Source organism: Pukyongiella litopenaei (genome assembly GCF_003008555.2).
GTDB classification, from domain to species: Bacteria; Pseudomonadota; Alphaproteobacteria; order Rhodobacterales; family Rhodobacteraceae; genus Pukyongiella; species Pukyongiella litopenaei.
In genome coordinates this window covers 1,226,294-1,332,783 of the sequence record NZ_CP027665.1, presented here as the reverse complement: position 1 = coordinate 1,332,783, position 106,490 = coordinate 1,226,294, and the positions used below count along the sequence as shown (strand labels likewise).

At 63.4% G+C, this 106,490-nt stretch carries 126 protein-coding genes, 2 tRNA genes and 4 pseudogenes (2 of these 132 running past the window's edge); 48 read left to right on the top strand and 84 right to left on the bottom strand.

Translation table 11 applies throughout. The annotated features are described in order from the left end of the window. Positions 1-719 carry the 3' portion of a TRAP transporter large permease gene (locus C6Y53_RS06765; protein ID WP_106471748.1) on the top strand. Its footprint begins 580 nt before the window's first position, so the window shows 719 of its 1,299 coding nt (coding positions 581-1,299); its start codon lies beyond the left edge, outside the window; it ends in the stop codon at positions 717-719. Between the two features lie 7 nt (positions 720-726). Beyond that, entirely contained in the window at positions 727-1,161 is a 435-nt protein-coding gene (locus C6Y53_RS06760; RefSeq protein WP_106471747.1) for a universal stress protein, read from the top strand. Positions 1,162-1,170: 9 nt separating this feature from the next. Here the strand turns inward: C6Y53_RS06760 and C6Y53_RS06755 are convergent, their stop codons facing one another. From C6Y53_RS06755 to C6Y53_RS06740, 4 genes are read right to left on the bottom strand one after another with little or no spacing between them, the layout of a single operon-like run. After that, positions 1,171-2,121, bottom strand: a complete 951-nt coding sequence (locus C6Y53_RS06755) for an energy transducer TonB family protein (RefSeq protein ID WP_106471746.1) — start codon at positions 2,119-2,121, stop codon at positions 1,171-1,173. After that, positions 2,118-2,504: an ExbD/TolR family protein gene (locus C6Y53_RS06750; RefSeq protein WP_106471745.1), complete on the bottom strand. Its 387-nt coding sequence runs from the start codon at positions 2,502-2,504 to the stop codon at positions 2,118-2,120. Before C6Y53_RS06750 ends, C6Y53_RS06755 begins: the two co-directional genes overlap by 4 nt. After that, on the bottom strand, positions 2,504-2,851 hold the full coding sequence (locus tag C6Y53_RS06745; protein WP_244614956.1) for a biopolymer transporter ExbD: 348 nt from the start codon (positions 2,849-2,851) through the stop codon (positions 2,504-2,506). The genes C6Y53_RS06750 and C6Y53_RS06745 overlap by 1 nt, the downstream gene beginning before the upstream one ends. Positions 2,852-2,879: 28 nt before the next feature. Beyond that, the gene (locus tag C6Y53_RS06740; RefSeq protein ID WP_106471743.1) at positions 2,880-3,527 is read right to left on the bottom strand and encodes a MotA/TolQ/ExbB proton channel family protein; all 648 of its coding nucleotides are present in this window, start codon (positions 3,525-3,527) and stop codon (positions 2,880-2,882) included. Positions 3,528-3,716: 189 nt separating this feature from the next. On the opposite strand from C6Y53_RS06740, the gene hisD reads away from it, so the two are divergent. From hisD to lpdA, 11 genes are all read left to right on the top strand, one after another. Next, positions 3,717-5,024 carry a histidinol dehydrogenase gene (gene hisD, locus C6Y53_RS06735; RefSeq protein ID WP_106473984.1) on the top strand — a complete coding sequence of 436 codons (1,308 nt, stop codon included), beginning with the start codon at positions 3,717-3,719 and terminating at the stop codon, positions 5,022-5,024. Positions 5,025-5,092: 68 nt separating this feature from the next. Beyond that, complete coding sequence (locus C6Y53_RS06730) at positions 5,093-5,611, top strand: sulfopyruvate decarboxylase subunit alpha (protein WP_106471742.1); 519 nt, start codon at positions 5,093-5,095, stop codon at positions 5,609-5,611. After that, the gene (comE, locus tag C6Y53_RS06725; RefSeq protein WP_106471741.1) at positions 5,608-6,162 is read left to right on the top strand and encodes a sulfopyruvate decarboxylase subunit beta; all 555 of its coding nucleotides are present in this window, start codon (positions 5,608-5,610) and stop codon (positions 6,160-6,162) included. Before C6Y53_RS06730 ends, comE begins: the two co-directional genes overlap by 4 nt. A gap of 298 nt (positions 6,163-6,460) precedes the next feature. Next, on the top strand, positions 6,461-7,654 hold the full coding sequence (gene sucC / locus C6Y53_RS06720) for an ADP-forming succinate--CoA ligase subunit beta (RefSeq protein ID WP_106471740.1): 1,194 nt from the start codon (positions 6,461-6,463) through the stop codon (positions 7,652-7,654). A gap of 29 nt (positions 7,655-7,683) precedes the next feature. Next, positions 7,684-8,313, top strand: coding sequence for a hypothetical protein (locus tag C6Y53_RS06715; protein WP_149615477.1), 630 nt, complete (start codon positions 7,684-7,686; stop codon positions 8,311-8,313). After that, a complete protein-coding gene (locus tag C6Y53_RS06710) occupies positions 8,310-8,843 on the top strand; it encodes a hypothetical protein (protein ID WP_106471738.1) in 534 nt (177 codons plus the stop codon). The genes C6Y53_RS06715 and C6Y53_RS06710 overlap by 4 nt, the downstream gene beginning before the upstream one ends. 17 nt (positions 8,844-8,860) lie before the next feature. Continuing rightward, entirely contained in the window at positions 8,861-9,742 is an 882-nt protein-coding gene (gene sucD / locus C6Y53_RS06705) for a succinate--CoA ligase subunit alpha (protein ID WP_106471737.1), read from the top strand. Between the two features lie 269 nt (positions 9,743-10,011). Next, complete coding sequence (locus C6Y53_RS06700) at positions 10,012-10,551, top strand: DUF805 domain-containing protein (RefSeq protein WP_106471735.1); 540 nt, start codon at positions 10,012-10,014, stop codon at positions 10,549-10,551. Then, entirely contained in the window at positions 10,548-13,511 is a 2,964-nt protein-coding gene (locus C6Y53_RS06695; RefSeq protein ID WP_106471734.1) for a 2-oxoglutarate dehydrogenase E1 component, read from the top strand. Before C6Y53_RS06700 ends, C6Y53_RS06695 begins: the two co-directional genes overlap by 4 nt. Before the next feature lie 3 nt (positions 13,512-13,514). Next, entirely contained in the window at positions 13,515-15,020 is a 1,506-nt protein-coding gene (gene odhB, locus C6Y53_RS06690) for a 2-oxoglutarate dehydrogenase complex dihydrolipoyllysine-residue succinyltransferase (RefSeq protein ID WP_106471733.1), read from the top strand. Positions 15,021-15,178: 158 nt separating this feature from the next. Next, positions 15,179-16,567 carry a dihydrolipoyl dehydrogenase gene (gene lpdA / locus C6Y53_RS06685; protein WP_106471732.1) on the top strand — a complete coding sequence of 463 codons (1,389 nt, stop codon included), beginning with the start codon at positions 15,179-15,181 and terminating at the stop codon, positions 16,565-16,567. A gap of 88 nt (positions 16,568-16,655) precedes the next feature. On the opposite strand, the gene C6Y53_RS06680 is transcribed toward lpdA, so the two are convergent. Both C6Y53_RS06680 and C6Y53_RS06675 read right to left on the bottom strand, forming a co-directional pair. After that, positions 16,656-17,276: an enoyl-CoA hydratase/isomerase family protein gene (locus C6Y53_RS06680; protein ID WP_106471731.1), complete on the bottom strand. Its 621-nt coding sequence runs from the start codon at positions 17,274-17,276 to the stop codon at positions 16,656-16,658. Then, entirely contained in the window at positions 17,273-18,031 is a 759-nt protein-coding gene (locus tag C6Y53_RS06675) for an SDR family oxidoreductase (protein WP_211299483.1), read from the bottom strand. The genes C6Y53_RS06680 and C6Y53_RS06675 overlap by 4 nt, the downstream gene beginning before the upstream one ends. A 180-nt stretch (positions 18,032-18,211) precedes the next feature. Here C6Y53_RS06675 and C6Y53_RS06670 point away from each other — a divergent pair, with 180 nt between their 5' ends. The 6 genes from C6Y53_RS06670 to lpxK all read left to right on the top strand — a co-directional run bounded on the left by C6Y53_RS06670 (position 18,212) and on the right by lpxK (position 24,443). Next, positions 18,212-19,741 (top strand): DUF2125 domain-containing protein, encoded by a 1,530-nt coding sequence (locus tag C6Y53_RS06670; protein WP_106471730.1) that lies wholly within the window; start codon positions 18,212-18,214, stop codon positions 19,739-19,741. 30 nt (positions 19,742-19,771) lie between these two features. Beyond that, positions 19,772-21,118, top strand: coding sequence for a TldD/PmbA family protein (locus C6Y53_RS06665; protein WP_106471729.1), 1,347 nt, complete (start codon positions 19,772-19,774; stop codon positions 21,116-21,118). Beyond that, positions 21,105-21,887: a 3'(2'),5'-bisphosphate nucleotidase CysQ gene (locus C6Y53_RS06660; RefSeq protein WP_106471728.1), complete on the top strand. Its 783-nt coding sequence runs from the start codon at positions 21,105-21,107 to the stop codon at positions 21,885-21,887. The genes C6Y53_RS06665 and C6Y53_RS06660 overlap by 14 nt, the downstream gene beginning before the upstream one ends. Before the next feature lie 63 nt (positions 21,888-21,950). Continuing rightward, a complete protein-coding gene (locus tag C6Y53_RS06655; RefSeq protein ID WP_106471727.1) occupies positions 21,951-22,193 on the top strand; it encodes a DUF4170 domain-containing protein in 243 nt (80 codons plus the stop codon). A gap of 5 nt (positions 22,194-22,198) precedes the next feature. Beyond that, complete coding sequence (locus C6Y53_RS06650) at positions 22,199-23,437, top strand: 3-deoxy-D-manno-octulosonic acid transferase (protein ID WP_106471726.1); 1,239 nt, start codon at positions 22,199-22,201, stop codon at positions 23,435-23,437. Beyond that, positions 23,424-24,443, top strand: coding sequence for a tetraacyldisaccharide 4'-kinase (lpxK, locus tag C6Y53_RS06645; RefSeq protein ID WP_106471725.1), 1,020 nt, complete (start codon positions 23,424-23,426; stop codon positions 24,441-24,443). Before C6Y53_RS06650 ends, lpxK begins: the two co-directional genes overlap by 14 nt. Before the next feature lie 21 nt (positions 24,444-24,464). Here lpxK and C6Y53_RS06640 read toward each other — a convergent pair whose 3' ends face one another. The 3 genes from C6Y53_RS06640 to C6Y53_RS06630 are packed head-to-tail and all read right to left on the bottom strand — an operon-like array spanning position 24,465 to position 26,747. Next, positions 24,465-25,583, bottom strand: coding sequence for a CaiB/BaiF CoA transferase family protein (locus tag C6Y53_RS06640; RefSeq protein WP_106471724.1), 1,119 nt, complete (start codon positions 25,581-25,583; stop codon positions 24,465-24,467). Further along, positions 25,580-26,218, bottom strand: a complete 639-nt coding sequence (locus C6Y53_RS06635; RefSeq protein WP_106471723.1) for a DsbA family protein — start codon at positions 26,216-26,218, stop codon at positions 25,580-25,582. Before C6Y53_RS06635 ends, C6Y53_RS06640 begins: the two co-directional genes overlap by 4 nt. 13 nt (positions 26,219-26,231) lie before the next feature. Next, a complete protein-coding gene (locus C6Y53_RS06630; RefSeq protein WP_106471722.1) occupies positions 26,232-26,747 on the bottom strand; it encodes a DUF721 domain-containing protein in 516 nt (171 codons plus the stop codon). Positions 26,748-26,830: 83 nt separating this feature from the next. Between C6Y53_RS06630 and mutY the strand changes: the two genes are divergently transcribed. Together mutY and C6Y53_RS06620 are read left to right on the top strand one after the other, a co-directional pair. After that, on the top strand, positions 26,831-27,919 hold the full coding sequence (gene mutY / locus C6Y53_RS06625; protein ID WP_106471721.1) for an A/G-specific adenine glycosylase: 1,089 nt from the start codon (positions 26,831-26,833) through the stop codon (positions 27,917-27,919). Between the two features lie 33 nt (positions 27,920-27,952). Continuing rightward, the gene (locus tag C6Y53_RS06620; protein WP_106471720.1) at positions 27,953-29,086 is read left to right on the top strand and encodes an alkane 1-monooxygenase; all 1,134 of its coding nucleotides are present in this window, start codon (positions 27,953-27,955) and stop codon (positions 29,084-29,086) included. A gap of 334 nt (positions 29,087-29,420) precedes the next feature. On the opposite strand, the gene C6Y53_RS06615 is transcribed toward C6Y53_RS06620, so the two are convergent. The 9 genes from C6Y53_RS06615 to C6Y53_RS06570 form a co-directional block, all read right to left on the bottom strand. Beyond that, positions 29,421-29,681, bottom strand: a complete 261-nt coding sequence (locus C6Y53_RS06615; protein ID WP_149615476.1) for a hypothetical protein — start codon at positions 29,679-29,681, stop codon at positions 29,421-29,423. A gap of 2 nt (positions 29,682-29,683) precedes the next feature. Then, entirely contained in the window at positions 29,684-30,043 is a 360-nt protein-coding gene (locus C6Y53_RS06610; protein WP_106471718.1) for a thermonuclease family protein, read from the bottom strand. A 69-nt stretch (positions 30,044-30,112) separates the two neighbouring features. Beyond that, positions 30,113-31,120 (bottom strand): phage late control D family protein, encoded by a 1,008-nt coding sequence (locus C6Y53_RS06605; RefSeq protein WP_106471717.1) that lies wholly within the window; start codon positions 31,118-31,120, stop codon positions 30,113-30,115. Beyond that, complete coding sequence (locus C6Y53_RS06600) at positions 31,111-31,335, bottom strand: tail protein X (protein WP_106471716.1); 225 nt, start codon at positions 31,333-31,335, stop codon at positions 31,111-31,113. The genes C6Y53_RS06605 and C6Y53_RS06600 overlap by 10 nt, the downstream gene beginning before the upstream one ends. After that, entirely contained in the window at positions 31,298-31,711 is a 414-nt protein-coding gene (locus C6Y53_RS06595; protein WP_106471715.1) for a phage tail protein, read from the bottom strand. The genes C6Y53_RS06600 and C6Y53_RS06595 overlap by 38 nt, the downstream gene beginning before the upstream one ends. Before the next feature lie 2 nt (positions 31,712-31,713). Then, a complete protein-coding gene (locus C6Y53_RS06590; RefSeq protein ID WP_106471714.1) occupies positions 31,714-34,032 on the bottom strand; it encodes a phage tail tape measure protein in 2,319 nt (772 codons plus the stop codon). Between the two features lie 120 nt (positions 34,033-34,152). Continuing rightward, positions 34,153-34,437, bottom strand: a complete 285-nt coding sequence (locus tag C6Y53_RS06580) for a phage tail assembly protein (RefSeq protein WP_106471713.1) — start codon at positions 34,435-34,437, stop codon at positions 34,153-34,155. Between the two features lie 12 nt (positions 34,438-34,449). Continuing rightward, on the bottom strand, positions 34,450-34,956 hold the full coding sequence (locus C6Y53_RS06575; protein ID WP_106471712.1) for a phage major tail tube protein: 507 nt from the start codon (positions 34,954-34,956) through the stop codon (positions 34,450-34,452). Further along, positions 34,956-36,143, bottom strand: a complete 1,188-nt coding sequence (locus tag C6Y53_RS06570; RefSeq protein ID WP_106471711.1) for a phage tail sheath subtilisin-like domain-containing protein — start codon at positions 36,141-36,143, stop codon at positions 34,956-34,958. The genes C6Y53_RS06575 and C6Y53_RS06570 overlap by 1 nt, the downstream gene beginning before the upstream one ends. Positions 36,144-36,295: 152 nt before the next feature. On the opposite strand from C6Y53_RS06570, the gene C6Y53_RS06565 reads away from it, so the two are divergent. Continuing rightward, entirely contained in the window at positions 36,296-37,663 is a 1,368-nt protein-coding gene (locus C6Y53_RS06565; protein WP_149615474.1) for a KAP family P-loop NTPase fold protein, read from the top strand. A gap of 26 nt (positions 37,664-37,689) precedes the next feature. On the opposite strand, the gene C6Y53_RS06560 is transcribed toward C6Y53_RS06565, so the two are convergent. From C6Y53_RS06560 to C6Y53_RS06415, 31 genes are all read right to left on the bottom strand, one after another. Next, entirely contained in the window at positions 37,690-38,010 is a 321-nt protein-coding gene (locus tag C6Y53_RS06560; protein WP_106471709.1) for a BppU family phage baseplate upper protein, read from the bottom strand. 2 nt (positions 38,011-38,012) lie between these two features. After that, positions 38,013-39,626 (bottom strand): hypothetical protein, encoded by a 1,614-nt coding sequence (locus C6Y53_RS06555; protein WP_106471708.1) that lies wholly within the window; start codon positions 39,624-39,626, stop codon positions 38,013-38,015. Between the two features lies 1 nt (position 39,627). Continuing rightward, positions 39,628-40,116 (bottom strand): hypothetical protein, encoded by a 489-nt coding sequence (locus C6Y53_RS06550; RefSeq protein WP_106471707.1) that lies wholly within the window; start codon positions 40,114-40,116, stop codon positions 39,628-39,630. Between the two features lie 2 nt (positions 40,117-40,118). Next, positions 40,119-40,502 (bottom strand): phage tail fiber protein, encoded by a 384-nt coding sequence (locus tag C6Y53_RS06545; RefSeq protein ID WP_106471706.1) that lies wholly within the window; start codon positions 40,500-40,502, stop codon positions 40,119-40,121. A 30-nt stretch (positions 40,503-40,532) separates the two neighbouring features. Next, positions 40,533-41,147 (bottom strand): hypothetical protein, encoded by a 615-nt coding sequence (locus C6Y53_RS06540; RefSeq protein ID WP_106471705.1) that lies wholly within the window; start codon positions 41,145-41,147, stop codon positions 40,533-40,535. A 9-nt stretch (positions 41,148-41,156) separates the two neighbouring features. After that, positions 41,157-42,113 carry a DUF2793 domain-containing protein gene (locus C6Y53_RS06535; protein WP_106471704.1) on the bottom strand — a complete coding sequence of 319 codons (957 nt, stop codon included), beginning with the start codon at positions 42,111-42,113 and terminating at the stop codon, positions 41,157-41,159. Further along, complete coding sequence (locus tag C6Y53_RS06530; RefSeq protein ID WP_244614955.1) at positions 42,113-42,682, bottom strand: phage tail protein I; 570 nt, start codon at positions 42,680-42,682, stop codon at positions 42,113-42,115. The genes C6Y53_RS06535 and C6Y53_RS06530 overlap by 1 nt, the downstream gene beginning before the upstream one ends. Further along, the gene (locus tag C6Y53_RS06525) at positions 42,675-43,577 is read right to left on the bottom strand and encodes a baseplate assembly protein (protein ID WP_106471703.1); all 903 of its coding nucleotides are present in this window, start codon (positions 43,575-43,577) and stop codon (positions 42,675-42,677) included. The genes C6Y53_RS06530 and C6Y53_RS06525 overlap by 8 nt, the downstream gene beginning before the upstream one ends. Then, positions 43,574-43,912 carry a GPW/gp25 family protein gene (locus tag C6Y53_RS06520; protein ID WP_106471702.1) on the bottom strand — a complete coding sequence of 113 codons (339 nt, stop codon included), beginning with the start codon at positions 43,910-43,912 and terminating at the stop codon, positions 43,574-43,576. The genes C6Y53_RS06525 and C6Y53_RS06520 overlap by 4 nt, the downstream gene beginning before the upstream one ends. A 54-nt stretch (positions 43,913-43,966) precedes the next feature. Further along, positions 43,967-44,356, bottom strand: a complete 390-nt coding sequence (locus C6Y53_RS06515) for a phage baseplate assembly protein V (protein WP_211299482.1) — start codon at positions 44,354-44,356, stop codon at positions 43,967-43,969. Further along, on the bottom strand, positions 44,356-44,889 hold the full coding sequence (locus C6Y53_RS20975) for a hypothetical protein (RefSeq protein ID WP_211299481.1): 534 nt from the start codon (positions 44,887-44,889) through the stop codon (positions 44,356-44,358). Before C6Y53_RS20975 ends, C6Y53_RS06515 begins: the two co-directional genes overlap by 1 nt. Next, on the bottom strand, positions 44,889-45,422 hold the full coding sequence (locus tag C6Y53_RS06510; protein ID WP_149615473.1) for a phage tail protein: 534 nt from the start codon (positions 45,420-45,422) through the stop codon (positions 44,889-44,891). The genes C6Y53_RS20975 and C6Y53_RS06510 overlap by 1 nt, the downstream gene beginning before the upstream one ends. Beyond that, positions 45,409-45,744: a head-tail joining protein gene (locus tag C6Y53_RS06505; RefSeq protein WP_106471699.1), complete on the bottom strand. Its 336-nt coding sequence runs from the start codon at positions 45,742-45,744 to the stop codon at positions 45,409-45,411. Before C6Y53_RS06505 ends, C6Y53_RS06510 begins: the two co-directional genes overlap by 14 nt. Positions 45,745-45,747: 3 nt before the next feature. Further along, positions 45,748-45,960: a hypothetical protein gene (locus C6Y53_RS06500; protein ID WP_106471698.1), complete on the bottom strand. Its 213-nt coding sequence runs from the start codon at positions 45,958-45,960 to the stop codon at positions 45,748-45,750. A 60-nt stretch (positions 45,961-46,020) separates the two neighbouring features. Continuing rightward, complete coding sequence (locus tag C6Y53_RS06495; RefSeq protein WP_244614954.1) at positions 46,021-48,033, bottom strand: phage major capsid protein; 2,013 nt, start codon at positions 48,031-48,033, stop codon at positions 46,021-46,023. After that, positions 48,017-49,606 carry a phage portal protein gene (locus C6Y53_RS06490; RefSeq protein ID WP_106471696.1) on the bottom strand — a complete coding sequence of 530 codons (1,590 nt, stop codon included), beginning with the start codon at positions 49,604-49,606 and terminating at the stop codon, positions 48,017-48,019. Before C6Y53_RS06490 ends, C6Y53_RS06495 begins: the two co-directional genes overlap by 17 nt. Next, complete coding sequence (locus C6Y53_RS06485; RefSeq protein WP_149615472.1) at positions 49,606-50,136, bottom strand: hypothetical protein; 531 nt, start codon at positions 50,134-50,136, stop codon at positions 49,606-49,608. The genes C6Y53_RS06490 and C6Y53_RS06485 overlap by 1 nt, the downstream gene beginning before the upstream one ends. A 2-nt stretch (positions 50,137-50,138) precedes the next feature. After that, entirely contained in the window at positions 50,139-52,109 is a 1,971-nt protein-coding gene (locus C6Y53_RS06480; protein ID WP_106471694.1) for a phage terminase large subunit family protein, read from the bottom strand. Next, positions 52,106-52,645 carry a terminase small subunit gene (locus C6Y53_RS06475; protein ID WP_106471693.1) on the bottom strand — a complete coding sequence of 180 codons (540 nt, stop codon included), beginning with the start codon at positions 52,643-52,645 and terminating at the stop codon, positions 52,106-52,108. The genes C6Y53_RS06480 and C6Y53_RS06475 overlap by 4 nt, the downstream gene beginning before the upstream one ends. Positions 52,646-52,767: 122 nt before the next feature. After that, positions 52,768-53,193 carry a hypothetical protein gene (locus C6Y53_RS06470; RefSeq protein ID WP_106471692.1) on the bottom strand — a complete coding sequence of 142 codons (426 nt, stop codon included), beginning with the start codon at positions 53,191-53,193 and terminating at the stop codon, positions 52,768-52,770. Continuing rightward, positions 53,193-53,417, bottom strand: coding sequence for a hypothetical protein (locus tag C6Y53_RS06465; RefSeq protein WP_106471691.1), 225 nt, complete (start codon positions 53,415-53,417; stop codon positions 53,193-53,195). Before C6Y53_RS06465 ends, C6Y53_RS06470 begins: the two co-directional genes overlap by 1 nt. 1 nt (position 53,418) lies before the next feature. Next, positions 53,419-54,171, bottom strand: a complete 753-nt coding sequence (locus C6Y53_RS06460) for a glycoside hydrolase family 108 protein (RefSeq protein ID WP_244614953.1) — start codon at positions 54,169-54,171, stop codon at positions 53,419-53,421. Further along, positions 54,168-54,608, bottom strand: coding sequence for a hypothetical protein (locus C6Y53_RS06455; protein ID WP_106471690.1), 441 nt, complete (start codon positions 54,606-54,608; stop codon positions 54,168-54,170). The genes C6Y53_RS06460 and C6Y53_RS06455 overlap by 4 nt, the downstream gene beginning before the upstream one ends. Then, positions 54,598-55,236, bottom strand: coding sequence for an MT-A70 family methyltransferase (locus tag C6Y53_RS06450; RefSeq protein WP_106471689.1), 639 nt, complete (start codon positions 55,234-55,236; stop codon positions 54,598-54,600). The genes C6Y53_RS06455 and C6Y53_RS06450 overlap by 11 nt, the downstream gene beginning before the upstream one ends. Further along, a complete protein-coding gene (locus C6Y53_RS06445; protein ID WP_106471688.1) occupies positions 55,233-55,622 on the bottom strand; it encodes a DUF1064 domain-containing protein in 390 nt (129 codons plus the stop codon). Before C6Y53_RS06445 ends, C6Y53_RS06450 begins: the two co-directional genes overlap by 4 nt. 3 nt (positions 55,623-55,625) lie before the next feature. Continuing rightward, positions 55,626-55,898 carry a DUF2312 domain-containing protein gene (locus C6Y53_RS06440; protein WP_106473980.1) on the bottom strand — a complete coding sequence of 91 codons (273 nt, stop codon included), beginning with the start codon at positions 55,896-55,898 and terminating at the stop codon, positions 55,626-55,628. A 390-nt stretch (positions 55,899-56,288) separates the two neighbouring features. Beyond that, a complete protein-coding gene (locus tag C6Y53_RS06435) occupies positions 56,289-56,843 on the bottom strand; it encodes a MazG-like family protein (protein WP_106471687.1) in 555 nt (184 codons plus the stop codon). A 13-nt stretch (positions 56,844-56,856) separates the two neighbouring features. Continuing rightward, entirely contained in the window at positions 56,857-57,222 is a 366-nt protein-coding gene (locus tag C6Y53_RS20970; protein WP_211299480.1) for a hypothetical protein, read from the bottom strand. Then, a complete protein-coding gene (locus tag C6Y53_RS06425) occupies positions 57,219-57,500 on the bottom strand; it encodes a hypothetical protein (protein WP_106471686.1) in 282 nt (93 codons plus the stop codon). The genes C6Y53_RS20970 and C6Y53_RS06425 overlap by 4 nt, the downstream gene beginning before the upstream one ends. Next, positions 57,497-58,123 (bottom strand): helix-turn-helix domain-containing protein, encoded by a 627-nt coding sequence (locus tag C6Y53_RS06420; protein WP_106471685.1) that lies wholly within the window; start codon positions 58,121-58,123, stop codon positions 57,497-57,499. The genes C6Y53_RS06425 and C6Y53_RS06420 overlap by 4 nt, the downstream gene beginning before the upstream one ends. Further along, entirely contained in the window at positions 58,120-58,452 is a 333-nt protein-coding gene (locus C6Y53_RS06415) for a hypothetical protein (protein WP_106471684.1), read from the bottom strand. The genes C6Y53_RS06420 and C6Y53_RS06415 overlap by 4 nt, the downstream gene beginning before the upstream one ends. Before the next feature lie 178 nt (positions 58,453-58,630). On the opposite strand from C6Y53_RS06415, the gene C6Y53_RS06410 reads away from it, so the two are divergent. Then, on the top strand, positions 58,631-59,065 hold the full coding sequence (locus tag C6Y53_RS06410; protein ID WP_106471683.1) for a WYL domain-containing protein: 435 nt from the start codon (positions 58,631-58,633) through the stop codon (positions 59,063-59,065). Between the two features lie 62 nt (positions 59,066-59,127). Here the strand turns inward: C6Y53_RS06410 and C6Y53_RS06405 are convergent, their stop codons facing one another. After that, the gene (locus C6Y53_RS06405) at positions 59,128-59,478 is read right to left on the bottom strand and encodes a hypothetical protein (RefSeq protein WP_149615471.1); all 351 of its coding nucleotides are present in this window, start codon (positions 59,476-59,478) and stop codon (positions 59,128-59,130) included. A gap of 152 nt (positions 59,479-59,630) precedes the next feature. Between C6Y53_RS06405 and C6Y53_RS06400 the strand changes: the two genes are divergently transcribed. After that, positions 59,631-59,870 (top strand): hypothetical protein, encoded by a 240-nt coding sequence (locus C6Y53_RS06400; protein ID WP_106471681.1) that lies wholly within the window; start codon positions 59,631-59,633, stop codon positions 59,868-59,870. Here C6Y53_RS06400 and C6Y53_RS06395 read toward each other — a convergent pair. Both C6Y53_RS06395 and C6Y53_RS06390 read right to left on the bottom strand, forming a co-directional pair. Further along, positions 59,867-60,088 (bottom strand): hypothetical protein, encoded by a 222-nt coding sequence (locus C6Y53_RS06395; RefSeq protein WP_106471680.1) that lies wholly within the window; start codon positions 60,086-60,088, stop codon positions 59,867-59,869. The genes C6Y53_RS06400 and C6Y53_RS06395 overlap by 4 nt on opposite strands. Beyond that, the gene (locus C6Y53_RS06390) at positions 60,085-60,306 is read right to left on the bottom strand and encodes a carph-isopro domain-containing protein (RefSeq protein WP_149615470.1); all 222 of its coding nucleotides are present in this window, start codon (positions 60,304-60,306) and stop codon (positions 60,085-60,087) included. Before C6Y53_RS06390 ends, C6Y53_RS06395 begins: the two co-directional genes overlap by 4 nt. On the opposite strand from C6Y53_RS06390, the gene C6Y53_RS06385 reads away from it, so the two are divergent. The 11 genes from C6Y53_RS06385 (at position 60,305) to C6Y53_RS06340 (ending at position 66,067) form a co-directional block, all read left to right on the top strand. Next, a complete protein-coding gene (locus C6Y53_RS06385; protein ID WP_149615469.1) occupies positions 60,305-60,703 on the top strand; it encodes an XRE family transcriptional regulator in 399 nt (132 codons plus the stop codon). The genes C6Y53_RS06390 and C6Y53_RS06385 overlap by 2 nt on opposite strands. Positions 60,704-60,925: 222 nt before the next feature. Continuing rightward, positions 60,926-61,135, top strand: coding sequence for a hypothetical protein (locus tag C6Y53_RS06380; protein ID WP_106471677.1), 210 nt, complete (start codon positions 60,926-60,928; stop codon positions 61,133-61,135). Next, positions 61,128-61,394 (top strand): hypothetical protein, encoded by a 267-nt coding sequence (locus C6Y53_RS06375; RefSeq protein WP_106471676.1) that lies wholly within the window; start codon positions 61,128-61,130, stop codon positions 61,392-61,394. Before C6Y53_RS06380 ends, C6Y53_RS06375 begins: the two co-directional genes overlap by 8 nt. Next, complete coding sequence (locus tag C6Y53_RS06370; protein ID WP_106471675.1) at positions 61,391-61,693, top strand: hypothetical protein; 303 nt, start codon at positions 61,391-61,393, stop codon at positions 61,691-61,693. Before C6Y53_RS06375 ends, C6Y53_RS06370 begins: the two co-directional genes overlap by 4 nt. After that, the gene (locus C6Y53_RS06365) at positions 61,690-62,046 is read left to right on the top strand and encodes a hypothetical protein (RefSeq protein ID WP_106471674.1); all 357 of its coding nucleotides are present in this window, start codon (positions 61,690-61,692) and stop codon (positions 62,044-62,046) included. Before C6Y53_RS06370 ends, C6Y53_RS06365 begins: the two co-directional genes overlap by 4 nt. Beyond that, positions 62,046-62,675 (top strand): hypothetical protein, encoded by a 630-nt coding sequence (locus C6Y53_RS20965; RefSeq protein ID WP_211299479.1) that lies wholly within the window; start codon positions 62,046-62,048, stop codon positions 62,673-62,675. Before C6Y53_RS06365 ends, C6Y53_RS20965 begins: the two co-directional genes overlap by 1 nt. Then, the gene (locus tag C6Y53_RS20960) at positions 62,672-63,514 is read left to right on the top strand and encodes a DUF6551 family protein (RefSeq protein ID WP_211299478.1); all 843 of its coding nucleotides are present in this window, start codon (positions 62,672-62,674) and stop codon (positions 63,512-63,514) included. Before C6Y53_RS20965 ends, C6Y53_RS20960 begins: the two co-directional genes overlap by 4 nt. Further along, positions 63,511-64,443, top strand: coding sequence for a DUF5131 family protein (locus C6Y53_RS06355; protein ID WP_106471672.1), 933 nt, complete (start codon positions 63,511-63,513; stop codon positions 64,441-64,443). Before C6Y53_RS20960 ends, C6Y53_RS06355 begins: the two co-directional genes overlap by 4 nt. Next, a complete protein-coding gene (locus tag C6Y53_RS06350) occupies positions 64,440-64,796 on the top strand; it encodes a hypothetical protein (RefSeq protein ID WP_106471671.1) in 357 nt (118 codons plus the stop codon). The genes C6Y53_RS06355 and C6Y53_RS06350 overlap by 4 nt, the downstream gene beginning before the upstream one ends. Positions 64,797-64,805: 9 nt before the next feature. After that, positions 64,806-65,024, top strand: coding sequence for a hypothetical protein (locus C6Y53_RS06345; protein WP_106471670.1), 219 nt, complete (start codon positions 64,806-64,808; stop codon positions 65,022-65,024). 350 nt (positions 65,025-65,374) lie between these two features. Then, complete coding sequence (locus C6Y53_RS06340; protein ID WP_211299477.1) at positions 65,375-66,067, top strand: tyrosine-type recombinase/integrase; 693 nt, start codon at positions 65,375-65,377, stop codon at positions 66,065-66,067. 99 nt (positions 66,068-66,166) lie between these two features. On the opposite strand, the gene C6Y53_RS06335 is transcribed toward C6Y53_RS06340, so the two are convergent. Continuing rightward, positions 66,167-66,250, bottom strand: a tRNA-Tyr gene (locus C6Y53_RS06335). A 101-nt stretch (positions 66,251-66,351) separates the two neighbouring features. Here C6Y53_RS06335 and rlmB point away from each other — a divergent pair. The 4 genes from rlmB (at position 66,352) to C6Y53_RS06315 (ending at position 68,828) form a co-directional block, all read left to right on the top strand. Next, complete coding sequence (rlmB, locus tag C6Y53_RS06330; RefSeq protein ID WP_106471668.1) at positions 66,352-67,122, top strand: 23S rRNA (guanosine(2251)-2'-O)-methyltransferase RlmB; 771 nt, start codon at positions 66,352-66,354, stop codon at positions 67,120-67,122. A gap of 96 nt (positions 67,123-67,218) precedes the next feature. Then, the gene (locus tag C6Y53_RS06325) at positions 67,219-67,551 is read left to right on the top strand and encodes a hypothetical protein (protein WP_106471667.1); all 333 of its coding nucleotides are present in this window, start codon (positions 67,219-67,221) and stop codon (positions 67,549-67,551) included. Positions 67,552-67,695: 144 nt separating this feature from the next. Next, positions 67,696-68,154: a YHS domain-containing (seleno)protein gene (locus tag C6Y53_RS06320; protein WP_244614952.1), complete on the top strand. Its 459-nt coding sequence runs from the start codon at positions 67,696-67,698 to the stop codon at positions 68,152-68,154. A 203-nt stretch (positions 68,155-68,357) separates the two neighbouring features. Then, positions 68,358-68,828 carry a CoA-binding protein gene (locus C6Y53_RS06315; protein WP_106473978.1) on the top strand — a complete coding sequence of 157 codons (471 nt, stop codon included), beginning with the start codon at positions 68,358-68,360 and terminating at the stop codon, positions 68,826-68,828. A 10-nt stretch (positions 68,829-68,838) separates the two neighbouring features. Here the strand turns inward: C6Y53_RS06315 and C6Y53_RS06310 are convergent, their stop codons facing one another. Both C6Y53_RS06310 and hisF read right to left on the bottom strand, forming a co-directional pair. Then, positions 68,839-69,153, bottom strand: a complete 315-nt coding sequence (locus C6Y53_RS06310) for a phosphoribosyl-ATP diphosphatase (protein ID WP_106471666.1) — start codon at positions 69,151-69,153, stop codon at positions 68,839-68,841. Between the two features lie 11 nt (positions 69,154-69,164). Next, positions 69,165-69,926 carry an imidazole glycerol phosphate synthase subunit HisF gene (hisF, locus tag C6Y53_RS06305; protein ID WP_106471665.1) on the bottom strand — a complete coding sequence of 254 codons (762 nt, stop codon included), beginning with the start codon at positions 69,924-69,926 and terminating at the stop codon, positions 69,165-69,167. Between the two features lie 53 nt (positions 69,927-69,979). On the opposite strand from hisF, the gene C6Y53_RS06300 reads away from it, so the two are divergent. Next, entirely contained in the window at positions 69,980-70,495 is a 516-nt protein-coding gene (locus tag C6Y53_RS06300; protein WP_342212775.1) for a DUF302 domain-containing protein, read from the top strand. Between the two features lie 2 nt (positions 70,496-70,497). Here the strand turns inward: C6Y53_RS06300 and hisA are convergent, their stop codons facing one another. Continuing rightward, positions 70,498-71,220: a 1-(5-phosphoribosyl)-5-[(5-phosphoribosylamino)methylideneamino]imidazole-4-carboxamide isomerase gene (hisA, locus tag C6Y53_RS06295; RefSeq protein ID WP_106471663.1), complete on the bottom strand. Its 723-nt coding sequence runs from the start codon at positions 71,218-71,220 to the stop codon at positions 70,498-70,500. Positions 71,221-71,353: 133 nt separating this feature from the next. On the opposite strand from hisA, the gene C6Y53_RS06290 reads away from it, so the two are divergent. Together C6Y53_RS06290 and C6Y53_RS06285 are read left to right on the top strand one after the other, a co-directional pair. Continuing rightward, complete coding sequence (locus tag C6Y53_RS06290; RefSeq protein ID WP_106471662.1) at positions 71,354-71,740, top strand: DUF2147 domain-containing protein; 387 nt, start codon at positions 71,354-71,356, stop codon at positions 71,738-71,740. A gap of 103 nt (positions 71,741-71,843) precedes the next feature. Beyond that, positions 71,844-72,266, top strand: a complete 423-nt coding sequence (locus tag C6Y53_RS06285) for a DUF2147 domain-containing protein (protein WP_149615468.1) — start codon at positions 71,844-71,846, stop codon at positions 72,264-72,266. 4 nt (positions 72,267-72,270) lie between these two features. Here C6Y53_RS06285 and hisH read toward each other — a convergent pair whose 3' ends face one another. Both hisH and hisB read right to left on the bottom strand, forming a co-directional pair. Next, positions 72,271-72,909 carry an imidazole glycerol phosphate synthase subunit HisH gene (gene hisH, locus C6Y53_RS06280; RefSeq protein ID WP_106471660.1) on the bottom strand — a complete coding sequence of 213 codons (639 nt, stop codon included), beginning with the start codon at positions 72,907-72,909 and terminating at the stop codon, positions 72,271-72,273. Between the two features lie 54 nt (positions 72,910-72,963). After that, on the bottom strand, positions 72,964-73,551 hold the full coding sequence (gene hisB / locus C6Y53_RS06275; protein ID WP_106471659.1) for an imidazoleglycerol-phosphate dehydratase HisB: 588 nt from the start codon (positions 73,549-73,551) through the stop codon (positions 72,964-72,966). A gap of 167 nt (positions 73,552-73,718) precedes the next feature. Between hisB and C6Y53_RS06270 the strand changes: the two genes are divergently transcribed. After that, complete coding sequence (locus C6Y53_RS06270; RefSeq protein ID WP_106471658.1) at positions 73,719-73,958, top strand: Lrp/AsnC family transcriptional regulator; 240 nt, start codon at positions 73,719-73,721, stop codon at positions 73,956-73,958. Between the two features lie 97 nt (positions 73,959-74,055). Here the strand turns inward: C6Y53_RS06270 and C6Y53_RS06265 are convergent. The 5 genes from C6Y53_RS06265 to C6Y53_RS06245 form a co-directional block, all read right to left on the bottom strand. Beyond that, positions 74,056-74,130, bottom strand: a tRNA-Gly gene (locus tag C6Y53_RS06265). A 180-nt stretch (positions 74,131-74,310) separates the two neighbouring features. Continuing rightward, positions 74,311-77,754, bottom strand: a complete 3,444-nt coding sequence (locus C6Y53_RS06260) for a pyruvate carboxylase (protein ID WP_106471657.1) — start codon at positions 77,752-77,754, stop codon at positions 74,311-74,313. Positions 77,755-77,871: 117 nt separating this feature from the next. Next, positions 77,872-79,020: an alpha-hydroxy acid oxidase gene (locus tag C6Y53_RS06255; protein WP_106471656.1), complete on the bottom strand. Its 1,149-nt coding sequence runs from the start codon at positions 79,018-79,020 to the stop codon at positions 77,872-77,874. A gap of 45 nt (positions 79,021-79,065) precedes the next feature. Further along, complete coding sequence (locus C6Y53_RS06250; RefSeq protein ID WP_106471655.1) at positions 79,066-79,281, bottom strand: ribbon-helix-helix domain-containing protein; 216 nt, start codon at positions 79,279-79,281, stop codon at positions 79,066-79,068. After that, positions 79,278-79,469 carry a DUF4169 family protein gene (locus C6Y53_RS06245; protein WP_106471654.1) on the bottom strand — a complete coding sequence of 64 codons (192 nt, stop codon included), beginning with the start codon at positions 79,467-79,469 and terminating at the stop codon, positions 79,278-79,280. Before C6Y53_RS06245 ends, C6Y53_RS06250 begins: the two co-directional genes overlap by 4 nt. 222 nt (positions 79,470-79,691) lie before the next feature. On the opposite strand from C6Y53_RS06245, the gene C6Y53_RS06240 reads away from it, so the two are divergent. Next, positions 79,692-80,036, top strand: coding sequence for a hypothetical protein (locus tag C6Y53_RS06240; protein ID WP_149615467.1), 345 nt, complete (start codon positions 79,692-79,694; stop codon positions 80,034-80,036). A gap of 339 nt (positions 80,037-80,375) precedes the next feature. Here C6Y53_RS06240 and C6Y53_RS06235 read toward each other — a convergent pair whose 3' ends face one another. Further along, positions 80,376-84,014, bottom strand: a complete 3,639-nt coding sequence (locus tag C6Y53_RS06235; RefSeq protein ID WP_211299476.1) for a glycosyltransferase — start codon at positions 84,012-84,014, stop codon at positions 80,376-80,378. A gap of 591 nt (positions 84,015-84,605) precedes the next feature. On the opposite strand from C6Y53_RS06235, the gene C6Y53_RS20955 reads away from it, so the two are divergent. After that, a complete protein-coding gene (locus C6Y53_RS20955) occupies positions 84,606-85,448 on the top strand; it encodes a tyrosine-type recombinase/integrase (protein ID WP_211299475.1) in 843 nt (280 codons plus the stop codon). A 784-nt stretch (positions 85,449-86,232) separates the two neighbouring features. Here C6Y53_RS20955 and C6Y53_RS06225 read toward each other — a convergent pair. Continuing rightward, a complete protein-coding gene (locus C6Y53_RS06225; RefSeq protein WP_106471651.1) occupies positions 86,233-86,715 on the bottom strand; it encodes a MarR family winged helix-turn-helix transcriptional regulator in 483 nt (160 codons plus the stop codon). Positions 86,716-86,798: 83 nt separating this feature from the next. Here C6Y53_RS06225 and C6Y53_RS06220 point away from each other — a divergent pair, with 83 nt between their 5' ends. Beyond that, positions 86,799-87,698 carry a DMT family transporter gene (locus C6Y53_RS06220; protein ID WP_106471650.1) on the top strand — a complete coding sequence of 300 codons (900 nt, stop codon included), beginning with the start codon at positions 86,799-86,801 and terminating at the stop codon, positions 87,696-87,698. 216 nt (positions 87,699-87,914) lie between these two features. Next, positions 87,915-88,112: pseudogene (locus tag C6Y53_RS21170) on the top strand (integrase core domain-containing protein); the annotation flags it as partial. 227 nt (positions 88,113-88,339) lie between these two features. Here the strand turns inward: C6Y53_RS21170 and C6Y53_RS06215 are convergent. Next, positions 88,340-89,511, bottom strand: a protein-coding gene (locus C6Y53_RS06215; protein WP_425300264.1) for an IS3 family transposase whose coding sequence is annotated in 2 segments (ribosomal slippage) — positions 88,340-89,253 and positions 89,253-89,511 — 1,173 coding nt in all. Because the reading frame shifts where the segments join, the coding sequence is not laid out codon by codon here. A 196-nt stretch (positions 89,512-89,707) separates the two neighbouring features. On the opposite strand from C6Y53_RS06215, the gene C6Y53_RS06210 reads away from it, so the two are divergent. After that, entirely contained in the window at positions 89,708-90,094 is a 387-nt protein-coding gene (locus tag C6Y53_RS06210; protein ID WP_106471649.1) for a transposase, read from the top strand. Positions 90,095-90,438: 344 nt separating this feature from the next. Here C6Y53_RS06210 and C6Y53_RS06205 read toward each other — a convergent pair whose 3' ends face one another. The 18 genes and pseudogenes from C6Y53_RS06205 to C6Y53_RS06125 form a co-directional block, all read right to left on the bottom strand. After that, entirely contained in the window at positions 90,439-90,756 is a 318-nt protein-coding gene (locus C6Y53_RS06205; protein WP_106471648.1) for a type II toxin-antitoxin system RelE/ParE family toxin, read from the bottom strand. Between the two features lie 4 nt (positions 90,757-90,760). Continuing rightward, positions 90,761-91,015, bottom strand: a complete 255-nt coding sequence (locus C6Y53_RS06200) for a ribbon-helix-helix domain-containing protein (RefSeq protein ID WP_106471647.1) — start codon at positions 91,013-91,015, stop codon at positions 90,761-90,763. A 384-nt stretch (positions 91,016-91,399) separates the two neighbouring features. Further along, positions 91,400-91,549 carry a hypothetical protein gene (locus tag C6Y53_RS20950; protein WP_211299474.1) on the bottom strand — a complete coding sequence of 50 codons (150 nt, stop codon included), beginning with the start codon at positions 91,547-91,549 and terminating at the stop codon, positions 91,400-91,402. Then, a complete protein-coding gene (gene tnpA, locus C6Y53_RS06195) occupies positions 91,546-91,956 on the bottom strand; it encodes an IS66-like element accessory protein TnpA (RefSeq protein ID WP_106471646.1) in 411 nt (136 codons plus the stop codon). Before tnpA ends, C6Y53_RS20950 begins: the two co-directional genes overlap by 4 nt. Before the next feature lie 107 nt (positions 91,957-92,063). Further along, positions 92,064-92,375: pseudogene (locus C6Y53_RS21165) on the bottom strand (DDE-type integrase/transposase/recombinase); the annotation flags it as partial. Positions 92,376-92,757: 382 nt separating this feature from the next. Then, complete coding sequence (locus C6Y53_RS06185; protein ID WP_106471644.1) at positions 92,758-93,696, bottom strand: ABC transporter permease; 939 nt, start codon at positions 93,694-93,696, stop codon at positions 92,758-92,760. Beyond that, positions 93,686-94,795 carry an ABC transporter permease gene (locus C6Y53_RS06180; RefSeq protein WP_106471643.1) on the bottom strand — a complete coding sequence of 370 codons (1,110 nt, stop codon included), beginning with the start codon at positions 94,793-94,795 and terminating at the stop codon, positions 93,686-93,688. Before C6Y53_RS06180 ends, C6Y53_RS06185 begins: the two co-directional genes overlap by 11 nt. Before the next feature lie 2 nt (positions 94,796-94,797). Continuing rightward, complete coding sequence (locus C6Y53_RS06175) at positions 94,798-96,324, bottom strand: ABC transporter ATP-binding protein (RefSeq protein WP_106471642.1); 1,527 nt, start codon at positions 96,322-96,324, stop codon at positions 94,798-94,800. Between the two features lie 63 nt (positions 96,325-96,387). Next, on the bottom strand, positions 96,388-97,398 hold the full coding sequence (locus tag C6Y53_RS06170; RefSeq protein WP_211299473.1) for a BMP family protein: 1,011 nt from the start codon (positions 97,396-97,398) through the stop codon (positions 96,388-96,390). A 71-nt stretch (positions 97,399-97,469) separates the two neighbouring features. Then, complete coding sequence (locus C6Y53_RS06165) at positions 97,470-98,246, bottom strand: 5-formyltetrahydrofolate cyclo-ligase (RefSeq protein WP_106471640.1); 777 nt, start codon at positions 98,244-98,246, stop codon at positions 97,470-97,472. 170 nt (positions 98,247-98,416) lie between these two features. Beyond that, positions 98,417-99,400, bottom strand: a complete 984-nt coding sequence (locus C6Y53_RS06160; RefSeq protein WP_106471639.1) for a LysR family transcriptional regulator — start codon at positions 99,398-99,400, stop codon at positions 98,417-98,419. Between the two features lie 551 nt (positions 99,401-99,951). Further along, on the bottom strand, positions 99,952-100,995 hold the full coding sequence (locus C6Y53_RS06155; protein ID WP_106471638.1) for an IS110 family RNA-guided transposase: 1,044 nt from the start codon (positions 100,993-100,995) through the stop codon (positions 99,952-99,954). A 227-nt stretch (positions 100,996-101,222) separates the two neighbouring features. Next, positions 101,223-101,513, bottom strand: a pseudogene (locus C6Y53_RS06150) (ATP-binding protein); the annotation flags it as partial. Positions 101,514-101,526: 13 nt separating this feature from the next. Continuing rightward, positions 101,527-101,925, bottom strand: a pseudogene (locus tag C6Y53_RS06145) (DDE-type integrase/transposase/recombinase); the annotation flags it as partial. A 33-nt stretch (positions 101,926-101,958) separates the two neighbouring features. After that, positions 101,959-102,783 (bottom strand): class I SAM-dependent methyltransferase, encoded by an 825-nt coding sequence (locus C6Y53_RS06140; protein ID WP_211299472.1) that lies wholly within the window; start codon positions 102,781-102,783, stop codon positions 101,959-101,961. Beyond that, entirely contained in the window at positions 102,780-104,528 is a 1,749-nt protein-coding gene (locus C6Y53_RS06135) for an ABC transporter ATP-binding protein (protein ID WP_211299471.1), read from the bottom strand. Before C6Y53_RS06135 ends, C6Y53_RS06140 begins: the two co-directional genes overlap by 4 nt. A 1-nt stretch (position 104,529) precedes the next feature. Continuing rightward, positions 104,530-106,305: an ABC transporter ATP-binding protein gene (locus C6Y53_RS06130; protein ID WP_149615466.1), complete on the bottom strand. Its 1,776-nt coding sequence runs from the start codon at positions 106,303-106,305 to the stop codon at positions 104,530-104,532. An 80-nt stretch (positions 106,306-106,385) separates the two neighbouring features. After that, positions 106,386-106,490, bottom strand: the final stretch of a protein-coding gene (locus C6Y53_RS06125; RefSeq protein ID WP_106471635.1) for a TonB-dependent receptor. The gene runs 1,977 nt beyond the window's last position; only the last 105 of its 2,082 coding nucleotides appear in the window; its start codon lies off the right edge, out of view — the gene reads right to left on this strand; the stop codon is at positions 106,386-106,388.

Here is a 106,490-nt window from a genome sequence, read left to right as displayed (position 1 = left end):
TCGTGCTGTGGTCGCTGCTGAACCGGTCCACCTTCAACCCGGTTCAGGATTTCGACATGTCCGGCCTGGCGCAGCGCCTGGTCGACCTGGTTCCGGTCCTGCTGCTGATCGCGGCGGTGATCGGGTCGATCTACAGCGGCATCGCCACCGCGACCGAGGCCGCCGCGCTGGGCGTGCTGGGATCGCTGATTCTGTCCGCGTGGCAGCGCAGCCTGACCCGCGACAGTTTCGTGGCGAGCGTGATCGGATCGGTGCGGACCACGGCGATGATCATGCTGATCCTGATGGGGGCCGGGTTCCTGTCGCTGGCGATGGGTTTCACCGGCATTCCGCGCGCGCTGGCCGAAACCATCGAAAGCTGGCAGCTGTCGCCGCTGGCGCTGATCGCGATCCTGACGCTGTTCTATATCGTTCTGGGCTGCTTTCTCGACGGACTCAGCTCGATCGTGCTGACGATGGCGGTGATCGAACCGATGGTGCGGGCCGCCGGGTTCGACATGCTGTGGTTCGGCGTCTACCTGATGATCGTGGTCGAGATGGCGCAGATCACGCCGCCGATCGGGTTCAACCTGTTCGTGTTGCAGGGCATGACCGGGCGCGACATGGGGTTCATCTCGCGGGCCTCGTTCCCGATGTTCGTGGTGATGTGCGTCTTTGTCGTCATTCTGGTCCTGGTGCCGGGGCTGGCCACCTGGCTGCCCGGCGTGCTGAGCAAGTGAGGCAGACATGAAAGCGGACACGATCCTCGTCCTTGTCGACATCGCGCACCGGGACAGCGCGCTGGCGCTGCTGCGCGATGCGCGGGACAGCCATGACCGGGCCGATCTGCATGTGGCCTATGTGATGCCCTACGGGTTCTACAGCTATGTCGAGCCCTATGTCTCCGCGGACAGCCAGAAGGCCGCCGCCGACCGCGCGAGATCTGAACTCGCCGGGCTGGTTGCCGAGGCCGGGCTGGAGGGCGTGGCCACCCATGTCCTGCGCGGTGGCATCGGCGAACAGGCGATGCTGCTGGCCCAGGACATCGGTGCCGACCTGATCGTGATCAACGCGACCCGCAGCGACAGCCGCCACACCTCGCTGGGCACCCATGCGGCGCAGATCGCCCGGCACGCGCCATGCAGCGTCCTGTTGCACAGGGTGGCGGCAGCCAGGCGCTGACCGCCGCGATCAGCGGCCGACGATGCTGATGGTGAAGCTGCGCCGCGCGTTGCGGGGCGGGGCGGGAAAGGGCGCGGCTCGGCGCACCACCTGCAGGGCGGCGGCGTCCAGCCTGGCCGAGCCCGAGCTCTTGGCCACCGACACCCCCGAAAGCCCCCCGTTCGCAGCGATGGTAAAGGCGATGACCGCCTTGCCGCGCACGCCCACGCGGGGTTTCGAGACGCGCGAGATCTTGCGCATCACCCGGCCGGGATAGGAACTGGCGGCGGCATTGCCCTGTTCGGCCCCCCTGGCCGCCGCGCCGCTGCGCGACGATTTCGCCGCCGCCTGGCCGGTGACCGATCCCGCCGCCTGGTCGCGGTTCGCGTTCCCGGCCGGTTGCGCCCTGGGTGGCGGCTGGCGGGGCGGCTGCTTTGCGGGGGTCTGCGGTTTCGGAACCGGTGCGAGATCGGGCTGGCGGGCAACCGGGCGCGGCGAGGCCGCGACCGCCGAGGCCGCCGAGGTCGCCGGGTCTGGCGCCGCGGCTGGCGGCGGCACATCCGGCAGCGCCACGGTTTCCGGCGGCAACGCGGCGAGGCGCTCCAGCGCGGGCGCCGAAACCGGTCCGGGCGCAGGCGCGGGCAGCACGGGCGGGGCGGGCACCGGAACCGGTTGCAGCGGATCGGCGGCGGTCAGGACCGGCGGGGCTGGCGGCGCCGGTTCCGCGTGGGTGATGGTTTCCACCGGAACGGGCCGGATCGGATCGGTGGTTTCCGCGTCGCGGGTCCGGTCGGGCGGCACCGGCGACAGCGTGCCCGCGACCAGATCGGCGAAGCCGGTGCCGATACGCGCCGGAGCCGTGCCGGGGCTGCCTTCGATCTCGACCCGGTCCGCGTCATGCAGGCCGACCAGAACCGCCCCATGCGCGGCCACGGCCAGCAGCAGCGCGGCACCCATTCCGGCGCGTGACGCGGGGATCATTCCAGCCCCCGTTCGGTGACGACCAGTATCCGCCCCGCCCCGGCCGCTTGCAGCGCGCGGGCGATGGCGACCAGTTGCCCTGCTGGCAGGTCGCGGTCGGGCACGATCCGGATCTCGGCGCGGTCGGTTTCATCCAGCGTGGCCAGATAGGTTTCGGGCGTTGCCACGTCGTTGCCGCGGAAACTCAGCCGCCCGTCGGGATGGATGACCAGCGTGTCGGGGGGCGCCCGGCCATCCAGGTCCTGCGTGCGCACCAGCCGCAGCGACCTGTCCAGCGGTTGCGCCAGCGTGCCGGCCACCATGAAGAAGACCAGCATCAGGAACACGATGTTGATCAGCGCGATGGTCGGTTCGCGAAACCTGCGCCGCCCCGCCGCCCGCATCACGACCCCAGCACCGTGACCGCCACACCCCGGACCGGGCGCAGCGCGACCAGCAGGTCGGTCAGCCGCTGCGCGGTCACGCCGTCCCCGAGACTGACGAGAACGGGCGTGGTCGTTTCGGGCCCGGCCGATTGCGCGAGCCGCCCGGCCAGATCCTCCAGCGCCAGTTCGTCGCCGTTCAGGCTCAGGCCGTCGGCGCCAAGTCGCAGGAACAGCGGGCGGATGTCGCCCGACACCGCGCCGCCGCTGCCCGCCGCGGCAAGCTCGACCTCGGCGAACCGCGAGAATGTCGAGGTCAGCATGAAAAACAGCAGCAGCAGAAAGATGATGTCGATCAGCGATGTCATCGACAATCGCCGCCGACGGCGCTGACGCCTAGGCATGATGCGCGGCCGGATCGGCGGCGGGTTCGGCGCGGCCGATCGGGTTCCCGATCGTGTTGATCGCGCGTTCGGCCAGCACCCGTTCGGCATCCATGCGCGCCTCGAGCCAGCTGAGCACGGCCGAGGTGGGCATCGCGACGACCAGTCCGACCGCCGTGGTCAGCAGCGCCACCCAGATCCCGCCCGCCAGCAGCGACGGATCGACCTGCGCCCCGGCCTCCTGCAACGCGCGGAAGGCGTCGATCATGCCCAGGACGGTGCCGAACAGCCCCAGCAGCGGGGCCAGCTGCGCCACGGTGTCGAGAAAACGGAACCCCCGTTCGAGGCGGGCGAACCGGGTGTCGGCCTCGGCCAGCAGCCGGTCGCGGATACCGTCGGGGCCGGCAAAACCCATCGCCACGACCGGCGCCAGGTAGCTGGTGGAGGCGCTCAGGCGGTCGCGGGCGGTTGTCCGGTCGCCCGCATCCCACAGCGCCACCGCTTCGCCCAAAGCCCGGTGCCGGCCGACCCCGGCGGCCGAGAACTGCCACAGCTTGTAGAGCACCAGCGCCAGGGTCAGGATCGAAATGACGATCAGGACGGCCACGACCGGCCCGCCGAGGTCGACGGCCTCTCGAACGGCCTCGAATAGATGTGTCATTGCCGCGCTCCGTTGGCAGTTCGCGGGATATGTAGCATTGCGGCTCCGGTGCTGTCCGCCCCCAAAATTAGCCCCTGCGGCCGCGGTTGCAACCGGCCGCAGATCGGTTCTGTTCCCGGCGCCGGTTTCGTGCTTTGGTCGTGGCGGGCGGGCGGCCTGCCCGCCGCAATCTGGCAGGGAACCGGTTTCATGACCCGCGAATATCTCAAGAAGGCAACCCTGTCCGCCGGTTCCGACGCCCCCGAGGTCCATGCCGCGGTCCGGGCGATTCTCGACGATATCGAGAAGGGCGGCGAGGCCGCGGCGCTGGGCTACGCGGCGAAATTCGACCGCTATGACGGCGATATCCTGCTGGACGACCGGCAGATCGCGGCCGCCTGCGCGCGCGTCCCCGAGCAGCTGAAACGCGATATCCGTTTTGCCCATGACAACGTGCGCCGGTTTGCCGAAGCGCAGAAGGCGTCCATCGCGGATGTGGAGCTCGAGGTGGTGCCGGGGCTGACCGTCGGGCAGCGGGCGATCCCGGTCGATGCCGCCGGCTGCTATGTGCCCGGCGGGCGCTACAGCCACGTCGCCAGCGCGATCATGACCGTGACCACCGCGCGGGTGGCCGGATGCGGCCATGTCACCGCCTGTTCGCCGCCGCGCCCCGGTATCGGCATCGCCCCGGCGATCGTCTATGCCGCCCATCTCAGCGGGGCCGACCGCATCCTGGCCATGGGCGGGGTGCAGGGGGTCGCGGCGATGACCTTTGGCCTGTTCGGCCTGCCGCCGGCCAGGATCCTGGCCGGGCCGGGCAACCAGTATGTCGCCGAGGCCAAGCGCATCCTGTTCGGGCGGATCGGCATCGACATGATCGCGGGCCCCACCGACAGCCTGATCCTGGCGGATGCGGGCGCCGATCCGCATGTCGTCGCCACCGACCTGGTGAGCCAGGCCGAACATGGCTACAACTCGCCGGTCTGGCTGGTCACCGACGACCGGCGCCTGGCCGAGGAGGTGCTGGCGCGGGTGCCGGTGCTGATCGACGACCTGCCGCCGCTGAACCGCGACAATGCCGCCGCGGCCTGGCGCGACTATGCCGAGGTGATCCTCTGCGCCGACCGCGAGGACATGGCCGCCACGTCGGATGACTATGCGCCCGAACACCTGACCGTGCAGGCCGATGACCCGGACTGGTGGCTGAACCGGCTGACCTGCTACGGATCGCTGTTCCTGGGCGAGGAAACCACCGTGTCCTTCGGCGACAAGGCGACCGGCACCAACCATGTGCTGCCCACCTCGGGCGCGGCGGCCTATACCGGCGGGCTGAGCGTCCACAAATACCTGAAGGTCGTGACCTGGCAGCGGTCTACCCGCGAGGGCATGAAGCCGGTGGCCGAGGCCACCGCGCGCATCGCCCGGTTGGAGGGGATGGAGGGCCATGCCCGCGCCGCGGATGTGCGGCTGGCTAAATATTTCCCCGACGAGGAATTCGAGCTGGGCGCGACCCCATGATCCGCGCCCCGGCGGGCGGCGCAACGAGAAAGGACCCCGTGAATGCAGCAATCTCAGGACCAGCACCGATGACCACGGAACCCGGACCCATCGACCGTAAGATCGCCGACGACCTGGTGGCCAACGACATTTCGTTCGTCACCACCGTCCCCTGCAAGCAGCTGGCGGGCGTGATCGCCGAAATCGACCGGCGCGACGACATCCTGCATGTGCCCGCCAACAAGGAGGACGAGGGCATGGGCCTCTGCGCCGGGGCCTTCATGGGCGGGCGGCGCTCGGCCATCATCATGCAGAACACCGCGATCGGCGTCACCATCAACACGCTGGCGACGCTGATCCAGTTCTACCGGCTGCCCCTGCCGATGCTGATTTCCTATCGCGGTGAACTGCGCGAACCGGTGGCCTGCCAGGTCGAGATGGCCGTGCATACCAAGGCGCTGCTGGCCCAGCTGAACATCCCGACCTACCATTTCCACCGGCAGGAGGACGTGGCCGAACTGGATGCGATCCTGAAATACACGTTCATGTGCAGCAAACCGGTCGCGATCCTGACCGATGCAAGTTTCTGGGGAGGGTACGGCGAATGATCCGTTCGGAAATCCTGCGGCAGATCGCGCCGATCCTGCGCGACAACCTGGTGGTCTGCAATATCGGCATTCCCAGCCAGGAACTTCATGCGATCGACGATCAGCCCAGCAATTTCTACATGCTGGGCACGATGGGGCTGGCCTCGTCGATCGGGCTGGGGCTGGCGCTGGCGCAGCCCAGGCCGGTGATCGTGATCGACGGCGACGGATCGGTGCTGACCAATCTCGGCACGCTGCCCACCATCGCCAACAATCCGGCGAACAACTACGTCCTGCTGATCATCGACAACGGATCTTACGGTTCGACCGGCGACCAGCCGACCTATACGGGCCGGCGCACGTCATTGACCGGCATGGCCAGGGCGGCCGGCTGCGACCGGGTGGTCGAATGCAGCGCCGAAGAGACCGGCCGCGTCCTGCAGGAGGCGCTGGAGGCGCGGGAAATGACGGTGATCGTCTGCAAATGCGACAGCGGCAACGCCAGGATGCCGGTCATCACGCTGGATCCGGTTGCGATCCGCGACCGGTTCATGGCCGCCATCCGCGCCTGAGCCGTCCGCGCGGGCGGCACGGCGGACGCATCGCGCCGTTCGGGGCTGCCCGGGTCGGACCTGACCGGGCCAGACCGGACCTGACCGGGCCGAACCGGCGGATGATTCTGTCTTGCCGCCATTCGCCGCCGGGTATCGCCGGTCATGTCGGATATTTTGTGATCACACCCTTTCCGGCTGTGATCACATATGTCGCTTTTTCCGGCAAATTGCTGCCCTGCGGCAAAAAAGCGGTTAACCCGCACCGCCGGACGGGCCTATATCACGGCTTGATGACAGCAGGACGGGACAGTTTGCGATGAACATCCACGAATACCAGGCCAAGGCTCTTTTGCGCAGCTACGGCGCGCCGGTTTCCGATGGCCGGGTCGTATTGCGGGCCGAGGACGCCAAGACCGCGGCGGGTGAACTGGACGGGCCGCTCTGGGTGGTCAAGGCACAGATCCACGCGGGCGGCCGCGGCAAGGGCAGTTTCAAGGAAACCGATGCCGGCGAGAAGGGCGGCGTGCGGCTGACCAAATCGGTCGAGGAGGCCGCCGAGGAGGCCAAGCGGATGCTGGGCCGCACGCTGGTCACGCACCAGACCGGCCCGGTCGGCAAGCAGGTCAACCGGATCTATATCGAGGACGGGTCGGGGATTGAGCGCGAACTGTACTTGGCGCTGCTGGTCGATCGCGGCACCAGCCGCATCTCGTTCGTCTGCTCGACCGAGGGCGGCATGGACATCGAGGAGGTCGCCGCGCAGACGCCCGAGAAGATCCTGTCCTTCGCCGTCGATCCGGCCACCGGCTACCAGCCCTATCACGGCCGCCGCATCGCCTTCATGCTGGGCCTGGAAGGCAAGCAGGTGAAGCAATGCGTTGCCCTGATGGGCACGCTCTATCGCATGTTCATGGAAAAGGACATGGAGATGCTCGAGATCAACCCGCTGATCGTGACCGATGGCGGCGACCTGAAATGCCTCGACGCCAAGATGGGATTCGACGGCAACGCGGTCTATCGCCATCCGGATATTTCCGAACTGCGCGACACGACCGAGGAAGACCCCAAGGAACTGGAAGCGTCGAAATACGACCTGAACTACATCGCGCTCGACGGCGAGATCGGCTGCATGGTCAATGGCGCGGGCCTGGCGATGGCGACGATGGACATCATCAAGCTCTACGGCTCGGAACCCGCCAACTTCCTCGATGTGGGCGGCGGCGCGACCAAGGAAAAGGTGACCGAGGCATTCAAGATCATCACCTCGGACCCGAATGTCAAAGGCATCCTGGTCAATATCTTCGGCGGCATCATGCGCTGCGACGTGATCGCCGAGGGCGTGGTTGCCGCGGTCAGGGAAGTGGGCCTGAAAGTGCCGCTGGTGGTCCGGCTCGAAGGCACCAATGTCGAGAAGGGCAAGGAGATCATCAACACCTCCGGGCTCGACGTGATCGCCGCCGACGACCTCAAGGACGGCGCGCAGAAGATCGTCAAGGCGGTGAAGGGCTGATCCACGCGGTCGGCCGGGGGCTGAATTCCATGGTTCGGAACGGTCGTAGATACGGGATGGCGGGGCGCGGCGGCAGGCCGCGCGCCGGGTGGCGTCGTGTCGCCGCTCTCGTCGCGTTGCTGCCGGGCATGGTCAATGCGCAGCATATCCCGACCGGCCGTTTCGACCTGCCCCGGACCTTTTCGATCTTCAATGAATACTGCACCGCCGCGATGCAGGGGCTCGAGATGCTAAAGCCCAGGCTGCCCGTTCCCGGACCGGCCGGCGAACAGGTCTATGCGGTGTCGCCCGATGGCAACCTGATCACCTTCCAGACCGCCCGCGACGAATTCCTGATCATCGGCGCCTTCCGGTATCATCCGAATTTCGTGCTGCGCGAATGCATGGTGCAGCAGATCGTCGGCGCGATGAAACCGGGGCCGGAACTGGTGCAGGAATTCCTGGCGCTGGCGCCCAGGGGCGACGGCATCACCATGACCGGCGGGCGTGTCTCGGAACAGATCCCGCCCGCGGGGCTGATGGCGCTGGCGGGCATGATCGTCCGCGACCGCTACGAATATCTGATCTACGGCGCGATGCAGCCGCAGGGCACGGTGATGCTGGCGGGGATGGCCGATGGCAATTTCCGTCTGAACAGCTATGTGGCGGTGCCGCGATGATCCGGTTCGCTTCGATCCTCGCGCTGTTGCTGCCGGTCGCGGCGTGGTCGCAGAGCGTCGAGGACGCCGCCCGCGCCAACGCGGCGCTGGCGCTGCAACTGTGCATCCAGCCCCATGTGCAACCCGCCGCGCGCGCCCAGATGTTCCGCAACGCGGGCTTTGGCGAGCGGGTCGAGCGCAGTTCGATGAACAGCGACACCACGCATTACTTCGCGGCCCCCGCCGATACGGTGCGGGTCGAGCTCTACTATGGCGAGATGCCGGAACATTGCATCGTCTCCAGCAACCATCTGGGGGTCACCGGCGCGGCTGCGGTGCTCGATTCCGTGGTGCCACGGCTCTATCCGGGTTTCGTCCGGCAGGTCGTTCAGGGCGCGCCCAACTCCGCCACCGGGCAGCCGGTGCAGTGCGTGATCTACCAGGATCCCGCGAATCCCATCGGACTGGAAATCGGTGTCAACGCCGCCGGCGGCGCACAGGGATGCGTCGAGAACGGCACCAGTCTTTTCTATCAAACCTATCGCGTCTAACCAGCAAAGGACCACTCATGGCAGTCCTCATCGACGAAAACACCAAAGTGATCTGCCAGGGCCTGACCGGCTCTCAGGGCACGTTCCACACCGAGCAGGCGATTGCTTATGGCACGCAGATGGTCGGCGGCGTGACGCCGGGCAAGGGCGGGATGGAGCATCTGGGCCTGCCCGTGTTCAACTCGGTCCACGAAGCCAGGGCCGTGACCGGGGCCAATGCCAGCGTCATCTACGTCCCGCCGCCCTTTGCCGCGGATTCGATCCTCGAGGCGATCGACGCTGAGATGGAGGTGATCGTGGCGATCACCGAGGGTATTCCGGTGCTGGACATGATGAAGGTCAAGCGGGCGCTGGAAGGCTCGACCAGCCGCCTCATCGGCCCGAACTGCCCCGGTGTCATCACGCCCGACGCCTGCAAGATCGGCATCATGCCCGGCCATATCCACAAGCGCGGATCGGTCGGCGTGGTGTCGCGGTCGGGCACGCTTACCTACGAGGCGGTCAAGCAGACTACCGATGTCGGGCTGGGCCAGTCGACCTGCATCGGCATCGGCGGCGACCCGATCAAGGGCACCGAGCATATCGACGTGCTGGAGTGGTTCCTCGGCGACGATGAAACCACCAGCATCATCATGATCGGCGAAATCGGCGGTTCGGCCGAGGAAGAGGCCGCCGAGTTCCTGGCTTCGGAAAAGAAGAAAGGCCGCTGGAAACCCACCGCCGGGTTCATCGCCGGACGCACCGCGCCTCCGGGCCGGCGCATGGGTCATGCGGGCGCCATCGTCGCCGGTGGCAAGGGCGGTGCCGAGGACAAGATCGAGGCGATGCGCAGCGCGGGCATCGTGGTGGCCGAAAGCCCTGCGGGCCTGGGCGAGGCGGTGCTGGAGGCGATCGGCTGAGCCGCCGCGTCCCACAAGGGGCGCACGGATCGGCCGGATGACGGTATGATGGTGATGGTCAGCCACGCATTGAGATTCGTTTTTCCCGCGACGGGACTAACCGCCGGCATGTCGGTCGAGCCGTTGCCGCATCCGTTCCGTGTGCCGGGTGACGGGCAGGGCGGGGCGGATCGCAGGCGATGCGACCACTTGCCCGCCGCGGCGCGCAGGGCGCTGGACCGGAGTTTCAGATATGGCGGTTATCCCGACCGCCCGGAGAGGGTGTAATCATGGGCTTTCAGACCGCGATCCGGACTTGCCTGGGCAAATACCTCACCTTTTCCGGGCGCGCGTCGCGCCCGGAATACTGGTGGTTCTTCCTGTTCGTGTTGCTGTCCAACGTCGTTGCCGGTCTTGTCGACATGGCGATGTTCGGACAGGCCGGCGTGACCGAAGCCGACGGCTCGGCATCGGTGACCGCCTATGCGCGCCAGCCGGTGCAGGGGCTGGTCGGGCTGGCGCTGTTCCTGCCGCACCTGGCGGCGGCGTTCCGGAGGATGCACGATACCGGCCGCAGCGGCTGGTATGCGCTGCTGCCGACGCTGCTGGGTCTCGGCGCGCTGGTGGTGCTGGTTTTCGGCATCGGCGCGGCCAGCCATTTCCACGGCGGCACGATGGACCGGTTGCTGACCGGGGCCACGCTGCTGATCCTGCTGCCGACCCTGCTCGTCCTGCTGATTTCCCCGCTGCTGGTGCTGTGGTGGCTGACCCGCCCCAGCCAGCCCGGCGCGAACCAATACGGTCCCAACCCGCGTGAGGTGACACAATGACCGAACACTCTCCCAACGATCAGTTCCATGCCTCGAGTTTCATGCAGGGGCAGAACGCGGAATATCTCGAACAGATGTATGCCCGCTATGCCACCGACCCGAACGCGGTCGACGAGGCCTGGGCCGAGTTCTTCCGCCAGCTCGGCGATGCCGAGCTCGACGTGAAGGCCGAGGCGCAGGGGCCCAGCTGGGCGCGCCGCGACTGGCCGCCGCAGCCCGATGACGACCTGACCGGGGCGCTGACCGGCGAATGGGCCGAACCGGCCGAGATCAAGGGCGCGGGCGACAAGATCCGCACCCGGGCCGCCGAGACGGGGATCGAGGTGTCCGACGACGCGGTGAAACGCGCCGTTCTCGACAGTATTCGCGCGCTGATGCTGATCCGGGCCTATCGGATCCGTGGCCACCTGGTCGCCGACCTGGACCCGCTGGGGATGCGCGACGAGACCCGGCATCCCGAGCTCGACCCGCGTTCCTACGGCTTTACCGAGGCGGACATGGACCGCCCGATCTTCATCGACAACGTGCTGGGGTTGCAGATCGCCCCGATGCGGCAGATCGTCGAGATCGTGAAACGCACCTATTGCGGCACCTTCGCGCTGCAATACATGCATATTTCCAACCCCGAGGAAGCGGCCTGGCTGAAAGAGCGGATCGAAGGCTATGACAAGGAGATCCGCTTTACCCGCGAGGGGCGCAAGGCGATCCTGAACAAGATGGTCGAGGCCGAGGGCTTCGAGAAGTTCCTGCATGTGAAATACATGGGCACCAAGCGGTTCGGGCTCGATGGAGGCGAAAGCCTGATCCCGGCGATGGAGCAGGTGATCAAGCGCGGCGGCGCGCTGGGCGTCGAGGAGATCGTGATCGGGATGCCCCACCGGGGCCGTCTCAACATCCTCGCCAACGTGATGGGCAAACCCTATCGCGCCATTTTCAACGAATTCCAGGGCGGCAGTTTCAAACCCGAGGACGTGGACGGGTCGGGCGACGTGAAATACCATCTCGGCGCGTCGTCGGACCGCACCTTCGACGGCAATGTGGTGCACCTGTCGCTGACCGCCAACCCGTCGCATCTCGAGGCGGTGAACCCCGTGGTGCTGGGCAAGGTCCGCGCCAAGCAGGACCAGCTGCACGATACCGACCGCACCAAGGTCATGGGCATCCTGCTGCATGGCGACGCGGCCTTTGCCGGGCAGGGCGTCGTGGCCGAAGGCTTTGGCCTGTCGGGCCTGCGCGGGCACAAGACCGGCGGCACCATGCATATCGTGGTGAACAACCAGATCGGGTTCACCACCGCGCCGCATTTCAGCCGTTCGTCGCCCTATCCGACCGATATCGCGCTGATGGTCGAGGCGCCGATCTTCCACGTCAACGGCGACGACCCCGAGGCGGTTGTCCATGCCGCCAAGGTGGCGACCGAGTTCCGCCAGAAATTCCACAAGGACGTGGTCATCGACATGTTCTGCTATCGCCGCTTCGGTCACAACGAAGGCGACGAGCCGATGTTCACCAACCCGATCATGTATCGGCGGATCAAGACCCACAAGACGACACTCAGCCTCTATACCGAACGGCTGGTGCGCGACGGGCTGATCCCCGAGGGTGAAATCGAGGACATGAAGGCCGCGTTCCAGGCCCAGCTGAACGACGAGTTCGAAGCCGGCAAGGATTATCGCCCGAACAAGGCCGACTGGCTGGACGGCAAGTGGGCGCATCTGGTGCGCCGCAACGAAGAGGATTACCAGCGCGGCGAAACCGCGATCAAGCCCAAGACGCTGAAACAGATCGGCAAGGCGCTGACCCGCGCGCCCGAGGGTTTCCCGCTGCATCGCACCGTCGGGCGGCTGCTCGCGGCCAAGCAGGAGATGTTCAAGACCGGCGAGGGCTTCGACTGGGCCACCGGCGAGGCGCTGGCCTTCGGGTCGCTGATGACCGAGGGCTTCCCGGTGCGGCTGGCCGGCCAGGACGCCACGCGCGGCACGTTCTCGCAGCGCCATTCCGGCTATGTGAACCAGGATACCGAGGAACGCTATTATCCGCTCAACCACATCCGTGCGGGCCAGTCGCAATACGAGGTCATCGACTCGATGCTGTCGGAATACGCGGTGCTGGGTTTCGAATACGGCTATTCGCTGGCCGAACCCAACGCCCTGGTCCTGTGGGAGGCGCAGTTCGGCGATTTCGCCAACGGCGCGCAGATCATGTTCGACCAGTTCATCAGCTCGGGCGAAAGCAAATGGCTGCGGATGTCCGGGCTGGTCTGCCTGCTGCCGCACGGGTTCGAGGGGCAGGGGCCGGAACACTCCTCGGCCCGGCTGGAACGGTTCCTGCAGATGTGCGGACAGGACAACTGGATCGTGGCCAACTGCACCACGCCGGCCAACTATTTCCACATCCTGCGGCGCCAGCTGCACCGGACCTTCCGCAAGCCGCTGATCCTGGTCACGCCCAAATCGCTGCTGCGCCACAAGCTGGCGGTCAGCCGGGCCGAGGATTTCACCACCGGGTCCAGTTTCCACCGGGTGCTGTGGGACGATGCCGAAAAGGGGATCTCGGACACCAGGCTGGCCGCCGATGAGAAAATCCGCCGCGTCGTGATGTGTTCCGGCAAGGTCTATTTCGACCTGCTGGAGGAACGCGACGCCCGCGGGATCGACGATGTCTACCTGATGCGGATCGAACAGTTCTACCCGTTCCCGGCCCATTCGCTGATCAAGGAACTGGAGCGGTTCAAGGGGGCCGAGATGATCTGGTGCCAGGAGGAACCCAAGAACCAGGGCGCCTGGGGCTTCATCGAACCCAATATCGAATGGGCCCTGACCCGGATCGGTGCCCGCGAAACCCGCCCGCGCTATGTGGGCCGCGCCACCTCGGCCTCGCCCGCGACCGGGCTGGCCAGCCAACACAAAGCCCAGCAAGACGCCCTCGTCAACGAGGCGCTGACCATCGAAGGATCGTAACCCATGACAACCGAAGTACGCGTGCCCACGCTGGGCGAATCCGTCACCGAAGCGACCGTCGCCACCTGGTTCAAGAAGCCCGGCGATGCCGTGGCCGTGGATGAAATGCTGTGCGAACTGGAAACCGACAAGGTGACGGTCGAGGTTCCGGCGCCCGCCGCCGGAACGCTGGCCGACATCGTCGCGGGCGAGGGCCAGACCGTGGGCGTGGATGCGTTGCTCGCCACGATCGCCGAAGGTGCTGCCGCCGCCGCTGCACCCGCCGCCGCTGCGGCCCCGACAGGCGGTGAAGATCCCGCGCCGGGTGGCGATACCGTCGATGTGATGGTGCCGACACTGGGCGAAAGCGTGAGCGAGGCCACCGTCTCGACCTGGTTCAAATCCGTGGGCGATGCCGTCGCGCAGGACGAGATGCTGTGCGAACTGGAAACCGACAAGGTGTCGGTCGAGGTGCCCGCCCCCGCCGCCGGCGTGTTGGCCGAAATCACCGCCCCCGAAGGCAGCACCGTCGCGGCCAACGCCAGGCTGGCGGTCATCTCCGGGTCCGCCGCCGGGGCTGCCGGCGCGTCCGCATCGGCACCCGCACCGGCTGCCGCTCCTGCCGCGGCTTCCGGCAAGGATATCGCCAACGCGCCCTCGGCGGAAAAGGCGATGGCCGAGGCCGGGCTGTCCCCGGATCAGGTGCCGGGCACCGGCCGGGACGGGCGGATCATGAAGGAAGACGTGGCCCGCGCGGTGGCCTCGGCCGTGGCGGCCCCCGCGCCTGCCGCAGAGGCGGCTCCGCGTGCACCGGTGCCGGCCGACGATGCCGCGCGAGAGGAACGGGTCAAGATGACCCGCCTGCGCCAGACCATCGCCAAGCGCCTGAAGGACAGCCAGAACACCGCTGCCATGCTGACCACCTATAACGAGGTCGACATGTCCGCGGTGATGGGGCTGCGCAAGGAATACAAGGACCTGTTCGAAAAGAAACACGGCGCGCGCCTGGGCTTCATGTCGTTCTTCACCAAGGCCTGCTGCCACGCGCTGAAAGAGGTCCCCGAGGTGAACGCCGAGATCGACGGCACCGACATCGTCTACAAGAACTTCGTGCATATGGGCATTGCCACCGGCACGCCGACGGGGCTGGTGGTGCCGGTGATCCGGGACGCGGATTCGATGTCCTTCGCGGCGATCGAAAAGGCGATTGCCGAAAAGGGCAAGCGCGCCCGTGACGGCAAGCTGTCGATGGCCGAGATGCAGGGCGGCACCTTCACCATCTCCAATGGCGGCGTCTATGGCTCGCTGATGTCCAGCCCGATCCTCAACCCGCCGCAATCGGGCATCCTCGGCATGCACAAGATCCAGGACCGCCCGATGGTGGTGAACGGAGAAATCGTGATCCGCCCGATGATGTATCTCGCGCTCAGCTACGACCACCGCATCGTCGACGGCAAGGGCGCGGTGACCTTCCTGGTGCGGGTGAAAGAGGCGCTGGAAGACCCCCGCCGGCTGCTGATGGATCTGTGAGGACGATGGCCGATCAGCCGCGGCACGGGGGCCACATGGAACCGGGCGCGGCTGCATGCCCGCCCGCCTCGCCCCCTTCCTCTTGCCCGAAATATCCCGGGGGAGCCGCGAAGCGGCGGGGGCAGCGCCCCGACCCGGCCTGAAAACAGGAGACCGAAATGGCCCAATATGACGTGATCATCATCGGCGGCGGCCCCGGCGGCTATGTCTGCGCCATCCGCTGCGCCCAGCTGGGGCTGAAAACCGCCTGTGTCGAGGGGCGCGAAACCCTGGGCGGCACCTGCCTGAATGTGGGCTGCATACCCAGCAAGGCGTTGCTGCATGCCTCGCACATGCTGCATGAGGCCGAACACAATTTCGCCAGGATGGGGCTCAAGGGCAAAAGCCCCTCGGTCGACTGGAAACAGATGCTCGCCTTCAAGCAGGAAACCATCGACGGCAACACCAAGGGCATCGAATTCCTGTTCAAGAAGAACAAGGTGGACTGGCTCAAGGGCTGGGGCAGTATCCCCGAACCGGGCAAGGTCAGGGTCGGCGACGAAACCCATGACGCCAGGCAGATCGTGATCGCGACAGGATCGGAACCCAGCAGCCTGCCCGGCGTCGAGGTGGACGAAAAGGTGGTGGTCACCTCCACCGGCGCGCTGGAACTGGGCAAGGTGCCGAAATCGCTGGTCGTGATCGGTGCCGGGGTGATCGGGCTGGAACTGGGCAGCGTCTACCAGCGGCTGGGGGCGCAGGTGACGGTGGTCGAATACCTCGACGCGATCACGCCGGGTATGGACGCGGAGGTGCAGAAGACCTTCCAGCGCATCCTCAAGAAACAGGGCCTGGGCTTCGTGATGGGCGCCGCGGTCCAGAAGACCGAGGTCAAGCGCGGCAAGGCCACCGTGACCTACAAGCTGCGCAAGGATGACAGCGAACACACGCTCGAGGCCGATACCGTGCTGGTGGCGACCGGACGACGGCCCTATACCGAGGGGCTCGGGCTCGACGCGCTGGGCATCGAGATGACCCGGCAGGGCCAGATCGCCGTGGGCGCGGACTGGCAGACCAGCGTCAAGGGCATCTACGCCATCGGCGACGCGGTGCCCGGCCCGATGCTCGCCCACAAGGCCGAGGACGAAGGCATGGCGGTGGCCGAACAGGTTGCAGGCCGGCACGGTCATGTGAATTACGGCGTGATCCCCGGCGTGATCTACACCGCGCCCGAGGTGGCCAATGTCGGCGAGACCGAACAGGGGCTGAAGGATGCGGGCCGGGCCTACAAGGTCGGCAAGTTCAACTTCATGGGCAACGGGCGGGCCAAGGCGGCACTGGCGGCCGACGGGTTCGTCAAGATCCTGGCCGACAAGGAAACCGACCGCATCCTCGGGGCGCATATCATCGGACCGGCCGCGGGCGAGCTGATCCACGAGATCTGCGTCGCGATGGAATTCGGCGCCTCGGCCGAGGACCTGGCGCTGACCTGCCACGCGCATCCGACCTTCTCCGAGGCGGTCCGCGAGGCGGCGCTGGCCTGCGGCGACGGGCCGATCCACAGCTGAACCGGCCGGGTCACGGGGCGCATCCGCGGATACGGCCCCGTGACCGGCCAGCGAAGTGGCCCGCAAGGGCCGATGAGCGGGTCTGCCGCTATCCCTTGCCGCAGAGCGCGGCGATGCCGGCCGCCACCTCGGGCCGGGCGGCCAGCGCGTCGGCGACCAGCGCGCGCGCCGTGTCCATCAGCGCCTCGGGCTCGGCCAACCGGTCCACCAGCCCGATCCGCAGCGCCTCCGCGGCCTCGAGCCGCGCGCCCGCCATGAAGATCAGCTTGCTCCGCGCCGGTCCCACCAGCGCCGCCAGTCGCACCGGGTCCGAGGGCTGCGGCAGGAAGCCCCGCTTCATTACCGGGTAGAAGAAATTGGCACCCGGCACCGCGATACGCAGGTCGCAGGCCAGCGCCATGCCCATCGCGCCCCCCGCCAGCGTGCCGTTCAGCGCGGCCACGCTCAGGCAGGGCAGGGCGGCGACCGCGCCCGACAGCCGTTCCCATTGCGGTGACGTGGCCAGCCTTCCCTGCATCTCGTCCAGGTCCGCCCCGGCGCTGAACACCTTGCCGCGCCCGGTCAGCACAAAGGCGCCCGCCCCCTCGGCCCCGGCCGCCTCGGCGATATCGGCCAACTCGCGCAGCATCGCCTCGGTCACCGAATTGGCCTTGCCGGGCCGGTTCAGGGTGGCGATCCACAGGCCCCCGTCGCGGTCCAGTTCGATCATGCCAGCCCGACCCGCGCCCGGATCTCCGGGTCGCGCAGCGAAATCTCCGTGCCGGTGAACTCGTCCGCATCGGCCGTGCACATCCACAGCAGCGCGCGGGCGGGCCAGTCGGGCGGGACGTGATCGGACCAGTTCAGTTCGCTGACGGGGTTGATGCCCGATGCCTTGATCTCGCGCTGCATCTGCGTGGCCACCGTGCCCGGCGACAGGCCCATGGCGCGAATGCCGTTGCCGCGTTCCTCGTGATCGAGACAGGCGGTCAGCATCGCCGCCCCCGCCTTGGAGGCGCAGTAATGGCTCCAGGCCTCGACCGGGCCGTGGGCCGCGCCCGAACTGACCGTCAGCACCGTGCCGCCCCCGGCCGCGCGCATCACCGGCAGCGCCGCGCGCATGCCGTGAAAGACCCCCTTGAGGTTGATGTCGACCGCCTGCCCCCAGCCAGCAGGATCGGCGTCGCGCAGATGCGATATCGGTTCGATCACGCCGGCATTGCCGATCAGCACGTCGAGCCCGCCGAACCGGTCGACCGCCGCGGAGACCGCCGCCTCGACCGCGCCGTAATCGGCCACGTCACAGGCAATTGCCAGCGCCCGGTCGCCGATTTCCACGGCCAGTTCGGCCAGGCTGTCGGCGCTGCGCGCGCAGAGCACGACATTGGCCCCGGCCGCGGCGAAGACCCGCGCCGTGTCGGCGCCGATGCCGCGGCTGGCCCCGGTGATCAGCACGGTCCGGCCGGTCATCTCCGTCTGTTGCATCCGCTATCCTCCGTTTCTGCTCTCCGCCTCGTGGTAAAGCGTGGCACGGCAGCGGTCCAGCGGCATTGCGTCGGGTCAACCGTGGATTGCCGAGGCCGGTTACCTTGGTGCGGGTTTCGCTTGACGCTCCGGCGTGCTAGCCCGACGATACGCGCAAACCGACGGGGAAGGATCTTTCCGATGACGATGACTGCAATCCGGGGCGCCCGCGCCGCCCTTTTCCTTGCCCTGGTCGCGCAGGGTGCCCAGGCCGACATCACCGCGCAGGCGCTGTGGGACGACTGGCGGGCCTATCTCGAGAACCTGGGCTATGCCGTCGCCGGAACCGCGACCGCGTCGGGCAGCAGCCTGACGGTCAGCGACATGACCGTGTCGATGCCGGTGCCGGATGCGGACGGGCAGGTTTCGGTGGCCGTTCCCGAACTGGTGCTGACCGAACGCGGCGACGGCACCGTGGCGGTGTCGGTGCCGGAAGACATGCCGGTCCAGGTCGAGGGAACCGGCACCGATGGCGAAAGCTTTGCCGCAGTGATCGGCTATCGCCACACCGGGCTGGACATGGTGGTGTCCGGCAGCATCGACGATGCCACCTATGATTATCGGATCGCGCGGGTCGAGATGTCGCTGGACCAGGTCACCGTCGATGGCGAACCGATGCCCGGGGACGCGATCAAGGCCAACGTGGTGCTCGAGGAAAGCCAGGGCACCACGCGGATGACCAGGGCCGACCTGCGCAGCGCCGAGCAGTCCCTGACGGCAGCCCGGATTTCCTTCGATCTCGCATTCGCCGATCCCGACTCCGACGAGAGCGGGGCCTGGGCCGGGCAGGTCGAGGATGTGAAATTCGAAGGTGTCAGCAGTCTGCCGCTGGCCTTCGATCCCGCCGACAGCGCGGCGATGTTCCGCAACGGTTTCGCCTTTGATGGCGGGTTCACCTACGGGGCCACCGAATCCAACCTCTCGGTCACCGCCGAGGAGGGCAGCTTTGCGGTTGAAAACAGCGCCGCGGGCGGCACCTTCCGCGCCGCGATGAGCCAGGACGGCCTGCTTTACGACGTCGAACAGACGGCGACCAAGGCCGAGGTGACCTCGGGCGAACTGCCCTTTCCGTTGGTTGCCGAACTGGCAAAGGCCGGGTTCCGCCTGAAATCGCCGATGGTCAAATCCGACGACGCGCAGGGCTTCGAGCTGTCGGTGATGCTGGACCAGGTCACGGCCTCCGACATGATCTGGGCCATGGTCGACCCGGCGGCCAAGCTTCCCCGCGACCCGGTTTCGCTGGTTGTGGACCTCAGCGGCAAGATGCGGATGCTGATCGATTTCTTCGACCCGGCCATCGCCGAAAAGGTCCAGTCCGCGGGCCAGCCGCCGGCCGAGGTGGACGAGATGGCGATCAACCGCCTGCACCTGTCTGCCGCTGGCGCGCAGATCGACGGCACCGGCGCCTTCACCTTCGACAACTCGGACCTGCTGACCTATGAGGGCATCCCCCGCCCCGAGGGCCGCGCCGAGGTGACGCTGCGCGGCGGCAACGGGCTGCTGGACCGGCTGATCGAGATGGGGCTGGTGTCGGGCGAAGAGGCGTTGATGGCCCGCGGCATGGTGGGCATGTTCGCGCAGCCCGTCGGCACCGAACCCGATACGCTGAAATCCGAAATCGAGCTGGGCGATGGCGGCAGCGTGACCGTGAACGGCGTGCGGCTGAAATAGGCGCCCTCACGGGCAAGGAGACCGATCCCGATGGCGCGTGGCGACGAGGATATCGCGCAGCATCTTCTGGATGCTGCCCGCGCGGCCGGGGCCGATGCCGCCGATGCGCTGGTGCTGCGCGGCCACTCGGTTTCGGTCGAGATGCGCGCGGGCGCCCTGGAAACCGCCGACCGGTCGGAAGCCACCGATATCGGGCTGCGGGTTCTGGTCGGCCAGCGGCAGGCGATCGTTTCGGCCTCGGCCACGGGCGCGGCCACGGTGACGGCGATGGCGGAACGCGCCGTGGCGATGGCCCGCGAGGCGCCCGAGGACCCCTATGCCGGGCTGGCCGACCCGGCGGCTCTGGCGATTGCGCGCGATGCCCGGGCGCTGGACCTGGCCGATCCCGACCCCGATCCGGCGCCCGAGGCGCTGCAGCGCGACGCGCTGGCGGCAGAGGCGGCGGCGTTGGCGGTGCCCGGCGTCACCCAGGTCGAATCCGCCGGCGCGGGCTGCGGGATGCAGCGGCTGTTCATGGCTGCCAGCAACGGGTTCGCGGGCGGCTATGGGCGCACGACGCGCTGGCGATCATGCTCCGCGATTTCGGGCGCGGGCACCGGGATGGAGCGCGACCACGACGCGGATGTGCGCAGCCACCGGGGCGATCTGCGCAGCGCCGACGATATCGGCCGGCTCGCCGGGGAACGCGCGGTGGCGCGGACCGGCGCGACGAAGCCGCCGACCGGCAGCTTTCCGGTGCTCTATGACGAACGCATCGCCGCCTCGCTGATCGGGCACCTGCTGGCGGCGGTCAATGGCGCGGCAGTGGCGCGGGGCGCCTCGTGGCTGCTGGATGCGCTGGGCGAACCCGTGTTGCCGGACGGGCTGTCGCTGGTCGAAGATCCGCACCGACCGCGCATATCGGGGTCGCGCCCCTTCGACGCCGAGGGGCTGCCCACCGCCCGGCGCGAGATCGTCCGCGACGGCGTGCTGACCGGCTGGACGATGGATCTGGCCAGCGCCCGCAAGCTGGGCCTGCCACCCACCGCGAACGCGGTGCGCGGGGTGTCGTCGCCACCCGCGCCGTCGAACTGGAACATCGCGCTGACCCAGGGCGACCGCGACCGCGCGGCGCTGATCCGCGACATGGGCACCGGGTTGCTGGTCACCTCGCTCATCGGCAGCACCATCAATGCCAATACCGGCGACTATTCCCGCGGGGCATCGGGGTTCTGGGTCGAAAACGGCGAAATCGCCCGCCCGGTGAACGAATGCACCATCGCCGGCAACCTGCGCGACATGCTGCGCGGGCTGGTGCCGGGCAACGATGCGCGGGCGCATCTGTCGCGCGTGGTGCCGTCGCTGCTGGTCGAGGGGATGACGGTTGCCGGCAACTGACCTGGCCCTGCTGATCGACGCGGCGCGGGCGGCGGGGCAGATCGCGCTGGGCTATCGTGGACCCGAGGCGCGGCGCTGGGAAAAACCCGACGGCACCGGCCCGGTCACCGAGGCCGACATTGCCGTCAACGACATGCTGGAGCGGCACCTGCGCACCGCCCGCCCCGATTATGGCTGGCTGTCCGAGGAAACCGAGGACGATCCGGCGCGGCTGCAGGCCGACCGGGTGTTCATCGTCGATCCGATCGACGGCACCCGCAGCTTTGCCGAAGGAGGCCGGGCCTGGGCGCATGCGCTGGCGGTTGCCGACCGGGGCGGCGTGACGGCCGGTGTGATCTACCTGCCGGCGCTCGATCTCATCTATACGGCCGCGCCGGGGCAGGGCGCGCGGCTGAACGGCGAGCCGATCGCGGCCAGCCCGCAGGCCGAACCGGACCGGGCGCGGGTGCTGGCCGCCCGTCCGGTGACCGAGGCCGAACACTGGCGGGACGGTCACGCGCCCAGATTTTCCCGCCACCTGCGCCCGTCGCTGGCCTATCGCATGGGGCTGGTGGCGCAGGGCCGGTTCGACGCGATGATCACGCTGCGCCCCTGCTGGGAATGGGACGTGGCGGCGGGCGACCTGATTCTGCGCGAGGCGGGCGCGACCTGCACCGACCGCCGCGGCGGGGCGTTGCGGTTCAACAATCCGCGCCCGCAGCTCGACGGGGTGATCGCGGGCGGCGCCGCGCTGCACCGGCGCCTTGCCGCGGCATTGCGCCCGGCTTGACCTGCGCCTTCAGGTGCGTAGGTTGCGCGTATTCCGCAACGCTCAGCGACAAGGGAGCCCGCTATGGTCCAGCGCCTGCATCTCGTCTTTGGTGGTGAACTGGTGGATCCGTCCAGAAACGTGTTCCGCGATGTGAACGACATTCACCTCGTCGGGATGTATCCCGATTACCAGAGCGCCTATGACGCCTGGAAGGCCGAGGCCCAGCGGACCGTGGACAACGCGCATATGCGCTACTACATCGCGCATCTGCACCGGCTGCGTGACGAAGAGGCCGAGGCCTCGGCCACCGAGGAACTGGGCTGAGGCCCGTGGGCCGCTCGCTCAGCCTGGCGGCCTATCACGCGCTGTCGCGGCGGCGGGCGCCGCCTGACCGGGGGCCGGTATCGCCACGGCCAAAGGGCGAACTGGTCTGGCTGCACGCGGCCAGTGCCGACCGGCTGCCCGCCGTGGACGCGCTGGGCCGCCGGTTGCAGTTGCAACGCGACCACCTGAACATCCTCGTCACCGCCGAGGACGGGGGCGCCGCCGCGCTGGTTCGAACCACCGATCCGCAGCCCGAGATCTTCGAGACGCTGACCAGCGATCACCCCGCGGCCAATGAGGCGTTCCTGGACCACTGGCGCCCCGACCTGTGCCTCTGGGCGGGCGGGATCCTGTTGCCGAACCTGCTGACCGCGGCCCGCAGCCGGGGCATTCCGATGCTCCTGTTCGATGTGAATGCCGCCGATTTCCAGATCCGCAGCCACGGCTGGCTGCCCGATCTCCTGCGCGCCAGCCTGAACTGCTTTGACACCGTCATGGTCACCGGTGCGCGCAGCCGCGATACCGCGCGCCGGGTCGGGCTGCCCGAGGCCAAGCTGCAGATGTCCGAACCCCTGTGCAGCAGTCCGATGCCGCCGCTCTGTGCCGACAGCGACCTGGCCCAGGTCACCGCCGACCTTGCGGCCCGCCCGGCCTGGCTCGTCGCCCATGCCCGCGGGTCCGAGGCCGATGACATCCTGCGCGCGCACCGATACGCGCTGAGGCTGCTGCATCGCCTGTTGCTGATCGTCGCGGCGGCCTCGCCGCAGGATGCCGCCGCCCTTGCGGTCCGGCTGGGGCGGTCGGGGCTGCGAGTGGCCGATTGGGACGCGGGCGAGGGGATCGAGGACAACGTGCAGGTGGTGCTGGCGCGGGACGGTGACGACCTGGGGCTGTGGTACCGGCTGGCGCCGCTGACCTTTGTCGGCGGCACGCTGGCCGGTCCGGGGACGACCGGCAATCCGCTGGATGCCGCGGCGCTGGGTTCGGCGCTGCTATGTGGCCCGTATCGCCAGGGCCAGGCGGATGCCTGGAACCGGCTGTTCGCCGCCGGCGCGGCGCGCGCGGTCTCCGATGGCGACGCGCTGGGCGAAGCGGTGGTCGAACTCATCGCCCCCGACACCGCCGCCGCGATGGCGCTGGCGGGGTGGGAAACCGTGACCGAGGGCGCGGGGCTGGTCGACCAGCTGGGCGAGATGGTGCAGGATCTGCTGGACCGGCGCGGGGCATCCCATGCGGGAACCTGAATTCTGGAGCAACCCGCCCGACCGCCCCGGCTGGCAGGCGCGCGTGCTGGCGCCGCTGGGGCTGGCCTATGCCCGCGCCACGGCGCGGCGGCTGGCACGGGGGCAGGGCCAGGGACAGGGTCAGCACGAGACCGTCGGGGTTCCGGTGATCTGTATCGGCAACCTGAATGCCGGCGGCACCGGCAAGACGCCGACGGTGATCTGGATGATCGAGGCGTTGCGCGCCATCGGTCACGAACCGCATGTGGTCAGTCGCGGCTATGGCGGCACCCTGACCGGCCCCAAACAGGTAGACCCGCGCCGCCATACGGCCGCGCAGACCGGCGACGAACCGTTGTTGCTGGCGGCCTTTGCCGAGATCTGGGTGGCCCGCGATCGCGCGGCCGGGGCGCGGGCGGCGGTGGCGGCAGGGGCGACGGTGATCCTGCTCGATGACGGATTTCAGAATCCGGCGCTGGCCAGGGATTTCTCGGTCGTGGTGGTCGACGCCGCGCGCGGGTTCGGCAACGGGCGCTGCCTGCCCGCAGGGCCGCTGCGCGAACCGGTGCAGACCGGACTGGCGCGGGCCGACCTGTTGCTGTCGCTGGGCGACGATGCCGCGCAGGCGCGGTTCGACGACATCTGGGGCGGGTGGACCGGCGCCGTGGCGCGCGCGCGCGGCGCGGTCGCGCCCCTGCAGACGGGCATGGACTGGACCGGCGCGCCGGTGCTGGCCTTTGCCGGGATCGGCCATCCCGAGAAATTCTTTGCCACCCTGCGCGGGCTCGGCGCCGATCTGAGGCGGGCCGAGGCGCTGGACGACCACCAGCCGCTGACGCCCGCGCTGATGCACCGCCTCGAGGCCGAGGCCCGCGCCACCGGGGCGCAGCTGGTTACCACCGAAAAGGATGCCGTGCGCCTGCCCGCCGCGTTCCGGTCCCGGGTGATCACCCTGCCGGTTCGGTTGCAGATCGAAGACGATGCGGCACTGCGTGACCGCCTGCGGGCTGTGGCGCCGCCGCCCTGACCGTCTCCGGCCGTCGCCGGGTCAGGCGGGGTCGTCTTCGCCCAGTTTGGGGGCGGGGCGGTGCAGGGTCAGCTCGGCGTCTGAGAACCGGAATGGCGAGCGCACCCCCGGAACCCCGTCCAGTTCGATCTGCATCCCGCGCGACCGGACCTGCGGATCGGTCATGACATCGGCCAGGTCATTGATCGGTCCCACCGGCACGCCGGCCTGTTCGCAGGCGGCCTGGAGATCGGTCCTCGCCCATTGCGCGGTCACCTCGTTGATGCGCCGGCGCAGATCGTCCCGGTTGGCCAGCCGGTCCTTGTTACGCAGGAACCGGGGGTCCCGGGCCAGCGCGTCCAGCCCCAGGACCCGGCACAGGCTCTGATACTGGCGGTCGTTCCCGGTTGCGATGATCAGGTAGCCGTCGGCGCAGTCGAACACCTCGTAGGGCGTGAGGTTCATATGCGCATTGCCCATGCGCCCCGGCGCGGTGCCGGTGGCCAGGTAGTTCAACGCCTGGTTGGCGGTGATCGCCACAGACACGTCGAGCAGCGCCATGTCGATATGCTGGCCGCGCCCGGTGCCGTGGCGCTGGTGCAGCGCCGCCAGGATGGCCGATACCGAATAGATGCCGGTAAACACGTCGCAGACCGCCACGCCGGCCTTTTGCGGCTGGCCTTCGGGGGCGCCGGTGATCGACATCAGCCCCGACATGCCCTGGATGACGAAATCGTATCCGGGCCGGTGGGCATAGGGGCCATCCTGCCCGAACCCGGTGATCGAACAGTAGATCAGGCCGGGATTCAGGGCGCTGAGGCTGGGGTAGTCCAGCCCGTATTTCTTCAGCCCGCCGACCTTGAAATTCTCGATCAGGATATCCGCGTCAGCGACCAGGTCGCGCACCTTCTGCTGCCCCTCGGGCGTCGAGAAATCGGCGATGACCGACGCCTTGCCCCGGTTGCAGGAATGGTAATAGGCGGCCGACACGTCATCGTCGCGGGTGATGAAGGGCGGGCCCCAGCTGCGGGTGTCGTCGCCCGCGGGCGCCTCAACCTTGATCACCTCGGCGCCCAGGTCCGACAATGTCTGACCGGCCCAGGGGCCGGCCAGGATCCGGGCCAGTTCGACGACCTTCAGCCCGGCGAGCGGGGCGGTCATTGCCTGGCCAGTTCCGCGTCGATCACCGCCGAGAAATCCGCATAGGACTGGTTCGACACCGGTTCGCCGTTCATGATGAAGCTGGGCGTGGCGGTGATGTTGTCGGCCTTGGCGTTGTCCTGATACCAGGTCACGAGCGCCTGCGCCCGGTCGCCGTCCTGCAGGCAGGCTTCGAGCGTGTCGTTGTCGAGCCCGGCCAGCCGTCCGATCTTGCGCAGTTCATCGACGATCTCGGTCGGCCCGCCGGCGCTGGTCCAGTCCTTCTGGCCCTTGTAGATCAGTTCGGAGATGCCAAAGAACTTCTCGGGCCCGCCGCAGCGCGCGATCATCGAGGCCCACAGGCCGAAACGGTCGAAATAGACCTCGCGATAGATCAGCCGCACCTTGCCGGTGTCGATGTAGTCGGCCTTGAGCCGGGGATAGGTCTCGAGGTGAAACGTGGCGCAATGCGGGCAGGTGAACGAGGCGTATTCGATGATCGTCACCGGCGCGTCGGCCGCGCCCTGCGTCATCTCGACGATGGACGCGCTGTCGGTTTCCTGGGCCTGGGCGGCGTTCGGGGAAAGGCTGGCCACCGCGAGGGTGGACAGGGCGAAAAGGGTTGCTGCGATCAGCAGCGCAACCGGGCGGATCATGGATGCCTCTTTTTCAGTTTCGGTTTCTGGATAGGACGTTGCGGCCCAGACGTTCAAGGGCGTCGCGCAGATCACCGTCCTGCACGGGCGCGGCGGTTTCGGCCGCCAGGCGCCGGGTTTCGGGTGCGGTCGCGGGGTCGGCGGCCGGTTTCGGCGTGAACTGCGCCTGGCCTTCGGCAAAGCCGGTGGGCGCGGTCTGGGTGATCTGCACCCGGGCGATGGCGTTGTAGCCATAGACCGCGTTCACCCGTTCGCGCAGCCGTTCCTTCTGCATCTCCAGCAGCGGCGCCTGCGCCCCGGTGGTCAGCACCGTCAGGGTGGCGCCAAAGCCGCCCCGCGCATAGCCGACCTTGACCGGCCGCGCGACGGCGGCGATATCGGCGCCGGCGATTTCTTCCCAGTGGGTCAGCAGACGCGACACGGCAAAGCCACGGCTCTCGCCCGCCTTGCGGATGCGTTCACCCAGCAGGTTCGACGTGCGCTTGAATCCGCGCGTGGTGGAGTTGCGCCTGTGACCGGCCCGTTTCATCGCTGGTGTCCCCTGCGGTTGCTTGTATCTTAGGCGGCGGTGCGACGGGCGCCAGCGAAACCGGCACGGGGATGACATAAAACATGCGTGACGATGCCGTGACCGGCCATGAAACCGCGCACATCCTGCTGGGCTGGTATGACCGCCACGCCCGCGATCTGCCCTGGCGCGTCGGCCCGGCCGACCGCGCCCGCGGCATCCGGCCCGATCCCTACCGGGTCTGGCTGTCCGAGGTGATGCTGCAACAGACCACCGTGGCCGCGGTCAGGGGCTATTACGAGCGGTTCACCGCTCTCTGGCCCACGGTCGGGGACCTGGCGGCCGCCGACGATGCGCGGGTGATGGGGGAATGGGCCGGGCTGGGATATTACGCGCGCGCCCGCAACCTGCTGAAATGCGCCCGCGTGGTTGCCGGTGATCTGGGCGGGCGGTTTCCCGATACCGCCGAGGCGCTGCGCGATCTGCCGGGGATCGGCCCCTACACGGCGGCGGCCATCGCCGCGATCGCCTTTGACCGGCCGGAAACGGTGGTCGACGGCAATGTGGAACGGGTGATGGCGCGGCTGTTTGCCGTCGAGACACCGCTGCCCGCGGCCAAATCCGCGCTGCGGGCCCATGCCGCCGGACTGACGCCGAAGGTCCGTCCCGGCGACTACGCGCAGGCGGTCATGGACCTGGGTGCGACCATCTGCACGCCGAAATCCCCCGCCTGCGGCATCTGCCCGCTGCGCCCGCGCTGCGCCGCCCGTGCCACCGGGATCGCCGCGGCGCTGCCGCGCCGCAGCCCGAAAACCCCCAAACCCGTCCGGCGCGGCGTCGTCTATGTGGCCCGTCGGATGGACGGGGCGCTGTTGCTGGAACGCCGGCCCGACAGCGGGCTGCTGGGCGGCATGCTGGGCTGGCCCGGTTCGGACTGGGGCGACAACCCGGCCGACGCGCCGCCGCTCGAGGCGGACTGGCGCGACCTGCCGGGCGAGGTGCGCCATACCTTCACCCATTTCCACCTGCGGCTGGCGGTGCGCGCGGCCGAGGTGCCAGAGACCAGCACGGCACGGCGCGGCGCGTTCCTGTCCGCCGCCGAGTTCCGGCCTTCGGATCTGCCCACGGTGATGCGCAAGGTCTTTGACCTGTGGCGCGACCAGCCGTCCCCTTGGGGCAGGGCGGAAACCTGATAGACTGTGCCGGAAATCAACGCGAGGTGCCGGATGATCGCCCCTGAAACCCTGTCCCGCTGGCAGAGCGCGCTGCCCTTCTGGGTATCCCTCCTGCTGCTGCCGCTGGTCTGGATCGGTGCCTGTGCGGGCGGCTGGACCGTGCTGCTGGCGCCGCTGGCGACCTGGTATCTCTTTGCCGCGCTCGACGGGGTGTTCGGCCTGAACCTGGAAAATGCCGACCCGCAGACGCCGGATGATGACCTGCGGTGGTATTCCACGCTGACCATGATCTGGGTGCCGGTCCAGGCGCTCAGCCTGTTCGGGCTGATCTGGTATGTGACCCATACCGGCCACCTGTCGGTGCTGGAAAAGGTCATGGTGTTCTTTGGCATGGGCGTGCTGACCGGAACCATCGGCATCAATTACAGCCACGAACTGATGCACCAGCGCAGCCGGCTCGAACGCTGGCTGGCGGACCTGTTGCTGGCGATGGTGCTGTATTCGCATTTCCGCTCCGAGCATCTGCTGGTGCATCACCGCCATGTGGGCACGCCGCGCGACCCGGTCACCGCGCGCTACAACGAGGGCTTTCACCGCTTCTACCCCCGCGTGCTGCGCCAGAGCCTGCGGTCGTCCTTCCGGGCGGAAAAGGAAAAGCTGGCGCGCAAGGACCGCCCCTGGACCGATCCCGCCAACCCGTTCTTCCGCTACTGGGCATTGCAGGCGGTGATGCTGGCGCTGGCGCTGGCGCTGGGCGGATGGGGCGGGCTGGCGCTGTTCCTGGTGCAGGCGGGGACGGCGGTCTGGCAACTCGAACTGGTGAACTATGTCGAACATTACGGGCTGACCCGCAAATACCTGGGCGACGGGACATATGAACATGTCAAACCGCATCATTCCTGGAACGCGGCTCACAAGGCATCGAACTGGCTGCTGATCAACCTGCAGCGCCATTCCGACCACCATTATCGCCCCGACCGGCGGTTTCCGCTGCTGCAGAACTATGCGGATGCGCAGGCGCCGCAACTGCCCTACGGCTATCCGGTGATGACCGTCGCCGCGATGATCCCGCCGCTGTGGCGCCGCGTGATGAACCCGCGCGTCCGCCGCTGGCGCGAGATGTATTACCCCGAGATCACCGACTGGAAGCCCTACAACAAGGCAAGAAACCCGATGCCGCGCTGACGGATGGCGAACCGCCGGATCCTGCCGTGCCGCATGGGGGCCGGCAGATGCTGCAACGAAAGGGGGGAAATGGTGGGCGACCTTGGAATCGAACCAAGCGTGCGTCTCCGCGAGGGAGTTACAGTCCCCATAAAGTTCTGTTTTTTTGGTGGGATAGTGTTTCTTGGTCCCAAGGACATAGCAGAAACAAAGCAAAAACGTGGGACCAGAGCTTTGCGTTTCTTACAGCGGGACCGGATTTGCAATCCGGCGGCGCCATTTGAAATCTCGCCCCACTTTGTGCGGCGGACTTCTTGATGCTCGGGATTCTGGTGCGGAAACGCCGCCACACGCTTCAGGATTCTCGCGAGAGAAGCTTCTTAATATCGTCGCGAATTTCGGTCAGGTATCGGTTGGTTTCGGTCTCGTGGCGGGACAGGCGGGAGTGAAGGCCATCAACAGCCTTTTCATTCGCACGTTCCGCGTTCTGAATGTCTTTCTCGATCTGCCGATGCCGTTGTTTGCCCAGCGCCTGACCGACCTCCAACCGGATCCCAAATGCGGCAAGAACTACCGCCACCGGCCACAATGTCTTGAACCACTCGATAACCGTCACCTTCAATATTCCCGCGTGACTGCATGACCGGATTCCACCAACAGCTCATTCACGTTGGTCCCGTCCGCCAGGATGATTTCACAGAGATAGCGGCCGTACTTGCCCTTTTCGTCCCTGAAGGTTCTGATTGTGAACCACTGTCCTGGCGCGATCAGGGCCCGAAGGAAATCGCGGGCGGCGATACCGGCGGGCCGATCAGCGCCACGCATTTCCGGCGCATCGATTCCGTAGAGCCGACACGGGCCGAGTTCCGATAGCAGACCAAAGCCGAGGTCTGCGACCAGCCGGACGGTGTCAGCGTCGTAGATCGGGTGGGTTTTCGACGTTTCGCTCAGCCGAGCACGATAAGTGAACAGTGACATGGCGGATCCACAGAGGTTACGCAGTGCCAACATGCCCGGCGGCGCGAGTAAATCCCTCTGGCGGCTTCCCTATTCCGGGCGTTGCGCCTTGATTGTGGTCCGGTAACCGCCTTCGTCGACCTCATGCGTGGCCGTTTCCACAATCCACTCACCGGCCGCGGCCGAGCTGAACAGGCGCGGGACAATCTTGGCTTCGGCCATGATGCTCGGATTCCCCGGCAACTCGATATCGAGCGTTTCCTTGGCGCGGCCGGCGCGGCGGCTTTCAGCATTGGCGGCTGCCCGGGCTTCCTGTTCTGAACGAAACCGCTGCCGTAGCCGTCTGACCGGTTCCTTGTCTCCGATCTTGACCTCGATGTCCTCGCCCTGGTCGAGATCACGATAGGTGGCGATTACCGTTCCCGTGGCCTCGCTGAAACTTCGCCGCACCGCCCATCGTGTCACATCGGGTTCGATCAGCGATATCGTTGGCGTGGCTTCACCAGAGGCCTTGATCGCGTCTGCGCGGCGGCCGACGAACAGGACGCCGCCGGCTGGCTTTGCCAGCAGGTCGTGCGCCAGCGCGACACGCGTCAGCACCGAGAGGTCGCTTTCGTCGATCTGATCGATATGGCCTGGCACGATCTTTGCCGCGGCCTCGGTGATCCCCGGATCAAGCCCGTTCTCTCCGGCGATGGTTTCGGTAATCGACCTCAGCGTAAGACCAGCGGCCCAGCTACGTGTCTTCTGCTGGTTGATGGGCGCGTAGCCTCCCTTGGTTGCGCCCTGCGCCTTTGCCCGGCACACGGCCGTGATCTGACGCGGCGGCGAGGATTCCTCTACCTCGTCCGCGATGTAGAGCCCCATGCTCTTGAATTGGCCCAGATAGCCGAGCGCGATCTCGACCTCGGCGCCAGGTTCGGGCATCGCAAAGCGAGCGAGCGGGGACGCATTGGCAAAGGTGATCGTTGCGGTATCGGATTCGAAGCCAGCGGTATCGGTGACGATCACCGAAGTCAGCTGGGAAAACACAAATCCGGAAATTGGCGTCCCGTTGATGGTGATCCGAACGAACGGTCGAAAATCGGTCAGCCCCATAGCGCTTCGGTCTCCACGCGTTCGCTGGTGCTGAGATCGGGCAGGGTGATCCGCACCCCGGCTTCCAGGACCGCGCCCAGCGCCGCAAGGCCCGGGTTGGCGGCGAGAACCGCCTCGACTTTGCCATCGAGGATGTCGCCGTAATGCGCCGCCACGATCGCGTCGAGCACGTCGCCGTCAGATGAAACGTAGGAGAGTTCGGAGACCGCCGTCATATCGTGCCATCCTCATCGTGAAATCCTGCCGGTGCGGGATACCCTGCGCCGCAAATACCTCCTGGCCTTCGGAAATTGCCTCGACCACCCAAAGCCCCAGCACCCGGCCCAAACCGGAAACCAGCGGCAGCGGGATCCCGATGCTTGCCTGAATGCGCATCTTGTCGACCTGGCCGAGGCCGCCGCGAAAATGTGGATAGATCACACCCTCCAGCTCGATCGTCTCGGGCCCCAGGCCGGTGAATTGCAGCGCGTCGTTCGTGCCGATTCGTGCCTGCCGCGACCAGCGGTACTCGGTCGAACGGCTGAGGCGCTGATAGGTGGCGTTGTCGATCGAGAACTGGAAGAACCCGAGCTGCATCATGACCTCGGCCATAGCTACCTCCCATACGGCCCGGTTGCGGGCGCCCGATCGAAGAGCCCGTTACCGGCCGCCATGCGGCTCTTGCGTTCGACAAGCCGGATCACGTCCTCGGCCGACGCGCCGGCGGCGTTGATCGTGTAGGTGATATGCTGGGTCACCTGGTTAGCGGCCGACTGAGCGCGCGCCGGGACAGCTGCTCGCGCAAACAGCGCTTCGACCTGTGCGGCACGTCCCGCGCTCCGCTCGTTGATCCGGGGCGGCGAGAACAGGGAACCGGCACGGTCGGCATAACCGGCGAGTTGGCGCAGGGCCCGGTTGTTGGCGACATAGCCGGACCGGTTTTCGAACTTGAGCTCGGGCCCACGTTCGCCCGTCAACAGCCATCCGGGCCGAAATGCCCCGCCCAGCGCCTTTCCCTGCGCCGCGTCGCCTTTTTCGTCGTCGTCGCCAAGACCCAACGCACGCAGCACACCGCCGCCCTTGTCCTTGGCCCAGCGCAGACCGTCGATAACCGGCGTGATGATGGTGTCCAGCCATTCGAACTTGCTGCCGATCCAGTCGAGTACCGAGCCCAGCGCGGTTTTCATCTCTTCCCAGGCTGCGCCGACGCTCTCGACCGAACCGAGCCCGTCAATCACCGGCTTGATGGTATTCGCCCAGACGGTATCGAACACATCGCCGATGGCTCCGAGAACTGTGTCGATACCGGATTGAAGCGTGCTCCAGGCCCGCTCGATGGGCTCTGTGATGCCCAATGCATCTGTGACCGGCTTGATGACGTTGAACCATGCCGCCTTGAACACCGCGCCGACACCGTCCCAGATGCCTTGCCAGAACGCATTGGCACCGCTCCATGTTGCCTTGACACCATCCCAGGCGCGGCCGAGATCGCCGGTGAACACGCCTCCGACGAAATCAGCGAAGCCGCCAAATGTGGTGCGCACATCGTTCCAGCGATCTATGAACCAGGGTCCGACGTTCTCCCAATTCTGGTAGATCAGAAAGGCCCCGCCAGCGATTGCAGCGATTGCGAGACCGATCGGGTTCGCGATGAGCGCGGCCCCGATGGCACGGATACCGCCGACAACCAGCGGCGTCGTGGTGGTAAGGGCGAGCATCGCTTTGCCCAGGCTGAACACGGCGGCACCGAACTGCGCGACCCGGACCACCGTCCTCGAGGCCAGCACCGCTCCGATCATGATGCCGAAATTTTCCCAACCACCGACCATTCTCGCGGTGCTTTCGGCCAGCCCCCATACCTTCGACGTGACCCTCCCGAGACCGGTGGCAACCTCGCCAATGAGAGGCAGCGCGCGCTCGACGCCACCGGCAAAGGACTTGGCCCACCGCTGAACATCGGTTCGGTTGGCGACCAGAGCATCGCCAATGCGGCGCATGGAGCCAGTGATCACCGGCATCAATTCCGAGCCGACGGTGTTTTTCAGGCCTGCCATGACCAGCTTTGTGTCCAACAGCTGATCCTGAAACACCTCGGCGTCACGGGCGGCCTGTTCGGATAGCACGTAGCCTGTGCGCCGCGCCGCCTCGCGCAGCTGGTCCAGTCCGCGCGCACCGCCTCGCAGCATATTGATCATCCCGACGCCCGAGCGACCAAAGATGTCGTTGGCAATCGCAGCTCGTTCGGCGGCGGTTTCGACGCTGCCCATGCGGTCCGCGATCACGCCCAGCGCGTCTTCAGGCGTCATCGTGATCAGCTGTTCGGCCGACAGACCCAGCTGCTCGAGCGCATCCTTTGCCGTGCCGGTTCCCGTGGCAGCTTCGCCCAGGTTCTTCTGCATTTTCTCGAGCGCGGTGTCGAAGGCAGCGGTACTGACGCCCGACCGCTCGGCTGCATAGCGCAGCTCTTGCAGTTCCTCGATGCCAATTCCCAGCTTGTCGGCGGTCTTGGCTGCATTGTCGCCCAGCTCGGCTGTCGAAGCCGCCAGCCCGAAGATGGCGCCGCCCGCGAGGCCGGCCCCGATTGCGAGTCGGCGGGCATTTCGCCCGATATCGGCCGTCATTCTGCTGAACGTAGAACCGACGCGCCGGGAAGCGGCTGCGGCGCGGTTCCACCGTTCCTGGGCGCGACGCAGGTCCCGAAGCTGCCGCTCGAGCTGCTCGTATTCGCGATTGAGGTGTTCGACCGACTTGCCCTGTCGCTTCAGGACGTTCCTCTGCCGGTCCAGCTCGCGCTGTCGGCGCTCGACTTCCTTGATCGAGTTGCCGACCTGGTTGAGTCCCGATTTCAGGAAGCCGACATTGCGTTTCACCGATTGGTCGAGAACCGAACCAATCGTGATCGTGGCCTTGAGACGTTGGTTCTTACTGCTCATTCTTCGGCAGGCCTTCTATCCACCAGATGAAGCGGCTGACCGGCATGGCCATGATCTCTGCCTCGGCCCATCCGGTGTGCCGGGCGAGCCGAAGAGCCCCCGCCCGGACTTGTTTACGGGTCAGCCCATAAAACCCGTGAGAGCGTCCTGCAGGCGCCGATACTGCCGCATCGTGATTCCACGCACCGTTTCCGGCGCGATTTCGCAAAGGTTGGCGATGAGCGCGATCTCGCCCTCGGGTGAGCTGCTCGTACCCTTGTCGGCGATCAGTTGGTCATTGACCGTCGGTTCGCGCATCAACAGGCTTTTGACCTCGGTCCCGTCGATCATCAACGGCCGATCGTCGAATTTCACGGTTACCGAGCCGTCATCGTGCTCGACAATCCATTTATTCCCCTCGTTCATACGTATCCCTCCTTACAGGCCGATGTTGGCGCGATGTTCGGCGAGCTGATCGACACCGTTGATGACACGCACCAGGTTGATGACGTCGATTTCGTTGATCGTCCGTTGGCCGTGGACCTCGCGGTAGTAGCGCAGGCTCACGGTGCAGGTCAGCGACGGTTTGTTGCCGGAACCCCAGGTGCCACGGGCAAGCGAAATCATCTTGCCGTGCATGTGATGGGCGACGGGGGTTGTGGCACCGTCCAGGTTCTCGAGCGAACCACGGGCGGTGAGCTGGAACGGGGCGCCGATCTTTACGCCCCAGAGCGCCAGCACGTCGGCGTCGTAGGACGTAAGGACGAAGGAGCAGGTCATCTTCTCCTGGCCCATGTCGATGTCGATCGGCGCGTCCATGCCGCCGCCGCGGAACTCTTCGGTCGAGACGGTGAGATCGGGGGGATTGTATTCCTCGATCTTGCCGGCATAGCCACGGCCGTCGACGATCAGGTTCAGATACTTGAGAATGTCCTCGGCAGCCATCAGTTAAAGACCTCCTGGATGTAGTCGTTGACGAGATGCGACTGGAACGTGATGTGCTCGGCCGGGTAGATCGGCGTGAAGTCGAAGTTGAAGAAGACCTTGCCGAGCTGGATGTTTGCAGCCGAGTTGAGGTCTGGGTCGGCCCAGCATTTGCCGCCCAGGATTGCCCCCATTGCGACGAGGTCGCGGAGATAGGCGTTCACGCCTTCCTCGACGTCCTCGACGTAGGTTTTCGTGATGCCGCGATCGACGGCCCACAGATGCGCGCGCAGCAGCGAATCGTTGATGATATCCGCGGTGCGGCGGACACTCAGGAACACCCACTTGGTATCGGCGGTCAGCGACCGGTTGCCCCACAGGCGATATCCGTTCTGCCGGATCGTGGTGGCGACCTTGTTCTCGTTCAGCAGGTTGGCGCGGGATGTGGCATCGCCGAGCTTGAAATCGACAGGGCGGCTGGTACCGATGATGCCGCTGATCAGATGGTTGGACGGAGAGGCCCAGAACCCGGTTTCGTTGTCGACCTTGGCGATCAGTCCGGCGACACGCGCAGAGGGGGGTTGATCGACCACGGTTTCACCAACCATCACCTTGTGCCAGGGATCGACCATGTAGATCCGGTCGGACCCGAAGTCGCCTGCTGCGGTGTAGGCGGCAGCGTCAGTGGTGTTCGGGCCGTCTGCAACGATGACGGCGCGCAAGCGATCGGCGATACCCTGCAGTTCGGCCACAACCGGGTTTGCCAGCTCGCCGGGACGCTGGTGAGTGAAGCCGGGCGCAATCAGGACACGAGGGGAATATCCGACCACGCTCTCGGCCCCCACGAGGGCATGGACACCCTCGAGGTTCCCGTCGCCGGCGTTCACGCCACCGACCACGTTTGCAATCGTTTCCGTTTCGTCGGCACCTTCCTCGACGCGGACGACAATTACCACGGCCCCGATCTGATCGAAGATGCCGTCCAGCGCGGCGGGGAGGGTGCCATTGCCGGTGCCCACTGTGTCTAGCCCCGCGGCCTCTTTGCGCGAGCCTGCGACCAGGACGGGTGTGTCGAGCGGAAAGGCCTGGGCATCAGCGTCGGGGGCGGTGCCCACGATACCGATCACCGAGGATTTGACCGTCTGGATCGGACGGGGGCCTGCGTCGATTTCGATAACCTCGACGCCGTGAAGGAAGGATGCGGGCATGCTGACCTCGTTTTCGGCGGTGCTCTTGGGCAGAGCATTCCACCGGGCCCGGGCTTATTCCTCTGGCGGTTCCCCCGCTGCAGTTGCTACAGGTCGTGGCCGTAGGCGGCGGGGTTACTGTCGCAAAGGTCGACAAGTCGAAAGAAAATGACATGAAGCTCCATCCGCCCGATCCCGAGATAGACCTCTACGAGACCGGCTTTGGCGCCGCCGATCCGTTTAGTCGGATCGAAACGGGCAAGTCTCTCTCAGACCTTGTGGAAAGAGTCGAGGACCCGCTTGTCGTTGCACTTGATGGTGGATGGGGCAGTGGCAAGACGTGGTTTCTGAAACGTTGGGTAGGAGCTCACAGGCTCGAAAACGATGGCCGCGCGAACACAGTCTATTTCGACGCCTTTGCTCATGATTTCATGGATGATCCGTTAATCGCCCTAACGGGCGTAATTGGTGATCGCCTTCCCCAGAAGGACGAGACGAAGGCTTGGTCCAAGGTGAAGAAGGCGGCTGCCAGGCTTACAAGACCGGTCGTCCGTATCGGGTTGGCTGCCGCCACCGGCGGGGCAACAGAATTTGCTGGACCTGTTATGGACGCCGCAGTTGAGGCGACCAGCAAAGAGATTGAAGCAGCCACAAGGGCTTTCTGGTCACGCGAGGATGGCAAGCGAGCCGCGATGGAGCAGTTTCGTGCTGCCTTGGTCGAGTTGACCAACACGGGGGTTATGGAACACGAAGATCCAGTTCCGCTTGTCGTGGTCGTGGATGAACTCGACCGCTGCCGCCCGGACTACGCGCTGGCACTCCTGGAAATCATCAAGCACTTCTTCTCGGTACCCAACGTCCATTTTGTGCTCGGTGTCAGCCTCGAAGCCCTCGGGCACAGCGTCAGGGCACGTTACGGAACCGGGATAGACGCTGATCGGTATCTACGCAAATTCATCTCGATTTCTCTGCAACTCCCTGAAAACTCAAACGACCACAACAACAAGCCGTTTGTCATGAGCTATTTCCACCAAATGGCCACGAGAATGGGAATTGGCTCAAAGACGATCGAGATTTTCGACCGACATCTGGATTTGGTTGCCGGATCGCAATCGCTCACGATGCGCGATATGAACCAAATCCTGAGCAGACTGGCGTTAGTGAAATCCAGCGTCTTCTCTCGATCGGCATGGGGATGGGGCGAAGCTCTGAGCTCAATGATCCTGTTCCGCTTCGCCGAACCGGCAATGGAACGGAAAGCTCTGGATGGCAACCTCACAGTGGGCGAGGTGCGGGCATTCTACGGCATCAGTAGCGATATGCTCGATGAAGACAAGAAAGATACCTTCAAGCGTTCAGCTTCGGTGATCTCATCGCTTTGGGAGTTCGTTATCACCAACGGCGCAAAGCCCGAAAAATACCGCGATCAATTTTCCAAGGGATTCGACACAACTTGGGGAATAGATAACGCGCGAGATGTGCCGCACATTGTCCTTAGAGACTATTTGGACAAGTTCATTCTTCTGGTGCAAAAGCAGTAGAATCTAGCCCGTGAGACCAGACAAAATCAGGCGATATCACTCACTACCTCGATCAACCAATGACGGTTGTTTGGGCACGTCTCCACGCCGCCGCCGGCGTCGGTGACCTCGATCTCGGCGGCGTAGGCGCCGGGCTGATCAGTATCACCAACAGCCCATTGGTAGCGAACCAGACCGGCCGGGGCATCCACGATGATGCAGGGAGCATCGACAACGACCTTGCCATTGCGCGCCAGGTGCAGCCGGGCGGTGGCGCCGGTCAGATCCACCGGATTTCCTTTCGCATCCATCAGCACCGCTTCCAGTGCCGGTCTGGTGTCGCCCTGTTTGATGTAAAAATCCGCCATGTCTACCTCCTCTGCAAACGCCAGCGATTTCGGCTGAGTGCCAGCTCCGTGCGCTGGGTGATGCCGCCGACGCGGGCCGCGCGGCCGTCGATGCCATCGCCGACCGCTAGCACCGCAGACGATGATCCTGCCGCCGTTGCCCGGGCCGTGGCGATCAGGCTTGGTGAGGCCAGGGCCGCTGCTCCGCCCCCGGCATGGGCCGCCAGAGCGACTGTGCGATAGGGCGAGGCTGTCGCGGTTCCTTCGCCTGCTGTCTGCGCGGCGGCGCGGCGGACACGCTGCGCACTGACCTGGGCGCTGCCGCCGCCGGTAGCCGTGGCCGAAACAAGCTTCGCTTCGGTGTCTGGGGCGAGGCTGGCGGTGGATGAGCCAGTGACCGTGGCAGTGGCCCTGCGGATCGCGACCGCATCGGCCGAAGCGGCGGCCGCCCCGATTGCCGTCGCTGTCACAGACCTGACGGCAATGGCCGACAGCGCGGCGCTCGATGCCCCCGCCGCGGTCCCGCTGGCCTGCTGTGGAACATCGCCAATGCTCATGGTCGCGGCTGAACCGCCGCCAATCGTTCCCGTTACATTGCGAACAGCCGTGGCATCCGCTGCCGCCAGAGATGTTGCGAATGCCGCGCCGGCCGCCGCCTTGATCACCGTTGCGACCAGACTTGCGGTGCTGCCGCCAACCGCTGAACCAGATCCCCGCCGCACTCTTGTAGCCGAAGCGGTCGCGGCGCTCGATCCCGCCGCCGTGGCGCTGGCTGACTTGACTGGCGTTCCGCTCAATCCCGCTGATGCGGCCCCGGTTGCAGCCCCGGAAACTGACCTTACTCTGGTCGCGGCAAGCGTTGCCGTGCCTGCACCAGTCGCACTGGCCGTCGCGTCATATGTCGTCCCGCCGCTGCTCGGAACCGATGCCCCCGGCGGCAACATGATCTCCGACAGAACCACACCACCATTTTCGACGTCGAAGTGATTTCCATTGCCGGAGTTGTCTGCTCCCGGGTTGGCTTCGTCTTCACCCCGCAGGGCATAGATCAGTGCCGCTTCGGCGGCCGCGTCGAACACCTTCGCTTCACCGATCGACGTGTCGCAGCCCAGCTCGTCCAGGCTCCACAGGCCATCCACGAGAGCGAAGCCGAAAAGATAGGCCTGGAACCCATCGTCAGATACGCCACCGGAACCTCCGGGGTCATCGGCCAGCACATAATGCACTTCATCGCCCTCGATAGACGACGCTACCGATGATGTGTTGTGCGATGCGGTGCCTGTCGAGTCGTCGCCTGTCCGGTAGATCTCGACAGAAGCATCATATGTGCCGTCGAAATTAAGGCCGAACCTGCACGCAACAAAGCACCACTCATTCAGGGGCAGTGCGACCGCCGCGCCTGAGCTGCTGCCGGAGTTGCCGTATCGCACCCGCAAATCGCCGCTGACCACGAATATCTGGCAGTCGCCGTCCTGGTTGGCCCAGATGGACCGGTAGTTGTTGGTGCCTGTGCTGTAGACCGCAAAATATGCGGAAAACGCGGCACCCGCCCCCAGCCCCGGAATGACCGCAGCCGAGTGCAGGCCGGTATTGGGCGCGGCGGATGCCGAATAGAGGCTGCGGCCGACGACCGACATATCAGGCGCCGACGGCCTCGAATTCCGTGATCAGCGCGGCCAGCTCCGCGCAGGATCGCAGTGGCGCCGCCTTGGCCGCCGGTATGGCGGTCGCATAGGCCAGCCCCTTGGTCTGGATCCCCTCGTGATCGTGGATCACCAGCCCGAGCACCTCCGGCCCGGTCAGGGTGGCGATCATCGCATCGAGCCGCGCGTTCCAGGCCGCCGAAGCGGATTCCAGAACGACCGCCTGTGCCTGGAACGCGGCGATCGACAAGGGGCCATTGACCGAGGCCATGTAAGCCTCGGCCGGACCGGGCGCTTTCGCGGCCTCGGTCAACACTTGAAACGTCTGGTATTTGGACGACCGCAGCCCCTGCTGCACGGCGTGAAGATCGCGCATCGATAGATCTCCGCTGCCGTCACGCACACGGCGCAGGGCCTCGGCCGCCGAGATCACGGACCGCACGCAGCGATCCATGACGTGGGGAAACTGGCTCAGGGTGGCCATGGTCAGGCCTCGTTGATGACGAGAGCGGCGGGCGGGAACTTCACCTCGTCATTGATGCCGTAGCTCTTGGTCTCGTCGAGCGCACCCTGGTAGAGGCAATTGCCTGCGCTGTTGGCGTCCCACACCGAGAAATGACTGACGCTGCCCCAACTGGCCGTGGCGGGGCCAAACAGGATTTGCGCGTCATTGGTGGCGGCGTCACCGGTGACGCTGAAGGTGGCGGCCTGGCGGGTATAGCCGTTGCCGGCCAGTTCAGCATTCGTGCCGTCCTCGCCCGGTGCGCCGGTGTGCAGCGCGACATACCAGGCTGTCGGGCGCGTCACCGGGTCTGTGGTGAGCAGGAACGTCAGCGCCAGCGTTTCGGCATAGTTGGATTTTGCAGACATTGGTCAGTCCTCTGTTGTGCGGGTCAGGTGCTAGTCGTTCAGCTGTTCGAGAGTGGTGACGATTTGCGCCTCCAACGCGCCGATCTGACTGACGGCATCGCCCAGCGCTTCGGGGGTTTCTGCGGCTGCAATTTGCGTTTCCGCCAATCGCTCCATGCCCTCGACGCGCTGGGTTGCCTTGAACAAATCGGCATTCATCGTGAGCGCCCGATCGCGGACATCTTCGGCAGTTTCGCCGGTGATATCAGCCTCGATCTGAAATGCGTCTCTGGCAATTGCAGCAATCGCGGCGAATGGCCCGGTAGGGTCAGCGCCGGCGGCTTCGTGCGCCATCCACATCATCGCATATGGCATTTTCACTGCCCACGCGATGGCGCGCTGCAATGTGGCGGAGCCAGCAATTCCCTCGCGCAGTTCGACCGCAGACCGTTGCGCCTCTGACAAGGCTTCCGCCTTGGCACTCTTGAACTGATCGGTCGCGGCCTCGGCTTCCAGTTGCGCAAGCGCGGAATATGCCGCAGACGCCTCGCCCTGGGCCAGAACGATGGTGCGACCGGAAATCTGCAGCAACTCAAAACCTGCTTCGCGCAACAGGCGCGCGGCGGTGGCGTGAAGCTCGGGTGAAACCTCGATCTCAATGGACATGGCGACCTCTTATGCAGGTGGTGTGTAGGGCAGAAGGCGGTAGAATTGCGCCCTGGAACCGCTGTTGATCTTGGCCTCGCCAGAGGCATGGCGGTGGTAGAATTCGATGTAGTCGCCGGGTGTCGTCATGAGCGCGAAATTCGTCAACGTCACAACGTTCCCGCCGCCGGTGGTGGAGCCCATAAAGTAGTCGGCGATGGTCGTGCCGTTCTTCCTGGTCTGCCCCTGTTCGGAAGTTTCACCAGCAAGGTTGATCGCGTTCACGACGCCGTAGACACCCAGCGACGAAGCATCGACGGTGAATCGCGCGCCATCCCACAGGGTGCCCGCGTTGCCACCCTTGACCACCATGTTCTCGCAGCGGGTGTAGACGTCTTCGGGAACGACCTGATCGGTTTCGCCGGCGTTCGACAGTTCGAGATAGAGCGGCAGGCCGGCGCTGCTCAGCCCCATGGCCGCTGCCAATGTTGCAGGTGTGACCGCCAGATCATTGGCCTCGCCGTGCAGCGCCTCAGTGGCGGTGGCCAGGCGGACGGGCCCGGGTCGGGCGTCGGTGGCCTGCCAGGGCAACCACACCCCACCAGTCTGATTCCATCGCCAGTCGTCACCGGCAGCGTCGGTAATCGTCATACCGTTCGGCGGTGCGGTAATCAGCCAGGCATCCCCGCTCCAGATTGCAACTTCGCCGTCACGTCCGGCCCACGCCCCGGTCGGAGTGTCGCCAATGACCCAGACCACACCCGCCACCGGCACGCCGGGCGGATCGTTCGAAATCGCTTGCACCGTCCGGTGCGCACCGGAGATCAAGGACTTCAGAAAGCTCGTGCGATTGGCGGTTTCCTGGAGACCGATGTTTGGGCCGCCGACGCGGGTTGCCCTGTTCGGTACGCCAGCCATTACCGGATCGGTGTTTTCCAGCTGGAATATTCCCGCCGGCCAGATGGGTGTCTCGGTCAAATCTGCCATCAGGCAACTCCATAGGAATAGGCGCCGTCGTAATCGATGGTGCCGTCATAAGTGTGGGCAACCTCCGTGAAGTGGAGGCCGGCCAGGTGGCATCGCGCTGGGGCGACGTTCTTCAGGATCGCGCGCAGCTGCTCAGCCTGCGCAATGGTGATCGGCCTGACCAGATAGACGCGGTACTCGGCCCAGTGATCGGGGGCGCCATAGGTCTCGGCACCGTCGTAGGTGAGTGTTCCGTCATAGATGTAGCCACCCCAGCCTTCGACGATTGCCGCCACGCCAAATCCGAAGGCCGCAATCGCATCGCGCACGGACGCGACCGATCCTTTCCTGCGGTGGATTTCGATCGACGCGGCCACAGCTGCACGCTTCGTCCCTTCTGGCCAGGACGCATCCCAGTTATCGACCGAGAGCGCCCAGGCCAGCCACGGCAAGAGGGTCGCCGGGCAGCTATCCACGTTCCAGAGCTTCGTGGTTGGTAGCGGCAGGCCCGCCTGGCGCGACGAGAACTGTTCGAGGGCATACTCGATGGGCTGTGCGTTGGGTGGCAGAAGCGTAGGCAGATCAGACATCGTATCCACCGACGGAGACCGTGACCGAAGTGCAATGGGCCGCTTCCGAGGCCGCAACGATAATATCGGCAGCCGGGCTGGTAAGCGTCACGTTCTGAACACCAACCTGGTGCAGCGCCGCATGTAGACCGGAAACGGTAATGTCATGCCCGAGCCGGTGGTGATCAATCACATAGGCTGTCACGGCATCCTCTGCGGCCTGCCGTACAACCTCCGAATCCGGCCCCTCGTAAAGCGTGAGCGCCGCCTCGAGCGTGTAGGCGGTGATCGTCGCCGCCTGGACGTCGACTGTGTCGCAGACCGGGCGAACCTCATCGTCGTTCAGCTGCGCCGAAACCGCAGCCAAAAGAGGGGCGTCTGCCGTTCCGTCGCCCTCGGTCGATAGCACCGTAATCTGCACTTCGCCGGGTGTGTCCGAGGCGACATCGATATCCTTGACCTTTGGCGAAGCGGCCAGCCCCCAGAAGACATATGAACCCCTGGAGCCAGCGGTGGTCATACCTTCGGGCGCCAACTGGACGCGTTGCCGAAACCGCGCATCGTCCTCGAGGATCTCTGGCACCGGCGGGACGGCGTCCTCGTCCGCCTCTTGCACAACCTGTCGCTCTACTCCGTAGAAGGTCGCCAGGTGGTCGAGCTGGGCGCCGGTTGCAAAGGCGAGCATGTTTCCGCGGGCCGCGTCATCGACTTCAGCGCGCACCAGCATTTCGCGATAGGCCCAGGCCTCAAGCACTTTTGAGAGCGGCTCGCTTTCGAGCGCCAGCACCGGTTCAAGTGTCGGCTCCCGGCCGATCAGCCATGCCTTCACCTCGGCGAGAATCGTTTCAAACGCCTTCCGATCTACAATTTCGGGCGCGGGCAGCTTGTCCAGATTGATGGCGGTAAACGCGCTCATCCGACCTCGATCCCCTCGATCGAGACCTCGCGGCCATCGGGCAGATAGCGGCCGGTGAGGTCGATAATGATATGTCCGGGCTCATAGGTTCGAAGCTTGACGTCCTCGACCTCGATGCGCGGTTCCCAGGTGATCAACGCCTCGGCCGTTGCCGCGATGATCGCGAGCCGCGTTGCCGATGAATAAGGGGTGTCGATCAAGTCAAAGAGACGGGAACCATAGTCGCGGCGCATCACGCGCGACCCCAATGGTGTCGTCAAGATATCCCGGATGGACTGGCGAAGGTGATCTATTCCGCCGAGTTTCCGGCCAGTGGTGGCGCTGATCCCGTACATGCGGCCATCTTGGCCAGCACAATGCGCGCAATCCTCTGGCGGTTCCCCCCGGCGCTACTTCGGTTGACCGGTGTCCGCGGCGCCTGGCTGAACGTCTCCATGCACATGGTCGACCAGGCTGATGCCGCTTGCCACCACATCTCCGGTTCCTGTGAATGTGCCTTCGAAATTCCCCGCTGGCACCCCTCCGGCAAACGGGCCGGGATAGACGACACCCTTGGTGGTGTCGCCGCCAGGCGATAGCACCACAACCTGATCGCCGGGCCCCTGTGGAATCCAGAACTTCTGTTCGCCGGACCCAAGTTGGGCAAGCCTGAGCCAGTCGCTTTCGGCGCCGTCTAGCCACTTGACCTTCACCTTGTCGTCTGACCGTTGCGTGACGGTGGCTACTATGATCATGCGCTCAAGGGCCTGCATGATTTGCGAGGTCGCGTAATCCGACATCAGCCCTCCTCGGTGACAGGAACATAGTCGGCTTCGTGATCCGGGCCGATGGCGGGCGCCCAAGACGTGAGAATCTGACCAGGCGTGGCGCCCTCGTCGACAAAGTAGCTGGGGCCGATATCGGCACTGTGTGCCCATTCTATCCGCCAGATGTCGAACTGGTCGGCCTGCGGAGCGAACTCGTCCGGCTCGACAGCGAGGATCGTGGCTGCGCCCCACGGAACGCCCAGGCGGTTGCTGTGGACGAAGGCCGCCACCGCCCCGGCCGCCTTGATCACCTCGCGACGTACCTTGGGCGTCCGGTGCCCCATCACGATGCGTGCCTCCACCCGGACCAGGCAGGGGAGCTGGCCGGTATGGGGATCCTTGTCGGGATCCGGTTCGAGTTCTGAAAGCTGCACGATGATCGCAGGCACCGCCAGCTTCGTGCGGCTCTCGTCCTCTGCTGCGACTGTCTTGAACGAATTGAACTCCGCCCCGAGCAGATCGACGATCGTGTCCAATGCGAGCCCGAGATCGATAGTATCAGCCATTATCCCACCCCCAGAATTGTGCGGGCCCTCACTTCGGCGAGGAAATGTTTGAAATAGATTGAGTCGATGTCCACGAACACCTCGTCCTCGAGGTAGATCATCATGCGATCCGCCACCGGTAGAGTGGCCTCGCCGATCTGCCAGCGCTTCGAGCCATGCCGCTGCATAACCAGGCGCCTGCCGCCCAGCCGGGCGAAGAACGCGCCGTGGATCATCGTCGAACCGAACTTGACACCGCCGGTCACCGGTTGCGGACGCCCCTTGAAGGCAGAAACCGGCAGATCGTTGGCACCGTACCAGAGTTTCAGAGCGTTTCCGCCCTTGCCAACTCGGTAATCCTTTATCCGGCGGCGCAGGGCAGTGGCATTTCGCAAACCCAACTCGCTCTTGAGACCTTTCGACGACAGGCGGCGAAGTGTCCCGGCGGTTCGTTTCAGAGCGCGTCCTTGTGAAAGCTCGACCTGTTTCGGAGTAGCGGCATATTCCCGGGCAACTGCCTCCAGGCGGCCGTCATCGATGTCAAATCCCAGCATCGTAGATCACGTTTGGTTCGGCCAGGATCAACGTGGCGATGCCGGTGCCGTCCAACTCGGGCTCTTGCATGATGTCGAAATCGCGACCTTCGATCGTGGCGACATCGCCCCGCGAAATGTCGGCGATATCGGTCTCCGGGCAGATCAGACGGGGGGTAGGGTGGTCGAGCTCGTAATTTCCCAACGCCGCGATCTGGTTGGGATCGTCGAAAATGCCGAGAACCTCTCCGATGATTTCTCCGTCCCGTCTGATAGTCGCGGTGGTCGCGAACTCGTCAGGGTCGAAGAACTCGGAGAGGTCCTCCCAGGCCGGATGGGGCATCGCCTACTTCTTGCCGCCCTTCACCTTGCCGGCATCGTCACCGCCCTTGGTCTCGGGGCCGGTTGCCATCTCCGCAGTGGCAAGTTCTGCGCGACCGCGGTGCAGGAGGTTCTTGGCAACATCCTCGGATACGGCAACCACCGTGCCGGCCCGCTGGATTTGGCCCCCGATGGCGATGGCCGAGGTGATCTTGAGCTTGACCTGTTTGTCCGCCATAGCGGTCTCCTCTCTACTGGATGGGTGCCGGGCGGCCTCATCACCGTCCGGCTGTGCTGGTTACGGTGCGTCTGCGCCGTAGGCGAAGCTCTCGACATTGCGATAGGCAAAATCGATGTCCTGGAAGGCAACGATCCGCAAACGACCCTTTTTCGAGTTGGAATACGGGTCGATCGTCAGATCCAGCCCACCCCACATCGCGGCGATCATGTCGGCAAAGTTGCCGTGGAACACGTCGCCATCGATCACCTGGTTGGTGATCTCGGCGCGGTAGCCGTTCACTGTACCTCCGGGCTCCCAGATGGTCGCGCCGTTGGAGCCCCCGAATTTCTCGGTCGTCTTGCAATGGCCCCGGAATTTGGCGTTGCCGATGTAAGCCATCGAATCGACGTCCGCGTTGTCGGCGGACACCTCGGTTTCGAGTTGTACAAGCTCGGCGAAAGTGGGCTGTACCGCACCGAAGATCACTGCATTGATGCCGGTCAGGTTCTTGATTCCCAGCGGCTGGTTCGCAGTACCAGTGCCGTAGAACCCTGCAGCATCCATGGTCAGCGCCAGTGCTCGCGCCAGATCACGGCGAACCAACGCTTCAGCGTCAAGCGAGGATTGCTGCAGCATCTTGCGGGTGATTTCCGAATAGGCGGCGGCAGTCTTCGGCGACAGGCCGATCTGGCGCAGGTCTTGCGTTTCCTCCGGCGCATCGTCGTCCTCGCCGATCCAGTACCCGGTCGCGCCGGATGCCTGGCCGGGAATGTCAATGTTGCCGACCAGACCGCCCATGGGCGTCGCCATGCCGAGTAGCACAGACCGGTTGCGCAGCATCTCGATGAACGACTGCGCCATCAGGTCCGACGCGATCGAGTCGCCACCGGTATCGCCGGCAGCGCTGCCACTGGTTGATGTGTTCAGCGCCCGCCGCAGAACATCTGCGGGAACCATGATGCCCTGGGCCTCGCGATTGGAGGTCTGTTCAGCGGCGCGGGACGCCTCGAACTCGAACGCGGCTTCTTCCTGGGCCCGGCGATCATGCGGGTTTGCCAATGCGCGGAAAGCACGGAGGAAGCTGAAGCTGCGCGCTTCATCGTCGGTCAGGCCGATGACGCCCGCATCATCGTCAAGCGGCTGGTTGCCACCACTGCGGGCGCTACCGCCGTTGCCGGCGACGTGGTCGAGCAGCGAGCGCGTGAAATCATCGACGCTGGTGCCGTTGCGGATCGCCTCGGCCGCGAGGCTCTGGGCCGAATACTGCTCGCCCAATTCCAGCAGATCGGCGGTGCGCTGCTGTTCGGCCTGAGTGCCGCGTTGGACGAGCGCCTGTGTCTCCGAGGCACGCTCGAGGATCTCGATCACCTCGATGATCTCGCCGTTCTCGTCAACCTTGGCCCGGACCAGGTCACCGTTGGCGTTGCGAATAATTTTCGTTTTCATGCCCGATCCTCTTGTTTCGGCGGTTTCGGCAGTTTCCCTTTGCGGCTCAGTATTGGCGGGCTCGTCGCCGCCTTCCTCTGGCGGTTCCCCCACCGACCGTCCGACACCCACGCTGGCGTCCGCCGGAACGCTGACCAGCGAGATTTCATAGGGCTCCCACTCGGTGATCGTCACCTTGTCGGTCTCGCCGTCACGCTCCTCGGTGGTGATCGCGCGAACGAAGTAGCCGACCGAGACGTGCCGGATCACACCGTCGACGACATCCTCCCAGATCTCCTCGGCGCGCTGAGAACGACCGAACCGCAGCACCGCGCGGCCCACCCGATCGCTATCGACCCGGGCGCTTTCGACCACGCCGATCTGCACATCCATGTTATGGTTCCACAAGACCGCTGCCCCATTGCGCAGCCGGGTATCGTCCATCGCGCCTGTGCCATGGTCCAGAACTTCGTCACCAAACCACCGCGCCACGGGCGTCTCGGAGCTGAACGCGACCTCGACCGTGCGCGCCTCCTCGTCGACGTTGCGCACCTCTGCGGTTCGACGCAGGGGGCCATTGCCGCGGTTGTCGTTGATCTGCTCGGGCGTGATTGCGCGGGTCAGCGCCTGACCAACCAAACGCATGGCGTTAAGTCGTTTGATCATCCTCGTTCTCCTCGGTTTGGTTGGTTGCGGCCGGGGGCGAACCGGCGCCCTTGATCAGGGTGGCCATGATGAACTCTTCGGGAACCCCGGCAGCTTGCATGGCTTCGATATCGGCGGCAAAGGTGCGCCAGACAGTTTCCGGATCACGGCCCTGTTTGCGTATGATCTCGGAGGGAGAGGCCAGCAGGTTGTCCTTGGCCTCGATCTCGGCGCGGATATCTTTCTGTGGGTCGACCCACGACCAGCGGCGACCCTGCCAGAACACATTACAGTACTTGGCGATGCGCTCCGGCCGGAGGCGGACAGGGCCGTTGGTGACGAGACCCATCAAGAGCGCGGGTTTGAGCGCAGACTGGTAGGCCCGTTCAACCAGCGTCTCGATCAGCCACTCCTGCAGGTCCATCCAGTGTTCGCGCTCGTCGATAACGCCCTGCCGGATCGAGCTGAAATTGACGCCTTCGAGATCGTTGGCGAGGCTGACATAGGAGACGCCCATGCCGGCGCCGGCGCCACGGATCATGGCCTTGTGGAAGGGGGCAAACTCGCCGCTTGGATATCGGGAATCGAACGCCTTGTGCTTCAATCCAGGAGGCAGCTCCTGGAACACGCCACCCTCGGCCTCGATAAAGAGCTCTTCGTCGTCTTCGTCCTCATCTGGTTCCGGACCTTCGTCCTTCTCCCATTCGAGGAAGCCACCGACGCTGGCGCCGGTCTTTGCGTTGATCAGAGCCGCCTTTTCAAACCCATTGAGCTGATGCAGCCGCCAGAGCGCCGTCGCTGCCCAGGGCAGGCCACGGCGCTGGTTGACGATGTCCTCAAGGAAACCGTGAATGATCTCGCTTGCCGGCACCCGCTCGAGGCTGCGGCCGTTGTAGGTGTAGGCCGAATGCGCCGGGTCGGATGTCATGAAGAAATAGGCGAGCGGGCGGCCCTCGCGCGAGAACTCGATGCCCTGCCGGACAAACCGGCCGCCGGGCAGACGCTCGACGTTGTAGTCGACGGGGCAGCGCTGCGGGTCGAGGATCTGCAGGGCATATCCCATCGGCGCGACTTTGCCCCGAATTTCGCGGAACATGAACTCGCCGTCCTTGGCGCAAGTTCGGACGGCGGTCTTGCACATCATCCGGAAGCTGCGGCGTCCGGTGATGTCGCAATTTTCAGCTCGTTGCCACAGCTTCCACCACGCCTCGATCGCTTCGTTGGCCTTGCGGTCGAGCGATCCGTTGTCATCTTTCGCTTGTGCCTGAAGGATCACGCCGCGATGGCCAACAATGTTCTGATCGCACAGCCGCAGAAACGCCTTCATATAATCGTTCTTTGCCGCCTGGTCGCGAGACCGGGCGACAAGCGGGCGCAGGTTTCGGTCGATCACCTGGTCTGCGGTGAGCGGGACGGTGGTCCAGTTCGATGTCAGCCGATCAGTTTCTCCGGCATCGTAAGACCGTCGTGCCCGCACGGTGATTGGACCGCTGCGCCGTCGCGGCACAGCAGGGATCGTAGATCGCCGCAAATCTGGCTCACCACGCACGGCCGTGATTGCGGGGGCGGTCGATCGGGAAAATGGCCAGGCCATTACATCCGCACCTTCACCTGTCGGCGCAGCAACCGCCGCGCGCGTGGCCTGCTCATCCTGGCAACCTCGACACGATAATGGTCGCGCAGCTTCAGGAGATCGGCGATGGGAGTGCGGGTCAGCGTCCGACCGTTGATCGTATAGCTTTCCTGGTCTTTGGTTGCGCGGCCCTCGATTACCGCCTCCACCGCATCGAGGACACGTTGCTCATGGCGCCGGGCATCATACGTGGAGTTGACCAGCATCTTGTCGATCGCGATCCGCGTTTGCCCGCGCTCGATCTCGAAGGCATCGGTGCTGTCGAACACCTTGATCGAATAGTCGTAGAGCCCGTCCACCCAATTCGAAGTTTCAGCATATCCCTTGTAGAACAGATGGGCCGAGCCCTCGGCTGTAGCGACCAGATCGATCACGGATGGCCCACGCAGATAGGCCCGAGCCTGCCAGTCCGGAGCCGGAAAATCCGGTGTCGCGATCTCAACTCGGAGGCTGATACCCGCCTGAATCGAATTCGGGAATTGTGTTTGCACGTCTACCAACCGTCACCTCTGCGCCTGCGGCCACTGCCACGGGGACGGCGGGCCCTTCGACGCCTAGTCTTGCGAGGCTGGGTCTGTTCTTCCTCTGGCGGTTCCCCCGCCGCTGCTTCGTCCAGAGCGGGCTCACCGTCCTTGGCAGGTGCCAGGCGTGCCAGGCGTTTGGCGATGTCTGGGCGCGCGATTTTGAGCGCTGCATAGGCATAGACCCGGCAGTCCAGGGCCTCGTTTCGATCCCGCGCCTTGTGCCATTCGCGAACCGGAAATCCTCGGATCCATTTGGTTACGAGTCGCTCTGCAGTGAGCTGCTCGAAATACTCGACATCACGCTCGGTCGAAAATACGCATGAACCTGGTCCGGTCTCGAGATTGAACCGTTTGGCGATAACCAGCTTTGCTTCGTCGGTGCCAACCGTGAACAGTTTCACAGGCCGCCCCTTGCGCCCTGATTTCGTCGGTTTCGGTGCGGAAACGACGGGGCGATCCCAACCACCTTTGCCCTTGATCGCAAAGATGCGGCTTCGGTGCTTGCCCGCAAGGTTTTCGTATGCGGATTGGGTGAGGCCTTTCGAGCCGCCTGTATCGACGCAGGTAGCGACAATTCGCAGATCGGCCCCGTGCTCATGCCGAAATGTTTCGCCCAGATAATCGAACAGCTCCGACCAGATTTCACCTTGCGTCGGATCGCCCCAGATCACCTTGTAATCGATATTCCAGCTGGTTTCGCCCAGCCCCCAGCCGACAACCTCGATTTCCAGACGATCTTCCTGCATATCGACGCCCGCTGTGAGAACACCGACATCTGCTGGCACCTGAGCGGCGTAGGACGTCGCCCGTTTCATCAGCTTGTCGGCCGCGATTTCCTCGGCTTCTTCCACCCACGTCTCGGCGAGCGACACGTTTGTGAAGGTCTGCAAATCATTGGCGGCTTTCTTGTCCAGGAAGGACTGGACGATATCCTGCAATCGTCGAAAGCAGGAATAGAGTTCGTTGATATGATAGGAGGCATGTCCCCGGAAGGGGCGGGAGGGTTTCCAGCCCGCCCCTTGACGTTCCGCCGATCGAATGGCTGCGATCCTCTCACCGTCTGAGATCACACACCCGTTCTCCGCACATACGTAATGTGCGGTTTCGGGCAGGTGTTCGCCGTCCGGGTTCTTGTCCCAGCAGACCCCGGCCCAATTCAACACCTGGTGGCTTCCGCAATGCGGGCAGGCGATTTGAAATCGGCGCTGGTCTCCCTCGAGGAATGCGGCCTCGATCCAGCTGGCGCCTTTGATCGTCGGGGTGCTGATCTCCACCAGCAAACGCTGATCGCCGAATGTTGCGGCTCGCTGCCACAACAGACCAACCGGATGTCCTTCCTTCGTCCGGTCGTAGCCGTCGGTCTCGTCGCAAACGATCTTGGGTGCCGATCGGCCGCGCATGGTTTTCGGGGATCCTGACCATGAGAACATCATGAAACCACCGGGATAGGATTTCATGCGCTGATTGTTCACGCCGTCGCGGCCACGCGGCTTGGCAATCACATCCTGCAGGGTCGGGTTCTCCTCGACCAGCGGATTGAACTTCGTTTCCAGCCAGGTGTGCAGATCACCCTGGCTTGGTTGCATCATGATCTGGGAACAGGGATCCTGAGCGATGAAGAAGGCCTGGCCGCACAGGGCGGTTTGGGTCTTGCCCACCTGGGCACCCCACATCAGCGTGATGCGAGAGCATTCGGCATTGGCCATCATGTCCAGCGGTTCGCGCTGGTACGGGGCATTGTCGAACCGGATCAGGCCAGGGACTGCGTTGCCAACCGGAATCCTGACGTTCTGTTCCGCCCAAACCGATGGCGCCAGGTCCGGCGGCGGCCTTAGGAAACGCTGGGCGAATCTGACCGCACGAACAACTGCCGCGGCATTCGCGAAGGTGGCGCTGAGGTGCGGGGCGGCGCTGGCGGCAAAGGGCGGTCTCGCATTCAATCCTCGTCCCCGTCCTCGTCGTCGGATAGGTCGAGATCGGCTTCGGCGATCAGATCGGTGTCCGCGAGTGCTTCTAGCGCGTGGTCCACCTCCTCCAGCAGCACGGCCTTCAGCCGGGTTTCGCTTGTCTCTCCGATCAGCCGGCGCGCGGCCCGCGATGGCAGCACATTGCGCAGATTCGCCCGCACCTCGCCGAAGGCCTTTGCCATCGCGCGCTCGATCTGCTCGACCGGCGCCACCAGCTCGGCGGCCTGCGCATAGGCGAGCTCGGCCGCCCCGGTTTCGGCGGCCAGCTTCCTTCGCTTCAGCTCGTCGCTTGTCGCAAGCTGTACGCCCGCCGTCTCCGACCGGATGTCATGTTCGCGCCAGGCGTGGACATCGGCGGAATTGAAGGTCCAGCGTTTGCCGCGCGAACCGCGTTCAACGACCGGGCACCCGCGCCGGACCCAATCGTCCAGCGTGGTGGCGGCGATCCCGAACAGGGCCGCCGTCTGGGTCCTGTTCAGCAGGGTGCCTCGACCGACCTTGTTGCCCATGCGCCAACCCGCCCGAAGTAATAGTAGTAGGCCCTAAATCAGAGCCCCACGCACAAATGATTCTTTGCGACCGTGCGCACCCACTGGCGTTACCCCTGCCGGAAGGACCCGCGCCGCCGGGCTCATCGGATTGCCCTTACGCCGTGCCATGCCGCAACGCCCGAACCGACATAGAACAACCACTCCATCTGCCGGCTGAACAGGTCGGCCAGCTGCGGGGGTAGGGCGGCGATCGTCCATGGTTGCGCAAAGGCGCAGTCGGCGCACCAGAACACCGAGTAGATCGTCACTGCCCCGGCCCAAAACAGCGAGGGCGCGAGGGATACGGCAAGGAACGCCCAGAACACGGGAAAGCTGAATTTCGCCCTGTTGAGCGCGGCGAGCGTCTGTGCTTCCTTCACCGCCTCGCGGGCGATCTCGACCGTTGCGAGGGTACGCAGGCGTTCGGCGTCGCGCTCATGCTCTGCCTTTTGTTCCAGAAGCATCAAAGCCTTGTCGACGATCCCGCCGAACCCCAGCCGAATGAGAAAGGCAATTACCCCTGACATCAGTGATTCCTGAGTGTCACGGACTCGGTAGTCAGAAGGCGCAGGACCGAGTTGCCGATGATCAGCGCCAGGGCGATGATTGCCCGGACCGATGCCACCGTCTGCTCGTCATACCCACCATGCGCCAGATGTTCGAGCACAGGTGCCAACTCGTTCAAGACCGCGAGCGCGGCAGAAACGATATTGAACCACAGCGTCTTGGATTTCCACCAGACCTTACTCATGTCACGCTCCTTTCGCGATTTTGGAAGCATAGGCTGCCTTGCGGCGCGCGTTGTGCACCGCCCGCGCCACCAGCACCGCAGCGACCGCGATTCCAGCGATAACCGCAGCGTCAACGGCCCAGCCGGGTAAGTCGGCCAGACTTATGCCGCCACCACCGGCGACCGATCCTGCCGCCGCTGCACCCTGCTGCTGACTTGCACGGCCGGCGCTGTTTGCTTCGGTCGAGAGCCGGTCAGGTGCGCACATGGCAACCGCCGTGGCTTCGGTGTCGGCCACCCGGCGAGACCATCCGCGGCCAAATGTCGACCAGTTTCCCAGGCCGCGCAGAAAGCCCATCCGCGCCGCGCAGGCGCGCTGGATCACTACGACGCGGGGTCTTGCCGCCCGGGCTGCGGCCTTGGTCTGACGGCCGATTACGCCATCTGCGCTGACGCCAAGCCCGCGCTGCAGCCACTGTGCGCCACGCCGCGGGCCGGAGTTCACGCCGGCATCGAAGGCAACCAGGTCCAGCCCCGCGGGCAGTTCGTCGCCCTTCAAAACCCGCCAGTAGTTTGCCCGATAGATTTCGCCAGCCTCGTGCAGGGTCAGATTGCGAACGTCAGCCTTGGAAACCGGCCCTTTTCGCCAGGCCCGCAAGGTGCCGATTGTAATCCCATAGTTGGTGGCGCCGCCGGGATCCCTGGGATGATCGACATAGCCGCCTTCCCATTTCCTGATGTGATCGAGGCAAGCTGGATAGTTCGCAGCAGTCAACGTCTGGCCCTCCGTTTGCGGGCACGATGCGCCGATCTCTCGGTCTCTGCCTCTGGCGGGTCCCCCGACAGGATTTCACGCACCCGATAGGCCGACAGAGCGACACCATGCGCGATTTCAGTGATTGAGTGGCCGTCCGCCGCCATTTCGCGGATCCGGCGATTGCGCGCTGCCCGGACAAGGAAGCGGCAGTTCGACGGTTGCAGGATCATGCCGGAGAAGGCGCGAACCATCTTTTGGGCGTCGTTGTATCCAAGGATCCGCACGAGCTGGTGATCGACGGTCTGCAACTTTTTCGGAATGTAGACGCAGATCCGCCAGGCGCGCGACCCCGACTGCGGCAGAGACCCGATCAGATGCAATGCCTGCTCTCGCCCGATGACCTCGGCGATCTCGGCCACGCTTTCGGGCAGGGCAGGGGCAAGCTCATTCGTCATTGAACTTCGTTGCCTCGTTGCCCCACGTCGCCCAACCGGGTCGGGTCTGCCGCGAGAACAGTTCGATACGCCGGGCTTCTGGCATGAGGTTCTCGGCGGCTTCGAACGCTTCGTCCGGTTTGCGCGAGTGTTCGCGCGCCCTGGCCTCGATCGTGATCGACCCCGCAGGCCAGTCGCGGCCATCGCCCAGCGCGTGGAACCCATCGTCATAGGTGGGTACCGTCGATCTGGTGGATTTCGTCGTCTTCGGGGCGCCGCGGGTCGCGATCAGGAACGGTTCGTTCGAACTGCGCAGCACATAGCCGGTGCCAAAAGCGTCCTTGCCCCGCGTCGTTCGCTTCACCCAGGTCCCGGCCGTCTTGTACTCGAATCCCCAAGCCTCGATGACGCGGAAGGCGTCGGGCAGCATCGGGTTCGTCGCCCACAGCCACAGCAGGCAATCGGTAGCCGCGATAGCTTCGACTGGCAGGGCACAGATCGCGGCGGTGTCCTCGCATGAATAATGCGCTTGCGGGGCCTTCTCCTCACCTGCCTCCGAGCGCAGATCGAAGCGCCAAGGCGGGTCGGCCATGATCATGCCGAACCCGCCATGTGGGCGCAGGTCGAGGAAGTTGGCCAGAGCGGTCATACCTCGATCACCTCCACGCCCTGCGCGGCAGCGACAGCGCGGCGCACTTCGTAGTCGCGAGTTGGCAAGCCCTTGGCGTCCTCGTAGACGGTCAATCCCGTGCGCAGATCGGTGTAGGCAAAATCCACGGTGATCTTCATCCGCCGGCCGGTCCGGGTCAGCACCGGCCCGTCGCGCCCTTCGAGCTCAATCGCGACCTGCCGCCGCAGATCGGCAATGTCGCCCGCCCGCAGCAGCAAGCGCAGTTGTTGATAGCGGCGGGCCTCCTTGCGGGAATCAAACGTGATGCCGTCCACCGTCTCGCGCTGGGCGCCATACTTCTGGCCCTTGGGCTGATCATGACGCCCCCGGAGTTCGGCAGCGGTCATTCTTTCGGTGCCGACCATTGGTCACATGCCCAGCGCGGATTTGTACATCTCGAGGACCGCCTCTTCCTCGGCGATGTCGTCACGATCCCGCTTGCGCAGCGCGATCACCTTGCGCATCACCCTGGTGTCGTACCCGCGCGCCTTAGCCTCGGCCATGACCTCCTTCTGAGCGTCTGCAATGTCCTTCTTCTCGGCCTCAAGCCGTTCGAACCGTTCGATGAAGCTGCGCAGCTCCCCGGCGGCGACGCGATAGGCCTTATCGGAAACCTCCCGATCCGCTTCGGTCTCCTTCATTCTCGGCGAGGCGTTGGACAGGTCCACAAACCGCGCCGAAGCTGTGTCCGATAGCCGAACGTGCCCGGGGTCGGCGTCCTCGATCGGTCGCACAATGGCACGGATCGCTGCCGTTCGATCGCTCGCGGACTTGATCTGCTCCCATTTGTGAGCGAGTTGGAACCAATAGGCGTTGACAGTTGCCATGGCCGCGAAATCGGCTCGCAGCGAAGGCACCATTTCGAGCAACCGTTCGCAGCGCCCGAAATCGCCCGCATCAAGGGGGTACGAGCCATCGACCTTGCCAAAGCCCGCAAGATGCGCGGCGATGCACTTGGCCGACGCACCCGTTGAGCCGGAAGCGGCCCAAGCCTCGAGTTGCTTGTTGCGTTCGTCCGAGGCGTCCAACATTCAGACCTCCATCCGTGTGCTCAGCCGATACTTGGCTGAGGTCTTGTTGAATTTTACTGCGACCGCCCGGCCGGCATCGATGCCCAGCGCCTCGGATAGTCCAATGAGGAGGCGCAGGGCGGTCTGCATCCGAGAGGTGATGTAGCCACCAGCCTCGTCGTCATCGGGGATGCGACCAACCCGATCGAGAAATCCGAGAACGCCCTGCACTAGATTTCCGATGGCGGCATCGATCGCCAACGCCAATTCGATCGGCTCGCTGCCTGCAAAGATGTGTGCCGATGCAGGTGGCGGAAGATCAACGCCAAACTCATTCGCCAGCAGATCGAGGGCAATCACTGTGTCACCTAACTCATCGGCCACGTCCTCGATGCTCTTGGTCGACCCGCAAATACCGCGCTGGGCGCGAAGAAGCTTCTTCACCGCCCCGGCGATTTCCCCGGCCTCGTCGGCGACCTCTAATGCGCGAAAGGCGATATCCGCCTGTTCGTTGCCGGTCCATTCGACCTGCCGCGCGACATTGGCCACGCGGAGCTTTTGGAAGTCGATGTTCATCTAGTGCGCTCCCCTAAACGCCTTCGGCAACCCGCTCAGGTGAGAAGGTCGGCGGTTTCAGAAACTCGTGGATCATGCGCAGATCGTCGTCTGAGACCTCTTCAGAAAGCACAACCGAAATTGACCGCGGGTTATCTGCATCACGGCCCACGCTGAGAACACGAAGTTCGCTATCGAAGAGCGACGCGGGCCACCTCATCACATGGTGTTTGATCGCCATTCCTGCACGGGCTGCAGCCTCGCAATGGGCCGCGTCCACACCGTAGGTAACAACATGCTCAAAGCCGTTCTCACCCACCTTTCGGGCGACAACGATCACCTGATCCCAGCCGTGCCGCTCGGCGATTCCCTTAGCTTCCCTGATAGGCAACTTGTTCATAGGTGATCCTCCCGATGTGTTTTCAGTTGTTGGCCGGCGAATTTCAGGGCTCGGGCGATATCGCCGGCCACGGGATCGGTTGCGGCCAGACCGATCTGGACCTGATAGGCCCCCTGGATTTCTTCGAGACTGTGGAGCCGGGTGCTGCGCGACACCGGCATGACGGGACCAGGGCGCTGGGCGCGGATCACGCAATCGCCTGCTGCCAGGTCGACGGTGACGATGACGTTGCCAAAGCGAACGCCGTTCGTGGCCGGATCGGCGTGGGGCGAGGTCATAGCTGCACCCCCGCTGCCCGGCACTGTTCGGCGGTGACGAGCTGGAGGTCGACCAGTTCCCGCGCCGCCGATGGCGAGATGTGGCGGCCAACCCACGATTGCCCCTCGCGGATCGCCTTGGCGCGTTGCTGGCGAATGGTCTCGGCTCGCGCGCGCTGTTCTATTACTGGTTCTTTTACAGAGTTAGTGTGCAAATTTTGCACACGGCTTTTACGTGAATTTGCACACGGCTTTGACGTGGATTTGCACACGGCTCCGTGTGCAGATTTTGCACGCGGCTCGCTGCTTTGTTCTTCTTTTGATCCGTGTGCAGATTTTGCACACGGACCGTCATCATCTTGCTCAAAATCGTCCTCAAAGGCCAAGATGTAGCGAGTCGATTTCTGGCGCTTTGTCCGTTCATCCAGCTGCCGGATCCGGCGGATCAGCCCGGCATTCTCAAGCCGATCCAGATGATCGTTCACGCTCCGGCGGCTCATCTCGCAGTCATGGGCAAGGGTTGCCTGTGACGGGAAACAGCCATGATCCGGGTGGAACCGGTCACACAGATGCCAGAGCACCAGCTTGGAGGCAGGCGAAATGCCGCGCTGCTTGATTGCCCAATTGGTCGCGGCGTGGCTCATGGCCTACCTCCGATTTCTGGTTGTTTTGCCTCCAGAAACAACAGAGCTTCACTGCAAATCTGGGCTACTTCCTCGTCACCGACGGGATAGCCTGCGTCGAAGAGGATCAGCCATTTCCAGATGATGTCTTGCGGCGATTGCGCCGGGCGCAATTGGGCGTGGCGGATGATCTCCCAAATCACCTCCATGGTGTTCTTGGCCAGCGGTTCAGCCTGAACAGCTCCGGCCAGACCATCCAGCGCGGCGCGGCACCGGTACAGATCAGCCAGCGTGGCATCGCCCAGCGCCGCGGGATTGATGGCAAAAATGGGGAGGGTGGTGGCTTTCATCACGAGCCACCTGCTGCTCGTAGTTCCATGTCCGTGCTCCGATGATAGGTTTTCTGCCGTGTTGGGGGCTTCTCCGGCCCCGGGTTCGGGTTCTGTCAAACCTTTGACAGCCAGATGGAATCCTCCGAAGCTGCGCCGGTCGCCTCAACCGGCGGCAGAGATTCGGAGGGGAATTGAATTGGTTGACTTCGTTGTTTTCGCGTTCGTCGTTTTCTGCGTTTGGCGGCTGTGGGTACTCCTCAGAAGGAGAAAGACCGATGCACAAACCGAGCCGTGGTATCACCAACCTTGGATCGAAGCGCAGAAATGGACTGAAACCGCCGACCCGCCGCAGAACGGCAATTACGCAACTTGGGACGAAGCCCTGAACCGCCCGGTTACCGACGACATTCGGTTTGAGATTGAATATGCTGATCGGGAAGGCGAGATAACCAACCGGACGATCCGTCCCGAGATGATCCACATAGCGGGAGACCGGCTTTACATCGAAGCCTACTGTGAGACGCGTGAGGAAACACGTACATTTCTCGATAGCAACATTCGGGCCACCAAGAACCTCCAGACTGGTCGCAACCTGTCTGATCTCGGCGCCTATCTGCGCAGCCGATACTGAACCGGACAAAAATACGGACTTTTGTCCGTTGAGGTTGGCGGGCAGGGGGCGGGCCATCGCGTTCACTCCGCCGCGAACAGCATGAGGGGGGCCTGTTCGGGGTGTTCGTTGACCGCGATGGCCACATGGGCACCGTTGGCACCGGTCACTCCGTTCCACCAGTTTCGCGCCGTCTTCTCAGTGACCTGGAACACCTGCACCACATGGCCGACGCTGCGGTAACTGGCCCGGATATAAGCCTGCCACCTGAGCGGGAACTCCCGCGCAACCTTGTAGGGATCGAAACGCGATTTCGGCCCGGAATTTTCTCCGGATGTTTCTCCGAACGATTGTCCGCCCGCCGCCGGGGCAGACTGTCCGTATGGAGAGCCGTTCACATAGATCACGACCGGAGACTGAGGTGCGCCGTTCATGCTGACGCCCGCCCCACATCGGGGAAACCGCCAGAGGAAGCCCCGCGCGAATCCGATGAGCCTTGGCCTGTCGTCAATCGCGCGGGATGCGCGACGGGGTAGCCGCCCCGCCGCGCGCATCCATCCCGCCCCCAGAAAGGAGATAAGACGGGATGAATACCGTTATCGCTTTTGCCTTTCGCAACCGCTTTGGCCTTTGGTCGATCCGATACACTGGTCGCTTCTGGCGCGTTGCGCTGAACGATCAGCCATTTGGCGACTATATCTCTGCGGCGGGCGCGCATGAGGACCTTGTGCGTGGCTACTGCTTCACCGCACCCGGCGGGCTCGATCCCGCCGAATGCGGGCTGCCCGAAGATCTGTCCGAATGGGAGCCGGTGCACCAACGCTAAGCCCCCCTCTGTTCCCAGAGCCGGGCAAGCGTCGGCGCAAAATCAGCAACCATGTCATTCAGCGTGTCCAGGTCCTCGATCGCGAAGGAGAGGTGACCGTGATAGCTGCCGTCCTCGTTCTCGATGCGGACAGCAACTCTCTTGCGATCGCAGCTGTCGCCGGTCACACCGCCCACTCGCACGCGCGGATGCCGCATGGGAAACCCGGCCGCTCTCATGCGGCTTCCTCGCGGATTTTGAGGAAGGAGAAGAGCTCCCGCTTCGGCTCCGGGATGTTCGCCTCGCGTGCCATCTGGCAAAGCGCGTCATACCACGCGGTCGGGAGGGTCCCGGCCTGCATGTGAGTGTGCACCGTGGTCGGTCGCTTGCCCAAACGGGCCGCGACCGCGCGATAGCCGCCCAGCGCTTCGATCAGATCTCGTGGTGTCGCCGTCATGCTTTCCGCATTAGTCCGAAAATTGCGGATTTTCAACATCCAAAAGAGAGAAAAACCAAATTTTTCGGATTTGGTCTATCGAGTTGGCATGGATATTGAGCACAAAGAGCGCCTCGCGCGGATCGGTGACATCTCTCCCGAAGCTGTTCGGGCTCGGCTGCTGGCGGCCCGAAGCTCTGTCGGCATGAAGCAGCAAGATGTTGCCAAGGCGGTTGGTCTGAAGAAAAGCACATTCAACTCACAGGAAATGCGAGGGGCACCCAGCGCCATAACGATGCGCTACTACCACAGGCAGCATCGGATAGACTTCAACTTCATCCTTCATGGTGATTTTGCTCAGCTCCCACAGGATGTTCAGGAGCGGCTCTTTGCTGAGCTCGCCGCCTCCACTGAGTAACAGGGTCAAACACCCAGTTCAGATCTATTCCCAATAGCCGGAGTGGTTTTGCGATCCAGGCGTAGAGTCTCATACTGATTCTCCAATGTTCACGATATATTCTCATCTAAGGGTGATTTGCTGTAAACTGTCCGGACGAGTATAATCCAGAAATTTCGGATTTTATGATTGACGAATCCGCAAAATTCGGATTACTTGCCTCCAACAACAAAGGAGGCGACGATGCAGCATTTCATTCCCCCGCGGATACCGGCGGCTGAGCCAAGCGCACAATTCTGCGCCGATGCGCGCCAGGTGGTGGCGAACCCCGAACAATATGCCGACCGGCCACTGTTGCGGCGGCTGGCATGGATGACGCTGATGTCGGAGCGCGGTCTGATCGTCGATCAGGACCGGCTCGCACGGATGCCGGTGGAGATCGCCGATGTCTGATCTCGACCATGCCCAGCGCGCTGCCCTGATCGATGCGCACAAGTCCCTGAGCCATGGCGGTTTGCAGGAGGTGACGGGGGACCGGGGGCCGGTATGGGTCGGCGGTCACCCCGACCTTGACCGGGAACACCACGGCGTCGTCGTCTCCTCGCTCCACCATCGTGGCCTTGTCGAGCGGATCGGACGAAAGCCGATGCGCACAGCGGGCATCACCGAGGAAGGCATTCTCGAGCTCGACTGTGCGGGGGCGGCGACATGAAGGCGCGAATTGAACTGGCGCGGATCGCCGCCGCGATTGAACTGCTCAAGCGGGTCAACCCTGAGCGGCGGCTTGCCCGGCTCCGGAAACTGATCCTGAACAACGGTGGTCGCTGGGATCTGCCAAGCGAGGCCAGGGGCCGAGATGGAGCGCCCATCTATAACCCGCTGCTGATCTCGGTCGAACTGTTCGGTGTCTACGCGATGGCCGACGATGTGGACGAGTTGGCAAAGAACTGGATGCGCTGTGCCCGAAACATCCTTGACGCGGCCGGCGATGACCGAGCGGAGGTCGCATGAAGGGACAGGTTTTCGCACCGCCCGAAATCGGAACTGAGGTTCGGTTCCAGCGGTCGCCCTCGCACCACCCGGAAAACGGAACTGTCCGGGGTCGCCAGTTTGGCACCGGGATTATCGAAGTTCGGGACGAAACCTCGAAATCGGTCAGCCTGAAGCCCGGTCAGTACGAGATCATTGCAACCAGTTCGCCGCAATTGCCGACCCGCACTCACGGACGGCAGCAGCCCCCACCGGCCACCACTCCTCCATATCCCTCGGCCGGTGGGGGCACAGACAGGATATCCGGCTGGTGGATCCTGCCCGCCGCCATCGCCGGGGCGCTGCTGTGGGCCGATATTCTGGGGCTGTTGTGATGAACGAAGCTGACAACATCTTTGTCGCGGGGTTCGGGCGCTGCGGCACAACCGCGATGATGCAACTGCTTTGGGCGGGCGGGGCGCCTGTGGCCGGACCGGCGCCGGCCTTCGAGGATTGCCGCCTCGGGCCGGGAACGACCGATGTGGCATGGGTCCGTGCCCAGCGCGGCCGGGTTCTGAAATGGATAGACCCGTCCAGGTCGCGGCTTCCGGTCGATATCACGTCGCGGACAATCTGGTTGGATCGCGCGCCGAAGGACCAGGCGCGCAGCCAGATCAAGATGCTGCGGATGCTTACGCCGGATATGGCGTCGATCGGAGGTGGCCCGAGCGTGTCGGCGTTTGCACGAAGTCTGAAGCGCGACCGGGCGCCGCCGATCGCAGCCCTGCGCAAGCGCGGGCCGGTGCTGGTGGTCACGTTCAAGGAGCTGCTCGCGCAACCCTTGGCGACGGCGCTGAGGGTGCGGCGGTTCCTCGGGCCGGAATTCCTGCCGGACCCGGTCAGAGGCGCCAAGGCGATCCTGAACCGCGGACCAGAATGTCAGCCGGATCTGTGGGTCGAGCAAAGTACGTCGATTGCGTGGAAAGCCTGCGAGGCAGTCAAAGAACAGGAGGCAGAGCTATGAGTTTGCGAAAGGTGGATGTTTCTGGCCTGGAACCCGTTTCGGGTGGGGTGAAAGGGGCGTTCCCGCTTCTGGATTTCGTCGACATCGATGCGCTGGTGATAGATGGCAGCTACCAGCGCGGTATCGAAAGACGCGGCCGGAAAAACATTCAGAAGATCGCGAGTCAGTTCGACTGGTCAAAGTTCTCGCCGCTGGTGGTGTCGAGGCGGCCGGGAGGACAGTTTGCTATCATCGATGGTCAGCACCGGGCCCATGCGGCTGCGCTGCGCGGCGTGATCGAGGTGCCCGCCCTGATTGTCGAACTGGACGCCCAGCAGGAGGCAGCGGCCTTTTCCGAAATCAACGGCACGGTCACCGCACTGACGCCAAACCAGATCTACAAGGCTGCGCTGGCCGGTTTCGAAAGCTGGGCAGTGGAATGTGACGCAGTAGTGGCTAAGGCCGGATGCCGCCTGATGCCCTACAATAAGAATGCAGCTTCCAAGGCGCCTGGCGAGGTATTTTGCGTCACGCTGGTGCGCAAGTATGTCGAGGCTGGGAACGCACCTTATCTGTTCGCGGTGCTTGCAGGTATCAAAGCGAGTTTCGTGGCGGACCAGGTGTCCTACTACAACTCATTCGGGCTTAGCGCACTGGTGCCAGCGGCGACTATGAACGGTGTGCGAAAGCCCGAGGTTATTGCTGGATTCTTAGACAACCATGATCTGGGCGACACAGAACGACGCGTCCGATCCTTACAGGATCTGCCAGAGCATCGTGGCACGAGCTTCAAGTTGCTTTTCTCCCAGAGCGTTCAGGTTCTGATGAAGGCCTACGCCCAAAAGCGGCTGGCGGCATGACTGATCAGACGAAAATCGAGTGGACCGATTTCACGGTGAACTTTTGGGAGGGATGCCAAAAAGTCGGGCCTGGCTGCGACAACTGTTATGCCGAGGCGCGTGATGTCCGGTTCACTGGCGGGTCGCATTGGGGTCCGGGCGCTCCTCGGCGGTTGGTAAAGAGTGGGCTTGCGAAGCTCCATAAGATCAACCGCGATGCTGAGAGTTTTCGCCATGAGCATGGGCACTGGCCGCGTGTCTTTTGCTCCAGCCTTTCGGACATCTTCGACAATGCCGTGCCAGAGCATGGCTATCGGACCCCTGCATTTGCAGAGATCGAAGCCAGCCGAAGTTGCCGCATACAGCTTTTGACCAAGCGGATCGGCAACGTAGAGCACCTCGTTCCCTACGATTGGGCGCATGGCCGCAACTATGGATGGCCTCGGCATGTCGGCTTAATGATCACAGTGGTCACTCAGGCCGAGGCCGATCGTGATATTCCTAAGTTGCTCGATCTCAAGTCGCGCTTTGGCATTCCCTGGGTGGGGTTAAGCATGGAGCCGCTGCTCGAGCATGTGTGCATTGCGCCATATCTTCATGATAGCGACTGCACCGAGGCCAACGGTGAATGCTATTGTCGAGATACAGGCGGCCCCTATGAGGCGACGGTCGATTGGGTGATCTGTGGCGGTGAAAGCGGCGCCAACGCGCGGCCGATGCATCCGGAATGGCCGAGCAGCATCGCCTACCAGTGCAAGGATGCGGGTGTCCCGTTCTTCTTCAAACAATGGGGCGAGTATCTGCATGAGGCTATCTACAATCCCTTTGCGGGTCCGAAGCCCTCGATCGAAGTTGACGGCCACCGATACATGAAAGTCGGCAAGGTCAAGGCTGGACGCTACCTCCATCCTTGGGGTGAGATCAGCGAGACACCGGTGGAAGCCGCATGACGGATCTTCTCGACCTCATGCGCGAGCCGCCGGTCACTTTGCCGGTTTTCGATGCGTTGGGTGTCATCCAGGGCGAGATCGACGAAACCCTACGGCTGACACATCCGCGCATGGCTTGGGACCGGGCAAGGATCGAACTGCACCGGCATACCGACGGCTTATGGATGTGGTCGGTAAGTTTCCATGCGGATGGTCGCGGCAGCGGCTATCGAGTAGGACCCAAATGGGGCCACTTCGCAAAGAGCCGAGAGGACGCTCTTCATTGGGCGGTAGACGAGCTGCTCACGCGACTTGAGAGCGTCGAGGGCAAGAACGCAGATTTGATCCGCGCGTGGGCACGGGGTTTGGCATAGGAGGGCTGCATGAACGCACATCTGACACGCCCGATCGCAGTTGGCGAAAAGACCGCGGCAGCCATGCTGGATATGACCATCCGAGATTTTTGCGATCTCGTCGCCAATGGTGCCTTGCCTGGACCAAAGGACATCGGCGGACACAAGCGATGGATGGTTTCGGACCTTGAGGCTATCCTGACCGGTGAAGCCGCGCGGCCCAGAGAGGCGTTTGCGATAGCCGTATGAAACGACCACCCAAGCCAAGGATCACGAAACCCCATCTAAAGTGGGTATGGAAAGGCGCAGCTAGCGGATGGCGCCCGTTCCATCGGGTGACCTGGACCGAGGACGGCAAGCGTCGAGAAAGAGCAATTCATCTGGATTGGCGGGGCAATGCTCAGGAACTGGACCGCCTATACTGGGCATGCGAGGCGGGCCGTCACAGCCGCCAGGTCACGCCTGGCAAATACACTTGGCGAGGGTGCATCGAGGCATGGCGCAAGGATCCTCGTGTACAAGGTAGACTCGCAGCCAGCACAAAGAAGTCGTACCGCCCGCCTATGGAGATGATTCTCGAGAGCAATGGTGGAAAGTCGATGAAATCGACCACGCGGCAAGACTTGCGCGTAGCACACCAGGCACTCAGCTCCACGCCCAAAAAAGCTGATCGGCTGCTCCAAACCGTATCTTTGCTTTGGAACTATGCCGCCGAAAAGATGGATTGGCCGTTAGGTCCAAATCCGGCAAAGGGCATAGATCATTTCGGCAAGCAGCGGGAATTCGAACCGTGGCCCGGGTGGATGGTCAAGGCCCTATCAAACGCCCCGGATCGGGTGCAAATCCTTGCCCGTTTGATCCTCGGCACCGGGCAGCGCCCAGGTGCCGCGGTGGCGATGCGCAGAGACCAGTTTCAGGGCGAGTGGATGATCGTCCGCGACGAGAAGGGTAAAAAGGAACTCGAAGTGTACTGCCCCCAGCCGCTCCGTGAATTCATCGAAACGCTCCCGATCAATGGCACGCATTTGCTGCCAAAGAACCTGACAGAGCCGCTGTCCTACCAGGCGGTGGAGACAACATTCCGAACCTGGCGCAAATCCCTGGGCGAGAAGGCGAAGCCGTACAGCCTTCACGGGTTGCGCAAATTGTCGATCATCCAGCTCGCGGAGGCGGGGGCGTCGGACGCAGAAATTCAGGCTGTCACTGGTCAGAGCGCTGAAATGGTCGCTTACTACCGTGCGAAAGCGAGCCGCAAAGCGCTATCCAAAGCCGCTCAAATCCGCCGAGAATAGAACATGAACGGAACAAGAAAGTGGGACCAAGATGTGGGACCAGCCGGCACTGCCGATTTTCCCAAATACCCGAATATCATGTAACTATTTGAATTGAAGTGGTGGGCGACCTTGGAATCGAACCAAGCGTGCGTCTCCGCGAGGGAGTTACAGTCCCCTGCCACACCTTGCGGCCTGTCGCCCACGGTCCTGGCGCATTGCGCCCGACGTGAAGGCGTGATTACAAGCGCGCCAATAGGGCGTCAACAGGAAAATCCGGGTGGCGCGATACGCGGGAGCGCGAGATGAAAAAGCCGAAATGGGTCGTCGAAAAGGAACGCGCGCGCAAGGCGTCGGCGGCGGAAACGGTCTGGCTGTTCGGCCTGCACGCGGTGCGCGATGCGCTGTCGAATCCCCGGCGCGAAAAGCTGCGCCTGATCGTGACCCGCAACGCCGCCGACAAGCTGGCCGAGGCGATCGCGGCGGCGGGGATCGAACCCGAACTGGCCGATGCGCGCAGGTTCACCGCGCCGGTCGATCCGGGATCGGTCCATCAGGGTGCCGCGCTGGAGGTCAGGCCGCTCGACTGGGGGCGCGTTGCCGACGTGGCGATCGGGGCGGCGTCGCCGCGCCTGGTGCTGCTCGACCGCGTGACCGACCCGCATAACGTGGGCGCGATCCTGCGCTCGGCCGAGGTGTTCGGGGCCTCGGCGGTGATCGGCACGCGGCATCATTCGGCACCGGAAACCGGGGCGCTGGCAAAGACCGCCAGCGGCGCGCTCGAACGTCAGCCCTATCTGCGGGTGCGCAATCTCGCCGACACCATCGCCGAGCTGCAGGGCATGGGTTACCTGGTGCTGGGGCTGGATGGCGAGGCCGGCCAGACCATCGAAGAGGCCATCGCCGGACGCCGCGACGGCCCGGTGGCGCTGGTGCTGGGCGCCGAGGGGCCGGGGCTGCGCGCCAAAACGCGCGAGGTGGTCGACGCGCTGGTGCGGATCGATGCCGCCGGCGGGTTCGGGTCGCTCAACGTCTCGAACGCGGCGGCGGTCGCGCTATACGCGTCGCGGGCCTGACGCTGCCGCCGGGACGGTCGCGCCCGGTTCGGGCAGGCGTTGAATCGGGCGGCGGGCGACAATATCTCGGGCGGGACCCAACGCCGGATGCCGACAATGCCCCATGCCACCAAGATCGCGACATGCTGTTATTGCGGGACCCGCGCGGCGCTGGTGCTGAGAGGCAAGACCCGGCACGAACTGTCCTGTTCCGCCTGTGGCGCGCCGCTGCACGATCTCAAGATGCTGCGCAAGGATCGCACCGGTGACCGGGAACTGGTTGTGACGCCAAACCCGAAGCGCAAGGTGAAGGCCACCCGCCCCGGCAGGCGCGTGGCACCGGCCGCCGTCCTTGCCACGGCATCAAAGAAGAAACGCAAGCGGCGCAAGTCGTTGCTGTCAAGGGTCATGGAAGAGGCATTCGACGCGATCGAGGATATCTTTGACTGATCGCGTTCACGGGCGATCACCGGCTGGCGAGCCGGGCTTCACATCCCCGTATGCGGTCTTGCAACAGGGCCGCCAGCGGCCATTCTAGGACGGAAATGAACATCTGAACCCCGTTCCGCCGACCGAACCCGCTGACCTGATCCCATGTCGCCACGCCGCCTCGTTCCCGTTCTGCTTGCCGCCCTGATGCTGATCGCGGGCGGCTGGCAGGTCGCGCGGGCCGAGGTCGCGCTCTATTATGCGGAGGGCGGAACCGCCATTTCGGGTTACGATCCGGTCAGCTATTTCCGTGATGATGCGCCGCGCAGGGGGCGGGCCGAATACAGCCTTACCTGGAAGCGCGTGACCTGGCTGTTCGCCAGCGCCGAGAACCGCGATGCATTCGAGGCCGACCCGCGCGCCTACGCGCCGCAGTTCGGCGGGTTCTGCGCCTATGCCATGTCACGGGGCCGGAAAAGCATGACCAACCCGCTGGCGTGGTGGATCCAGGACGGGCGGCTCTACCTGATCCACGATCTCGATCTGCGTGACCGCTGGATGCGCGACATCGCCGGCAACGTGGCGCGTGCGCGTGAACACTGGCCGACGGTGCGGCGGAATTAGGCCGCGCCGGCCGGCCGTGTCCGGCTTTGTGATCACGATTTCTCGACAAGGGATGATTTACCCGGGTGGCATACCTATCTCAGTTTTGTCCGCGGGGCCGGAACCCTCGCGGATTTAATACTGTCCCTCGTTCCGTGCCTTGCGCCCAGAGATTGATTTCTGGGCGCATTTTTATGAAACAGGACAAAACGGGGGGACCGGGCATGGCGGCATATTCCGACGCATATCTCAAACAGATCCTGACGCGCACCAAGGTCATCGCCGTGGTCGGCGTTTCGCTGAACCCGGTGCGGCCCAGCAATTATGTGGCCCGCTATCTCGGGCTGCGCGGCTATCGGGTGATCCCGGTCAATCCCGGCCACGCGGGCGAACGGCTCTATGGGGAACGGGTTGCGGGATCGCTGGGCGAGATCGACGCGCCGGTGGACATGGTCGATATCTTCCGCCGTTCCGAGGCGGTGCCGCCGATCGTCGAGGAAGCGCTGGACACGCTGCCGCATCTGAAAACCGTATGGATGCAGATCGGTGTCAGGAATGCCGGGGCCGCCGCGATGGCCGAGGCCCGCGGGATCGACGTGATCCAGAACCTGTGTCCGAAAATGGAATACCAGCGCCTGTTCGGCGAATTGCGCATGGGCGGCTTCAACACCGGGGTCATCTCGTCGAAGCTGTGACCCGTGCGTGTCAGTCCCGGCGCGCTGCCTTTTCGGCAATCCCGCTGGTGCCCTGGCGCCGCGCCAGTTCGGCCAGCACCTCGTCGAGCGTCACGTCGCGCGCGGCCAGCATGACCAGCAGGTGATAGAGCACGTCGGCCGCTTCGGCGGCCAGCCGGTCGCGGTCGCCCTTTACCGCCTCGATGATCGCTTCGACGGCTTCCTCGCCGAATTTCTCGGCGGCCTTCTCGGGGCCCTTGGCCAGCAGTTTCGCGGTCCAGCTGCTGTCGGGATCGGCGGTCTTGCGGGCCTCGATGGTGGCGGCCAGTTGGTGCAGAAGGCTCATCGCCGGTCCTTTCAGTTCAGCCGCACGGGGATGCCCGCCGCCGCCATGTGTTGCTTGGCCTGGCGGATCGTGAATTCGCCGAAATGGAAGATCGACGCGGCCAGCACCGCGCTGGCGCCGCCCTGGGTCACGCCCTCGACCAGGTGATCGAGCGTGCCGACGCCGCCCGAGGCGATCACCGGGACCGGCACCGCGTCCGAGATCGCGCGGGTGAGCGGCAGGTTGAACCCGGCGCGGGTGCCGTCGCGATCCATCGAGGTCAGCAGGATTTCCCCGGCCCCCCTGGCCACCACGGTGCGGGCGAATTCGACAGCGTCGATGCCGGTGGGGCGGCGGCCGCCATGGGTGAAGATTTCCCACCGGCCCGGCTCGACCGTCTTGGCGTCGATGGCGACGACGATGCACTGGCTGCCGAACCGGTCGGCGGCCTCGGCCACCACGTCCGGATCGGCCACGGCGGCCGAGTTGAAGCTGACCTTGTCGGCGCCTGCCAGCAACAGGTCGCGCACATCCCCGTGGCTGCGCACGCCGCCGCCGACGGTCAGCGGGATATAGCAATGTTCGGCGGTGCGCCGGACCACGTCGAACATGGTGCCGCGGTTTTCGTGGGTGGCGTGGATATCGAGAAAACACAATTCGTCCGCGCCTGCCGCATCATAGGCGCGGGCCGATTCCACCGGGTCGCCCGCATCGACGAGATCGACGAAATTCACCCCCTTGACCACCCGGCCATCGGCCACGTCGAGACAGGGTATGATGCGGGTCTTGAGCATGTTCGATCCTTTTTACCCCGGTTCCTAGCGGCAAATCCGCGCGGATACCAGAGATGCGGCTGGACCATCGCGACGCATCGTGGCGACATGGGTGCAAGACGCGACAGAAAGGGACAGACATGCGACATCACATCATCCTGGCGGCAGCACTCGCGGTGATCGGGGCGGGGCAGGCCATGGCCGACGATCTGGTTCGGGTCAAGACCGGAAAATCGGTCACTGCGGCGATGGATGCATTGCAGACGGCAGTGGAAGGCGCCGGCGCGACGGTGTTCGCGCGCATCGACCACGGCGCCGGAGCCAGGACGGTGGATATAGATCTGGGGGATGTGCAACTGTTGATATTCGGCAATCCGAAGATGGGAGCGCCGGTGATGAGTGCCGATCCGATTGCCGGGTTGTTCCTGCCGCTCAAGGTGTTGGCCTATGCCGACAAGGACGGTCAGGTCTGGCTGATCTATGAGGATCCGGAAGAAACGCTCGACGATCTGGAGGTCGATGACGTTCATCCGGTGATCGGCAAGATGCGGGGGGCGCTGGAGAAGCTGACCGCCAAGGCGGCCGAGTAGGCTCAGCCGCGCAGGGTTTCCAGCGCCGCCCGCAGGTCCAGCGCCCCGTCATAGAGCGCCCGGCCGGAGATCGCGCCGTCCAGCGTGACGCCGCAATCCCGCAGCGCGATCAGGTCCTCGAGCGACGACACGCCGCCCGAGGCAATTACAGGGATCTGCACCGCGCGGGCCAGCGCGGCGGTGGCGGCGATATTCGGGCCCTGCATCGCCCCGTCGCGGTCGATATCGGTGTAGATGATCGCGGCCACGCCCGCGTCCTCGTACCGGCGGGCGAGGTCGGTGGCGTCCACGTCGGTTTCCTCGGCCCAGCCGCGCGTCGCGACGCGGCCGCCGCGCGCGTCGATGCCCACTGCCACCCGGCCGGGAAAGGCGCGGGCCGCTTCGCGGACCAGCTCGGGCCGTTCCACCGCCACCGTGCCCAGGATCACCCGTGCCAGCCCCTTGTCCAGCCAGGTTTCGATCGTGGCCATGTTGCGGATGCCGCCGCCCAGCTGCGCGGGCACCTTGCAGCCGGACAGGATCGCCTCGACCGCCGCGGCGTTCACCGGTTCGCCCGCAAAGGCGCCATTGAGGTCCACCAGGTGCAGCCACGCACAGCCCGCGTCGACAAAGGAGCGGGCCTGCGCGGCGGGGTCGTCGTTGAACACCGTTGCCTTGTCCATTTCGCCACGCAGCAGGCGCACGGCCTGCCCGTCCTTGAGGTCGATTGCGGGGTAGAGGATCATCGCGGCGGCCTTTCCTGTGTCGGTCGGCGCGATATGGCATGGCCGGGCCGGGGAATGCAACGCGACCCGAGGTTAGCCTTGCCTGACCGGGCGGCGGCGCGGCAGACTGGCGGCGAGACGAGGGAGAGATGGCATGAAGACATTCGTTCTGGGCGCGGTCGCGGCGCTGGGTCTGGCCGGGGCGGCGCTGGCCGATCCGGTCGAGGGCACCTGGCAGACGCAGGTGGATGACGGGTCATACGCGCATATCGCCATGGCCCCCTGCGGCAGCGCGATCTGCGGCACCATCGCCCGCACCTTCAACGCGGAGGGCGAATACACATCGCCCAATATCGGCAAGACGCTGGTGATCGACATGGTGCCGAACGGCGATGGCAGCTATGCGGGCAAGGTCTGGCGGCCGTCGAACGACAAGATCTATATCGGCAAGATGAAGCTGAACGGAAACGCGCTGGCGCTGCGGGGTTGCATCGCGGGCGGGCTGTTATGTTCCAAGCAGACCTGGAGCCGGGTGCAGTAGAACCCGCGGCGCCGCGTTTTTGGCGATTTGGTGATTCGGGCCGGTCGGGTGTACACTCGTCCGGCCTTTCGCGCGCCGGGCGGCGAACAGGCGCGCCACACCCGTGTCCTCGAACGGAGGGATGCCGGTGCAGCACGAGCGGACCAGGTGCATTCTCGTTGCGGTTCTGACCGCGGGATTTGCCGCGTATGCCGGCGCGGAATCTCCTGTCGGCACCTGGCAGACCCCGCCCGATGCCAACGGCATCTTCGCGCATATCGTCGCCGCGCCCTGCGGTGCGGGGACCTGTGGCGTGATCGCGCGCACCTATGATCGCGACGGTCGTCGGGTCAGCACGCCAAATCTGGGCCGGCGGGTGTTCTGGGACATGCGCCCGGTGGGCGGCGGACGCTGGGAAGGGCAGGCCTATGTGCCGCTCTACGATCGCACCGTGCCCGGCGTGATGCAGATCAGCGGCAACCGGGCACGGGTGTCGGGCTGTGCCGGGCCGATCTGCCTGGCGCAGAGCTGGCGCCGGGTGAAATAGCCGCTCAGGGCGTCCAGCGCAGGAAGTTCCCGATCATGCGCAGGCCCGTGGCTTGGCTTTTTTCCGGGTGGAACTGCATCCCGATCATGGTGTCGCGCCCGATCATCGCGGTGACCGCGCCGCCGAAATCCACATGCGCCAGCCGCTGCCGCGGGTCGGTTGCGCGGAAATGATAGGAATGCACGAAATAGGCGTGATCGCCGGTCGAGATGCCGTCGAGCACGGGGTGCGGGTGGTCGAGCACCAGGTCGTTCCAGCCCATATGCGGCACTTTCAGCGCCGGATCGCCGGGCGTGATCCTGACCACGTCGCCGCCGATCCAGCCCAGCCCGTCGGTTTCCTCGTATTCATGGCCCCGCGTGGCCATCAGCTGCATGCCCACGCAGATGCCGAGAAAGGGGCGCGCGCGGGTTTCCACCGCCTCGCGCAGGGCCTCGTAGAGCCCCGAACGCCCCTTCAGCGCCGCCGCGCAGGCGGGAAAGGCCCCGTCGCCGGGCAGCACCAGGCGGTCGGCAACGGCCACCCTGTCGGGGTCGGAGGTGACGATCACCTCGCCCGCTCCGATCTCGTGCGCCATGCGCTGGAACGCCTTTTCCGCCGAATGCAGGTTGCCGCTCTCGTAGTCGATGATCGCCGTCAGCATGGGTCCGATCCCTGAAACATCCCGGTCGTTGGTCGCGGGACCGCGCGGGCGCCGCTAGAGCGCGCCCTTGGTCGATGGCACCGCGTCGGAGCGGCGCGGGTCGGGTTCGACCGCCTCGCGCAGGGCGCGGGCGACGGATTTGAACGCCGCCTCGGCGATATGGTGGCTGTTGATCCCGTGCAGCCGGTCCACATGCAGCGTGATGCCGCCATGGGTGCTGAAGGCCTGGAAAAACTCGCGCACCAGTTCGGTGTCGAAGGTGCCGATCCTGGCCGTGGGCAGATCGACGTTCCAGACCAGGTAGGGCCGCCCGGACAGGTCCAGCGCCGTGCGCAGCAGCGCATCGTCCATCGGCAGCAGGCAGGCCCCGTAGCGGCGGATGCCGCGCTTGTCGCCCAGTGCCTGCGCCAGCGCCTGGCCCAGTGCGATGCCGGTGTCCTCGACCGTGTGGTGATCGTCGATATGCAGGTCGCCGGTGGCGCGAACGGTCATGTCGATCAGGGAATGACGCGCCAGCTGGTCCAGCATGTGATCGAAGAACCCGACCCCGGTGCGGTTGTCATAGGCACCGGTGCCATCGAGATCGACGGTCACGCTGATATCGGTTTCCGCGGTCTTGCGGGTGATCCCGGCCTTGCGCATCGCGGGCCTCCTCATCGGTTCCGCTGGGCTTATAGGCGCGCGCGCGGCGGGTTCCAAGATGGCATGAACCGATCGGCGCCGGATGTGGCCGCTGGTCCACGCGGGGGATTGCACCCGCAACGCGCCCATGCCAGCCTGCGGCCAGACCCTTCGCTCAAGGCAGGCCCATGACCACCTGTGTCTTCATCCAGATCCGCTGCAGACCCGGCTCGACCTATCGTGTGGCCGAAGCCATCGCGCTGCGCGAGATCCACTCCGAGCTCTATTCGACCAGCGGCGAGTATGACCTGCTGATGAAGATGTACATTCCCGAGGGCGAGGACGTGGGCAAGTTCATCAACGATCACCTGCTGGATATCGACGGGATCGAACGGTCGCTGACCACCATGACCTTCAAGGTGTTCTAGCCCCTTTCCCGGCCCGAACCACGCCGCGGGACAGGCCGCGTGCGCGGCGGGCCGGACGGCCAACGCCCGGCATTTCCGTCGGTTGTTCGGTAAAATCTGGAGCGGGCGATGAGATTCGAACTCACGACCCCAACCTTGGCAAGGTTGTGCTCTACCCCTGAGCTACGCCCGCGTCCGTGGGTGAGGCGTCAGATATAAAGTCCGGCAGGGCGCTGCAAGAGGAAAATGGAGCCTGCGACAAAATTCTTCGCACCGGTTTCGCGCGCTGCCGGCACGCCCCGGAGGCCACCGGGCAACCGGGGCTCGGGGAGGCCCCGGATGTTGTCGTCTGCGCCGCGCCGTGGCCGGGTGGCTATTCGAGTTCGACCAGCAGGTCCTTGGCGTCGATCTGGCCGCCGGGCTGCACATGCACCGCCGCAACCACCGCGTCGCGTTCGGCATGGATGCCGGTTTCCATCTTCATCGCCTCGATGGTCAGCAGAAGATCGCCAGCCGTGACCTTCTGGCCCGGCTTGACCGCCACGGTGGCGACGACGCCGGGCATCGGCGCGCCGACATGGGCGGCGTTTCCCGGTTCCGCCTTGGCGCGCCGGATGGTCGAGGATTTCACCATCCGGTTCGGCACCCGGATCACCCGCGGCTGGCCGTTGAGTTCGAAGAACACCCGCACTTCGCCGTTCTCGTCGGTGTCGCTGACGGCCTGCAGGCGGATCTCCAGCGTCTTGCCGGGGTCGATCTCGGCGCTGATTTCCTCGCCCGGTTCCATCCCGTAGAAGAAATTGCGCGTGGGCAACGTGCGCACCGGGCCGTATTGCCGGTGCCGGCCCATGTAGTCGAGGAACACCTTGGGATACATCAGGTAGCCGTTGAGATCCTCGTCATCGACGGCCATGCCTTCCAGTTCCGCGCTGAGCTGCGTGCGCACCGCTTCCAGATCCACCGGTTCGAGGTGCCCGCCCGGACGTTCGGTGTTGGGCGCCTCGTCCTTGAGCACCTTGCGCATGATCGTGTCGGGAAATCCGCCCGGCGGCTGGCCGAGATTGCCGCGCAGCATGTCCACCACCGAGTCTGGAAAGGCGAGCTCGGTGGCCGGGTCCTCGACCTCGGCGCGGGTCAGGCCCTGGCTGACCATCATCAGCGCCATGTCGCCCACCACCTTGGAGGACGGCGTGACCTTGACGATATCGCCGAACATCCGGTTCACATCCGCATACATCTGCGCCACCTCGTGCCAGCGCTCCTCGAGCCCGAGGCTGCGGGCCTGGGCCTTGAGATTGGTGAACTGCCCGCCCGGCATCTCGTGCAGGTAGACCTCGGAAGTCGGGGCCTGCAGGCCGCTTTCAAAGGCGGCATACTGTCCGCGCACGGCTTCCCAATAGTCCGACAACTCGCGGATCGCGGCGATGTCGAGCCCGGTATCGCGGTCGGTGTGGCGCAGGGCCTCGACAACCGTGCCCAGCGTCGCCTGCGACGTGTTGCCCGACAGCGCGTCCATGGCGCAGTCGACCGCGTCCACGCCGGCATCGGCGGCGGCGAGGATGGTGGCGCAGGCCACGCCGGCGGTGTCATGGGTGTGGAAATGAATCGGCAGGCCGACCTCTTCCTTCAGCGCCCGGATCAGCACCCTGGCCGCGGCCGGTTTCAGCAGCCCGGCCATGTCCTTGAGCCCCAGCACATGCGCGCCCGCGTCGCGCAGGTCGCGGCCCATGCCGACATAGTATTTCAGGTCATACTTGGCCCGGTCCGGGTCGAGGATGTCGCCGGTATAGCACACGGTGCCTTCGCAGACCTTGTTCTGTTCGATCACCGCATCCATCGCGACGCGCATGTTCTCGACCCAGTTCAGGCTGTCGAAGACGCGGAATACGTCGACGCCGCTGGCGGCGGCCTGGCGGACGAATTCCCGCACCACGTTGTCGGGATAATTGGTGTAGCCGACGCCGTTCGAGCCGCGCAGCAGCATCTGTGTCATCAGGTTCGGCATCGCCTCGCGCAGGTCCCGCAGCCGTTGCCAGGGGCATTCCTGCAGGAACCGATAGGCCACGTCGAAAGTGGCGCCGCCCCAGCATTCGACGCTGAACAGTTGCGGCAGGTTGGCCGCATAGGCCGGCGCGACCCGGATCATGTCGATCGACCGCATCCGCGTGGCCAGCAGCGACTGGTGCCCGTCGCGCATGGTGGTGTCGGTGATCAGCACCTGTTTCTGCGCCTTCATCCAGTCCGCCACCGCCTGCGGACCCTTCTGTTCCAGAAGGTTCCGGGTCCCGTAGGATGGGTTTGAAACCCATCCTACCGGCGGGCGCGGCGGTTTCAGGTCGGGCCGCGGCTGCGGCCGGTCTCGGGTTTCGGGATGCCCGTTCACGGTGATGTCCGCGATATAGGTCAGCACCTTGGTGCCGCGGTCGCGCCGCTGCTTGAAGGAAAAGAGCTCGGGCGTCTCGTCGATGAACCGCGTGGTATAGTCGTTGGACAGGAAGGTGGGGTGTTTCAGCAGATTCTCGACAAAGGCGATGTTGGTGGACACGCCGCGAATGCGGAACTCGCGCAGCGCGCGGTCCATCCGCGCGATCGCCATCTCGGGCGTCGGCGCCCAGGCTGTGACCTTGGTCAGCAGGCTGTCATAGTAGCGCGTGATCACCCCGCCCGCATAGGCCGTGCCGCCGTCGAGCCGGATGCCCATGCCGGTGGCGCTGCGATAGGCGGTCAGGCGGCCGTAATCGGGGATGAAGTTGTTCTGCGGGTCCTCGGTGGTGACGCGGGTCTGCAGCGCATGGCCATTGAGGCGGATATCGTCCTGCGCCGCCTTGCCGGTCGCCTCGGCGATGGTCTTGCCCTCGGCGATCAGGATCTGCGCCCGCACGATGTCGATCCCGGTCACTTCCTCGGTGACGGTATGTTCGACCTGCACGCGGGGGTTCACCTCGATGAAATAGAAATTGCCGGTTTCCATATCCATCAGGAACTCGACCGTGCCCGCGCATTCATAGTTCACATGGGCGCAGATCCGGCGGCCGAGATCGCAGATCTCGGCCCGCTGGTCGTCGCCCAGGTAGGGCGCCGGGGCGCGTTCCACCACCTTCTGGTTGCGCCGCTGCACCGAGCAGTCGCGTTCATAGAGATGATAGATCTGCCCGTGTTTGTCGCCGAGGATCTGCACCTCGACATGGCGGGCGCGGGTGATCATTTTTTCCAGGTAGCCTTCGCCGTTGCCAAAGGCGGCCTCGGCCTCGCGGCGGCCTTCGAGCACCTTTTCGGCCAACTCGTCGGGGCCGTGGATCGGGCGCATGCCGCGCCCGCCTCCGCCCCATGATGCCTTGAGCATCAACGGATAGCCGATTTCCGCGGCCTCCTGGCCGATGGCGTCGAAATCGTCGCCGAGAACCTCCGTCGCCGGGATCACCGGCACGCCGGCCTCGATCGCCACCCGCCGCGCGCTGGCCTTGTCGCCGAGCGCGCGCATGGTTTCGGCCCTCGGACCGATGAAGGTCAGCCCCGCGGCGGTGCAGGCATCGACGAAATCGGGGTTCTCGGACAGCAGGCCATAGCCGGGATGGATCGCGTCCGCGCCGCTTTCGCGGGCGACCCGGATCATTTCCTCGATCGACAGGTAGGCGGCGACCGGTCCCAGCCCTTCGCCGATGCGATAGGCCTCGTCCGCCTTGAACCGGTGCAGGCCCAGCTTGTCCTCTTCCGCATAGACCGCAACCGTGCGTTTGCCCATCTCGTTCGCCGCGCGCATGATGCGAATGGCGATCTCGCCCCGGTTGGCTATCAGGATCTTGCGGAACTCGGTCATCGGTCGCCTCCGGGCGTGCAGGAATGCTGTGTTTCTAAGATGCTTTTTCCGGCGCGTAAACGGCGGCGGACGGGTGGGTTGCGGCGTTGCAGCATCGCGTGCCGCGACACAGTGATGTCAGGGTGCGGCGGCGAGCTGGATCGGCGCGGGCAGCTCCGCGAGCCGGCGCACGCCCAGTTGCCCCATATTCGCGGCCATGTCCCGGGCCAGCATGTCGACCAGATGCCCGGGCCCGGCCTCGCCCAGGGCCGCGACGGCGAAATGGAACGCCCGGCCCAGCATCACGAAATCCGCACCGGTCGCCAGCGCGCGCAGGATATCCAGCCCGCCCTCGATCCCGCTGTCGAAGATCAGCGGCACGGTGGTGGCGGCGCGGATGTCGGCCAGCACCTCGATCGCGCCCGGCGCGCCGTCGAACTGGCGCCCGGCATGGTTGGACACCCAGACCGCATCGGCGCCCAGATCCTCCAGCATCCGGGCATCCTCGGCGCGCAGCACGCCCTTGACCACCAGCGGACCCTGCCAGTTGTCGCGCAGCCAGGCGATATAGTCGCGGTCGGGCGCGGTGCGCAGCAGGTATCCGATATGGGCGGTCGATGGCAGGTTCTGCCGCGCCCCGCTCACATAGGGATCGAATATGCGCATCCGTGGCATGCCGGCGCGGGCGACCGCCAGCGCCCAGGCCGGGCGCCGCGCCACCTGCGCCAGCAGGCGCGGGGTCAGCCGCGGCGGCTGCGTCAGGCCCGACCGCGTCTGCCGTTCCCGGCGCGAGGCGACCGGCACGTCGACCGTCACCACCAGCGTGTCGAACCCCGCCGCGCGGGCGCGGTTCAGCATGTCGCGGCGGATTTCCTCGTCCCGCGGCGGGTAGAGTTGGAACCAGCCGTGATCGCCGAGGCTCGGCGCCACGTCCTCGGGCGTCTGGCTGGCCACGGTCGAGAGGGAATAGGGGATGCCGGCGCTGGCGGCGGCCCGGGCCAGGGTGTTCTCAGCGCCCGGCCAGATCAGCCCCGACATGCCCACCGGAGCGATGCCGAAGGGCAGGGGAAACGCCTTTCCGAACAACCGGGTGGACAGATCGGGCGTGAATTCCCCGTGCAACACGGCGGGCAGGAACCCGACCCGGTCCAGCGCCGCGCGATTGCGGGCCTTGGTGGCCTCAGTCCCGGTGCCGCTGTCGAGATATTCCCAGACAAAGGCCGGCAGGCGTTTCCGGGCCTTCCATTTCAGGTCCATCACGCCGGGATAGGTGCTGTGCAAGTCCATGGGCGGACAGTGAAGCCAAGCCTTGCGCTTTGTCCAGAGCCGGGATCAGCGGTTGCGGTAGCGGTTCAGGACAAAGACACGGATCGCCGAGGCCAGCCCGGTATCGGCGCCCCGCTCGGTGTCGATCCGCGCCGCCAGTTCGTTGAGCGGCAGGCCGTCTTGGCGGGCGATGTCGCGAAATGCCTGCCAGAACTCGTCTTCGAGCGAAACGCTGGTGCGATGACCCGAGAGCGTGAGCGACCGCTTGACGGGACGGTTCATGTGTCACCCGCGGGCGGCTCGATCCGCCCGGCCTCATGGCGGCGGGTCTTCAGGTCCTCCTCGGCGCGCGCGCGTTTCTTCCGGGCCTTGCTCAACCCGTGGAAGGCGGCATTCCGGTCGGCCTGTTCGCGGGCCTCCTGGCGGGCGCGGGCCTTGCGGTATCGGTTCAGGTTGACGGGGTCTGCCATGATGGCCCGAGTATAGGCCGGTTCGCATCCGCACAGAAAGCTCCGATTGCGCGCCCGCGAATTTGTGCGCCATCCGGGTCGGCGCTTCGACCCCGGCCAATGCCGCGTTGATCCGATCTGGCGTGACCGGACGGCATGAGCGTTGCCGATCAAGGCCGAAAACTTGACAGCCGCCCGCAGCCTCTCGTCTGTTACCCATGCTGATTTGAGAAAGGAATTCCCATGGGAAAAATGCTTGCTGGAACTGTCATGTTCCTGTTGATCGCGATGTCCCCGGCCGCGGCGCAGGAAATTGCGGCAGGCTCCCGAATTACGGTGACATCGGACTGGCATTCAAAGAATGGGGGGCCATACAGCCCCGAGATCGTTTCTTGCAGTTCGAATAGCGGCCTGTGCCTGCGGGACACCAACACCTCTCCGGCAAACAACCCGATGACGAAGACCAAGAACAGTCTGCAGGTCGTCTTCAAGGACTTCGGTGTCGTCTATCTGTTCAGGTCTGGCGGAAAAGGCACGTTTCACGACATGAACGGCAAACAGACCGGCAAGTTCAGATGGACGCAGTAGCGCTGCGACCTACGTCCAGGTCTGCGCCCCGGGCGCAAGCAGGATAGTTGCCCGCGTCGTTCGCATATCTGTCACCACAGTAGGGGCAGCCTCTGTTCGCGGAGGCCCCCAGATCATCTCTGGGTCAAACCGACCTCTCGGGAGATATCGTGCCGAAATGCTCTGCCGGTCCAGGGTTCGACAGCGAACTGCGCTGTGTTGTCCGGTGGCCGGGTCCGTGTCTGGTGTTTGGTCAGGGGCCAACCGCTTATGACGTCCGGCTATAATGCTGGATTCACGGGATGAATCCCCAATGCACATTTGTCAGATAAAGCCCGTCGTGCTGTCTTCGGCTTGCCTTCAACGTTTTTCCCGCCGGTTGTTCTGCGTTTTCTTGTACAGCCTGTACAATGTTATCGGCAGCGTCAGCGTATGCTTGCCGGGGCTCTGAATTGCGGTGATGATCTTGTCGCCAACCTGAAAACGGAAGCTTTCTTCTTTCCAATCGGAAGAAAGCGCAGTTCCGGTGTCGGCCTGGGTTCCCCACTGGCGCGCCATCTCGTCCTGGTCGACAATTTTGACCCGGCAGGGCTGATAGTAGTTGAAGGTGTTGCGTTTCTTGTAGGACATGGACCCGGGGGAGAAATCGCTCACCTGCGCCAGGTTTTCCTGTTCGAGAAACGCCAATCCATCCCGATTGTCACCTTCAAGAAGCGCCCGGGCAAGATCGCCGCGGCCATGTTTCAGCAACAGCAGCGCAGCGCCGAAATGCGTCGCGTAGGTGAGGATGAGCTGATCCGGCAGATGTTTCAGAAATCTCTGCAGAGTTGCGGCAATGCCGTTGTCTACGAAAAGGTCAGAAACCGACGGATCAGTTGATCGACTGTCGCCGCTTGCGCCCCGCTGAGAAAATTTGAACAGGAAACGATCATAGGTTCTGAGAAATTGCTCCATCTTGAAGTGGATCGTCTCTTTCGGCAGGGCCTTTTCACCCATCACGTCAAGTATGAAGCTCCCAACCAACAGTATCTGCTTCAGTTTCGCTGTATCAAAAGTTTTCGTGCCGGATATCGTGTCTCGGCCAACGTAGACATAGACAATTTTCTTGCAGACCGAAATGCGGGCTGCATCGGAGTACAGAAGGGATGTGAAAATCGCATCCTCGTGATAGCTTCCGCTGAAGCAAATCGAATTGTCGATCAGGAACTTGCGCCTGATGAGCTTTGCCGTTGCCGAGCTGTCTTGGAGCATCGGTCGCCAGCTATTCCCGTCGAGAATTTCGGGCGAACGCATGTAGTGATGGCAGCTCTGATTGACATACACTGCGCCGCTCTTGAGGATGTGCGACCCCAGGAGCCCCACGGAAACATCAGCGTCAAACACAAGCGCCGTGTGATAGAGGTTGGCCAGGGCGTCAGGGGCAAGGCGGTCATCCGCATCGAGAAATGTCACGAAGTGACCAGCGGCGACGTGAATCCCATGATTGCGCGCAATTCCCTGCCTCGCATTCGGTTGCCTGAAAACACGAATGAAGGTGTGCTCCCGGGCATACCTCTTCAGGATTTCAAGGGAATTGTCAGTGCTGCCATCGTCAATCGCGATGATCTCGAAGGTTCCATCGAGTTTCTGATCGATGATCGAATTCAGACAGTCTTCGAGGAACTCGGCGGAGTTGAAAACCGGAATAATGACCGAAATGTCAACCGCGGGTTCGGTTGCTGTGTGGCGAAACCCAATTGCGATGCGATCCACGTCCTGGGGCAGTTCGATATGACCGGGGTGGCACGGGGTGTCGATGACGATCAGCCGGGTACCAGTTTCCGCGCAATGCTGCCTGGCTTTCCTGAGAAATGCCGCTGTTGCATCCAGGTCGAAGAAGATCTCGGCCCAGGGACTCCTGCCATCGAGGTTCGGTTCGACCAGAAACGTGTCGGGAGGCGACGCGCGCAGCGTCTCTTCCCAGCTGTCCGGGTGCAACCGGGTTATGGTCCCGGGCAGGCAATGGGCCAGATAGTCGCTAACAACCGCGCAAACGAATTTCCCATTGATTTCCCGGTCGATGCAGGCCGTGTCCAGAGGCGGGTCATCAAAGATCGCTTCCCGCGCATCGCCGAAGTGACGATATTTGATCGATGGGTCACTAGCCTCTTCAACGGCTTTCAGGATGCGCTTGCAGTTATCGGTGTCCCGGTAGGGAAGAAAGCGTTTCAGGTGCTCCTGCCGCGACGGATCCACCTGAAACCCGTTCGCAACAGCGCGTTCGATCATATCGATCACCTCGGCCTGGGTAAAACAGAGATCAAATGCCAGGTCGGGTTCGCGCTGCGCAAATTGCGCCAGGCCCCTTTCGCGCATCATTTCCAGCTTGTCGAACTGGTAGAGGATCACGGGCTTGTTCATATGGGCCATATCCCACATGACGCTCGAATAATCGGTGATCAGAAGGGCGGCATTTTTCAGGAGATCCTGAAGATTTTCTTCGTCACTGTCGTCATTGATGACCCTGAAAATGTCTGAATTGTCGCCCAGCGCCTCGGCAAAAAGCGGTCGGACGCGGAAGTGAAGCGCGATGTTCAGCCGCAAGCCCGCGTCACGCAGAATTTGGTGAAGTCGTTCGGATCGCAGCAGTCTGACGATGGCGTGGTAGTATGGGCTGGACTTGAAATGGGCGATGCTTTCCGCATCCAGAGGTGCATTGTCGGACCAGCTTTTGGTATTGAGCGTCTTCCGCCAGGTCAGTGACAAAAGAACCTCTTTCTTGTCGGGCGCAAACTCGGTCAGCCGATCCCATCGCGCCAGTCCGGTGACCCGGAAGGTGGACACGTCGTAGCCCCAGTGTGGACTGGCGATCCGGATATCTTCCTGCGATGCGCAGGTGATGAGATCGAAGTATCTGTGATTGCGCTGATACACCCCCGGAGAAAAGGCTAGGGCACCGTGGGTCAGATAGACGTATTTCTTGTCTTCATATCTTCCGACATCATCGTTCGACGCAAGGATATCCGCGGCCGCATCGTTGAAGAAAAGATGAGAAGCCTGCTCGACCAGAATGCTCCATTCCGGGCTGCCCTTGGTGACGATACGACTGGCAAGCTGCGCGCCACAATTCGGCCGTTTCGCTCCGGCATTCAGGACATAGTAGCAATCGGCATGGTGGGCATTCTCAACGCAGTAGTTGAAGAATATCCAACCGTTTTCCTCCGCCGAATTCCCGCCCCTTTCAGCAAATAGCCAGATCGATTTCCTGTCGCTGCTCTGTCCGGGCGTTTGTGTCGAAGCCGTTTCTTTAGTTGCTTTTTGCAAATGGGTGCGTGGCAATACGACCTGTTCGGGCAGGGTGCGCGTTGTTTCCCGCTCGCAGACATAGTCGTGCAATATCCCGACACGCAGGTCGACGTGAGATTGTTGCAGCATGTTCCTGCGAAACAGCTTCACCTGGCCATGCGATGTATTCGTCAGGTATCTGTCCACGCGGGCAGCGGAGCCACGCGGAAATGAAATCGTATTCTCGACCGGAAGGCCGAACTGAATTTCAGTTCCGGCATCGATGTCCATGCTCCCTGACATGGTCATTCGTCCCGACGCTCCGATCACGGCATCAAAGCCGTACCGGTCCATGAAGCCGGACATCTGGCGAAGTGCGCCTGGCAGAAGGATGTCTCCGGACCTCAGGAAGAGCAGGCGATCACCGCTGGTTTGACCCGCGATTGCCGCAGGTTCGGTTTCGTTATCCAGGCCCCGCAGATCCCGAAACCACGGGAACTGCTTCAAAGCCCGAACCTGTTCCGCAAATTCCGGGGTTCCACCAGTGTCGGAGATGAGAATTTCCACCGACGCCGGGACGTTCTGCGCCAACACGGAATGCAGCGTCGTCTCCAGCATCTCGGCCATGCCGTCGCACATGACGATGACAGAGATACCGGGCCTGTCATCCCGGTGATTTGCCGATTCCGTGCGGCTATCACGGTGCTGAAGTGCTCCGCTCGTAGGGTCAGCCATTCCATGCCCCATCTTCTATCCTGTTTCCGCTCATCGTGATCGATGCAAACGATGCTGTTCTTGGCATTCCCTCCAAGGCGTCCTCATCCATGGCGATAACCGGCGGGTCTGGATTTCATATTCTCACGCTACGTCATGAGCAAGCGCCGAAGGGTTTCCGAGGGGGCCGGCCTTGTTGAAGTGACCGCCCCCGGCGGCATCTGTGCGCCAAGATGGGTCTGCGATGATCCACAACGGAGGACGGTCGTGTGGGAGATTGTCTTGGCGGAGTTTGGCCTGGCGGGCCCGCGCGATGACGTTTCCCGAGTTGTTTAGCGCTCTCGGCAATACATGCGACCGGTTCACTCCCGACCTATGCGTGAACCACTTTTGGCGACCGGAATTGCACAAGGCTGATTCCGAAATGATATAAAAAATTAGAATGCGAAGGCTTTTGGCGGAAGCGGTGTCCGCCTATCGCAGCTTGCATGTAATCGCAGACAACAGAAAGAAGCTCCATTTATCGCATATTTACCAGCAGCTTAAGCGAGCCACCTCTTGCGCCCAGTTTCAGGAGGATGCAATCAGTAGAAATATTTATGGTGGCATGAAGTGCCGAAGAAAGCGAAAGAGCTGAAAGCGATCCAGGTAAAGAGGCTGTCCGATCCCGGTCGCCACGCAGTCGGCGGGACACCCCCGGGTCTCAGCCTCAACGTAACAGAGACCGGAGCAAGATCCTGGATATTTTGCGTCACGGTCGGGCGTAACCGCCGACATATCGGTCTGGGTTCTTACCCCGAGGTGTCGCTTGCCGAAGCGCGCGAGAAAGCACTGGATATGAAGCGCAAGATCAGCGCTGGCGTTGACCCGGTTGAAGAACGCCAGGCTGAACTAGCCGCGCGTGCGGTCGAACAGAGACAGCGCACGACGTTCGAAGATGCCTTCAATCGCTACTACAATGAGAAGGTGCAGGGCGAGCTCAAGAACGCCAAGCACATCAAGCAATGGCGCTCATCACTTGCCACCTACGCGTTCCCGGTGATCGGTGACAAATCGGTCGCTGAGATCACTTTCGAGGACGTCTTGGCCGTGCTGCGGCCGATCTGGACAACCAAGAATGAAACAGCCACGCGTGTGCGGCAACGTATCGAAGCGGTTCTCGATTGGTCCAGGGTGATGGAACTGCGCGAGGGTGAAAATCCGGCACGCTGGAAAGGCAACCTGCAACAACTTGTCCCATCGCCAAACAAGGTTCAAACGGAGAATAGGTATCCGGCCGTCGCCCTCGATGAGATCGCGGACTGGTTTCGTGTTCTTCGCGCCCGGGATGGGATCGCGGCCCGGGCGTTGGAATTCCTGACCCTGACCGCGTCGCGGTCCGGTGAAGTGCGCGGTGCGCTTTGGGATGAGATCGACTTGGCTCAGGGGATCTGGACCATCCCGGGGGCCGGATGAAGGCCGGGCGCGAGCATCGTGTGCCTCTCTCGCCAACCGCGATTGAATTGCTGGAGAGCCAGCCACGGCTGATGGATTGCCCGGTCGTCTTTCCCTCCCCGCGGAACGGGCAGATGTCGGACATAACGATCTCGGCGGTGATGCGCCGAATCCAGGCCGCCGAAGAGAAAGAGGGGCGCCCGGGATTCCTTGACCCCAGATCGCACCGCCCAGCAGTTCCGCACGGACTGCGATCGAGCTTCCGCGACTGGGCTGCCGAACGCACCAACTACCCACGCGAAATGGCCGAGATGGCACTGGCTCATAGAGTCGGCAATGATGTCGAGCGTGCCTGCCCAGTCCTTCATGTGTCCGGTTCCTTCGATGATCTTGGTCTACCAAGCGTCATAGCAATATGGTCCCCGGAACGCAGTTGCTCGACGAAAAAACTTGGCCGCCTCAGGCGGACAGGCCGATTTTGTGATCAGGAAGCTTACCCGGTTGGCTGGGGCGCTCATTGGCTGCGACCACGACTGTTTTCGAGCGGTGACAGCACAGGATTCGAAACGCGATCCCTGAGCGCTCTCAGCGATCGGCGCGCTCGGCCAAAACACCTATGCAGACCTTCCGTGAAACGCTACACATCGCGGTGGACTAGACGATCAGGGCTTCCGAACCATCGGACAGCCAGCAACCCATTCTCAGCGCCGTTCGCTGAGGCGTCCGTCAGTTCAAGTTTGAAGTTTTGCGGGTAAGACACGGACGTGGCGGCAATCTACTGCGGCTGCGCCAATGGCCGCTTTCCTTACTCTGTTGCCGCCAGCAGCTTGCGCAAAACATCGTCCAGCGCGGCGATCTCTTCTTCACGAAGCACGGACAGCAGCGCCTTCTGTGTCTCAACATGCTCTGCGACGGCCACGTCGATCAGGTCGAACCCCTTCTTGGTCAGCTTCACCACCGCACGGCGGGCATCCTTCGGATCTGCGGTCCGCGTGACGAGGCCCTGCTTGGCCAGTTGGTCAATGCGGTTGGTCATCGTTCCGGAGGTAATCATCATCGAGGCCATCAGCTCACCTGGTGACATGGCATGTGGCAGTCCGGCACGACGGAGCGTCGCCAACACATCGAACCCTGCGGCGTTGAGGCCGTGGCGAGCGAACGTCTCATCCATCTGACGGGCATTGTAGTGGAATACGCGCGAAAGCCGCCCGATCGACCCCATGGCGCTGATATCAAGGTCTGGTCGCACCCGATGCCATTGTTCGAGTATCCGGTCCACTGCATCCATGTTCGTCGTCCACCGAGAATTTATCTTGACATCAAGATTATGTGATTTTACCTCGACGTCCAGATAAATGAAGGGAGCCCCTCATGCCCCGCTCTCTTGACTTGTTTCTGGCGGCGCTTGCGCCAACGATTTGGGGCAGCACCTATATCATCACGACCGAGCTGTTGCCTGACGGCTATCCGATGACGGCTGCGATGCTACGGGCCTTGCCGGCGGGCCTACTGCTGCTGGTATTGACCCGCACGCTTCCGCACGGGAAATGGCTGGTCCGGTCTTTCGTGCTTGGTGCGCTCAACTTTTCGATCTTCTGGTGGCTGCTGTTTGTCGCCGCCTACCAGCTACCCGGCGGGGTCGCCGCCACGGTGGGAGCAATTCAGCCGCTGATCGTGCTGTATCTGTCGAAGCTGCTGCTCGATCAGAGCGTCCGCCCGGTCGCAGTGATCGCTGGGATCGGCGGCATCCTTGGCGTGTCGCTATTGGTCCTGACACCTCGCGCCGCACTGGATGGAGTGGGCATTCTCGCGGCACTTGGTGGAGCGGTTTCGATGGCCTTCGGCACCGTGCTGACCCGAAAATGGCAGCCGCCAGTGCCGGCGCTCGTCTTCACGTCATGGCAATTGACCGCTGGTGGCCTGCTGCTCCTGCCCGTGGTGATTTTTTCCGAACCGGCGCTGCCACCGCTTGATATGGGCGCGGTAATTGGTTTCACTTATCTGGGCCTCGTTGGAGGTGCGCTCACCTACTTCTTCTGGTTCCGCGGCATTGCTCGGCTCGGCCCCGCGACCGTGGCTCCACTGGGATTGCTCAGCCCCGTCGCTGCGACACTGCTTGGTCTGATCATTCTGGGTGAAACGCTGAGTCCGTTTCAAGCCGGCGGCATGGTGTTGGTTCTCATCAGCGTCTGGCTCGGCCAGCACGCGCAACGGAATCCCCCAATGGCCGCGCCCCAGGCATCACCCACACCAATCTCGGAGAAATTCTGAGAGTCAGAAAGTGAATGGAGGCGACCATGACCCAGCCAACGTTTACCACCTGACTGCGAGACGCCGAAGCCGGGATGCGAACGAATAGTCACGTCTGGGCCGCACAGTTCCTTCTCCTGCCGCCAGATCGCGCTGAGGCTGGCTGGGGCGCTCACTGGCTGCGACCGCAGTCGAATTCAATTCGACACACGCAGCGCTGAAACCGTAACACGCGCCTTCCACCGGACCATCAAGGACGAGTTCTACGACATTGCCTTCCGCAAGAAGCTCTACCGGTCGGTGGAGGAGTTGCAGACCGATCTCGATATCTGGCTGGACAAATACAACGAGTAGCGGCCGCATTCAGGAAGATACTGCTATGGCAAAACACCTAGGCAGACCTTCCGTGAAACGCTACACATCGCGGTGGACAAGACGATCAGGGCTTCCGAGCCATCGGACAGCCAGCAACCCATTCTCTGAACCGTTCGCTGAGGCGTCCGTCAGATCAAGGCTGAAGTTATACATCTTATTCCCTCAATGGTTAGGGATATATCTTAGCCAACTGTCCAGTTTTCTGGAACCACTTCACTCTACCTCTCTAGCCAGCGCGAAAACCGACCCTCAGTGTAGGTGTGGAGTTCCCCCGGTTTGGTAGACGGTTATGGGCTTAGAGATTCCAGCCCTTCAGCAGCGGTCCTTTCATAGTTGATCGGTGACTTATACCCCAAAGCCGAATGTCGGCGAGAGGGGTTGTACCAGCCTTCGATGAACTCGAAGCAGGCAACGCGGGCCTCGGCCTTGGTGCGGAACTTCCTGCGTTCGAGCAACTCACATTCGAGGGTGGCGAAGAAGCTCTCGCACATGGCGTTGTCGTAACAATCGCCCACCGATCCCATCGACGGCCTGACACCCATTTCCTTGCAGCGCAGCCCAAAGGCGACCGACGTGTATTGCGACCCCTGATCCGAATGATGGATCACACTCGATGGCTTTCGCTGCGTGACGGCCATGTTCATCGCATCCAGTACCAGTTGCGTTCTCTGCCGTGTGCCCATGGCCCAGCCGACAACACGGCGGCTGAAGGCATCCAGTACGACAGCCAGATACAGAAAGCCCGCCCAGGTCGGCACAAAGGTGATGTCGGCCACCCAAAGCACGTTCGGCGCATCAGCATAGAAGTTGCGATCCACCAGATCGGCGGCAGGGCGCACCCTTGGATTACGTTCGGTGGTCACCACGAACTTGCGTCGGCTGACGCCTCTCAAGCCCTTGGCTAGCATCAGCCGCTCGACACGCTTGCGACCAACGAAGATGCCTTCATCGGCCAGCTCGGCGTGAATGCGGGGCGCCCCATAGGTCTCTTTCGATGCCTTGTGGATCGTCGCGATCCGCTTGCTCAACGCCTCATCGGCAACCTGGCGAACACTCGGCGGGCGGCTGTGATAGGCATAGAACCCGCTGCGGGACACCCCCAGCGTGCGTGACATCATCTGGATCGGGTACTCGGCCTGATTTGCGGTCATGAACTCGAAGACCTGCGCGATGTCACGTCGTTTTGTGCAAACCAGGCCGCGGCCTTTGAGAGGATATCGCGCTCCTGGCGCAACTGCTTCACCTCACGCCGAAGCTGGCGCAGCTCGTCACGTTCTGCACTGGTCAGGCTGCTCGGATCATCACCATCATCGGCAGTTGCCTGCCTGACCCACTCGTGGATCGTGGCAGCGCAGGGTTCATACTCCCGCGCCAAACTTTCAACACTGCGCCCGGTGCGCACAAGCGCAACCATCTGCTCCCTGAATTCCGCAGGGTACGGGTTCCTCGTTCTCGGCATGACAAACACTCTCCTTCATCAGTGAAAAGGTGTCCATCAAACCGGGGGAACTCCAGTGTTCAAGTCACTTGGTTCGACAGTATTGCCTTTTGATGAGTTTGCGCTGCGAGTTGCTAAAGCGTTCCGCCCAAAACCTGGATCGCAGGGATTCCCATCCCGCTGATTTTGTGAATCCTCTTTTTCGGGAGGATGGATCATGTCGGCACCTTTGCCTGAGGCGCTTCGGGCGCGGTTTAAGAGATTGATTGAAGATGGGTTAAGCGGGCGGGCGGCAGCGTTGCGACTGACGCTGTCACCGGCGACCGGTGCGCGATGGGCACGGTCCATTCGGCGCACGGGTCAGGCGCGAGTAGCGCCGCAGGGCCGCCCCAGGGGGAAGGGAAAGCTCGACCCGCACCGGGCCTTCTTTGCCGAGATCATCGGCCAGGACGGTGATATCACGATGTTCGAACTTGCTGCGACCCTGCTCGCCGCAACTGGTGTGCAGGCCCACCCCAACGCCATCGGCAAGTTCCTTCGCAAGCTTGGCTACACGTACAAAAAAAGACACTGGTTGCCACCGAGCGCCGCCGCGCCAAGGTAAGGCGACAGCGCGAAGATTGGCTCAGGTATCGTATCCCAGCCGTGGCTGAAGCCCCTGACCGGCATCGATCAGGCAGCACTCAGACGGGTGCAAATAAGTTGGCAACACGCATCTCCACCGCCACTCGTTTCACGCTGCTCGGCGAACAGACTGACAGGGCTCAACGCGACCGATTGTCGTTGGAAGCCGCAAACTGGAATTCGATCGCCCCGGTCTGGTTGCCGGTCGCTTTGGCGACGGGTGTGGCGCCAAGGACGAATGGTCTCCTTCTCCAGCGCTAAAGGGCCCCCCATGTGAAGCGGAATCCTGCACCTCTCCGACACACCAATTTGAATCCGGACCCTTCAGCCGATGCCGTAGTCGTCCCGAAAGCGGTCGCCTTGATGCATACGCTCGTGCAGGATCGTCACGATCCCGACACCGCCATTCGAGAGATGGCGCCAATAGACGAAGTGGTGCTCATACCGAAAGAAGAATCCTTCCACGCCAAATTCGGCGGGGATCGGTTTTGAAAGGACACCATGGACTGCGATCCTGTCGAATGCGGCGAACAGGCCGGTGATGTACTTCTCCGCCTGGTCTTCACCCCACCTGTCCCGGGTGTAACGGTAGATCTCGTCGAGGCGGTGGGAGGCCACCTCCTGGATACGGATGGCGGGCACCGGGTCAGGACCGGTTCCGCGCGATCACGTCACCCGCCGTCAGGGGCTGATAGCTCTCCTCCGGCGCGGCAAAGGCATGTGTCAGTTCGGCCTTCAGCCGATCGAAGGCTTCCGCCTCCACGCGTTCCTTGTCGCGACGGATCAGGTCACGGATATATTCGCTGACATTCTCATAGGCGCCATCGTCACCGGTATTGGCCGCGACGAAATCGCTAAGCACGCCACTAACGCGAACTGTCATGGTTGTGGTACGGGGCATGGCACCTCCTGCGGCTCTGCACGTATTCATTATAACCAAAATCGAACACACGGCAAGCCGGGCCGGACGACCCAAACAAGCAATGGATCCCCATCACAATCCCGGCTCGTCGCCCGGGTACGGACAGGTCGCGTCGTCGGCAATCTGGCTCTTGGTGTCATCACCTCGGTGGTAGCCGCCGCGGGTTTGGTGGGTCTCAAGGGGTTCGTTGCATTAACGTCGGAGGGTCGCTTCGGTCGTCGCTGTCGCTCTCCGATCATGCAGCCGCCGGGAACAGATTGGCGATGAAGGCGATCTCGTTGATCACCCCGGTATCACAATTCTCGAATTGGCCTTTCCGAATGGTGCGGAAGGTTTCGGGTAAGCATCCGGCGTAGGCCGCGGTCAGGCGGTTTGGCGGACTTCCGAGGGCTTCCAGTTCCACGGCAGCAGGGTCGGCACCTGCGAGGCTGTCATGTCAGGCAGCCGGGCGAGGACGTTGTCCGTCACACCGCCCGCAATCCAGACCTTTACGCCCGCCGGAAACGCAATCATGCGCGCTCCACTAGCTGGATGAGCCGGACCAACGCCTCTGGGTCCAGCGCGGCCGGCACGACAAGCCGACGGCCATTTGGTAGCGCAATTTCGACTTGTGCATCTCGCACAGGCTCAGAGGGATCAACCGGACCCGGCCGCGAGACAGGGCGGTCCTGCGTCACGCTGACCGGCAAAAAGGCTGCAGAACGGGATACGCCCAGCCTGCCGTTCCGGTATTGACGGCGCCAGATCGTCAGCAGCGAGCGGCAAACGCCATGCCGCCGGGCCGTGGCAGCACATTGCCGATGGCCAATAAAACTCTCCTCGACAATCCGGACCTTGTCCTCGTCCGACCAGTGCCGACGGCGGGAACCGTCGGCGGCGGCAAGAACTTCGATTTGCGGGCGGTTATTGAAGTCGGACATAGCGTCGGACTTATCATCGGATCGCAGCCGCGATCAGACGGCCGCCGCCGGAAGCTTACGGTTTCGGTGCCGGCGAGCGCGGCCTTGGCTCCGGCCAACGTCTGGAAACTCCGCATGGGACGCAAATGCTGATTCAGCGCGGCATGATCACTCTCGATCCGATTGTTCATATACTTGCGGTCAATGTGGCGGATAGCATTCTCAGGCCCGCGCTGGCTGTTGATCTCGCCGATCACCTTTGCATAGCTGTGCGCCTTGTCGGTGATGATCGTAAGGGGCTGATAGCACTGCACGGTCTCTCGCGCCTGGCGCAGAAATGCCCTTGCTGCCCTGGAACCCCGCCGCGCTGTGAGGCGGAAATCGATCAACTGGCCGAACTGATCCACGGCCCGCCAAAGGTAGCGCCAGCGCCCGCCCACGCGAACGTAGGTCTCATCGACCTGCCACTGCAGCCCTCTTCAGGAGCGGTGCCGGGCTTGGGCCCGTTTCCGGATTTCGGGGCCAAACTTTCTTACCCATCGGTGCACGGTCGAGGCATCAACAGTAATGCCCCGCTCAGCAAGAATATCTTGAACGTCCCGGCACGAAAGCGGGTAGCGACAGTACCAGCGCACCGCCAGCAGGATGACCTCGCGCGGAAATCGGTGCCGCTTGAACGGATTGCGTCGGGACATCGCTCACTCCTCAACTCACGGCATCGATGTCTCTGATATCCCGCCGGTTAATGCAACGGACCCGGTTTATGACCGCTCGAGCGTATTCAGGGTCGAAAGAGTGAGGGAGTTCCGGCGCATGCACCCTCTATTCCTTTCTATATGGTTGCATGAATGCGGCTGGTTGGTTGGCTTTCCCGATCAAGCCAGACATGGCGATAATCGTCAGGAGGTACGGCAAGGCCAGCAAGAGTTGCGGAGGTATGCCCGTTCCCATCAGTTGCAGCGTCAATTGCAGCGCATCCGCCGCACCGAATATCAACGCCGCGATCGCTGCTAACCAGGGATCCCAGCGTCCGAAAATGACGATGGCCAATGCGATAAAGCCTTGCCCGGCGATGATCGTGTCGCGAAACTGCCCGACATTGGCCAGAACCAGATAGGCTCCGGCAGCGCCCGATGCCACAGTCGAGATCATCACCGCGATATACCGATAGCGGGCTACATCGATCCCCGCTGTATCCGCCGCCCGTGGGTTTTCACCCACGGCGCGCAGATTCAGACCGAACGCGGTTTTGTATAATGTATAGGCTGCGACAAATACCATCAGGACGGTCAGATAGAGCGGCATGGTATGGGAGAACAGAACAGGCCCCAGAACAGGGATTTCGGACAGCCCCGGTACCGGTTTGGCGGTGAACATCGCTACGGTCTGGACCCCTGAAATCCCGGAAAGCGCCAACCGATAGACATAGCTGGCCAGGCCAAGTGCGAAGATGTTGAAAATGATTCCGACGACCACATGGCTAGCCTGTACGGTGACATAGAGGAAACCGAGGAACAACCCCGATACCAATCCTGCAGCCATCCCGGCCAGCATCCCGATCCATGGGTTACCACCTGTCCATGTTGCGAGATAGGCGGCCAATGCGCCAAGCAACATCACACCTTCAATCCCGATGTTCAGAACTCCCGACCGTTCGGCGAAAAGCTCTCCTAGGGCTGCCAGTAGTAGCGGCCCGGCCAATCGGATCGTTGCCGTGAGCCAACCTGTCAGAACAGCAGTCGTTGCGACATCAAGTTCCATGTCGGATATCCTTCAGCGTGCGACCGCGTCCCGGAAAATGCAGTCGGTAATAGCGGAAAAGATCACTGGTCAGGATGAACAACAGAATCATGCTCTGGATCATGAAGACGATGGAACCGGGCAATCCGGCTTGCCGCTGCATCGCATCGGCGCCCACCGTCATCCCGGCATATAGCAGCGAAACAATCACAACGCCGAGCGGATGAAGCTTGCCGAGAAGGGCCGCGACGATGCCGATGAAACCCGTGCCCTCGGCCATTCCGTCCATAAGCCGGTGATGCACGCCCAGAACCTCCATCATGCCGGCCAGCGCGGCCAGCCCGCCGGCCAGGCAAGCGGCCATGAGTTGTCGGCGTCCGACTTCAATCCCGCCGAATTTGGCGGCCTTCGGATTCAACCCGGTGACGATCATTTCGAAGCCCAGTCGTGAGCGCATCAGCACGATCCAGACAAGCGCAGCCGCAGCCAGGGCGATCAGGATCCCTGCATGGGCGCGATTTCCGTCAAACAGCAGTGGTAACCAATAGTCGCGCTCTAGACGCGTGGTCTGTGGTAACCCACCGGGAGCCCGCAGCGGCCCGGAAACCAGATATTGCACCAGCAGGATCGCAACATAGTTCATCATCAGAGAGGTAATGACCTCATTGCCGCCGAACCGGCCCTTGAACAAGCCGATTACTCCTGACCAGATCGCCCCTGCGAACAGTGCGGCCAAAGTTGCCAATGGCAGGAACAGAACAAAGGGAATCCCAGCCAATGCGCCACCCTCACCGGCGCTTAGGGCAACGATCGTTGCCGCCGCGGCGCCGACCAGCAGACAGCCCTCAAAGCCCAGATACCCGAACCCGGTGCGCCAGGCGACCACCGTACCCAATCCGACTAGGATCAACGGTGTTGCTTTGATCAGTGTGAAACCGAACCCCCGCCACGACAGAAACGCCTCGCTGAAGAGCGCCGCATAGGCCGAGATCGGGTTTGCGCCGTATGGCAGAAACAGCAATCCGCCGACCATGAGCGCTGCTAGGACCGACAATATTGTCGCAACCGCAATGGCGCGGGGGGAATCCGCCGGTTTCAACCGACGCTCAAGCAGAATCATGGCTATCTCCGTTCTTCGGATGGGACTGAACCCGCCATCATGAGTCCGATCTGGCTGACATCTGCCCGATCAGCGGGAAGGATACCCATGATCCGACCCTCGTAGATGACCGCGATCCGATCGGCGAGATTGAGGATTTCCTGCAATTCCGCCGATATCAGAAGCACGGCTTTGCCTGCCTCCCGCTGTGCGAGAATTTCGCCCCAGACCGCCTCGATCGCGCCGACGTCAAGTCCGCGCGTCGGCTGTTCGATAATCAGGGCGACCGGGTCGATCGCGATTGCTCGGCCCATTTGAACCTTTTGCAGGTTGCCACCCGACAGTTTGCCGGCGATGTACTCGGGATCGTTGGGCCGCACTCCGAAACGCGTCATCAGGGATTGCGCAAATTCTCTGATGCGCCCGAAATCCAGCAAACCGAACTGCCCCGTATAGGCACGTTGATCACCTAGGACCGCATTAAGTGTGATCGGCAGTTCCGCAACCGTACCCACATGCCGCCGATCCGCCGGCACATAGGCCAGCCGTGCCGCAATATGTTCGGCAGGACTTGTCCGGGTGAGATCGCGACCCTCAAGCATGATGCGCCCGGCCTCTATGGGGCGCAGATTCATCATTGCTTGAGCTAGTTCGGATTGACCATTCCCATCCACGCCGGCCAAGCCAACGATTTCGCCAGCATTTAGGGTCAAAGACAGATTCTCGACGGCACCATGACCAAGCTCGTCCCGAACAGTTAGGTTTTCGATTTCGAGAACCGGGGCACCGACATTCTGCGCACGCCGTCTTGTGCCCAGTTCGACATCTCGTCCGACCATCAGACGCGCCAGTTCAGCCTCCGAACTGCCCCTAGTGGCAACGGAGGCGACGACACGGCCATCGCGCATGATCGTCACCCGATCAGATATCTCCATGATTTCGTTTAATTTATGGGTTACGATAACAATGGCATGCCCTTCTGCAGCCAGTTTGCGCAGGATCCTGAAAAAAGCTTGCGTTTCCTGCGGAGTCAGCACTGCGGTCGGCTCATCCAGGATAAGAAGCGTCGCCTTGCGATAGAGCAGTTTGAGGATTTCGACACGCTGCTGAACTCCGACCGACAGATGTTCGACGATGGCTTCCGGGTCGACCCGAAGCCCGTAGGAGTTCGACAGTTCGGAGATCCGTGCCGAAGCGGCTGCGATATCCAGCCGCCCGCCATGTGAGCGGTCCTTCAGGCCGAGGATGATATTCTCCGCCACGGTAAAGCGGCGCACCAGCATGAATTCCTGATGGATCATCCCGATTCCGGCGGCGATCGACTCCGCGGGTGTGGCCAGATCGACGGGACTGCCATCGACAAGGATTTCGCCGCCATCCCGGCTGTACAGCCCGTAGAGAATCTGCATCAGGGTGCTCTTTCCCGCGCCGTTTTCGCCAAGCAAGGCGTGGATTTCGCCCCGGTCTACGTCAAAATCCACATGGTCATTGGCCAGCACGCCGGGAAAGCGTTTGACGATTTTTCGTGCGTTCAGGAATGGGGAGGTCATGGGGGGTCCAGTTTCGAACCTGTCGCAAGGCGCAGACGCCCTGCCAGGTCGCGTGTGATCAGATCATTTCACCAGAGTCTCGACGTCAATGCTGCCATCTCCCAAGCCTCTCCAGACCGTTTGGAACTGGGTCCAGATCTCATCTGACGCGATATCGGGATTGTGGTCACCCGCCGCACCGGCATGGAGCGACCACATCTCGGTGACCGGCGGCTGCCATTCCGAGCCCCCCTCGAACGTGCCATCGACAACGGACTGTGCCACCACCTCGACCATCCAACCAAGATTCATCGCGAAACTTGTGGCCATCGCTTCTGGCGCAACACCGGTCTGGTCGGAGTAGCAGCCCAAGACCGTAGCGCCCTGGGCCACCGCACCTTGGATCGCGCCCAATCCGGTGACATTCGCACCGTGCCAAATCACATCTGCGCCCCGCGCGATCATTGCAGCTGACGCTTCGGAACCCTTGCTGGCATTGTCGTATTCTCCCGTGACGATCCCCAGCCCTGTAAGCCCCGGCCGTGTCGCCTCGGCACCGCCGATAAAGGTGGACATCATACGCTGCTGAGTCGGGTTATCGCCACCGCCCACGAAGCCAACCGCCTTGCCTTCTTTGGACAATAGCGCGGCCAATACGCCGGCACCGTAGGCGGCGTCGAAATAGGCCATATCGATATAGCGGGTGTTGTCGGGAATGTCGCCTTCGGGTTTGAAGGTCGAGGCAAAGAACCTCTGATCCGGGTAGTCCGGCGCGATCTCGACAAAGGCGGAGCCGAATTCATAGCCATGCCCGATGATCAGGTCATAACCATCGTCGGCATAGCCTTGCACCACCTGCACGAGGTTGGCTTGGCTCACATTTTCGGCATAGCCAGTTTCGAATTCGGGCCGTTTGTCCAACTCGGCCAGCCCCTCATAGGCAAGTTGCGCCCAGGCACCGTCAGTGATCGGTCCTGTCATGATCAATGCCACGCGCAGTGGCGTTTCGGCATGCACTGCATATGGTGATACAGCCAGTCCCGTGGCAAGGACTACCGAGGCGGATCCAAGCATCCAGATTCGTCTGCTAAGCATTTTCTAACTCCATGTTGGCTTTTTTCATTTAGGCGATCCCCATCCGCAGAGAGGTGGGAACCGCCGGATCTTTAACGTGAGGACAAATTGCGCTTCAGTTCTTTGAGAAAGGGAATGTCCTCCAACTGATCAGGCTGTACCATGTCCCAGGCGACGCCAGTTGGCTGAGGATAGGGTGAGCGAGTTTGAATGACTTCTTTCTCGGTGCAGATCCATTCAAGCGCGGAATCGTGCTCCATCATGACGATGTCATCGTCATCGACCACTTGCGAAGAATGGACCGTGGAGACGATCACCGCGTGATCCGGCACCTTGCCCAACTCGCGGAAGATTCCAAGCTCCAGATCCGCAAAGCCGCCGCCTTTGCCGGTGCGTCCGCCACTGCGGGTGACGCCGACACAGCCCACGACGATGACATCCATGGGGGCCATCTCCTGAAAGCTGACGGGCTGACCATATTCCACCGCGCCTTGTGATGTCGCGGCAAGCTCGAACTGAACGCCGTCGGCTTCGAGCCGCGCGGGATCAAGCAGCACAAACGGGAATCCCTCGACCAGTTCGGGTACCGGCGTATACAAGAGCTTGCCGTCGTAAAGCGCCCGTAGTCGCACGGGGATTTGCGGCGGGTCAGGGTTGCATTTCACAACCTTTGCGGATGTCCAGAAATCCAGCTCCGACAACCGTTTGGCCGCCAGATCGGCGCCGACGAAATTCGGGATCCGGCTCCAGGTGGGGCCAACATTCTGGCCTTCATCCACAAGTATCTTCCAGATTTTATCTCGGATCACGTCCTTGTCTGAGTTGCGTCCGGCCCACCGACCTTGCTTGGACTGGTTTTCAACGCTCATGACGTTGAGCCTCCTCTTCTTTCACATCGGCCATCAGGGAAGACGCCCTGCCTGGCTTGTGTTCGGCAAAAAAAGGTTCGGCGGAAGTCAACCATTAGTGAACGTCGCAGACATAAATAAGTTTATATCGTTTTACTTATAATTCTAGTGTTGGCTGGATTTGCCGACTGTCACCCGCTGTGCGCCTGATCTGTTTGCAATTGCAGTTCCTGCCCGATACGAATCATCTGTGCCCGTAGCCAACGGTTCAAAGGTGAAGCCTGTGCGCGTTCATGCCACAGCAGATAAAATCGCATCTGTCCAAATTCGGGGGGTGCCGGAACGGATCGAATGGGCAAGAACCGCTGGTAATGGCGTGCGAAGTTGGCGCTGCTGGTGAAGACCATGTCGGAGGACAACAACACGTAGGGTACGATGTTGAATTCCGGCACGATCACCCGGATGTTGCGGCAATGACCCAGTTCGGCCAGTTTGCCATCGATCGGCCCCGGCGCGAGCGGGGAAATAGGCATGGGCGCAACATGGTCCAAGGTAATGTACTCGTCGAGCGTGACACCCTCGGGGAAGCTGGCCAACACATGATTGGCGCCAAAAATACAAACCGTGTCATCGACCATCAACCGGACGGTACGCAGATTGCCCGGAGGGCCGGGCCAATTGGCGATCACGATGTCCAATTCGCCTTTCTCTAACGCGGTGGCATAGTCATATCCCGGTACGATCGAACGCAGGTGAAGCCGGGCATTGGGAGCGGCGGCCCGGATTTCAGAGATCAGCCGCGGCAGGAAAAATGCCTCCATGCAATCCGCCGACGCGACCCGGAAGACAAGATCATCCCGTTTTGGATCAAAGTCAGGCGCGCCCGAAAAGGCAGTCGCGATTTTTTTTAGGGACTGGCGCAACGGCGCGACCATTTCCTCGGCCTTTTGGGTCGGCACCAGTTTGGACCCGCTCCGCACCAATAACGGATCGCCGGTCATGTCCCGCCACCGTCGGAGAACCTGACTGACGGCGGGCTGGGTAATTCCCAGTGCATTGGCAGCGAGCGTGACGCTGCCATGATCCAGAACCGCCAGGAATATCCGTATCTGGCGGGTATCTATTTGCGGTTCAATTCGGTATTCCGCTCTGCCGGGTTGGCCCCACTCGTCCACGCAAATTCCCCGAATAAGGTCCAGTGACGATGTGACAGACCCAATCAGGTGTCAACTTATGTGCCGATTTCGGCTAGGCTCAGGAACTCTTCAAAGGGCATCGCCAAGTTGTTGAATGCAACTTGCAAAGTTCGGGGGCCTGAGAGATCACGCCATCATTTCGGCGGTGTAATCAGCCCGGAGGCTGAACGCGTGAGCCCGAGCATGGTGGTATGAGTTGGCGGTGGCCTTGATGATGTGACCGCCCCCGCCGGCATCTATGTGCCATATGTGGACGGCCTCCTCCCCGCAAGAGCACTCTGACGATTTTGATCGGATCGCTTGCGTTCATATGTCCGGCCTGTTGGTGCGCTCGCACATGAACGCTGGCCAAGATGGATTCCGCAACATGGGTTCCAAACAAGGTGACGGCCACATCGGGCCATTGGCACACACGGGGTGTCCCACGTCTTGGATCGATCGATCACACCATCTTCAGGTTTCCTGCAAGTTCACGCATCAGCTCAGCACGGTAGCGTCTTTCTCCTGCTCACCGTGACTGGCCGATCTGGTCACGCCGCGCAGGCCACAACCGGTCGCGCAATGGTGTTTTTGTAGGCTTCGCCCGACATCATCATTTTCCACGCAATCCTGGCGATCTTGTTGGCAAGTGCCACAGCCACAAGTTTAGGCGGCTTGCGCCGAAGCAGGTCGATGAGCCAGGGCGAGGCGTTCCTGCCTTTGCCCGCTCTCACCTGTCGCAGCAATGAAGTCGCGCCCACGACGAGTGTCTTGCGCAACATCTCATCGCCGGCTCGCGTGATGACACCTGGTCTGACTTTACCGGCGGTCGAATGATCCCGGGGCGTCAGCCCCATCCAGGCAGCGAATTGCCTTCCGGATGTAAACAGCTCCGGTGCGGGCGCTTTCATCACCAGCAAAACCGCACCGATCGGCCCGACACCGGGGATCGTGGCGAGGCGACGACAGCACTCGTCGCTCCGGTACCAGGTCATTAGCTTCGCCTCTATCCCCTTAAGGCGTTCCTTCAACTGCGCGAACTCTGCCGCCAGTGACGCAAACAGATCGCGCGCAAGGGCAGGAATGGTCTCATCAGCCATGATCCGGTCTAGCAGGCGCGGAATATGACACAGGCCTTTGGCTGCGGTAACTCCGAATTCTGCAGCATAGCCCCGGATCGTATTAGCCAGCTGCGTTCGGGTGGCGACAGCACGCTCACGCATGCCGACCAGCATCAATGCCGCTTGTTGCTCGGCGCTCTTCACAGGCACGAACCGCATTGTCGGGCGGCTCATCGCCTCGCATAGCGCTTCGGCATCTGCGGCATCATTCTTGCCGCGCTTGACGTAGGGCTTCGCAAGCTGCGGCGCAATTAGCTTGACCTCATGGCCGAACCCTTCCAGCAGCCGCGCCCAATGATGCGAGGCACCACAAGCTTCGATCGCGATGACGGTTGGCGGGTACTTCGCAAAGAAATCCACCATTTCCTTGCGGCGCATCTTCTTGCGCAGAACCGGTTGTTCGGCGGCGTTCACACCATGCAGCTGGAAGACGTGTTTCGACGTATCCATGCCAATACGAATAATCTTGTCCACGGACGGCTCCTTCGTTTGAGTTCTTCGACGACTCAATCTGGCACATTTCGATGCCGTTCGGGGGCCGTCCACTCCAACAAGGTGGGTCTGTGATGATGCACAACGGAGGACGGTCATGTCGGAGATTATTACGGTTGGGCTCGATCTGGTGTCAACGCCGTTTGAACTTTCCCCAAAAGTGCCGAAGTAGAATTCCCCACTTGCTTGGTCCCGGCGATCAACCGGCGTCAGTGATCAGCGGTTCCATTCCTTGTCTTTGGCGGCCGTCCGCGGCGCTTCGGCGGCGGTGGCGGAGCGATTGGGGCGTTGGCGCGGACATGCTCGGGTATGAGGTCGGCATGGCTGCGCAGGCGGTAGCTGGCACCTTCGATCTGGATGACCACGGCGTGGTGAAGGAGCCTGTCGAGAAGCGCGGTGGCGACAACGGGATCGCCGAAGACCTCGCCCCATTCGGCGAAGCCGCGGTTTGAGGTGAGGATCATGGCACCCTTTTCGTAGCGGACGTTGACGAGTTGGAAGGGCATTGCCAACTTATTTGCACCCATCTGAGTGCTGCCTGATCGATGCCGGTAAGGCGGTCATTTCGAGTGTGTAGATGCTCCATAGATCGAAGGCATCGGATCGCGCGTGGCGGTATGATGTGGCGGTGAGACGATAGCGGCGGGGACGGAAGATTGTGTTGATCTGGTCATGAACCGCCAGAAACCTTTGCGCCTGCCGGGGCGGCTTGAATCGCCCCATGATTTTGTCCCGCCGCCGCGTCGGCCTATGGCTGCCCTCGAACCTGTTGGTGAGACCCTTGTGCGCCCGATGATCGGCCCCTGATGCCTGGCGTGCGATCGGATTGATGTAGCTGCGTAGCTTGTCGGTGATGATCACCCTCGGTTGGCCAAATTGTGCGATCAACCTTGCCAGAAAGCGCTTGTGAGCGTTTCGGGTTTTGCTGTGAGGCCGATGCGTGGATTACCATTCGACCGCGGGAAACCGGGCATGCACCAGCGTGGGGGGGTAGTCGCCCAGAAAGGGCACTTTACCCAGCACGGAGAATAAACGGCTCCGTTCGGGGTATGCTGATACGTAAAGTGGCGTCGCTTCAACGAGCAGGCCCGGGACTGATTTCGCCAGTTTGCGCACGCCGCGCCGGGTCGCTCCAAATGGCATTCTGGGCGCGACATAGCCATTCTCAAGTGTCCAGCCCTTCAGTGACTTTCGCGAGAGGCGCGGCGACATCGCATCAAAGAAAACTTCGGTTTCCTGCCCGTCCCGGGCCTCGCCTATCCGCATCAGCAGTTCGCGGACGTCTTCTTCGGTCAGATACATGAACAGCCCTGCCGCCGTTACGAAGAGTCCGCGCGACGGATCAATATGATCGCCAAGCGTCGGGTCTGTTGCAGACAGGGGCAGCTCGGTCAGCCGGTTGCTTTCGGGCAAAAGCTGGCGGCGCAGGGTGATGGTTTCCGGCAATTCCACGCAGAGCCAGCGCACCCTGCCATTGTCCACCCTCCAGAACTGCGTTTCGATCCCTTCGCCAAGTGCCACAACCTGTGCCTCCGGAAAGCGGTTCAGATAGGTGTTGATCAGTGCATCACTGTATTTTGCCCGGATTGCCGCCCATTGGGTAACCGGACCAAAACGAGCGAAATCATAGTCGATCCTGTTGTAGAGTTCGACCGCCATGGGGTCATCGAAAAACTCGCGCTCAAGAACAGACATGCCCGCTCGCGACCGCAACGGCCAGAGCAGGGTCTCCGGCACTCCAGTCAGATCGGGGACGATACGCGCCATCATCTCAGCCTCCATCCCGTTGCCTTTTCTTGCGCGGCCCAGAGCCGCCCATAAAGTCCGCCGTTTTCCAGCAGCGTGTCATGGGTGCCACGTTCGACGATCTGCCCGTTATCGACCACCAGGATCTGATCGGCATCCACAACCGTGTGCAGTCTGTGCGCGATGATTATGACGCTTCGGCCGGCCTCAAGTGCGGCCAACGCATCCTGAATGGCACGTTCCGTAATCGGATCCAGAGCCGATGTGGCCTCGTCCAGAATGAGGATCGGGGCGTCCTTCAAAAGCGCGCGGGCTATGGCCACCCGTTGCCGTTCCCCGCCTGACAGGGTGCGGCCCGTGTCGCCCAGCATCGTGTCGAGTCCGTCGGGCAAGGCCTTGACCAGCTCGGTCAGACGTGCCGCCCCGATCACCTCCGACAGCCGGGCCTCCGACGCGTCAGGGTCGCCCAGAAGAAGATTGGTGCGCAGCGTGTCGCGGAACAGATGCACATCCTGGCTGACCAGGGACATACGAGCCTGTATCGCCGCCGGGTCGGCCTGGGATATGTCAATGCCGGCAAGCTTGATTGCCCCGCCCGTCCGCTCATGAAAACGCAGAAGCAGAGAGACAAGCGTGGACTTGCCCGCACCGCTGGGGCCGACAATCGCGGTGACGCTGCCCGGATCAGCCTGGAAGCTGAGGTTTGAGATCGTAGCTTCCTTTCCCGGTCCATAGCTGAACGAGACATCCTTGAAAGCGATGTCGAGTTTCTGACCAAAGTCGCTGCGGTCGCCGGGCAACTCGGGTGTGGACAGGAATTCGGAGATATTGATCCGCGCCCGATTGCCCAGCTCAAGCGGCAGCAGCGTGCGCAGGATACCCGCGATGAACGTCGTTGCGGCGGCCAGTGTCAGTAGAAGGGCGGGTGTCACCGCCCCCGCAGCAAATTCGGTCACGCCCCTTAGCTGCAGCACCGCGATAACTGTTACTGCGAGTGGTCCTGCAAAGCTGACGAACGCGGTGCCGATCTGTTGCAGGAAAATCAACGCCGGCGCGCCGTCCAGCGCGACATCGTGAAGGTTCGCTACCGTGGCACGAAGGTTCTTCCGGGCATTGCCGCTTTGTCCATAGGCCCGGAAAACTGCGATGCCGTCGGCAAATTCGCCCACCCGCAGCAAGGCCTGCCCGAGCAGGTCGTTGCGCGACCGGATGACCCGTTTGCCAATAGGCTTGACCACGCGTATGACCAGAAGCGAAGCGGCGGTCACAACGATCAGAACGATCAACGCCACGGGCGCAAACCATGCGGCCATAAGCGCCAATACCACAGTGGCAACGACGCCCTGAAAAATCCGGATAAGAAAGAATACGGCGGTTTCATTGAACCATCGACCATCCTCGACAATCAGCGTTGCCAGCCGCGCGGGTGACCAGCGGCCGGACAACACACCCAAAGGCACGTTACGCATATGCTCGACGATACGGTTTCGTAGTGCCTCGGCAGCATGATCGCCCGCAAAAATTCCACGACGCCAGGCATGTTGAATGACGAATGTGCGCAGGATTACGGATAGAAAACAGATGGCCGCGTATGGAGCCACATCCCGGATATCTGCGGATCCCCGGATCAAGATGACCAGACCAAGGCCTACAGACAGCGGTGGGATCGTTGCCAGAACTGCTTCGAAAAAGGTCAGGACAAGGGCCCTGAGATACCGCCCCTGTTGGTGGGCGAGGTAAGGCCATAGGAAGCGGAAGAACTCTATCATTTCATGCGTCCTCTGATGCGTTGTGGCGAAAGCCGCGCGCCTCTTCATAGGCAGCCCACATGCTCGCAAACGGCCCGTCAGCCGCGACCAGATCGGCATGAGTGCCACGTTCAACGATCCGCCCTTCGTCCAACACCAGAATCTCATCCACATTTGCAATGGTGTGCAAACGATGCGCGATGACGACCACCGTGCGCCCCCGTGCAAGTTCGGCAATCGCGTCCTGGATAAGCGCCTCGTTCTCGGGATCGGCAAAGGCGGTGGCTTCGTCCAGCAGCAGAATCGGCGCATCCTTCAGGACGGCCCGGGCAATTGAAATCCGCTGTCGTTCGCCCCCCGACAGGCCAAGCCCCCCTTCGCCCAGCATCGTGTCATAGCCTTCCGGCAGGGTTGAGATGAAATCGTGGGCGCGGGCGGCACGGGCAGCGGCTTCGACATCCGCATCGCTCGCCTCGGGACGCCCCAGCCGGATGTTGTCGGCCAGTGTTCCGTGGAACAGGAACACATCCTGAAAGACATGGGCAATGTGACGATGCAGGTCTTGCGGCGCGACATCGCGCACATCCTGACCACCAATGCGGACCGTGCCGGCGGCCACATCCTGAAATCGCCCGATCAAGCGCGCCACTGTGCTCTTACCACCACCAGAAGGTCCGACCAGGGCCAGACAGCGGCCTTCGGATACTTCGAAAGTCAGGCCGCTCAGAACTTCGCGGTCACCATAGAAGAACGAAACATCCTCAAGAGCGATCGATGCATCGGCAATGGGCGCTGGTTCGGACTGCGTCGGCAGTTCCCTGGCGTTCCGTAGATGGTCAATCCGTTCCAGCAGTTCGTGCTGCCGCATCAGGCGATGACTGATCCCCTGAATCGAACCGAACAGATCGCCAAAACCAAATGCCACGGCAACACAACCCGCATAGATGCTCACCTCGACCCAGCCTGCCGCCGCCATCAAGAGCCCCACCGAACCGAGGAACATCAGGTGACTGGTCAGCAATACCTGTGCAGCCGTTCCTGGGATGACGGCGAAATTCACCCAGTTGCCGGAGAAGACACGCATCTGGGCAAATACATCTCGGGCCCGCCCCATAGCCTGGGCCTCCTGATTGAAGGCTCGCACCGTGGCAATGCTGTCCGCCATTTCGGTCGAAACCGTTGCCATGCGGGCCTGAATATCCATGTAGTCTCGGGTCGGCCCCTCTCCGTTCTTCATCAGTCGACCCATTATCAGGACACCCAGAAGCGTCGGCAGGACCATCAGGATCGCCAGTCGCCAGTCGATCACCGCTATCAGCAGCAAGCTGAGGATCGGGGCAATGATGGCGGCGCTGACTTCGGGGACAAGATGGGCCATGCCATCCTCGAGCAGCTCGATCTCATCGACCATCGTGTTGCGAATTTCGCCTTTGGAATGGTCGTCCATGAAACCCAGTGGTACGCGCTCCAGCTTTTCAGCCAGTTCGAGCCGAAGATCCCTCTGAGTGGCAAAAGCGACCTTGTGAGACAGGTATGTGGAAAATCCAAAAAGTGCCTTTTCCCCGGCGACACCCAGCATACCTGCCAGCCCGCACCAGAGAATTACCGTCCAGGAAACCGGGTTCTGCAGCAGCGCAAACACGGCAAATCCGGTGGCCAGATATGGACTGAGCGACAGGACCGACGCGGCGGATCCGGTGAAAATCGACAGAAGCATCAGCCCTCGGTAACGCGCCATCAGACCGACTAGTCGCTTCGCCACGGGCCCTAGCTGAACGTTGTTTGTACTGTCGCTCACGGCGTTCTCCTACCGTTTGCGCAATTGGCGGATCGACTGACCGCGCGACCCCGCCAATTGCGTGTTGTAAGGATGATGGATCAGAACTTGTAAGTGATCGAAGCCCCGATCGTGCGTGGTGCACCTACGGCATAGATCGAGTTATAGCTGTAGGTCTGGTAGCGTTCGTCGAACAGATTGTTGAC

Excerpts from the sequence above, each read along its gene's own strand:
- C6Y53_RS06760 (WP_106471747.1), top strand. The coding sequence starts at position 727 with ATGAAAGCGGACACGATCCTCGTCCTTGTCGACATCGCGCACCGGGAC.
- C6Y53_RS06755 (WP_106471746.1), bottom strand. The coding sequence starts at position 2,121 with ATGATCCCCGCGTCACGCGCCGGAATGGGTGCCGCGCTGCTGCTGGCC.
- C6Y53_RS06750 (WP_106471745.1), bottom strand. The coding sequence starts at position 2,504 with ATGCGGGCGGCGGGGCGGCGCAGGTTTCGCGAACCGACCATCGCGCTG.
- C6Y53_RS06745 (WP_244614956.1), bottom strand. The coding sequence starts at position 2,851 with ATGACATCGCTGATCGACATCATCTTTCTGCTGCTGCTGTTTTTCATG.
- C6Y53_RS06740 (WP_106471743.1), bottom strand. The coding sequence starts at position 3,527 with ATGACACATCTATTCGAGGCCGTTCGAGAGGCCGTCGACCTCGGCGGG.
- hisD (WP_106473984.1), top strand. The coding sequence starts at position 3,717 with ATGACCCGCGAATATCTCAAGAAGGCAACCCTGTCCGCCGGTTCCGAC.
- C6Y53_RS06730 (WP_106471742.1), top strand. The coding sequence starts at position 5,093 with ATGACCACGGAACCCGGACCCATCGACCGTAAGATCGCCGACGACCTG.
- comE (WP_106471741.1), top strand. The coding sequence starts at position 5,608 with ATGATCCGTTCGGAAATCCTGCGGCAGATCGCGCCGATCCTGCGCGAC.
- sucC (WP_106471740.1), top strand. The coding sequence starts at position 6,461 with ATGAACATCCACGAATACCAGGCCAAGGCTCTTTTGCGCAGCTACGGC.
- C6Y53_RS06715 (WP_149615477.1), top strand. The coding sequence starts at position 7,684 with ATGGTTCGGAACGGTCGTAGATACGGGATGGCGGGGCGCGGCGGCAGG.
- C6Y53_RS06710 (WP_106471738.1), top strand. The coding sequence starts at position 8,310 with ATGATCCGGTTCGCTTCGATCCTCGCGCTGTTGCTGCCGGTCGCGGCG.
- sucD (WP_106471737.1), top strand. The coding sequence starts at position 8,861 with ATGGCAGTCCTCATCGACGAAAACACCAAAGTGATCTGCCAGGGCCTG.
- C6Y53_RS06700 (WP_106471735.1), top strand. The coding sequence starts at position 10,012 with ATGGGCTTTCAGACCGCGATCCGGACTTGCCTGGGCAAATACCTCACC.
- C6Y53_RS06695 (WP_106471734.1), top strand. The coding sequence starts at position 10,548 with ATGACCGAACACTCTCCCAACGATCAGTTCCATGCCTCGAGTTTCATG.
- odhB (WP_106471733.1), top strand. The coding sequence starts at position 13,515 with ATGACAACCGAAGTACGCGTGCCCACGCTGGGCGAATCCGTCACCGAA.
- lpdA (WP_106471732.1), top strand. The coding sequence starts at position 15,179 with ATGGCCCAATATGACGTGATCATCATCGGCGGCGGCCCCGGCGGCTAT.
- C6Y53_RS06680 (WP_106471731.1), bottom strand. The coding sequence starts at position 17,276 with ATGATCGAACTGGACCGCGACGGGGGCCTGTGGATCGCCACCCTGAAC.
- C6Y53_RS06675 (WP_211299483.1), bottom strand. The coding sequence starts at position 18,031 with ATGCAACAGACGGAGATGACCGGCCGGACCGTGCTGATCACCGGGGCC.
- C6Y53_RS06670 (WP_106471730.1), top strand. The coding sequence starts at position 18,212 with ATGACGATGACTGCAATCCGGGGCGCCCGCGCCGCCCTTTTCCTTGCC.
- C6Y53_RS06665 (WP_106471729.1), top strand. The coding sequence starts at position 19,772 with ATGGCGCGTGGCGACGAGGATATCGCGCAGCATCTTCTGGATGCTGCC.
- C6Y53_RS06655 (WP_106471727.1), top strand. The coding sequence starts at position 21,951 with ATGGTCCAGCGCCTGCATCTCGTCTTTGGTGGTGAACTGGTGGATCCG.
- lpxK (WP_106471725.1), top strand. The coding sequence starts at position 23,424 with ATGCGGGAACCTGAATTCTGGAGCAACCCGCCCGACCGCCCCGGCTGG.
- C6Y53_RS06640 (WP_106471724.1), bottom strand. The coding sequence starts at position 25,583 with ATGACCGCCCCGCTCGCCGGGCTGAAGGTCGTCGAACTGGCCCGGATC.
- C6Y53_RS06635 (WP_106471723.1), bottom strand. The coding sequence starts at position 26,218 with ATGATCCGCCCGGTTGCGCTGCTGATCGCAGCAACCCTTTTCGCCCTG.
- C6Y53_RS06630 (WP_106471722.1), bottom strand. The coding sequence starts at position 26,747 with ATGAAACGGGCCGGTCACAGGCGCAACTCCACCACGCGCGGATTCAAG.
- mutY (WP_106471721.1), top strand. The coding sequence starts at position 26,831 with ATGCGTGACGATGCCGTGACCGGCCATGAAACCGCGCACATCCTGCTG.
- C6Y53_RS06620 (WP_106471720.1), top strand. The coding sequence starts at position 27,953 with ATGATCGCCCCTGAAACCCTGTCCCGCTGGCAGAGCGCGCTGCCCTTC.
- C6Y53_RS06610 (WP_106471718.1), bottom strand. The coding sequence starts at position 30,043 with ATGTCACTGTTCACTTATCGTGCTCGGCTGAGCGAAACGTCGAAAACC.
- C6Y53_RS06605 (WP_106471717.1), bottom strand. The coding sequence starts at position 31,120 with ATGGGGCTGACCGATTTTCGACCGTTCGTTCGGATCACCATCAACGGG.
- C6Y53_RS06600 (WP_106471716.1), bottom strand. The coding sequence starts at position 31,335 with ATGACGGCGGTCTCCGAACTCTCCTACGTTTCATCTGACGGCGACGTG.
- C6Y53_RS06595 (WP_106471715.1), bottom strand. The coding sequence starts at position 31,711 with ATGGCCGAGGTCATGATGCAGCTCGGGTTCTTCCAGTTCTCGATCGAC.
- C6Y53_RS06590 (WP_106471714.1), bottom strand. The coding sequence starts at position 34,032 with ATGAGCAGTAAGAACCAACGTCTCAAGGCCACGATCACGATTGGTTCG.
- C6Y53_RS06580 (WP_106471713.1), bottom strand. The coding sequence starts at position 34,437 with ATGAACGAGGGGAATAAATGGATTGTCGAGCACGATGACGGCTCGGTA.
- C6Y53_RS06575 (WP_106471712.1), bottom strand. The coding sequence starts at position 34,956 with ATGGCTGCCGAGGACATTCTCAAGTATCTGAACCTGATCGTCGACGGC.
- C6Y53_RS06570 (WP_106471711.1), bottom strand. The coding sequence starts at position 36,143 with ATGCCCGCATCCTTCCTTCACGGCGTCGAGGTTATCGAAATCGACGCA.
- C6Y53_RS06565 (WP_149615474.1), top strand. The coding sequence starts at position 36,296 with ATGAAGCTCCATCCGCCCGATCCCGAGATAGACCTCTACGAGACCGGC.
- C6Y53_RS06560 (WP_106471709.1), bottom strand. The coding sequence starts at position 38,010 with ATGGCGGATTTTTACATCAAACAGGGCGACACCAGACCGGCACTGGAA.
- C6Y53_RS06555 (WP_106471708.1), bottom strand. The coding sequence starts at position 39,626 with ATGTCGGTCGTCGGCCGCAGCCTCTATTCGGCATCCGCCGCGCCCAAT.
- C6Y53_RS06550 (WP_106471707.1), bottom strand. The coding sequence starts at position 40,116 with ATGGCCACCCTGAGCCAGTTTCCCCACGTCATGGATCGCTGCGTGCGG.
- C6Y53_RS06545 (WP_106471706.1), bottom strand. The coding sequence starts at position 40,502 with ATGTCTGCAAAATCCAACTATGCCGAAACGCTGGCGCTGACGTTCCTG.
- C6Y53_RS06540 (WP_106471705.1), bottom strand. The coding sequence starts at position 41,147 with ATGTCCATTGAGATCGAGGTTTCACCCGAGCTTCACGCCACCGCCGCG.
- C6Y53_RS06535 (WP_106471704.1), bottom strand. The coding sequence starts at position 42,113 with ATGGCAGATTTGACCGAGACACCCATCTGGCCGGCGGGAATATTCCAG.
- C6Y53_RS06530 (WP_244614955.1), bottom strand. The coding sequence starts at position 42,682 with ATGTCTGATCTGCCTACGCTTCTGCCACCCAACGCACAGCCCATCGAG.
- C6Y53_RS06525 (WP_106471703.1), bottom strand. The coding sequence starts at position 43,577 with ATGAGCGCGTTTACCGCCATCAATCTGGACAAGCTGCCCGCGCCCGAA.
- C6Y53_RS06520 (WP_106471702.1), bottom strand. The coding sequence starts at position 43,912 with ATGTACGGGATCAGCGCCACCACTGGCCGGAAACTCGGCGGAATAGAT.
- C6Y53_RS06515 (WP_211299482.1), bottom strand. The coding sequence starts at position 44,356 with ATGTCGGATTACGCGACCTCGCAAATCATGCAGGCCCTTGAGCGCATG.
- C6Y53_RS20975 (WP_211299481.1), bottom strand. The coding sequence starts at position 44,889 with ATGGCTGATACTATCGATCTCGGGCTCGCATTGGACACGATCGTCGAT.
- C6Y53_RS06510 (WP_149615473.1), bottom strand. The coding sequence starts at position 45,422 with ATGCTGGGATTTGACATCGATGACGGCCGCCTGGAGGCAGTTGCCCGG.
- C6Y53_RS06505 (WP_106471699.1), bottom strand. The coding sequence starts at position 45,744 with ATGCCCCATCCGGCCTGGGAGGACCTCTCCGAGTTCTTCGACCCTGAC.
- C6Y53_RS06500 (WP_106471698.1), bottom strand. The coding sequence starts at position 45,960 with ATGGCGGACAAACAGGTCAAGCTCAAGATCACCTCGGCCATCGCCATC.
- C6Y53_RS06495 (WP_244614954.1), bottom strand. The coding sequence starts at position 48,033 with ATGATCAAACGACTTAACGCCATGCGTTTGGTTGGTCAGGCGCTGACC.
- C6Y53_RS06490 (WP_106471696.1), bottom strand. The coding sequence starts at position 49,606 with ATGGCCTGGCCATTTTCCCGATCGACCGCCCCCGCAATCACGGCCGTG.
- C6Y53_RS06475 (WP_106471693.1), bottom strand. The coding sequence starts at position 52,645 with ATGGGCAACAAGGTCGGTCGAGGCACCCTGCTGAACAGGACCCAGACG.
- C6Y53_RS06470 (WP_106471692.1), bottom strand. The coding sequence starts at position 53,193 with ATGTCAGGGGTAATTGCCTTTCTCATTCGGCTGGGGTTCGGCGGGATC.
- C6Y53_RS06465 (WP_106471691.1), bottom strand. The coding sequence starts at position 53,417 with ATGAGTAAGGTCTGGTGGAAATCCAAGACGCTGTGGTTCAATATCGTT.
- C6Y53_RS06455 (WP_106471690.1), bottom strand. The coding sequence starts at position 54,608 with ATGACGAATGAGCTTGCCCCTGCCCTGCCCGAAAGCGTGGCCGAGATC.
- C6Y53_RS06450 (WP_106471689.1), bottom strand. The coding sequence starts at position 55,236 with ATGACCGCTCTGGCCAACTTCCTCGACCTGCGCCCACATGGCGGGTTC.
- C6Y53_RS06445 (WP_106471688.1), bottom strand. The coding sequence starts at position 55,622 with ATGGTCGGCACCGAAAGAATGACCGCTGCCGAACTCCGGGGGCGTCAT.
- C6Y53_RS06440 (WP_106473980.1), bottom strand. The coding sequence starts at position 55,898 with ATGAAGGAGACCGAAGCGGATCGGGAGGTTTCCGATAAGGCCTATCGC.
- C6Y53_RS06435 (WP_106471687.1), bottom strand. The coding sequence starts at position 56,843 with ATGAACATCGACTTCCAAAAGCTCCGCGTGGCCAATGTCGCGCGGCAG.
- C6Y53_RS20970 (WP_211299480.1), bottom strand. The coding sequence starts at position 57,222 with ATGAACAAGTTGCCTATCAGGGAAGCTAAGGGAATCGCCGAGCGGCAC.
- C6Y53_RS06425 (WP_106471686.1), bottom strand. The coding sequence starts at position 57,500 with ATGACCTCGCCCCACGCCGATCCGGCCACGAACGGCGTTCGCTTTGGC.
- C6Y53_RS06420 (WP_106471685.1), bottom strand. The coding sequence starts at position 58,123 with ATGAGCCACGCCGCGACCAATTGGGCAATCAAGCAGCGCGGCATTTCG.
- C6Y53_RS06415 (WP_106471684.1), bottom strand. The coding sequence starts at position 58,452 with ATGAAAGCCACCACCCTCCCCATTTTTGCCATCAATCCCGCGGCGCTG.
- C6Y53_RS06405 (WP_149615471.1), bottom strand. The coding sequence starts at position 59,478 with ATGAACGGCGCACCTCAGTCTCCGGTCGTGATCTATGTGAACGGCTCT.
- C6Y53_RS06400 (WP_106471681.1), top strand. The coding sequence starts at position 59,631 with ATGAATACCGTTATCGCTTTTGCCTTTCGCAACCGCTTTGGCCTTTGG.
- C6Y53_RS06395 (WP_106471680.1), bottom strand. The coding sequence starts at position 60,088 with ATGAGAGCGGCCGGGTTTCCCATGCGGCATCCGCGCGTGCGAGTGGGC.
- C6Y53_RS06385 (WP_149615469.1), top strand. The coding sequence starts at position 60,305 with ATGCTTTCCGCATTAGTCCGAAAATTGCGGATTTTCAACATCCAAAAG.
- C6Y53_RS06390 (WP_149615470.1), bottom strand. The coding sequence starts at position 60,306 with ATGACGGCGACACCACGAGATCTGATCGAAGCGCTGGGCGGCTATCGC.
- C6Y53_RS06380 (WP_106471677.1), top strand. The coding sequence starts at position 60,926 with ATGCAGCATTTCATTCCCCCGCGGATACCGGCGGCTGAGCCAAGCGCA.
- C6Y53_RS06375 (WP_106471676.1), top strand. The coding sequence starts at position 61,128 with ATGTCTGATCTCGACCATGCCCAGCGCGCTGCCCTGATCGATGCGCAC.
- C6Y53_RS06370 (WP_106471675.1), top strand. The coding sequence starts at position 61,391 with ATGAAGGCGCGAATTGAACTGGCGCGGATCGCCGCCGCGATTGAACTG.
- C6Y53_RS06365 (WP_106471674.1), top strand. The coding sequence starts at position 61,690 with ATGAAGGGACAGGTTTTCGCACCGCCCGAAATCGGAACTGAGGTTCGG.
- C6Y53_RS20965 (WP_211299479.1), top strand. The coding sequence starts at position 62,046 with ATGAACGAAGCTGACAACATCTTTGTCGCGGGGTTCGGGCGCTGCGGC.
- C6Y53_RS20960 (WP_211299478.1), top strand. The coding sequence starts at position 62,672 with ATGAGTTTGCGAAAGGTGGATGTTTCTGGCCTGGAACCCGTTTCGGGT.
- C6Y53_RS06355 (WP_106471672.1), top strand. The coding sequence starts at position 63,511 with ATGACTGATCAGACGAAAATCGAGTGGACCGATTTCACGGTGAACTTT.
- C6Y53_RS06350 (WP_106471671.1), top strand. The coding sequence starts at position 64,440 with ATGACGGATCTTCTCGACCTCATGCGCGAGCCGCCGGTCACTTTGCCG.
- C6Y53_RS06345 (WP_106471670.1), top strand. The coding sequence starts at position 64,806 with ATGAACGCACATCTGACACGCCCGATCGCAGTTGGCGAAAAGACCGCG.
- C6Y53_RS06340 (WP_211299477.1), top strand. The coding sequence starts at position 65,375 with ATGAAATCGACCACGCGGCAAGACTTGCGCGTAGCACACCAGGCACTC.
- rlmB (WP_106471668.1), top strand. The coding sequence starts at position 66,352 with ATGAAAAAGCCGAAATGGGTCGTCGAAAAGGAACGCGCGCGCAAGGCG.
- C6Y53_RS06325 (WP_106471667.1), top strand. The coding sequence starts at position 67,219 with ATGCCCCATGCCACCAAGATCGCGACATGCTGTTATTGCGGGACCCGC.
- C6Y53_RS06320 (WP_244614952.1), top strand. The coding sequence starts at position 67,696 with ATGTCGCCACGCCGCCTCGTTCCCGTTCTGCTTGCCGCCCTGATGCTG.
- C6Y53_RS06315 (WP_106473978.1), top strand. The coding sequence starts at position 68,358 with ATGGCGGCATATTCCGACGCATATCTCAAACAGATCCTGACGCGCACC.
- C6Y53_RS06310 (WP_106471666.1), bottom strand. The coding sequence starts at position 69,153 with ATGAGCCTTCTGCACCAACTGGCCGCCACCATCGAGGCCCGCAAGACC.
- hisF (WP_106471665.1), bottom strand. The coding sequence starts at position 69,926 with ATGCTCAAGACCCGCATCATACCCTGTCTCGACGTGGCCGATGGCCGG.
- C6Y53_RS06300 (WP_342212775.1), top strand. The coding sequence starts at position 69,980 with ATGCGGCTGGACCATCGCGACGCATCGTGGCGACATGGGTGCAAGACG.
- hisA (WP_106471663.1), bottom strand. The coding sequence starts at position 71,220 with ATGATCCTCTACCCCGCAATCGACCTCAAGGACGGGCAGGCCGTGCGC.
- C6Y53_RS06290 (WP_106471662.1), top strand. The coding sequence starts at position 71,354 with ATGAAGACATTCGTTCTGGGCGCGGTCGCGGCGCTGGGTCTGGCCGGG.
- hisH (WP_106471660.1), bottom strand. The coding sequence starts at position 72,909 with ATGCTGACGGCGATCATCGACTACGAGAGCGGCAACCTGCATTCGGCG.
- hisB (WP_106471659.1), bottom strand. The coding sequence starts at position 73,551 with ATGCGCAAGGCCGGGATCACCCGCAAGACCGCGGAAACCGATATCAGC.
- C6Y53_RS06270 (WP_106471658.1), top strand. The coding sequence starts at position 73,719 with ATGACCACCTGTGTCTTCATCCAGATCCGCTGCAGACCCGGCTCGACC.
- C6Y53_RS06260 (WP_106471657.1), bottom strand. The coding sequence starts at position 77,754 with ATGACCGAGTTCCGCAAGATCCTGATAGCCAACCGGGGCGAGATCGCC.
- C6Y53_RS06255 (WP_106471656.1), bottom strand. The coding sequence starts at position 79,020 with ATGGACTTGCACAGCACCTATCCCGGCGTGATGGACCTGAAATGGAAG.
- C6Y53_RS06250 (WP_106471655.1), bottom strand. The coding sequence starts at position 79,281 with ATGAACCGTCCCGTCAAGCGGTCGCTCACGCTCTCGGGTCATCGCACC.
- C6Y53_RS06245 (WP_106471654.1), bottom strand. The coding sequence starts at position 79,469 with ATGGCAGACCCCGTCAACCTGAACCGATACCGCAAGGCCCGCGCCCGC.
- C6Y53_RS06240 (WP_149615467.1), top strand. The coding sequence starts at position 79,692 with ATGGGAAAAATGCTTGCTGGAACTGTCATGTTCCTGTTGATCGCGATG.
- C6Y53_RS06235 (WP_211299476.1), bottom strand. The coding sequence starts at position 84,014 with ATGGCTGACCCTACGAGCGGAGCACTTCAGCACCGTGATAGCCGCACG.
- C6Y53_RS06225 (WP_106471651.1), bottom strand. The coding sequence starts at position 86,715 with ATGGATGCAGTGGACCGGATACTCGAACAATGGCATCGGGTGCGACCA.
- C6Y53_RS06220 (WP_106471650.1), top strand. The coding sequence starts at position 86,799 with ATGCCCCGCTCTCTTGACTTGTTTCTGGCGGCGCTTGCGCCAACGATT.
- C6Y53_RS06210 (WP_106471649.1), top strand. The coding sequence starts at position 89,708 with ATGTCGGCACCTTTGCCTGAGGCGCTTCGGGCGCGGTTTAAGAGATTG.
- C6Y53_RS06200 (WP_106471647.1), bottom strand. The coding sequence starts at position 91,015 with ATGCCCCGTACCACAACCATGACAGTTCGCGTTAGTGGCGTGCTTAGC.
- C6Y53_RS20950 (WP_211299474.1), bottom strand. The coding sequence starts at position 91,549 with ATGATTGCGTTTCCGGCGGGCGTAAAGGTCTGGATTGCGGGCGGTGTG.
- tnpA (WP_106471646.1), bottom strand. The coding sequence starts at position 91,956 with ATGTCCGACTTCAATAACCGCCCGCAAATCGAAGTTCTTGCCGCCGCC.
- C6Y53_RS06185 (WP_106471644.1), bottom strand. The coding sequence starts at position 93,696 with ATGGAACTTGATGTCGCAACGACTGCTGTTCTGACAGGTTGGCTCACG.
- C6Y53_RS06180 (WP_106471643.1), bottom strand. The coding sequence starts at position 94,795 with ATGATTCTGCTTGAGCGTCGGTTGAAACCGGCGGATTCCCCCCGCGCC.
- C6Y53_RS06175 (WP_106471642.1), bottom strand. The coding sequence starts at position 96,324 with ATGACCTCCCCATTCCTGAACGCACGAAAAATCGTCAAACGCTTTCCC.
- C6Y53_RS06170 (WP_211299473.1), bottom strand. The coding sequence starts at position 97,398 with ATGCTTAGCAGACGAATCTGGATGCTTGGATCCGCCTCGGTAGTCCTT.
- C6Y53_RS06165 (WP_106471640.1), bottom strand. The coding sequence starts at position 98,246 with ATGAGCGTTGAAAACCAGTCCAAGCAAGGTCGGTGGGCCGGACGCAAC.
- C6Y53_RS06140 (WP_211299472.1), bottom strand. The coding sequence starts at position 102,783 with ATGATGGCGCGTATCGTCCCCGATCTGACTGGAGTGCCGGAGACCCTG.
- C6Y53_RS06135 (WP_211299471.1), bottom strand. The coding sequence starts at position 104,528 with ATGATAGAGTTCTTCCGCTTCCTATGGCCTTACCTCGCCCACCAACAG.